Origin of the sequence: Sulfitobacter sp. PM12 (assembly GCF_045586035.1) — a bacterium.
Taxonomy (GTDB): domain Bacteria; phylum Pseudomonadota; class Alphaproteobacteria; order Rhodobacterales; family Rhodobacteraceae; genus Sulfitobacter; species Sulfitobacter pontiacus.
Genome location: NZ_CP151529.1, coordinates 2,861,550 through 2,972,347 on the forward strand (window position 1 = coordinate 2,861,550; position 110,798 = coordinate 2,972,347).

Below are 110,798 nucleotides of genomic sequence, written 5' to 3' on the forward strand. Positions count from 1 at the left end.
CCCACACTTCGGGACGCTCTTTTTCAACCAACTTTTTGGCTTGCTTCACAGTGGAAGACAGACCTTTGGCTTCAAGACGCGAATAGATGAACGGCTTGAACAGCTCGAGCGCCATCTTCTTGGGCAGACCGCACTGGTGCAGCTTCAGCTCGGGGCCGGTCACAATGACCGAACGACCGGAGAAGTCGACGCGCTTACCCAAAAGGTTCTGACGGAAGCGACCTTGCTTACCTTTCAGCATGTCGGACAGCGACTTCAGAGGGCGCTTGTTGGCACCAGTGATGACGCGGCCGCGACGGCCGTTGTCGAACAAAGCGTCGACGGATTCCTGCAACATCCGCTTTTCGTTGCGGACGATGATGTCAGGTGCGCGCAGTTCGATCAGACGCTTCAAGCGGTTGTTCCGGTTGATCACGCGGCGATACAGGTCGTTTAGATCCGACGTCGCGAAACGGCCACCGTCCAGCGGCACCAGCGGGCGCAGCTCTGGCGGGATCACGGGAATGACGGTCATGATCATCCACTCGGGCCGGTTGCCGGACTCGAGGAAGGATTCAACGACTTTCAAACGCTTGATGATCTTCTTGGGCTTCAGTTCGCCGGTCGCCTCTTTCAGATCGGCACGCAGCTGGTCTGCTTCGGCTTCCAGATCGATGGCGGCCAGCATTTCGCGGATCGCTTCGGCACCGATATTGGCGGTGAACGCGTCCATGCCATAGGCATCCTGCGCGTCCATATACTCTTCCTCGGTCATCATCTGACCATAGGTGAGGTCCGTCAGACCGGGTTCGATCACAACGTAGTTTTCAAAGTAAAGAACACGTTCCAGATCGCGCAGGGTCATGTCCAGCATCAGGCCGATGCGCGATGGCAGCGACTTGAGGAACCAGATGTGCGCAACAGGCGACGCCAGCTCGATGTGGCCCATACGCTCGCGACGGACCTTTTGCAGCGTGACTTCAACACCACATTTCTCGCAGACAACGCCGCGATACTTCATGCGCTTATATTTGCCGCACAGGCATTCGTAGTCTTTGATCGGGCCAAAGATACGCGCGCAGAACAGGCCGTCACGCTCTGGTTTGAACGTCCGGTAGTTGATGGTCTCGGGTTTCTTGATTTCACCGAACGACCACGACAGAATCCGCTCTGGCGATGCCAGAGAGACCTTGATTTCGTCGAACGTCTTCATCGGCGCGACGGGGTTGAACGGGTTGTTTGTCAGTTCCTGGTTCATCTTAAATCCTTAGATAAGTCTCGAAAGCGGAGGGAGTGAGGTGTTTCCTGCTTCAGGAAACGGTCCGGGGTTTATGAAAACCCCGGCGCGTGCCTCACTCGTCTTCCTCCGCATCCAGGAGTTCCATGTTCAGGCCAAGACCGCGTACCTCTTTCACAAGTACGTTGAACGATTCCGGAATACCGGCTTCGAAGTTGTCTTCGCCTTTGACGATGCTTTCATAGACCTTGGTCCGTCCGGCCACGTCATCCGATTTCACAGTCAGCATCTCCTGCAGGGTGTATGCAGCGCCGTAAGCTTCCAGAGCCCAGACCTCCATCTCACCGAAGCGCTGACCACCGAACTGCGCTTTACCGCCCAATGGCTGCTGGGTGACCAGCGAGTATGGACCAGTTGAACGCGCGTGGATTTTATCGTCCACAAGGTGGTGCAGTTTCAGCAGGTATTTCACGCCGACGGTCACCGGACGCGCAAACTGTTCGCCCGTGCGGCCATCGAACAGTACCGACTGACCGGAGCTGTCGAAACCGGCCCGTGTCAGGCTGTCGTTCACATCCGCTTCTTTGGCACCATCGAATACCGGCGTGGCGATTGGGACACCGCGCGCGACGTTCTTGGCGGCGTCCAGCAATGTTTCCTCGTCCATACCCGAGATGCCTTCTTCGTAGACATCGTCGCCATAGGCGTGGTGCATTGCTTCGCGCACAGGTGTCAGATCGCCGGAGCGTTTGTATTCCTGCAGCGCCTCGTCGATGTTGATGCCCAGGCCACGTGCGGCCCAACCCATGTGGGTTTCAAGGATCTGACCGACGTTCATACGCGACGGAACACCCAGCGGGTTCAAACAGAAGTCGACCGGCGTACCATCCGCGAGGAACGGCATGTCTTCCATCGGTACAACCTTGGAAATAACACCTTTGTTGCCGTGACGACCGGCCATCTTATCGCCCGGTTGCAGCTTGCGCTTCACCGCGACGAAAACCTTGACCATCTTCATCACGCCCGGGGGCAGATCGTCACCACGACGGACTTTTTCGACTTTGTCCTCGAAACGTGCATCCAAGGTCCGTTTCTGGATCTCGTACTGCTCGTTCAGGGCCTCGACGATCTTGGCATCATCTTCGTCGGCCAAAGCCAACTGCCACCACTGACCGCGCGACAAGGATGCCAGCAGGTCTTCGGTGATTTCAGAGTTTGCCTTGACGCCTTTCGGGCCTTTGACAGCCGTCTTGCCGATGATCATCGACTGCAGACGCGCGTAGATGTTGCGGTCAAGAATGCCAAGTTCGTCGTCCCGGTCACGGGCCAGACGTTCGACTTCTTCACGTTCGATCTGCAGCGCACGTTCGTCTTTTTCAACGCCGTGACGGTTGAACACGCGGACTTCAACAACGGTACCGAAATCACCGGGCTTCACACGCAGCGACGTATCGCGCACGTCCGAGGCTTTTTCACCGAAGATGGCGCGCAGCAGTTTTTCTTCTGGCGTCATCGGGCTTTCGCCCTTGGGTGTGATCTTGCCGACGAGAATGTCACCGGGTTCCACATCCGCACCGATGTACACGATGCCCGCCTCGTCGAGGTTGCGCAGCGCTTCTTCACCGACGTTCGGAATATCGCGTGTGATTTCCTCTGGCCCCAGCTTTGTATCACGGGCGGCGACTTCGAATTCCTCGATGTGGATCGAGGTAAACACGTCGTCACGCGATACACGTTCAGAGATCAGGATGGAGTCTTCGTAGTTGTAGCCGTTCCAGGGCATGAACGCGACGACCACGTTCTTACCAAGCGCCAGTTCACCCATGTCGGTCGATGGACCGTCCGCGATAACCTGACCCTTTTGAACCGTCTCGCCCACTTTCACCAGCGGGCGCTGGTTGATGCAGGTGTTCTGGTTCGAACGCTGGAATTTGCGCATGCGGTAGATGTCTACGCCCGCGTCGCCCAGTTCAAGGTCTTCGGTGGCGCGGATAACGATACGGCTAGCGTCGACTTGGTCGATGATACCACCGCGTTTCGCCATATAGGCAGCACCGGAATCCCGTGCGACGACTTCTTCGATACCTGTGCCCACCAGTGGTGCTTCGGCTTGAAGCAAAGGCACCGCCTGACGTTGCATGTTCGAGCCCATCAAGGCCCTGTTCGCATCGTCGTTTTCAAGGAACGGGATCAAGGACGCAGCGACCGAGACCAACTGTTTTGGCGAAACGTCGATCAGATCGACATTCTCGGAAGGCGACAGCGTGTAGTCACCGGATTTCCGTGTCGACACCAGATCGTTGACGAACTTCATGTCCTCATCAAGGTTCGCGTTCGCCTGCGCCACGGTGTGGCGCATTTCTTCGGTCGCGGACATGTACTGCACGTCATCGGAAACAACACCGTTCGTTACTTTACGGTAGGGTGTTTCGATAAAGCCGTATTTGTTGACGCGGGCGAATGTTGCCAACGAGTTGATCAGACCAATGTTCGGACCTTCGGGCGTTTCAATCGGACACATACGACCGTAGTGGGTCGCGTGAACGTCACGCACCTCAAAGCCGGCACGTTCGCGTGTCAGACCACCTGGCCCAAGCGCGGAGAGACGACGCTTGTGCGTCACCTCGGACAGCGGGTTGGTTTGGTCCATGAACTGCGACAGCTGGCTGGAGCCGAAGAATTCACGTACCGCAGCAGCCGCTGGCTTCGCGTTGATCAGGTCTTGTGGCATGACAGTGTCGATCTCGACCGAGGACATACGTTCCTTGATCGCGCGCTCCATACGAAGCAGGCCGACGCGGTACTGGTTTTCCATAAGTTCGCCAACGGAGCGTACACGACGGTTCCCAAGGTGGTCGATGTCGTCGATGTCGCCACGGCCGTCACGCAGATCAACCAGCGCCTTGATACAGGCAACGATGTCGTCACGGTCCAGCGTGCGCTGCGTGTCTTCTTTGTCGAGCGCAAGACGCATGTTCATCTTCACGCGGCCAACCGCCGAAAGGTCATAGCGGTCCGCATCAAAGAACAGCGTGTCGAACAGGTTCGACGCGGCTTCGACTGTGGGCGGCTCGCCCGGGCGCATCACACGGTAGATGTCCATGAGCGCGGTGTCGCGGTTCATGTTCTTATCTGCCGCCATGGTGTTACGCATGTAGGGGCCGACGTTGATGTTGTCGATGTCGAGAAGTGGGATCTCGGTGATGCCCGCGTCGATCAGCTCTTTTGCTGTACCGCCGATGAGCGTGCCGTCTTTGTCGTGCTCGAGCGTCAGCTCGTCGCCCGCTTCGACATAGATCGCGCCGGTTTCTTCGTTGATGATGTCACGCGCGGCGAATTTGCCCGCGATGTGACCGAAGGGCAGCAGCAGTTCTGTCACTTTGCCTTCGTCGATCAACTGCTTAACGGCACGAGGTGTAACCTTCTTGCCCTTCTCGAACAGGATCTCGCCTGTTGCGGCGTCAACCAGATCATACGATGGACGTGTGCCCCGCACACGGTCCGGGAAGAAAGGTGCAACCCAGCCTTCGCCGTCTTTCAGCGTATAGTTCACGGTGTTGTAATACGCGTTCATGATCGCTTCTTGGTCAAGGCCAAGCGCGTAGAGCAGCGTTGTTACAGGCAGCTTACGACGACGGTCGATGCGCGCGAACACGATGTCTTTGGCGTCGAATTCGAAGTCGAGCCACGACCCGCGGTATGGGATGATGCGGCAAGCAAACAGCAGCTTACCCGAAGAGTGGGTCTTGCCTTTGTCGTGGTCAAAGAAAACGCCAGGCGAACGGTGCATCTGGGATACGATAACACGCTCTGTACCGTTCACAACAAAGGTACCGTTTGGCGTCATCAGGGGCATGTCGCCCATGAACACGTCTTGTTCTTTGATGTCTTTCACCGATTTCGCACCGGTGTCTTCATCCACATCAAATACGATGAGGCGCAGCGTCACCTTCAAAGGCGCGCTGTAGGTCATGTCGCGTTGCTGACATTCCTCGACATCGTATTTGGGTTTTTCGAGCTCGTACTTGACGTATTCAAGCACCGACGTCTCGTTGAAGTCCTTGATCGGGAAAACCGATTGGAACACGCCTTGGATGCCGTCACCGTCTGTCGGTGTTTCCGCATCGCCGGAGCGCAGGAACAAATCATAAGAGGATTTCTGAACCTCGATCAGGTTCGGCATCTCCAGCACTTCGCGGATTTTGCCATAGTATTTACGTAGACGTTTCTGGCCAAGGAAGGTTTGCGCCATGTGTCTGTCACCTTTCGTATCTCTTGCCGAGCTCGCCATCACCGGGGCCGTGATGCGCGCCCATAAGAGCGGTAAATCCTGATCAATTCTTGAGGCACGTCCCACCGTACCTCTTCCGACCACTAGGACCTATCCAGAGAAGTATTTCGCGCGAAATACTTTTCAAAACAGATCAGGCTGGACAGGGAATTCCCCGTCCAGCCTTAATTTTTATGGGCTTGCCCAAAGCTTTACAAACTTCGGTCTGCTTTCATCAAGCAAAAACAGCACCCAGATCTAATGGCTTAGGCCAGTTCGATCTCTGCGCCAGCTGCTTCCAGCTTGGCTTTGATGTCTTCGGCTTCGGCTTTGTCGATGCCTTCTTTGATCTTGCCGCCAGCTTCAACCAGATCTTTGGCTTCTTTCAGGCCCAGACCGGTGATGCCGCGAACTTCTTTGATCACGTTGATTTTGGATGCGCCGGCGTTCTTCAGAACGACGTCGAATTCAGTTTTCTCTTCAGCAGCCGCGCCTGCATCGGCAGGGCCAGCCATCATCACTGCGCCGCCAGCTGCGGGCTCGATGCCATACTCGTCTTTGAGGATGGTTTTCAGTTCTTGTGCTTCCAGCAGTGTCAGACCAACGATGTCTTCTGCCAGTTTTTTCAGATCAGCCATGTTTAGCTCTTTCCGTTAACGATATGTGTGTTCCAACGCGAGTGTTCAACCCTGCGCCAGCTTGACGATATTGCTTTACGCAGCCGCCTTGTCCTCGATGGTGGACAAGATGGAAGCGATGTTGCTTGCAGGTGCGCCAATGGCCCCGGCGATGTTGGAAGCAGGTGCGCCCAGCATACCCGCGATGGTGGAGATAAGCTCCTCCCGCGAAGGCATCTTGGACACGGCTTCAACACCGGCGACATCCAGTGCGTTCTCACCCATTGCGCCGCCGAGAATGACAAACTTTTGATTCTCTTTAGCGAATTCCTGAGCGACCTTGGCAGCTGCCACGGGGTCTTCGGAATAGGTCAGAACGGTCATACCCGTCAGGAGATCTGCAATGCTTTCGCACGGCTTTCCGTCTAGGGCAATTTTGGCGAGCCTGTTTTTGGCAACACGCACGGCCCCGCCCGCAGCGCGAGCGCGCGCACGAAGGTCCTGCATATCAGCAACTGTCAGGCCGACGTAGTGGCTTACCACAACGACGCCAGAGCTTTCGAAGATTTGGCCGAGCTCTTCGACCAACTGTTCTTTCTGGGCTCTATCCACAGTTTCACTCCAAATCTGGGGGTTACCCCCCGGCTCAATTAAGTCCGCTTACGCGAACAGTCTTGGTCCATTTTACGGGAATAAGCCAAAATAGCCCCACGCTTACGCGAACGGTAATTCTTGCATCTCCCATCTCAGAAAGGAATTAAGGCTTGCGCCACCCTTCGTCTCGGACAGAAGACTCACCATGCGATGCATAGTGAATCGAGGGCTTCTTAGGGAATGCAGCGCGGAATGCCAAGGGGAAACTCGACTTTCTTGCGCCGAGTTTAGGCTAATCTGTTTCAAACGCCGTCAGACCGGGTTTATCCGGCCGGTTTGCGCATAAAAAATCCCCGCATCGGATGACCAATGCGGGGATCTGATAGCAGGCGCAGGACTGCGCCTATCGCTGGACCTTACTCGGTTACAGCGTTGTCGACTTCTACAGTCACACCTGGGCCCATTGTGGAGCTCAGCGCGATCTTTTTCATGTAGGCACCCTTGGAACCGGTAGGCTTGGCTTTGGACACAGCGCCAACGAAGGCACGTACGTTTTCAACCAGCTTGGCTTCGTCAAAGGACAGTTTGCCGATGCCAGCATGCACAACGCCGCCTTTTTCAGCTTTGAACTGAACCTGACCGCCTTTAGCAGCTTCAACAGCTTCTTTGATGTCCATTGTAACTGTGCCGACTTTTGGGTTTGGCATCAGGTTACGTGGGCCGAGAACCTTACCAAGACGACCAACGATGGGCATCATGTCAGGTGTCGCGATGCAGCGATCAAAGTCGATCTTGCCCCCTTGGACAGCTTCCATCAGGTCTTCGGCACCAACGATGTCGGCACCTGCTGCTTGTGCTTCGTCAGCCTTGGGGCCACGGGCGAATACAGCAACGCGAACGGATTTGCCGGTGCCGTTTGGCAGGCCGACAACACCGCGAACCATTTGGTCGGCGTGACGGGGGTCAACACCGAGGTTCATCGCGATTTCGATGGTTTCGTCAAATTTCGCGGTTGCGTTGGCTTTGATCAGGGCGACTGCTTCTTCAACGGTCAGATCTTCTTTGCCTACGAATGCTTCGCGTGCGGCGCGGGTGCGTTTTCCGAGTTTTGCCATCTTACTTAACCTCGATGCCCATAGAGCGGGCAGAGCCCAGAATGATTTTCATCGCGGATTCAACATCCACAGCGCTCAGGTCGGCCATTTTGGCTTCTGCGATTTCGCGCAGTTGCTTGGTGGTCACGGTGCCGACGGTCTCGCGGCTTGGTGTTTTCGCGCCGGAGTTAACCTTGGCAGCTTTCTTCAGGTAGTAGGACGCAGGAGGCGTCTTGATGTCCATGGTGAAGGACTTGTCCTGATAGTAGCTGATCACGGTCGGGCAAGGGGCACCTGGCTCCATGTCCGCTGTCTTGGCGTTGAACGCCTTGCAGAATTCCATGATGTTGATCCCGCGCTGACCCAATGCGGGGCCGACGGGTGGGGATGGGTTCGCTTGACCCGCTTTAACTTGCAACTTCATCGTACCGACGAGTTTCTTGGCCATTGGCCTTCTCCTTTTAATGTCGGTGAACTTTCGTTCACCCTATACAACCACATCGCGATGTGGCCGCTTGCTAGCGTGGTGCGGTTGGGCGGCGCGCCGCTGTCCCCTCCCACAAACGAACGGTGTTGCCACCGTATGGCGGGTCGCCCCGCCAATCGCTCAGACCTGCTTGTTGACCTGAGTGAATTCCAATTCGACCGGTGTTTCCCGGCCAAAGATCGACACCGACACCTTGAGGCGCTGGTTCTCGTCGTCGACCTCTTCGATCATACCGTCGAAGTCTTCGAACGGGCCGTCCGCCACTTTGACCTTCTCACCCACTTCGAAGTGGATCAGCGTGCGTGGTGCTTCTTCGCCCTCTTGGACGCGGCCCAGGATCGCGGTGACCTCGGCGTCACGCATCGGCATCGGACGGCCCTGCGGGCCTAGGAAACCGGTGACGCGGTTGATCGAGTTGATCAGGTGATACCCGCGATCGGACATCTCCATATGAACCAGCACATAGCCGGGCATAAAGCGACGCTCTGTCGTGACTTTCTTGCCGCGCCGGACCTCGATCACCTCTTCGGTGGGGACCAGCACTTCGTCGATTTGGTCCTCAAGCTCTTGCTCGGCGACCGTGGTGCGGATTTGCTCGGCAATCTTCTTTTCGAAGTTCGACAAAACACTGACCGAATACCATCTTTTCGCCATCTGAACTTGGTCCCTGTCTTGTGATGCAGCAACGGCCACATCTAATTCTCGTAAAAACCAGCCTGTCGCAGCATGCCGGCGATGAACAAAAAATCGGCGCGCAACACGAATCGCCGCACGCCCCTCTTGATCAGGTCTGCGGGATAGCCCGCAATCGCACATGTTTCAAGAGGGCCACGGCGTTTTAAGGTGCCGCGCCCCTGGATCAGCCGAAGGCGGCCAGGATGTACTGCAACCCGCCACGGATGAGGATATCGACAATCGCAAAGAACACCGCTGTCAACGCGGCAAGGATGAACACCATAACCGTGGTGAGCATGACCTCGCGACGGGTGGGCCAGACGACCTTGGATACTTCGGAACGCACTTGCTGGATGAACTGAAGCGGGTTGACTGTGGCCATGTCGGTTTTCCTGTATACGAACGATTGTGGGGATGTATCTGTCAAAAGCGCTGAATTCAAGGCTTCATATCAAGCTCGCCTACTGGCGAAGCTGGTACACCAAAGTGCGCGTTCTCACATGTGTTGAGACTGGCAGGGGCTGAGGGACTCGAACCCACGACCCTCGGTTTTGGAGACCGATGCTCTACCAACTGAGCTAAACCCCTATGCCGAGTGGTGAGGTAGTCGATATTCGCTGGGGGATCAAGGGCAGATAGACGCATTGCGCAGGAATAATGTCGCCCGCCTCCAAGCCACGAAAAAGGCCGCCCCGATTGGGAGCGGCCTTCGTCTTGTCGCCGGTGCGCGGGATGACCCGCGGGTTGGCTTACTCGGTGATTTTGGAAACCACGCCCGCGCCAACGGTACGACCGCCTTCGCGGATCGCGAAGCGCAGACCGTCTTCCATCGCGATGGGGGCGATCAGTTCCACGTCGAACTGCAGGTTGTCGCCAGGCATAACCATTTCAGTGCCTTCTGGCAGCTGAACGGTACCGGTGACGTCTGTGGTCCGGAAGTAGAACTGTGGACGGTAGTTCGCGAAGAACGGCGTGTGACGGCCACCCTCTTCTTTGGTGAGGATATAGGCTTCGGCTGTGAACTTGGTGTGCGGCTTAACCGAACCTGGCTTACACAGAACCTGACCACGCTCAACACCTTCACGGTCGATACCGCGCAGCAGGGCACCGATGTTGTCGCCAGCTTCCCCACGGTCCAGCAGTTTGCGGAACATTTCAACGCCGGTACATGTGGTTTTCTTGGTGTCGCGGATGCCAACGATTTCGATTTCGTCGCCAACGTTGATCACGCCACGCTCAACACGGCCGGTCACAACGGTACCACGACCGGAGATCGAGAAGACGTCTTCCACAGGCATCAGGAACGGCTGGTCAACAGCGCGCTCTGGTGTCGGGATGTAGTTGTCGACTTCTTCCATCAGCTTGCGGATGGAGTTTTCGCCGATGTTCTCGTCACGGCCTTCCATCGCCGCCAGAGCGGAGCCTGGGATCACAGGGATGTCGTCGCCTGGGTAGTCGTAGGAAGACAGCAGTTCGCGGATTTCCATTTCAACCAGTTCCAGCAGCTCTTCATCGTCCACCTGGTCTACTTTGTTCATGTAGACAACCATGGCGGGGATGCCGACCTGACGGCCCAGCAGGATGTGCTCGCGGGTCTGTGGCATGGGGCCATCAGCAGCGTTCACAACCAGGATCGCGCCGTCCATCTGCGCCGCACCGGTGATCATGTTTTTCACATAGTCAGCGTGGCCTGGGCAGTCGACGTGGGCGTAGTGACGGCCTTCGGTCTCATACTCAACGTGTGCGGTCGAGATGGTGATGCCGCGTGCTTTTTCTTCGGGCGCGCCGTCAATCTGGTCATAGGCGCGGAAGTCGCCGAAGTATTTGGTGATCGCCGCGGTCAACGTGGTTTTGCCGTGGTCAACGTGACCAATGGTACCGATGTTAACGTGTGGTTTATTACGTTCAAACTTTGCCTTAGCCATGGAGCAGCCCTTTATATTAATGAGGGCCTGAACCCAGACCCAAACCTATCTGGCGGGCGATGTATTGGGTCTGGCGCATAAAATCAAGCACCTGTTCGCCTCACACCGCCGCAGAATTCATGTAAATGCGCACTAGTTCGCTGTTACCGCCGGCGCAGAGGGGATTTCTGCGCGCTCGATGACCGCGTCCGCCGGGCGTTCGAACCAGCCTTCGGCCTTATTTTGCTTGACCAAATAGGTCTCGATCGACTTTGCCGCATTCTGGCTGAGGTTCTTAAGCTGTTCTTCAGCAGTCTTGGTGTAGCCAGACCCGACGATAGGCCCCTGATCAAGGGATTCGAAAACGGTGATCTGGTGCGGTTCGTCCGTAAGCTTCTTACCCGCGGCGTCGTCCCAAACGGTAAGGTTCAGGATCATGATCGACTTGGGCGCAAGCACAAGCGGAATACCCGGAGGGGCAAGAACATAGCCTTCGACACTGACGCCAAAGTGGTAATTGCGCGCGCCATCATAGCGGTCAAAACGTTCGGCAATGGCGTCTTTGACAGCCGTCGTCAGCACCTCTTCACTGACTTCGCGGCTGATCGGCAGTTTCTGTACCTTCGGCGCGACAACGATGTTGTGGTATAGATTAAAGTCACCCAAAGGCACCGCCGGTTTGTCGAGGTCGGATGCCCCGTTACACGCAGAAAGGACCACGATACTGATCAAAGCTGATAAAATTCGAACCATTTCATGCCTCCTCGGCGCATTTATGCCCTTTGCGATACCCTAAGGCTGAATAGGGTGCAACGTTTGCTAAAGTGGCACGCACCGGGAGGCGTGCTAACCTATATCCGTCTGATGAAGGATAATTGCCATGGATCGCCCCCTGCCCGCCCGCGTGGCCTTGGTTAACCAACCCCTAGGCCTGCTTCGCAGCCTTGCGATGGCGCGCCGTAATGTGCTTAGCATTATTCCTGAAATAGCTGTCAAACAGCCGATGGTCTCGGGCAAAATGGGCAAGCGTTGGCACATGGTTATGGACCCGACTGCCATCCGCGAGATGCTGTTGGATCGGGTTGACGACTACCCCAAATCCTTGGTGACAAAAAACCTTTTGCGCCCCGCGATCGGAGACTCCCTTTTCATTGCAGAGGGTGCGCATTGGCGCTGGCAACGCCGCGCGGTGGCACCGGCCTTTTCGCACCGCAATATGCTGAACCTGTCGCCCATCATGACCGCAGCAGCGCAAAGGTCGGCCGACCGGATCGCCGCCGCTGGCCCGCGGGCCATCAATATGCTGGACGAGATGGTCACGTCGACATTCGACGTCATCTCGGATGTCACATTCTCGGGCGGCGATGGATTTGACCGCGACGCCGTGCACCGCGCCATTGACGACTATATTGCAGAAGCCGGGAAACTGAGCCTTTTCGATATTCTTGGCTTGCCAGACTGGCTTCCGCGCCCAGGACGGGCGATGTCGGGCCGTGCCCTGAAAGACATGAAACGCATTGCCGACGGCGCGATAGATGCGCGGGCCGAACGGGGGCCCAGCGATACGCCGGACCTCCTGGATCTTCTCCTTGATGGCACCGACCCCAAGACCAAGCGTCAGATGAATACGGCCGAGCTACGGGACAATCTGTTAACCTTCATCGTCGCAGGGCATGAGACGACGGCCCTTACCCTGTCTTGGGCGCTCTATCTGATGGGCTTTGATCAGGCCGTGCAGCAGAAAGCCCGCGCCGAGGCGCAAACCGTGCTGCAGGGGCGCGCGGCGACGGGTGCAGACGTCGAAAACCTACCATACATCCGCCAAATTATCGACGAAACCCTGCGCCTGTACCCGCCGGCGGGGGTGATTTCACGCACCGCGCAGAGAAACGACACCTTATGCGGCAGGGAAGTTCGGCCCGGCGATACTGTCATGGTGCCGATTTACGCGCTTGGCCGCCATCAGCAGCTTTGGGATCAGCCCGACGTTTTCGATCCCGACCGTTTCAAAGATCGCAAAGCGATCGACCGATACGCCTACCTGCCCTTTGGCGATGGCCCGCGTATCTGCATCGGCGCGTCCTTTGCGCAGCAAGAAGCGGTGATCATCCTTGCGACCTTGCTTTCGCGGTTTCGTTTCACACCGGTCGCCGGGAAAAGCCCTGAACCGGTTATGATCCTGACCCTTCGCCCCGAAGGCGGAGTATGGTTAACCGCAACGCCTGCCTAGTCGCAAATCCGCCGCAAGTCGCCCCAGGCGTCCGCGTCGACAATAGCTGAGTATTCAGACTGCGCGCGCGCCGCATCTTGCGCTGCGGCGATGCGGTCATCGAATGATGGATGGCTCAGGAAATGGGCCATCAACGGGTTCGCTTCGCCTTGGGTCTGGCGCATGCGCTCGAACATGGCCCCCATCGCTTTCGGAGACACGCCCGCAGTCGCCAGAAGTTTATGCCCGAACGCGTCTGCCTCTGTTTCAGCCTGCTGGGTATAGTTCGCGCTGATCAAACGCTCTGCCAGAAACAACACCACGGCACCGCCTGCGAAGTCACCGAACAAAAGCCCCAACACGCCAATCGATCCGGCGGACCGCAACGCATGGCGTGTGGGGTCACGACTGACAACGTGACCAATTTCATGCGCCAACACAGCGGCGACCTCATCCGGGGACTGGGCTTGTTGGATCAGTCCGTCGAACAGCACGACAATCCCGCCGGGCAGCGCAAAAGCGTTAACCATCGGGTGGTCCAGCACCAGGACATTCAAATCCTGCACTGCCCCCTCGCCCGCGTTAAGCGCGGTGATCATGCTGGTGAGCGCCGCTTCGCCCGCCGAGCCGTCGCAAATGGCGAGGGGCTGCATGCCGCTTTCGTCCAAGGCCCTGCGGATTTGACCCAATGTCGCCTCACCCAAGGCGGCCTCTCCTGCTGGTGGGATGAAATTCGCCAAACGGTCCGCCAAAAAAGGCACCAGCGCTGTAATCTGAAGCACAACGGCCGCGACAGCTGCGATTGCCCAAGCGAACAACCTGCGTCGCCCTCGGGCCGGCGCAGGGCGGCGAGCGGCAGGAAGATGTCGTAGCAGCGTCTTATCCGCAACGATAAGCCGCGCCACCGGATCTGTAACTGAGCGCAGGGTATAGTCTTTCCCACGCGACTGATCGGACACCAACCGAATATCGCCAAGCCGCCAGAAAATAATATCTTCGCTATCCAGTCCAATCTGCAGATTATCGTTCGCAATATGCAGGCTGACATCTTCGGCAACCGGACGATCACCATCAAAGTATGCCGCCCCCATGCCGTTAAATCCGACGCTCATATCGCGGCTCCCAGGTCCAACGCCTCTGCAAACCCTTCGGCTTCGGCGAAGTCATCCCGCCCCGATTGGCTGATGCTTTGCAAACCGTCATACCGCGGAAGCGCACAGGTTTTGGCCATGTGACGCATTAACGGAAAGGTGACGAATGTGTTGTAGCAAACGTTCCACATCAAAAAGACCGAGAGGTAAAAGCCCGCCAACACCACGATCGCCAAAGCCCGCGGGATCGGAAGCGTTTCAATGTCGATCCCCAAATCAAACCCCATAAAGGCGCTTGGTCCAATCACGACAAATGCCCCTAACACTAGCAAAATCACCCCCAGAACGAGGACCGAATATGCGATAAAGCTGCCGAAAACGTAGATAAACGCGATACGCGGTGCGCTTAGCCTCGACGTTATGGCGATACCATTCGCTGACTTGTGGTTTGCCATTAGCCTTTTCGAAACAAATCGATAGTGCACTGCACCGTAGACCATGCCTAGCAGGCTCACGGGGAAAAGGAGCAACCACCAAGCGCCTTGCATAGAAAATGGTGCGCCTTGCCCGTCAGCCAGCGTTTCGAGCATCTTCGAGGCAAAGCCAGATGTGTCGAAAGTCTGGGACGCGGCAGATATGTACGCGTGGGCCACGCTACCAAGAAGCAGCAAGGTGAACAAAGCAAACGGAATCGCGGCACGATAGAGCATGCCCCAACGCCCCCCTTGATGCAGCTGTGCCGATCCGAAATAGGTGCGGTCCGTCGTGTATTTCTCAAGGTGGAAAGTCATACGTGGCCAAAGCAGCCCTAGCGAGAAAATGGTGACCAACCAATGCAGCATAGCGCGCCAGACATACCCCCATGCGCCTTTATCAAGGCCAAACCGCACCCCGCGCCATCGCGTCCGTCCCAAGACGTACCGTCGCGCACGATATCGGGCATAGAACCACAAAGGAACAACCCCGAATCCCGCTGCGAAGTACCCTAAGGTCGCGCTCGAAAACACCGAGAAGCTGACGAACATCAGAATCAGATTAATGATTCCGATGTAGAAGGTGAGGATCACAACGGCGATGAAGAAGCCCAATAGCTTTTCAATCGGATCGCCGACGTATTCCATCGGATGCCCGCCCGGCCGGATTGCGGACCAATACCATCGCCGCAAACGGGTCTTCATCCAGAACCGGTAGAACCCAAGCGTCATAATCGTGAGAAAACCGGTTTTGAACGCCAACCAAAAGAGCGCGCCGCGCCCCCCGACGAATTGAACCGACATCGCGGGTGCCGAACCACTGGGGTATGACAGCTCGGCGTCACTCACGTCGTTTGCGATCAACCGAAGCGGTTGTCACGCGGGAACCCACGCGGTGCCATGCGCCCCGCTGTCGCGCGCTTGCCAGTCCATTCGGTCAGGTCTGCTTCGGTGCGGGTCCGTCCTGCCGGATCCTGCCAGCTTAGCCCGTTCTCGCGGCTAAACGTGATCGCATCAGACATGCCCCCGTCTTTGTATTTTTGCAGCCGCACACCTTTGCCGCGCCCCATTTCGGGAAGTTCGTCCAAGCCGAACACCAAGACTTTGCGATTTTCGCCTACAACGGCAACGGCATTCGCATCACCGGTTACCGGCGCGCAAATCATTGCTTTCGCGTCGCCGCGCACGTTCAGCACCTGTTTACCGCTGCGTGTCTGCGCCAGAACATCATCCTCCGGCACGATAAATCCATCCCCGGCCGAGGAAGCCACCAAGAGCTTGCGCCCCGCCTTGTGGATCAAAATATCGACAATTTGAACTTCGTTGGGCAGATCCACCATCAACCGCAAGGGCTCTCCCATGCCGCGCCCGCCGGGCAAGGTCGATGCAGACACCGTGTAAAAGCGCCCGTTCGACCCGAAAACCAGCAGCCTGTCTGTTGTCTCTGCATGGAAAATAAAGCGGGGTCCGTCCCCATCCTTGAACTTCAACTCGCGGTTCAGATCGATATGTCCCGTCATCGCACGGATCCAGCCCATCTGCGAACAGACAACTGTAATCGGTTCGCGGTCGATCATCGCCTCCAGCGGGACTTCCTCGATCACGCCGGCTTCGGAAAAGCTCGTTCTACGACGACCGATGTTCTTACCGTCCAGCGACCAGTCCTTGCCGAACTGCTTTTTCGTCTCGCGCAGCTGGTCGATGATCGTATCCCATTGGGTACCTTCATTTTCCAGCAGATCTTCGAGGCCCGAGCGCTCCTCCATCAAGGCGGATTGCTCGCGCAGCAATTCGATTTCTTCCAACCGGCGCAACGACCGCAGGCGCATGTTCAAAATCGCGTCCGCTTGGACTTCGGATAGCGAGTTCTCAGCGGAGGGCGCTGGCGGTACATAGCTCGCCTCGTCCATCGCGCGCACGTGATCCTTACCCCAATCCTCGGCCATCAACGCCGATTTCGGGTCCTCGTCATAGCGAATGATATCAATCACGCGATCGAGGTTAAGAAACGCGACGATAAAACCTTCCAAGACCTCTAGGCGGTGGTCGATCTTCTCCATCCGGTGGGTCGAGCGCCGCTGAAGCACCTCGCGCCGATGATCAAGAAATGCGCGCAGCACTTCCTTCATCGAACATACTTTAGGTGTCACCCCGTCAATCAAGACGTTCATGTTCAACGAAAATCGCACCTCAAGATCAGAGCTGCGATACAGCATCCCCATCAGGACCTCGGGATCAACGTTCTTGGAACGCGGCTCGATGATCAGGCGAATATCGTCGGCCGATTCGTCGCGTACATCGCCCAGAATCGGAATTTTCTTGGTCTGAATAAGCTCTGCGATCTTTTCGATCAGCTTGGATTTCTGCACCTGATAGGGAATTTCAGTGATGACAATTTGCCAAGCACCGCGCCCCAGATCCTCTGTTTCCCACCGACAGCGCAGACGGAAACCGCCCTTACCCGTACGATAGGCATTCGCAATGTTTTCAGGGGGTTCAACGATAATACCGCCGGTCGGAAAATCGGGTCCGGGAACGTATTTAAGCAAGGTATCGTCGCGGGCATCGGGCGTTTTGATCAGGTGGATACAGGCGTCCACCAGTTCCGAGATATTATGCGGCGGGATGTTGGTGGCCATGCCAACAGCGATACCCGACGACCCGTTTGCCAGAAGGTTCGGGAACTGCGCGGGCAGAACCGCAGGCTCGGTCAGTGTGCCGTCGTAATTCTCTCTAAAATCGACAGCATTTTCATTCAGACCTTCCAGCATGGCCTCGGCCACGGCGGTCATGCGCGCTTCGGTATATCGGCTCGCAGCGGGGTTATCCCCGTCGATGTTGCCAAAGTTCCCCTGCCCGTCAACCAACGGATAACGCACGTTAAAATCTTGCGCGAGACGCGCCATCGCATCGTAAATCGCAGCGTCGCCGTGCGGGTGATAGTTCCCCATCACGTCGCCGGAAATTTTCGCCGACTTCCGGAATCCCCCGGTGCTGTTAAGCCTCAGTTCACGCATCGCGAATAGAATCCGACGGTGAACGGGCTTTAACCCGTCGCGCGCATCGGGCAGCGCGCGGTGCATAATAGTAGACAGCGCATAGGTCAGATACCGGTCGCCCAATGCACGGCGCAAAGGCTCTGACGAATTGCGAGAATCTGGATCGGCGGGGGTGGTTACATCTGACATCTTCATTGTTTAGCCAAGGCCGCGAGACGCGGCAAGCGACTGTTTGGTGCGCAGCGCCCCAGCACGGCGTGCGGTGTCTCTGTCATGCAACTTTGCAAACATATTGGAACGATTAGGCAGCATTTTATGTTATACTTGATAATACAGCCTTGGGGAGACCTGCTGCGGGTCTAGGCTGTCTGCTATTTCGAGGAATGTGTGATGAAGCGGTTTATTTTGTTAACCTTCGGGTTTCTTGGTTGGGCATTCTACGAGATGAGCGGCGGGGCCGATTTTCAACCCGCGAGCGCTCGGATGGCTGCGAATGCAGACCAAATGCCAGCACAAGAGAATGAAATCACCGCCGAAACCTCAAACGAACCAGTCGAGACAGCAAAGGTCATCCCGGCGGTCGCGACGGCTCCGGTTGATACGACCCCGCCAGGTTTTGAAAGCACCGCGCAAGCTGATGATGCCGAACGCGTTTCTGTCACCCTCACCACCGCATTGAATACCGCGGACACCGGTGCTGCGACTGACGTATCGTATGTGCCTGTCGCCCAGAATATCGCGGCGAACGGGGCGGACACGCCCGCAATTATTCCCAGCCTGATCGTTCCGAACGACAGCGGTGCCGCGATCGTAGAAGCCCGTGCTGAAACGAACCTGAGCAGCGAAGCGGATATTCGTTCTGTATCCGGCAACCGTGTGAATGTCCGTGGTGGCCCGGGCACCGAGTTTCAGGTCGTGACCAAGCTAGGTCGCGGCGATTCGGTCGAGATCATTCAGGATAACGGCGATGGATGGGTAAAGATGCGCCCCGTGGACGGCGGGCCAGAGGGCTGGATGGCCGATTTCCTGTTGTCGAACGGGTAAACTACTCAACAACTCCCGAGACAACAGTTAATGCAACAACGTACAATTTTAATTACCGGCTGCTCCTCCGGGATCGGCTACGCGGCTGCGCATACGCTGCGCGAACGCGGCTGGAAAGTTTTCGCTTCGTGCCGCCAAACACGCGATTGCGAGAGGCTAGCCGCCGAAGGATTTGATGCGCCCCAGCTCGACTATACGGATGCCAGTAGCATCGCCGCTGCGCTGGATCATGTAATTGAGCAAACCGGTGGCACGCTCGATGCCCTTTATAATAACGGTGCCCATGCGACACCCGGTGCCGTCGAAGACCTCCCCACAGATGCGCTGCGCGAGATATTCGAAAGCAATTTCTTCGGCTGGCACGAGCTTACGCGCAAGATCATCCCTGTGATGCGGGCACAGGGTCACGGGCGCATTATTCAATGTTCGTCCGTCTTGGGTCTTGTCACGATGCCGTGGCGTGGCGCTTACAATTCTACGAAATTCGCGCTGGAAGGCTTAACAGACACGCTTCGTATTGAGCTGCGCGACACCCCCATCCACGTGACCCTGATCGAGCCCGGGCCCATTACATCCAACATCCGCGCGAACTCTATCCCGCACTTCGAGCGTTGGATCGATTGGAAAAGCTCTGCCCGAAAGGCGCAATACGAAAGCGCGTTGTTAGACAGGCTATACACTGCGAGAGGACCCGACAGGTTCGAGCTTCCACCTCAAGCAGTCGTTGACAAGCTTATCCATGCGCTGGAGGCCGACCGCCCACGGCCGCGATATTATGTCACGACGCCGACGCGCATCTCGGGCATTTTAAAGCGTATTTTACCAACACGTGCCCTAGACTGGGTGCTCTCTCGATAAATTCGGGTTGCGCTACTGCATGACCCCGCTACATCTTTCAGCAACACAAAGGATGCTTATGTTCGCTGATCCGTTATATATCCTGACCGTCGTTGCCGTGATTGCGGTGGTTATCGTATTGATTTTTGGGCTTGGGGGCTTCGCTGGTGGCGGAGAATTCAATAAGCGCAATTCAAATAAACTTATGCGCATGCGCATCATCGCACAGTTCATCGCTGTCGTTCTCATCGTCATATATGTGTACCTGCGAAAGGACGCTGGCTGATGGTTGTTCTTAATAAAATCTACACCCGCACCGGCGACAAAGGCGAAACCGCGTTGGGGAACGGGGACCGTGTGGCCAAACACGACCTCCGGGTCGAGGCATATGGCACATCCGACGAATTGAACTGTTTTGTTGGTGTCGCGCGGCTTGAGGCGAAAGGCGAAACCGACGCCGCACTGTCGCGTATCCAGAACGACCTGTTCGACCTGGGCGCTGACCTGTGCCGCCCCGATATGGAAGCGGATGCAGATGCCGAATACCCGCCTCTGCGCCTCGCGGCGGAGCAGGTCGACAGGCTTGAACGTGAAATTGACGTGATGAACGCTGATCTGTCCCCGCTGAGAAGCTTTATTCTACCCGGCGGCACCGCACTTGCCGCGCATTTGCACGTGTGCCGGACAGTTGCCCGCCGCGCCGAACGGCTTGCGGTGCATTTGGCTGGCAGAGATTCTATTAATCCGGCCGCCGTCAAATATCTGAACCGGCTAAGCGATTGGTTTTTCGTCGCGGCGAGGGCTTCAAATAACGGCGGTAAGGACGATGTATTATGGGTGCCCGGAGCTAATCGCTAAGGCCATCAGTCAGAAACGCCGCGTCGAAAGACAATAAATTACTATTTTTGACTGTTTTGCATTCGATTGCTTCGTTACACCGACGAAGAGTTCACATGATCGGGGCCGAACCGGCCCGGATCGTCAACTGAGGAGAGAGAACGCTCATGAAGGTACTGGTACCTGTAAAGCGCGTGATCGACTACAACGTGAAAGTACGCGTCAAAGCGGACGGCACGGGTGTTGATCTTGCCAACGTAAAGATGTCGATGAACCCGTTTGACGAGATTTCCGTCGAACAAGCGATCCGTATGAAAGAGGCCGGCCAGGTAGAAGAAGTTGTGGTCGTCTCTATCGGCGTAAAACAGGCGCAGGAAACACTGCGCACAGCGCTGGCAATGGGCGCCGACCGCGCGATTCTGATCGTGGCGGCCGACGATGTGCACAACGATATCGAGCCTTTGACCGTTGCCAAAATTCTGAAAGGCGTCGTCGAAGAAGAGAAGCCCGATCTTGTTCTTTGCGGTAAGCAGGCGATCGACAACGACATGAACGCCACTGGTCAGATGCTGTCCGCTCTGCTGGGGTGGTCGCAAGCGACCTTCGCCTCCAAAGTCGACATCGATGGCGACAGCGCTGTTGTTACACGTGAAGTCGACGGTGGTTTGCAGACTATTAAGGTTTCCATGCCTACAGTCGTGACTGTGGATCTGCGCCTGAACGAACCACGCTATGCGTCGCTACCCAACATCATGAAGGCAAAGAAAAAGCCTTTGGATGAAAAGACACCTGCCGATTATGGCGTCGAGGTTTCCAACCGTTTGGAAATCATCAAGACGGCTGAGCCAGCAGAACGTGCTGCGGGCATCAAGGTCGAGTCGGTCGATGAACTGGTTGCGAAACTTAAAGAAGCGGGGGCTGTGTAATGGCTGTTCTACTCCTTGCAGAAGTAACTGATGGCGAACTGGCGCTTGACGCGACATCCAAAGCCGTTGCTGCGGCCAAGATGCTCGGCGATGTTACTGTTCTCTGCGCTGGTGGTTCCGCCGCTGCGGCGGGCGAAGCGGCGGCGAAAATCAACGGTGTTTCCAAAGTTCTGGTCGCCGAGGATGAGACCCTTGGCCACCGCCTCGCGGAATCCACGGCGGCGTTGATCGTATCGCTCGCCGGTGATTACGATCACATCACCGCGCCAGCGACCACAGACGCCAAAAACGTGATGCCACGTGTTGCTGCGTTGCTTGACGTCATGTTGCTGTCCGATGTGTCCGGTGTTGTCGATGCCGACACGTTCGAACGTCCCATCTATGCGGGCAACGCGATCCAGACGGTCAAATCCTCGGATGCGAAAAAGGTTATCACCTTCCGCACCACGACGTTTGACGCCGCGGGCGACGGTGGCTCTGCCTCTGTAGAGACGGTATCCGCTGCGGCCGATCCCGGCCTGTCTTCCTGGGTTGAAGACCACGTTGCAGAAAGCGATCGCCCCGAGCTGACATCGGCTGGCGTGGTTGTTTCCGGCGGCCGTGGCGTTGGCTCCGAAGAAGACTTCGCCTTGATCGAAAAGCTGGCTGACAAGCTGGGTGCCGCTGTTGGCGCTTCGCGCGCTGCCGTTGATTCGGGCTATGCTCCGAACGACTGGCAAGTTGGCCAGACCGGTAAGGTTGTCGCGCCCGAGCTTTATGTGGCGGTTGGTATCTCCGGTGCGATCCAGCACTTGGCCGGCATGAAAGACAGCAAAATCATCGTCGCCATCAACAAAGACGAAGAAGCGCCGATCTTCCAGGTCGCCGACTATGGTCTGGTGGCAGATCTGTTCGAAGCCGTTCCCGAGCTGATCGAGAAACTGTAAGCCTTTAAGGCTTTCATGGATAAGGCCCGCAATCACCTGCGGGCCTTTTTCTATTTCAGGTGTTCAATCGTTTGCGTGACCGCCTTCGCAATCTCTTGATGTGCCCGAACGCCGGGGAGCTGTAACGCCCGCTCTTTTTCTATTGCGGGGAACACCATCCCCGCCGTCCCCTCGGACATGGCCGCGAGCGACGGTGTCGCATATACCACCCCGGCCGCCAGTCGAGTCACCTGAGAAACCATAGCTTTGGTCACGAACAGAGGCCCCGCACGAGCCTGCGCGCCCATGTCCCGCGTGGGCTTTTCGGGACCAAGGTGAAGCAGCACGCATGGCCCCGTCATCCGGCCAAGCAGCAGGGTCATCCGTGCGATCCAGGCCTGCTGAAGCTCACGCACCACCATCGCGAACCGAGTGGGCGAGACTTGCTTGAGCGCTTCCAATAGGTGGCGTGTGAAATGAAACTCCGCAAAATCAACCTCGGGGTAGATGGAGCAAAGCAGTTTCGACGGTGCGGTAAATCTGTCGTTTCGACGAGGGTGTACTGAATAGTAACGATTCGACATGTTGTGTGCTCCCAACACTTGCACCACGGTCACATGCGCCCCGGCGGCGATTTTCATGACTTCGGCATCATGTAGAAACACATCCAGACCCGCATTTTGTAACCCGAAATTGATGCAAGGCACCCCGCTAGACAGTTCTACCAACGCGGGGAACGGAGTTTCGACGTAGCGGCCAAACGTCTGGGTGCCGCCAACAAAAACCACATAGGGCGCGGAAGTTCTCCGAAGAGGTCCGCGAAACAGTAGTTTCGACCTGCCATAGCGGCACAACGCGTAGTCCAACCGCCGCCTGCCATCATCCGTAGCGCCCATACCGTTCACCCTGTTCCACTGCTTTACGGACGCAGAATCGCCCTAAGTATTTTCGATTTCCTTAATGTTCGGATTTGAGAAAAGCAGTCGTGAATTCCGACCCTTGCGGCTGCTACCCCGCCCGCTTTATGCTGCGGCGAAACAAAAGGGGACAGCGCATGGATATCCAGACAATCGGCATCGTTGGCGCAGGCCAAATGGGCAACGGCATCGCCCATGTTATGGCTTTGGCGGGCTACGACGTGCTGTTGAACGATGTAAGCGCTGAAGCACTGCAAAAAGCGGTTGATACCATTACCGGCAACCTCGACCGTCAGGTTGGCCGCGGTAAGGTAACCGAAGCAGACCGTGACGCGACGCTCAAAAGAATCGTGACAACCCAAACACTTGCAGAATTGGGACAAAGTGATCTCGTGATCGAGGCGGCGACCGAACGCGAGACCGTCAAGCAAGCGATTTTCGAAGACCTGATCCCCCACCTCAAACCGACCACAATCCTGACGTCGAACACGTCGTCGATTTCGATTACAAGGCTCGCCAGCCGAACCGATCGCCCTGAAAAATTTATGGGGTTCCACTTCATGAACCCGGTGCCCGTGATGCAGCTGGTGGAGCTGATCCGCGGGATTGCGACGGATAAGGAAACTTTTGAGGCCTGCCGCGGCGTCGTTGATAAACTGGGCAAAACTGCGGCCTCTGCCGAAGACTTCCCAGCCTTTATCGTAAATCGTATCTTGATGCCGATGATCAACGAGGCTGTCTATACACTCTATGAAGGTGTGGGCTCTGTCGAATCTATCGATAGTTCACTCAAGCTGGGGGCCAACCACCCGATGGGGCCGCTGGAGCTTGCAGATTTCATCGGTCTAGACACCTGCCTGGCGATTATGAACGTGTTGCATGACGGGCTGGCCGATACGAAATATCGTCCCTGCCCGCTTCTGACAAAATACGTCGAAGCGGGCTGGCTGGGGCGTAAATCTCAGCGGGGTTTCTATGACTACCGCGGCGATGTGCCTGTTGCCACGCGATAAATTTGCAGCAAACAGCGGGGGCCAGCCCCCGCGCCCCCGGGATTTATTCCATTTGGAAGATAGCGTTAGTCTTTAAGCGCAAGTGTATGCGCCCGTAGCCACGCCATGAAACCGCGCGGGTCGTCCGCATGAGCGGCCATCTGCTCTGGCGAAAGCGGCGCGCCTACGATCGGGCCCTGCGGCTTGTCGCAGGCGTGCACAATCTCGTGGAGCAGAAGCCCCTGCCGCAAGATGGGCGAGATTTTATTCGCAATTTGATAGGCTCTGCTATTTTGCCCTGGAAAGCGCATTGGCACCACTTGCGCGCCCGAGCGCCGGATCATTTTCGCGGTGAAAACGTTCCATTCCGCCTCGATAGCAGGGCCGAACATGGTATCCGAAGCCGCTACGACCCCTGATGGGAACAGCGCGACAACACCGCCATCCTTCAGATGCGCCATCGCTTTGGCGCGCATTTCGACACCTTTGCGCTGCGCATCAGGGTCATGGGGAAACGGCACGGGGATCATATAGCTGCCCGCGACCTCATCGATAGAGGTCAACAAGGAGCGCGTCAGGATTCGATAATCAGGGCGTACCCGTCCGATCAGATCGGCGAAAATCATGCCATCGACCATCCCGTGCGGGTGGTTCGCAACAACGACCACCGGACCCGTTTTCGGAATGCGATCCAGCTGTTCCTGCGGGGTCGTCAGGTCGATACCCATCGTATCAAGTGCCGCGCGCCAAAAGCCCTGCCCTGTGGGCGCGCCCTGTTTCTCGAACTGTCGGATCAGGCGCAGAACCTTGAGCTTGCCGGTGAAAAGTTCGATAGCGCTGATGATCCCCGATTTGACAGGATGATCAAACGTGGATGCATAGGACAGGCTGCGGCGGTCATACTTCGTGAAGGTCACCGGTTCGCCGCTGCCATCGTTCAGCAGGGGCGCAGGGCCGGTTGGCGCATTCTCCGTCATGTGGTTAACCCTTTACGCATCACAGTGACCACCGGCCGCATTGCAAACACCGCCGTTACTGGCCTTCGCCGAACTTGTCAGCCACCAAGGCTGTTAACGCATCGGCCAATGCGTCCTGATCCGGGCCGGAGGTCTGTACATCAATCGTACACCCTTTGGACGCCGCCAGCATCAGCAGCCCCATAATGCTGTCACCAGAGGCGGACATCCCGTCCTTGCTGACTTCGGCGCGCGCATCAAAAGCCTCGACGACCTCAACCAGCTTGGCGGAGGCGCGGGCATGCAGGCCTTTTTCGTTTACGATTTTCAATGAAACTTGGGTCATACAATAGGGGCCTTGCTATTCCGCACTAACATTCTGGCTATCAATATATTTTCTGCCGGCCGCCAGGGCGGCGCGCACCGCCTCGGGCACTTCAAGATCACGTGACTTTGCCAGCTTGATCAACATAGGAAGGTTTGCGCCGTAAAGGATCCGACGGTTTTCAGGACGGCATGCAAGCAAACTGAGGTTCGACGGGGACCCACCGAAAAGGTCCGTTACGACGACAACACCATTGCCCGTATCCACGGCATCGGCAGCCTCGCAGATTTCGCGCTGCTTTTCGGTACGATCATGGTCTGCATGGATCGCAATAGCGCGCACGCCATTTTGCGACCCAACAACATGTTCGATCGCAGCCAAATATTCTTTGGCCAATCCGCCGTGTGCAACAATCACAATACCAATCAACGCGATGTCTCTTCCCGTTTACTACGATCCAGTTCGCGGTGTCTGATGGACACCTGCCAGCCGTCGTTCGAAAGTTTGAACGCCAGATGTTCGGCCAAAGTTACGGAACGGTGTTGCCCCCCTGTGCAGCCAAACGCAAGAGAGATATGCGATTTACCTTCAGTCTTGCAGGCTGGCAGGATCAATTGACACAGAGAGTTTACCTGTGCGGCAAAGCTTTCGAACAGCGGGTCGGCATGCACGTAATCGGCGACTTCTTTTTGTGTGCCGTTCATACCACGCAGGGAGGGTTCCCAATAGGGATTGCGCAAAAACCGGCAGTCAAACACCATATCCGCACTGCGGGGCAAGCCGCGCTTATATGAGAAAGACTGCACGGATACGCTGAGGTGATGCTCCCCATCAAGCGCGAACCAGCGCTCCACTTCCGCACGCAACTGGTGCACATTCAGCTCGGAGGTGTCGATCAGGACATCCGCCAGCGCCAGCACCGGTTCAAGCAGCTCTTTCTCGCGCACGATCCCCTCGACAGGCGTAGCGGTGGCCGCCATGGGATGGCGCCGGCGTGTTTCGGAGAAGCGCCGAAGCAGGACGTTGGTCGCACAATCCAAATATAGCAATTCAATATCTACATCGGGACGGGACCGCATGTCCGACATCAGTTCGATCACGCGATCGGTCGAAAAATCGCGGTTCCGCAAATCGACACCAAGAGCCATAGGACGCAGTTGATCCGGCGCTTCGAGCAAAGCGCGCAGCATCCGCATGGGAATATTGTCGATCGCTTCAAAGCCTGCGTCCTCCAACACATTGAGCGTCGAAGATCGCCCTGCCCCCGCGGGGCCGGTCACCAGCACCATACGCCGGTTGGGTGTTACATCATCAGTCATCTGCTGTGTATTTCATCATCTTTGCCATCAAGTAAACAGAGGCAGCAAAATGAGGCCCGTCGCATCGTTTCAGGCATCGGATTTGGATGCCCATCACGTTTTGGTATGTGATTTCGGGAAGGCGGTCGGGCTCATCTTGGTCAAGGTCTACGATAAGAAAGATCGGTATCGCACTGCGATGTTTCAAGGTCAGCAAGCCGACGCCTCGCGCCTCGATCAACCCTTTGATCGCGACGGGTGGGTGTGCGATAACTTGGGCATCCTGAACGATCAAATCCGTGCGGTCATCGGCAACCAGCTCGGCTCCCATCGCAATCATCTGCAACGCCAGCGCGGACTTGCCTTGACCCGAGCCCCCCCTGATCATCACGCCACGCCCATCAATCGCGACGGTGGTGGCGTGGATCGTGCTTTTGGTCATGGCCGGTTCAGGTGGGCAGGCCGACCACAAAGCGCGCGCCAAGGGGATCAGAGGAGATATCGGCGTCCGTGGGCCGGATATTTTCTGCCCAGATCACGCCGCCATGCGCTTCGACAATCTGCTTCGAGATCGCCAGCCCGAGGCCGGAGTTATTGCCAAAATGCTCTTCCGGGCGCTGCGAATAAAAACGCTTAAAGATTTTCGACAGAGCTTGCTCTGGAATGCCGGGTCCCGTGTCTTCGACGACCACAAGAACGCGATTTTCACGTTTACGTGCCCAGACCCGAATGGCATCGCCGTCTTCGCAGAACGAGACGGCATTGCTGATCAGATTCACAAAAACCTGTGCCAGGCGTGCTTCCAACCCGTGCACGATGATCGGCTGTTCGGGCAGATCGGTGATAAAATCGATGCCACGTTTGCGCGCATCTTCGCCAAGATACTGACCCAGATTGCTGATCATCATCAGCAGATCAAACGGCTCTTCCTCTTCCTTGACCAATTCGCTGTCCAGACGGGACGCATTCGAAATATCACTCACCAAACGATCCAACCGGCGAACGTCATGATCGATGACATCCAGCAGTTTTTCGCGCTGGTCCTCACGCTTGATCAGACGCAGCGTGCCTACCGCAGAACGGAGCGACGCAAGCGGGTTCTTGATCTCATGCGCGACATCGGCGGCAAACTGTTCGTTTCCGTCAATGCGGTTGTATAATGCGGAAACCATCCCGCGCAGCGCCCCCGACAAGCGCCCTATTTCATCAGGACGCGCCGTCAAATCAGGGATCCGAATGCGGCCCGGGTTCATCTTACGCGCATCTTTATCACGCCCAAGCTCTGCCGCGGCAGCAAGATCGGACAACGGATTTGCGATGGTCGAGGCCAGCACGAGGCTCAACCCGATCGAAACCAGCGTCGCAATCACGAACATCTGGAGCACCCTCTCCCGTTCGCCGCGAACCAGTTTGTCAATTTCACCCGCAGCCGAGGTGACGGCGACAACCCCGACGGGCAATCCGTTCTGCACGATCGGCGTAGCAACGGAGAAAAGCGTGCCGCCAGTGCTGACAAGATCGTTCCGCACCTTGGTCCCACCTACCAATGCCCCCGAGACCAACGGCTGCAACTGTTCCGCCAACGGAGCAGGATCTGCCGTGGCGTCGCTTTCGAAGGGTCGGGAGAGCAGCCCCCAAAGCCAGCTCAACCCATCGGAAATCAGCGCCGTGTCATCTTCGGCACCGACGTTATTTCGCGCGGCAGCACCCGCGTTCTGCGCAACAAGGCTTTCGGTAGAATCGAATACAAACACCTCGATCCCGCTGCGCAAATCAAGCCGGCCAAGGCTTGCATCTACATCCATCGCGTCGCTCAGGCTGTCAAGCGCACCCGCCGTTGCCAACTGCGCCTCAAAAACGTCAGCGATCAGTTCAGCTTCCGAAACCAGTGACGCACCACGCTGCACGGCCAGGCTATCGCGAGAAGAGTTAAGATAAAGAATACCGGCGGCCAAAACATTCAACGCAATCAAGTTAAATGTGATGATCTTGCGCGTCAGCGGCGACGCACGCAGAGAGAAGAGCCCCCGCCGCGCGCGTTTGCTGCGCAATTCATCTGTCGCGGTTTTGTCCGGAGCGACCCAATCGTCGCCCAATACAACATCACCGTCCCGATAAGGTGTGGTCATGTCTCGCACAAAATTCCTTTCGACAATGGCCATGGCTCAGGTCACTCTTCGTTGTATCTGTAGCCGATGCCATAGAGTGTTTCGATCGCGGAAAACTCGTCATCCGCAGTCCGCATTTTTTTGCGCAACCGTTTGATATGACTATCGATTGTACGGTCGTCGACGTACACTTGATCATCATATGCCACGTCCATCAACTGGTCACGCGACTTCACAAAGCCGGGGCGCTGTGCAAGCGCTTGCAGCAGCAGGAATTCTGTCACCGTCAGGGATACGTCCTTACCCTTCCAGCTGACTGCATGGCGCAACGGATCCATGCGCAAATCACCACGTTCGATCACTTTGGTTTCTTCGGTGTCGCCGACCTCATTGGTTTCCACCGCATCCTGCCGGCGCAACAGCGCACGGATACGTTCAACCAAAAGCCGCTGACTAAAGGGTTTTTTCACGTAGTCATCAGCCCCCATCCGCAGGCCGAGCACTTCATCAATCTCGTCATCTTTGGATGTCAGAAAGATCACGGGCATCGCGGTTTTCTGGCGAAGCCTTTGCAGCAAATCCATGCCATCCATGCGAGGCATCTTGATGTCCAACACCGCCATGTCGGGCAGCTTTTTGTTGAACGCATCCAACGCGGCTTGCCCGTCATTATATGTCTCGACTTCGAAACCTTCGGCTTCCAACGTCATTGAAACCGACGTCAGGATATTCCTGTCGTCATCCACCAATGCAATTTTAGACATTGCCTGTTCCTTTTATATGCTGCTCAACTGCCATAATATTTTTTCTTTCATTGATCATCAATTTACGCGGCCGAATCAATCGGAAACTGCGAATCGCTCCTCATCTTGGCCATAATCACGCCACAATTTGCTAATGAATGGCTAAATTGCCGCACATACAGGGTGCAGACGCCACGTTACCCCATAGCAGTTTACGTTCAATTAACGACAGTTTCCGCAAACAGTTACATGGTGGCGCTAACTGCGACTAACCTACCTGTTCATACTGTAAATCAACGTGCTAAGAGGCGGACACGACCCCTTGGGTCGAGCCATTTGTGCAAGAATTGGCACCTTTTCTCGGTGCAGCTACAGGAGACATCACATGACGTTAGGCCGCGTAAATCCGCAATTCCGCCTCGAAGACCAAGGCATAAGCGGGCTTGGTGATGTCTATTACAACATGATCGAACCCGCGCTGGTCGAAGCCGCGCTGAAACGGGAAGAGGGCACGTTAGGCAAGGGCGGCGCGTTTCTTGTGACGACGGGCAAATTCACCGGACGCTCCCCCAAGGATAAACATGTCGTAAAAACCGACAGCGTTGCCGATAAAATCTGGTGGGAAAACAACGCCGAGATGTCGCCTGAAGGCTTTGATGCGCTTCACAAGGACATGTTGGCGCATATGCAGGGGCGTGATTACTTCGTCCAGGATCTGGTCGGTGGGGCCGATCCGAAACACGCGATCAACGTGCGTATGGTGACCGAGTTGGCTTGGCACGGTCTGTTCATTCGCCACATGCTGCGCCGCCCCGAGCGCGACGCGCTGGATGATTTCATCGCGGACTTCACCGTGATCAACTGCCCGAGCTTTTCGGCTGATCCAGCCAAACACGATTGCCGCTCGGAAACCGTCATTGCGATGAACTTCGACAAGAAGATGATCTTGATCGGCGGCACAGAATACGCAGGTGAGAACAAGAAATCTGTATTCACCCTGTTGAACTACCTGTTGCCGGAAAAAGGGATCATGCCGATGCACTGCTCGGCCAACCATGCTACCGGCAATCCCGTTGATACCGCTGTATTCTTCGGTCTGTCAGGCACAGGAAAGACCACGCTATCCGCCGATCCGGGCCGGACGTTGATTGGTGACGATGAACACGGCTGGTCGGATAACGGGACATTCAATTTCGAAGGTGGCTGCTACGCCAAGACGATCAACCTCAGCCGAGAGGCAGAGCCCGAGATTTATGCCACGACCGAAAAATTCGGCACCGTGATCGAGAACATGATCTTTGATGAAGATACCAAAGAGCTTGATTTCGACGATGACAGCCTCACCGCCAACATGCGTTGCGCCTACCCGCTTCACTACATTTCTAACGCCTCGGCAAAAGCGACGGGTGGGCACCCCAAGAATATCATCATGCTAACCTGTGATGCCTTCGGTGTTCTTCCCCCTATCGCGCGTTTGACCCCGGCGCAGGCCATGTACCACTTCCTGTCTGGCTTCACCTCCAAGGTTGCCGGTACCGAACGTGGCGTGACTGAACCCGAGCCTACATTCTCGACCTGCTTTGGTGCGCCCTTCATGCCGCGTCGCCCCGAAGTCTACGGGAACCTTCTCCGCGAGAAGATCGCGGCGCATGGCGCAACCTGCTGGCTGGTAAACACCGGCTGGACTGGGGGCGCTTATGGCACAGGCAGCCGCATGCCGATCAAAGCAACGCGCGCGTTGCTGACCGCAGCATTGGAAGGGTCGCTCGCCGGGGTAGAGTACCGCAAAGATCCAAACTTCGGCTTTGACGTTCCCGTGGCGGTTACGGGTGTTGCTGACATCCTGCTGGATCCACGCCGGACATGGGACAACCCTGAATCCTACGATCGTCAGGCTGACAAGCTGGTCAAGATGTTTGCAGAAAACTTCGAACAATACCTCCCTTATATTGATGACGACGTGAAAGCGGCCGCCATCGGCTAAAGCTTACTAGAGCCGCGCCAATGCGCGGCTCTTTTTCCATGCGCAGACTATGCTGCTTTCGACGCTCGGTCCGAGAGCGGCATATCCAGAATAAAGCGCAAATCATCGCGCCCCATATAGGCCATGAACCCCTCGACCGGCGCATCCATTCCGTTGATGAACCACCGCAACGTGCCTGGCTCCGTATGCATATAGCCATGCCGCGCTGGAAAGCCCTTATACACGACCGAGTTGGTCATAAACGCGATGACATGGTCAGGATCCCAATGCTGCATCGCCTGCCAGAATGCATAGCGCCCCAGCACAGAAGATAGACCTGCGTTTCTGAACTCTCGCGGCGTTGTGCCCACCCAGAACTCCCCATGATAGCACACGTCGCCAGCGATGCGCTGCGCACCCGGCCCCGCCCGATACCGTGATCGAAGAAAATCGATGTCAACGCCGGGCGGCGGAAACTCGACAAATGACCGACGAAGATATTCGGCTAGCTTGGTTCCTTTCAAATCCAGCATACGCATTGCCTGCGTATGCATAACATCGCCTTTGGCATTTCGGCCGACAATCCAAAAGGCATTGGTTTCGTTCAGGTCGTGCGTTTCAGGGTCAAACGGCAGCCCTAGCAAGTGATCCGGACGCGCGTCCTGCAATATCGTCTTATACTCAGCAAAATCATAACCGACCGTTAATGTGATCCCGGCCTCCTGCAAAAGTGCGGAACTGCTGGCGATAAACCGTTCGCCGTCTTGAAAACTCAACAACGTCATACTGAACTCTCCTTTGATGCAAGCTGATCAAAGGGTAGCTTATTTATGGGGAATTTTCTTCGATTTTTAGGTAACCGGCTAAAAGCCGACGATCGCATCCTCGGGCATGCCAACCATCACGTCTTGATCCAACCCAGAGATGGTGACGTGACGTGATCTATCTACCGCGGATATCAATGCAAAGCTTCCGTCAGGGAAACGGCTCGCCATCAAAAGTCGTTTATAGGCCAATGGGATAAGCTCTCCGCCTGCCGTGTTCCTCGGCATTTGCGTCACAACTTCGTCAAGGCGGACCCCGCCATTCGCCTGAACCTCCCGAAAGGGGAAATCCAGCATCGCTTCAAACTCGGGACCGCCCGGAAAATTGCCGAGAGGGCGGCCAATACTGCTGCGCGCATTCTCCCAACCCCACCAACTTGTGTAAAATGATTCTTGTCCGACTTCGATACAGATCCAACCACTGGGTGAGTCGCGATACACTAGGACATATGGGCGAATTTGTTGAAAATTCTCATGTTCCAACCGGCCCTCGCTCTGCACCCAGGCCGAGAATGCCTCCTTGATCATTTCAGATTCACCGTCCCAAATCTGGGTAAGTGGCCGTTGCTGCTGATAAAAATTCCATCCGTTGGGTGTTTCGTGGGACAGCCGTAAAAGCCCACCCGTGCTCCGCGTGTTGCCCTTGATCCAGACCTTGCCCCGCGCGAGAAACTCACGCGCTTCTGGCAAAGCTTCTTCACCACGCTGTGTTAATTTGTACCGGCGCTCATCAACCTCAAACATCGGAGCCCCCAAGAACTCCTCAATTTGGGCGATATGGCGCCGAACTGTCTGCCGCGTACTTCCCAACAAGCGCACAGCTTGACTGAGGTTCAACGTATCCGCGAGGACGGTAAAAGATCTAACCATTTCATATAGTAACGGCGGAATTCGGTCCGCGTCAAAATCAACTGGCTTTGGGCTGTCGACAGTGTTCATTCGTCACCAATGGTAAATCAATCATACATTAAGGCATTATTCATAATACACCCTTGGCCACTTTGTAACCACAAATTGAATAAATCTATCCAATTGAACGGAAAGAGTGATTTGGGGATGACTAATTCAACAACAACCGGAGGTAATTAATATGTCGCATCCAGTGGACATCCACGTCGGCAAAAAACTTAAACAGATCCGTACGCTGCGTCGGCTTTCCCAAACTGATGTGGCCAAGCGGTTAAACCTGTCGTTCCAGCAAATCCAGAAATACGAAATCGGGTCAAACCGGGTCGCGGCAAGCCGCCTGTTTGAACTGTCCCAGATTTTAGACGTAACGCCCGCATATTTCTTTGAAGGTCTGCATGACAACACGAATGATGCGCCCAAAGCCGACCCGAGCATCGAGATTGTCAGCGCCTTGGCCGCAATAAACGATGACGCGCTCAAAACACGTATTGTGACGTTTATCGAAGATGTGTCTGGGCTGACGGTCGCGCGTCAGGGCTAAGCCTTAACCAAACACCCCTCGGCGCACCAAGTTTGCGCCTGCAATCAATAGGATGACCAGCGTCGCTTTCTTAAAGGACGCTTGGTCAATCTTATCCATGACTTTGCTGCCAAGCCACATACCGGTTAGCGACGGCAAGATCATGACGGCGGAAAAGGGCACGGTTTCAGCGCGAAGCACGCCAGATCCGAAGTGTGAAAACAACAATAGCACCGCGCCGAGTCCGTAGATGACACCCTGAACCCGCATTTGGTCGTGCTTGGGCGTGCCCAATGCGGTCAGGTAGGCGACGGTAGGCGGCCCCCAAACGGCCGATACGCCACCGACCGCCCCGGCGAAGGCACCTATAAATGCTTCTAGTTTTGTAGATCGGTGCGACAGGGTGAAGCTACGCCCCGTGACCTGCCACAGCGCGAACAATGTGATCGGAACACCAATCACCAGCAGCATCGTATCGGCGGCGAGAAAACGCACGGTCTGCGCTGACAAGCTAAGCGCTATGCCGCCCGCGATCAGAAAAACCTTAAACATTTTGACGGAGTCCCAAGCCGCGGCCACCCCCTGCCTTAGTGCCTGAAACATATTGGTAATTACAGTCGGGAAGATCAGCCCGGCAAGGGCAAGCTCAGGCGACAAGAACATCGTTAGCCCTGAGATTAGCACCAGCGGCATCGCGAACCCCACGACGCCTTTAATGAATCCCGCCACAAGGCCAATTCCAAAGGCGAACGCCCATTCTGACGGCGTCAATAAACTGAAAAACATGTCCATATCGCACGTCATACCAAGATTGCAGCGGAGCGCACGCGAAATCCTCAGCGTAATTTTAAACCAAATTGACGCAGCAAAACGTATCTTTATTGTGCTGCACCTGCGAAAAGGTTATGCCGTGCTTAACCAAACAAGGGAGCTTACAGATGGCACATGATGGACAAGACGTGATTTCTGGCGCGGACATCGTGATCGATGACCTGCTCGCAACCACCAGATCAACGCTGGCCCCGGTAGACCGCCTTTTAGAAGCCGCTAAATCCGCGGTTCGTGCGACCGTTTCTCAAGACGGGAAAGTGTCGAATGCACTGGTCGAAGAAAACCAAACCGCCGCGCATGGTCTTGCATGGCTTGCAACCTACGCCCAATCGCTTCACCAGATGCAGCTATGGGCAGAGAAGCTCGACGCAGATGGCACGTTTTCAGAAACAGAACAGCTGATCCATCAAATCGCATTCGGCGAATACCTGTGCCAGATTTCCGGCGGCATTCAGATGAACCAAGGGGAAATTCTGCGCCTGCACGATCTTGGCGTCTCTACCACAGATCAAAACGCGTTTTCCAATGCCGGTATCACGACACTGCAGCAACGAGGCAATTCGCAAGCTGCACGCACGCGTCTTGTCGAACTCATGCAAGAGCAAAGCGCCAACATCACCGTCGGGCGGTCCGGCCTTGACGAAGAGCTGGAGATGATCCGCGAACAGTTCCGTCGTTACGCTGTTGAAAAAGTGGAACCATTTGCCCACGAATGGCACCTGAAGGACGAGCTGATCCCGATTGAAGTCATCAATGAATTGGCAGAAATGGGCGTTTTCGGCCTGACGATCCCAGAAGAATTCGGTGGCTTTGGGCTGTCCAAAGCCTCTATGTGCGTCGTCTCGGAAGAGCTGTCGCGCGGCTATATCGGCGTGGGCTCGCTCGGCACGCGGTCTGAAATCGCGGCCGAACTGATCATCGCAGGCGGGACGGACGCCCAAAAAGAAAAATGGCTCCCGCGGATCGCAAGCGCCGAGACCTTGCCCACAGCCGTATTCACGGAACCGAACACCGGCTCTGACCTTGGTTCTTTGCGCACGCGCGCGGTGAAAGATGGCGACGATTATAAGATAACTGGCAATAAAACCTGGATCACGCACGCGGCCCGGACCCATGTGATGACGCTGCTCGCGCGCACGGATCCGCAGACGTCGAACTACAAGGGCCTGTCGATGTTCTTGGCCGAGAAAACGCCGGGCGACGACGCGAATCCTTTCCCTTCCGAAGGCATGACCGGCGGCGAGATCGAAGTGCTCGGCTATCGCGGCATGAAGGAATACGAGCTCGGTTTCGACGGGTTCCACGTCAAAGGTGAAAACCTGTTGGGCGGCGAAGAGGGCAAAGGGTTCAAACAGTTGATGGAAACCTTTGAAAGCGCGCGCATCCAGACAGCCGCGCGTGCCATCGGGGTCGCGCAATCCGCGCTCGACATCTCGATGCAATACGCGATTGATCGCAAGCAGTTCGGCAAGTCTCTCATCAACTTCCCTCGCGTGTCGTCCAAACTGGCGATGATGGCGGTCGAAATCATGATCGCCCGCCAGCTCACCTATTTCTCGGCGTTTGAAAAAGACGAAGGCCGGCGCTGTGATGTCGAAGCGGGCATGGCCAAACTGCTCGGCGCACGGGTCGCTTGGGCCGCGGCTGACAATGGCTTGCAGATCCATGGCGGCAACGGTTTTGCACTCGAATACAAAATCAGCCGTGTCCTATGCGACGCACGTATCCTCAACATTTTCGAAGGCGCGGCAGAGATTCAGGCGCAGGTCATCTCGCGCCGTTTGCTCGGATGAAGTTCGGGCAGCCTGACGCGTGAAATCGTCGGGCTGCCTATCCGGACCCCATGATCAAGCTGACCTCCCTCTTTCTGGCCATAGCCCTGACAACCCAGTGCAGTCAGGACGAAACTCTGCGGGCGTATGGGGCCGCCGATCGCCTATGGCGCTTGCAAGAACTAAACGGGGTCACGTTCTCAGCAAACACACAGCTGTTTTTTCCAGAAAAAGATCAGGTTACCGTTCAAGGCCCCTGCAATCGGATCTCCGGTACGAACAAGCTGCCCTACCCCTGGTTTTCTTTCACGCTCATATCCTCCACCAAAAAGGCATGTCCTGATCTCGGCCAAGAAAACATTGTTATCGACGCGCTCAACAACGCCACCCTCGTCGAGATTCTGAATGACGTCATGATTCTGTCTAACACCGAGAACCTTAATATGGTGTTTCGCGCCGTCGACTAAATGCCTCGACGTAGCGCGCGCGCGCCTCGGGTAGGGGCTTGCCCCCTAGATCGCGCGTCAGATGCCGCTCTAGGAAATATCCCGTGGTTTTGAACGCCAGCGCAATATCCGCATCGCTCGCATCCCCTTCCCCACGTAAAACGGGCGACAATGGCAGCATTTTATCAACCCACTCCCCCGCCCCTTCTCGGGTCACAGCACGCCCCGTTTTCGGGGATACAAAGACCAGCCCGCTGGTCCGTCCGGTCACCGCACAGGCGCTCAGATCAAGCCCATAGCCAAGCTCATCCAACAGGCTGACTTCCCATTGAAGATAGGCCAATGGCCACAGATCCCCCTGCCCCAATAGATCCAGAAGCGCTTCAGTTCGACGATATAATGGCGGATGCGCTTCGCGTTCGGGCAATGCAAAGGCAAGTAGCCCCGTCACCGCGTTCAACCCCGCAAGGCTAAGCCGATCATGCATAGCCAATGCGGCACGGCTGCGCACGGGCTCTACAGTAAACGCGCCGATATGATCCTCAAGCCGCGCGCGCCATGCGATGTCTAGCTGCGCACCCGGTTGGAGAATTGGGGCGATCTTGCGGCTGGTACCGCCGCGCACGATCCCGGCGTGACGGCCGCGCTCGGGGGTGAACACCTCGATGATGGCCGATGTCTCACCATGGCGGCGCGCGCTTAGCAAAATGCCTTGATCGCGCCATTCCATCAGCTCAGCCCGTCCTCATGCAGCAGATGCCGACCCTGCCTGTCTTCCACCTCGATCACCCAGAGGTCTGGATCAAAACTGCGCTGTCGGCTGATCGACGCATCAACCTCCTGCTCCTGTCCACTTGTCATTTCGACCCAGGTCCGCTCACCACTGATCAAATCGAAACTTTTCTGAAAAAGCTGTGCATTTCCATCGAGCGTTGCAAGCTTCACCAGAACAGCGCCGCCGGTGTCATCCCCATGCGCGACCACGAACGCGGGAATGTCATAGACCCGCAGCCGCGCCAGATAGGCATCGACCCAGAACCGCGCGGTCAACCGGACCATGACAGCCCCGTCGTTCCAAATGGTGTAAAATCCTCCCCGAAGGGTCGGGCCGCACCAGATCTAGACATTGCCGTCTTTGAACTCCAGCCCCATCTCGGAGTAGCGCTCCGCCTCGTCCAGCCAGTTCGGGCGCACTTTGACCTGCAAAAACAGGTGCACTTTCCGCCCGAGAAATTCTTCAAGCTCCTCGCGAGAGGCTTTGCTGACCGCCTTGATCGTCTCGCCCTTGCTGCCAAGCACGATCCCCTTGTGACCGTCGCGCACCACATAGATCAACTGATCCACCCGCGCAGACCCGTCTTTACGCTCTTCCCAGTTCTCCGTCTCGACCGTTAGCTGATAGGGCAGCTCCTGATGCAGACGCAGGGTCAGCTTCTCGCGGGTCATTTCGGCGGCGATCATGCGCATGGGCAGATCGGCGATCTGGTCTTCGGGATACAGCCACGGCCCTTCGGGCAATTCGCCCGCCAGCCAGTGGCGCAACGTATCCACACCATGCCCTCGCTCGGCCGAAATCATGAATGTTTCGGCAAAATCATAGCGGTCGTTCATCTCTTTGCTCAGCCCCAACAGGACCGGAGCTTCGACACGGTCGATCTTGTTGATTGCAAGCGCGACCTTGCGCCCCTGACCGATGTCAGCGAGGCCTTCCAGGATACGTTCGACCCCTTCGGTGATCCCGCGGTTGGCCTCGATCAGCAGAATGACAACATCGGCATCCGCAGCGCCCCCCCAAGCCGCGGCCACCATGGCGCGGTCCAGACGACGACGGGGCTGGAACAGACCGGGGGTGTCCACGAACACAAGCTGGCTTTCCCCTTCCATCGCGACGCCACGAATACGGGCGCGTGTGGTCTGCACCTTATGGGTCACGATCGACACTTTCGCGCCGACCATGCGGTTCAGCAACGTCGATTTGCCCGCGTTGGGCTCGCCGATCAGGGCGATAAATCCGGCGCGCGTGGTCATGAGGGTCTCTCCAATTGGGCCAAGAGCGTCTTGGCAGCGGCCTGTTCGGCCTGACGTTTCGATGGGGCTGACGCGACGGCGCTGGCCCCGTTTTCAATCCGGGCGGTGATGGTAAACACCGGGGCGTGGTCTGGCCCCTGCCGGTCAGTCTGAACATAGGCGGGGGGCGGTAATCCGCGCGCTTGCGCCCATTCTTGCAGCGCGGTCTTGGCGTCGCGGGCGTCTTGCTTGACCTGCATCACGCGGTCACCCCACAATCGCAGGATCAACGCTTTGGCCTCGTCAAATCCGCCATCCAGATAGACAGCCGCGATGATAGCCTCGATCGCGTCCCCCAACAACGCCTGCTTGCGGCGGCCGCCAGACAACATCTCTGACCGGCCAAGCTTCAGCACCGCGCCCATGTCGATCTCGCGCGCGACCTCGGCGCAGGCTTCCTTGCGCACCAATGCGTTGAACCGCGGGGCCAGCTGCCCTTCGGTTGCGGCCGGATCAAGTTTCAGCAGCGCTTCGGCCATCACCAGCCCCAGAACACGATCCCCCAGAAACTCGAGCCGCTGGTTGTCGTCACGATTTGCCGACGACATAGAGGCATGGGTCACCGCGCGGTTCAACAGCTCCGGCTTGGCAAAGTGGTACCCGATGCGGCCTTCAAAGGCCCGGAGATCAGCATTTAACTTCACTTGATCGCCTTAAAGAAACGATCGCTGCGCCATGTCCAGAAGAACAACATCGACCGACCCGCCGAGCTGAACATGATCCGATCCGCGCGACCGATCAGGTTTTCGTACGGCACGAAACCGACGCCACCGGCCTGCTGTGCCAGACGGCTATCGGCAGAGTTGTCGCGGTTGTCACCCATGAAAAAGTAATGGCCTTCTGGCACCGTGTAGACACCGGTATTGTCCGACGCCTGATTGCCAATGTTCAGGATCGCATGTTCGACCCCGTTAGGGAGCACTTCGATCTGACGGGATTTTTCACATACACCACCGGCGCCGACGGCACCGTTCTCGCAACGCGGACGCATGCCCTGCGGGCCCTGACGGTCCATCACCTCTTCGAAGACACCATCGTCACGCAGTTCGACCGCCGTGCCATTGATGCTGACCACACCGTCGGTGATCTGAACCTTGTCACCCGGCAAGCCGATCAGACGCTTGATGTAATCGCGACCAGACACGGGATGACGGAAGACCACCACATCGCCGCGCTCGGGCTCTGACCCGAACAAACGCGTGTTGTCGCCGTCAAACACACCGCAGACGTCTTTCGCGTCGACCTCAATGCCGAACCGCGGCATCATCACGCTGGGACAGGAGGCGTAGGAATAGCCATAGGCCATTTTGTTGACGAACAGGAAATCCCCGATCAACAACGTCTCTTTCATCGACCCCGAAGGGATCCAGAAAGGCTGGAAAAACAGGGTCCGAAAGACCCCTGCGATCAACAGCGCATAGACGATTGTTTTGATGGTTTCGACAAAGGTGTTGCCGGTTTTCTCTTTGGCGGCCATTTTGGCGCTCCTGTTCATGCGTTCGAGCGTTACATGCGGGTGCCATTGACGCAAGTCAAGCAACCCTGCCCCCGATCCATCGACCGAATGGGCTATGATCTGCCATTAGGTCTGAATACCTGCCTTGGGGCGGGCTTCGATGACGACAAAGGCCTGTGCCCAAGGGTGATCATCTGTCAGCGTGACGTGAATGATCGCCTCGTGGCCGTCGGGTGTCATCTTGGCCAAACGCTCCGCCGCCCAGCCGGTGACCTCCATCACGGGCTGGCCGGTGCGCAGGTTGCTCACCGCCATATCGCGCCAAGCGATCCCCATGCGCAGACCGGTGCCAAGCGCCTTTGAACATGCCTCTTTCGCGGCCCAGCGTTTGGCGTAGGTGCCCGCGACATCACGGCGACGTTCGGCCTTTAGCTGTTCGACCTCGGTGAACACGCGATTGCGGAAACGGTCGCCAAAGCGGTCCAGCGTGCCTTGAATCCGTTCGATATTCGCGAGGTCGGTGCCGATGCCCAAAATCATGCAGCGCCCTCAGCCCTTGCGGGCATCATCCATCAGGCGGCGCATCTCGGCGATGGCGGGGCCGAGGCCCAGAAAGATCGCCTCGCCAATCAGGAAATGCCCGATGTTCAGCTCTTGCACCTCGGGGAAAGCTGCGACGGGGCTGACGGTATCATAGGTCAAGCCGTGGCCCGCGTGCACCTCAAGCCCCAGACTATGGGCGAATTTTGACATCTCCTCGAGCTTTTGCAGCTCCTTTTGCGCTTCCTCCCAATGTCCTTCGGCATAGGCGTCGCAATAGGCACCGGTGTGCAGTTCGATCACCTCTGCCCCGATGCGGTTCGCCGCCTCGATCTGGCGCTGATCAGCGGCGATGAAGATGCTGACGCGGCTGCCCGCTTCGCGCAGAGGAGCAATGAAATGCGCCAGCCGGTTTTCCTCGCGTGCGACTTCAAGCCCGCCTTCGGTTGTCCGCTCTTCGCGCTTTTCCGGCACGATGCAGACGGCATGGGGTTTGTGGCGCAGGGCGATGGCCTGCATCTCTTCCGTGGCGGCCATCTCGAAGTTGAGCGGCACGTTCAACACCTCTTGCAGTCCTTCGATATCCGCATCTGTGATGTGGCGTCGATCCTCACGCAGGTGCGCGGTGATGCCATCAGCGCCGGCCTCTTGCGCGGCGCGGGCTGCGCGCAGCGGGTCCGGATAGGCACCGCCGCGCGCATTCCGCACAGTCGCCACGTGGTCAATATTTACGCCCAGCCGAAGCTTACCTTGTGCCGCCATGGTCTTTCCCCTCCAGAGCCGCCTGCTCTGCCTTGCGTTTCGCCTCTGCCTTGGCCGAGGCTTTCTTTTTCAACAAATCGAACTTGGCCTTGATCGCGCCCTTGCGCCGCTTTTGATAGGCCCGCAGCAAGGGCACGGCCAGATAATAGGCGATCGTGGCGCAGATCATGCCGGGCACGATCCCCCCGATCAGATACGGATAGAACACCTGATGCCAGAAGACCTCAAGCCCCGACCAATCCATGTCGCGGCTGGTAAAGATCGCCACAAAGTTGGCCAACAAGTCGTGACCGGCGTCAAAGAATTTGCCCCCGAAGGACCGATGCTCCCCCGTCCGCATGTGGGAGCCGAGAATCCAATGCCCCATGGACAGCGATGACAACCCGATCGGGACATAGGTCAGCGGGTTGCCAAAAAACGTCCCCATCAATGCGGCCAGCAGATTGCCCCGCATGACACGCGACACCAGCGCCGCCACGATAAAATGCATACCGTAGAAGGGCGTAAACGTGGTAAAAACACCCGCCCAGATGCCACGCGCAATGCGTTCGGGCGTATCGGGCAAGCGGCGCATCCGGTGTTTGACATAGTGAAACGCCCGCGTCCAACCACCCCGAGGCCACATGAATTCAGCCATCGCGCGCACTGTCGGCTTTGGATCGCGGCGTTTGAAAATCAACAGTTCGTCCTTGGGTCAGTGCAGTCCGGGCGGATCATGCGTCTTTGGTACCTGCCTTGAACAAGTCGGGGTTCCGGTATCGGCTGATCTCGGCGACCTCGCTCTCGGCCTCCAACATCGGGATCAAAGAATGCAGATGCGCAATGTCTCGCAGTTCTACGTAGATCAACAACCGGTAAAAGTCAGGCTTGCGGTCCAAAAATTCCAGATCTGCGATATTGGCAGAGGATTGGCCAATCAGCGTACAAATCCGCCCCAGCACGCCCGCCCCATTGCCGATGGTCAGATCCAGTGTCGCCCCATAGATCGCGGGATGTGGCCCGTCGTGCCAACGCAGGTCCAGCCAGCGTTCGGGCTGGTCCTCGTAATGCGACAGACGCTCGCAATCGATGGTGTGGATTTTGACGCCCTGCCCGCGGAAGGTGATGCCGACAATGCGTTCCCCCGGCAGCGCCTGACAACAAGGCGACCGGTCAAAGGATTGCCCCGCTTCCAGCCCCACCACCGCGCGCTTGCGGTCGACATGTTCCCCGGGTTTGGGTCGCAGGTTGGGATAGACGGCCTGCACCACCTCTTGGCCCGTCAGTTCGGCAGAGCCAAGCTGCGCCAAAAGCTCCTCCGCGCTGGAGAGGCGCAGGTTGCGCGCCGCGGTGCGCAGCACTTTCTCCGTCGCCGATTTATTCATCTGCTCGAAGGCAGAGCGGGCAAGTTCGCGCCCGAGGCTGACAAAGCGCGCGCGATCCAGTTCACGCAGCGACCGACGGATCGCCGTCTTGGCCTTGCCCGTCGTTGCGATATCCAGCCATGTCGCCTGCGGTGTCTGACCTTGTGCGGTGATAATCTCGATCGACTGGCCGTTTTTCACCCGCGTCCACAAAGGCACGCGCATCCCGTCGATCTTGGCACCCACGCAGGCAGACCCGATTCGCGTGTGGATCGCATAGGCGAAATCAATCGGCGTCGCCCCACGCGGCAGCTTGACCACCTCGCCCTTGGGGGTAAAGCAGAACACCTGATCGGCGTACATCTCAAGCTTGACCGCCTCGAGGAAATCTTCGTGATCCTCCTCTGAATCGAGCTGCTCTGTCAGTTGCGCGACCCATTTGACCGGATCAACAGCAAAGGGGTTCCGCGACCGTACGCCGTCACGATAGGACCAATGCGCCGCCACACCGGATTCAGCGACATCATGCATTTGCCGCGTTCTGATCTGCACCTCGACCCGTTTGCCGTCACGGCCAGAGACGGTGGTATGGATCGACCGGTAACCGTTCGTCTTGGGCTGGCTGATATAATCCTTGAACCGGCCCGGCACGGCACGCCAGCGCCGATGGATGGTGCCAAGCGCGCGATAACATTCATCCTCCGAGGTGGTGATAACGCGGAAACCGTAAATATCCGATAAACGGGAAAAGGATTGCTGCTTTTCCTGCATCTTGCGCCAGATCGAATACGGTTTTTTCGCCCGCCCAAAGACTTCGGCCTCGATCCCGGCTTTCTCAAGCTCGTGCCGCATGTCGCCGGTGATTCGCTGGATGACATCGCCCGTTTCGCGCTGAAGGGTGATAAAGCGCCGGATGATCGACTGCCGCCCTTCGGGGTTGAGCACGCGAAAGGCCAGATCCTCAAGCTCTTCGCGCATCCATTGCATCCCCATACGCCCCGCAAGAGGCGCATAGATATCCATTGTTTCACGTGCTTTCTGGATCTGCTTGTCAGGGCGCATCGACTTGATCGTGCGCATATTATGCAGCCGATCCGCCAACTTGACCAAAATGACCCGCAGATCTTTCGACATTGCCATGAACAGCTTGCGAAAGTTCTCGGCCTGTTTTGTCTCGTTGGAATTCAGTTGCAGGTTGGTCAGCTTGGTCACGCCATCGACCAGTTCAGCGACATCATGTCCGAACTTTTCATCGACGCTGCTATAGGACGCTTTCGTGTCCTCGATCGTGTCGTGCAGCAATGCGGTGATGATGGTCGCGTCATCCAGCTGCTGTTCGGTCAAAATGGCCGCGACAGAGACCGGATGCGTGAAATAGGGCTCTCCGGAATGGCGGAACTGGCCCTCGTGCATCTGCTGGCCATATTCATAGGCCAGCCTGATCTGATTTTCGTTCGTCTTAGGGTTATAGGCGCGCACAAGCGCGATAAGGTCGTCAGCCGTAATGTCGGCGGTATTCATACCTGTCCTGCCTATAAGCCCCGAAGGGCGCGGGCCTTAGCCCTGCCCTTGTGCCGCCATCAACTGCCGCAGCAGCATTTCTTCGGACATGCTGTCCTCTTCGGGCTTGTCTTGCTCAGCCCCCATAAGAAGCGCCATTGCGTCCTCTTCGGGTTCATCAACCTCGATCTGGTTCTGGTTGCTTTCGATCAGACGCTCGCGCAGCTCGTCGGCCGATTGGGTTTCATCCGCAATCTCGCGCAGGGACACGACAGGGTTTTTGTCGTTATCGCGATCAACAGTGACCGTAGAACCAGCCGCAATTTCACGCGCACGATGCGCGGCAAGCATGACAAGCTCGAACCGGTTTGGCACTTTATCTACACAATCTTCGACAGTGACGCGGGCCATGGGGATGCTCCAATCATGAATGCTGCAAGAAGCCGACTATTTAGAAGCCATCGGCGGAATTTACAAGGGCCTATTCCAGCGGCCATACCCCCTTTTTATCTGCCTCTGGCAGGTCATTCAACATCTCGCGAACGGTTTTGCCGATCAGGGGATGACGCCAGTCCGGCGCGATGTCCGCCAGCGGCACCAAAACAAAGGCACGATCCTGAAGCCGCGGGTGCGGCAGGATCAGCTGGTCAGGCGCTTTGACCATCTGCTGTTCAAGCGGAATCTCCCGCCAATCGGTCTGCGTCTGTACATCCGGCAACACCACATCCCCCATCGCGATCAGATCCAGATCGACCGTCCGAGGGGCCCACCGGCTTTGCCGCTCGCGCCCAAGCTCCGCTTCGACGGCATGAAGAATAGCTAAAACTTGATCCGGCTCCCCTTCTACCCTTATACTAGAGGTTGTATTTACGAAATTCGGACCTGACCCCGCAGGAAACGCATAGGTTGAGTAAAACGGGCTAAGAGCGACAACCCGCACGCCCATACCAACCATAATATCAAGGGCCCGACGCAGAGTTTCCGCCGGCCCTCCCGCAACTGATGATTGATTGCTCCCGAGGGCGATCAGCGCGCACTTGCCGATTTCACCCCCCTTGGGGTCAGGGTTGGCCAATGTCTTCACTTGCTGCCTCTCGAAAAAACCTTAGTTAGTATTGTATTCATAGTCGGAAACTAAATTTGAAACATTTCGTTTTATAGCGGCTCTACACGACGCAAATTTCCGAACGACGTGTATTAGGAAGGCACTTCATGTTCTACAAGGACGAACGGCTCGCTTTATTCATCGACGGCTCCAACCTTTACGCAGCGGCCAAGAACCTGGGTTTTGACATTGATTACAAGCTACTGCGGCAGGAGTTCATGCGCCGCGGCAAACTGCTGCGTGCCTTTTACTACACCGCTTTGCTGGAAAATGACGAATACTCCCCCATACGCCCGCTGGTCGACTGGCTGAACTATAACGGGTTCTCCATGGTGACCAAACCGGCCAAGGAATACACCGACAGCATGGGCCGCCGGAAGGTCAAGGGGAACATGGATATCGAGCTTGCGGTCGACGCGATGGAGCTTGCGCCACATCTTGACCACATCGTGATCTTCTCTGGTGACGGCGATTTCCGCCCGTTGGTCGAAAGCCTTCAACGTCAGGGCGTGCGCGTCTCTGTCGTCAGCACGATCCGCAGCCAACCGCCCATGATCTCGGACGAACTGCGCCGCCAAGTGGACAACTTTATCGAACTCGAAGACCTGCGCGACGTTATTGGCCGGCCTCCACGTGAAACATCTGACGAATAACCCGCGACGGCGCGCCTAAATCTCCGCATCGCTCATGCCCCCGCAATACGTGCGCGCGCATGTCAAGCATCAGACTGTGCCGCCGCTGGTCTGGACGATGCGCCGCGCAACCCTTACCTATGGCCCATGCCCAAGGAGAGTGTGATGACCAAACCGCCTTTGACCCTGTATCTTGCCGCGCCACGCGGTTTCTGTGCGGGCGTCGACCGCGCGATCAAGATCGTCGAAATGGCCATCGAGAAATGGGGCGCGCCGGTCTATGTGCGCCACGAGATCGTGCACAATAAATTCGTCGTCGACGGGCTGCGCGAACGGGGTGCGATCTTTGTCGAGGAACTGTCGGAATGCCCCGATGACCGGCCCGTGATCTTCTCGGCGCACGGCGTACCGAAAGCCGTCCCCGCCAAGGCCGAGGCCCGCAATATGGTCTATGTCGACGCGACCTGCCCGCTTGTCTCCAAGGTGCATATCGAGGCGCAACGCCACGCCGACGCGGGGCTGCAGATGATCATGATCGGCCACGCGGGCCATCCCGAAACCATTGGCACCATGGGGCAGCTCCCCCCGGGCGAGGTTTTGCTGGTCGAAACGCCCGCCGATGTCGAAACCGTCGAGGTGCGCGACCCGAGCAAGCTGGCCTATGTCACCCAGACAACGTTAAGCGTTGATGACACAGCCGAGATTGTCGCCGCCCTGAACAAACGTTTCCCGCAGATCATCGGGCCGCACAAGGAAGACATCTGCTATGCCACGACCAACCGTCAAGAAGCGGTGAAGGCAATGGCGCCGAAGTGTGATGCGATGCTCGTTGTGGGCGCGCCAAACTCATCGAACTCGCGCCGTCTGGTCGAGGTCGGATCGCGTGCGGGCTGCGATTACGCCCAGCTGGTGCAGCGCGCGACGGACATCGACTGGCGCAGCCTCGAGGGGATCAAAAGCATCGGGATCACCGCCGGTGCCTCGGCCCCCGAACAGCTTATCAACGAGGTCATTGACGCGTTCAAAGACCGATACGATGTGACCACCGAAATGGTCGAAACCGCGGTAGAGAATGTGGAATTCAAAGTCCCCCGTGTGCTGCGAGTACCCGCATGACCGGCATCCCCCGCGCGCCGCTTTGGCTTGGCCTTGCCGGGCTTACTCCCTTTATCTGGGGGGCCTTGACCGGGCTGGTTGATCCCTTGGCGAACTGGGGCGCGGCGACGTTCGGCGGCCGTTTTGTCGGGCCATATATCCAACTGTTCTACGGCACTGTTATTCTTTCCTTCATGTCCGGCGTGCTATGGGGATTCGCAACCAAGATCAGCGGGGCGAAGGCGACGGCCGGCTATATCCTCGCCGTGATCCCGGCGCTTTGGGCGTTCTTCATGACCAGCGGCGGCCCCGTGGGTGCGGGGCTGAACCTGATGTTCGGTTTTGCGGGTCTACTCGTCCTTGATGCCGCCTTCTGGCACTGGCGTCTTGCGCCGCGCTGGTGGCTAAAGCTGCGCACGCTTCTGACCGCGGTCGTTCTGGCGTGTCTGGCTGTGGGCGTCTTTCTGTAGCATCGAAACTTGCGGGCGGGGCTTAGATTAGGCTGGACGCCCCCACGCCAGACTGGATAAGGCAGCCCCATGACCAAGCTGATTGCATATACTGATGGTGCCTGTTCCGGCAATCCCGGCCCCGGTGGCTGGGGTGCCCTGATGCGGGCGATGGATGGCGACAAGATCGTTAAGGAGCGCGAGTTGAAAGGCGGCGAACCCGCCACCACCAACAACCGGATGGAGCTGATGGCCGCCATCAGCGCGCTCGAAGCGCTGGCCCGCCCGACCGAGATCACGATCGTCACCGACAGTAACTATGTCAAAAATGGCATCACCGGCTGGATCTACGGCTGGAAGAAAAACGGCTGGAAGAATGCCGCTAAAAAGCCCGTCAAAAACGCGGAGCTTTGGCAGCGGCTGGATGCGGCAAATGCGCGGCATCAGGTCACCTGGGAATGGGTCAAAGGCCACGCTGGCCACCCCGAGAACGAGCGCGCCGATGAATTGGCGCGGGCGGGCATGGCCCCGTTCAAAACCAAATGAGCCTGATCACCCTGCTGGAATATGCCTCCGTTCTGGTCTTTGCGATTACGGGGGCGCTGGTCGCCAGCCGCGCCCAGCTTGACCTTGTAGGCTTCGCCTTTATCGCCTGTCTCACGGCCTTGGGCGGCGGCACACTGCGCGACCTGTTGCTGGATCGAAACCCTATTTTCTGGATTGCGAACCCTACCCATCTCGCCGTGGGCGTCACTGCCGCGATGGTGGTTTTCTTTACCGCGCATCTTCTCGAAAGTCGCTATCGCGCGCTGCTATGGCTCGATTCCGTGGCGCTCGCCGTGGCGGTTGCTGCGGGTACGGGTGTGGCGATCTCGCTTGATCAATCCGCTGTGGTCGTGGTGCTGATGGGGATGATCACCGGCTGCATGGGCGGGTTGATGCGCGATGTTGTCGTGGGGGAGGTGCCGCTTGTTCTGCAACAGGGTGAACTTTATGTGACCGCCGCTTTCGCCGGTGCTGCAACCGCTGTCATCATCCGTAGCATTCTGGGCGATGATGCGCTGGCGCTGTTTGCCGGTGCCTGTATGACGTGGATTTTGCGTGCCGGATCGCTGTATTTCGGATGGCACCTACCCGTGTACAAAAGCCGCCCGCCGCGGGTGTAACGTTACTTTCGACGCCAGTGAAACGGCACGATGATCAGCGCCCCGATAGAGGATGCGATGGCGTTCATACCGGCCGAATTAAACCCGAAGCCGAACATCAACCGCACGAAATAAAACAGGAAAGCGCCGCCCACGCAGATGATGATCGAGGCAAGATAGCCGTTGCGGGTAAAGCCTGACTTTTCGGCGAAAAAGCCGACAAGCCCCGCGATCACAACCGTGCCGATAAGCGTCGGAAGCATGATTTACCCTTTGCTTAGAACTGTTCCCGCAGCAATCTGCGCACCACGCTGGAACGTTTGCGCATCTTGCGCCGCTTTCCCCGCACGTTGCAAGCGGATCAGCTGAACCGCACCCTTCCCGCAACCGACGCGCAAAGTATCATCCAGAACCTCGCCCGCTGCACCCTCGCCCTCGGCAAGCTTCGAGGCCAGCACCTTCACCCGCGTGCCGTCCAGATCGAACCATGCACCAGGAAACGGCGACAATCCCCTGATTTGCCGGTCCACCTCTGTAGCGGGGCGCGACCAATCGATGCGCGCCTCGGCCTTGTCAATTTTACTGGCATAGGTCACGCCCTCTTCGGGCTGTGGTTCCGGTTGCAGGTCAGGCAGTTGCCGAAGTGCTTCCACGATCAACTCTGCGCCCATGGCGCTTAGTCGGTCATGCAGTTCGATCGTCGTCTCGGTGGTGCGGATCGGCGTCGCGGCGCGCAACAGTACGGGCCCCGTGTCCAACCCCGCCTCCATCTGCATGATACACACACCCGTTTCAACGTCGCCCGCCATGATCGCCCGATGGATCGGCGCGGCACCCCGCCATCGGGGCAACAAACTCGCGTGGATATTCAGACACCCGGATTTCGGCGCATCCAGTACGGCTTGGGGCAAAATCAGACCATAGGCCACAACAACAGCGACATCCGCTTCGAGCCCTGCAAACTCCGCCTGCGCTTCGGCGGTTTTCAACGAAACGGGGTGACGTACCAGCAACCCCAAAGCCTCTGCCCGTTGCTGCACCGGGCTGGGGCGGTCCTTTTTGCCTCGCCCTGCAGGGCGCGGCGGCTGGCAATAGACGGCGGCGATTTCGTGGCCGGCCAAGACCAACGCATCCAACACTGGCACTGAAAAATCAGGTGTGCCCATAAAGATAACACGCATCGAACACTTCCCTTCAAACCGTAGAGGCAATCAGCCCTTGTATTTGCGCGCCTTGCGCAGCAGCATATCACGGCGCGTTTTACTCAGATTGTCGACAAACATTTTTCCAGCAAGATGGTCGATCTGATGCTGCACGCTGGTCGCCTCCAACCCGACGAAATCGCGCGTCACTGTCGCGCCCTGCTCGTCAAGATACTGCACTTTCACACCGCGTGGACGCCGGATCTTGGCCGATATTCCGGGCAAATTCGGGCTTGCCTCTTCGTATTCATTCATGATCGCCGAAGCGTCGATGACGACCGGGTTTGCCAATCGAATCCGCTTGTCCCGCGCTTGCGAGGCATCGACAACGGCGACCTGCAGCGACACCCCGATCTGCGGTGCGGCCAGCCCGACCCCCGGCATCGCGTCCATCGTGTCGATCATGTCGTCCCAGAGCGCACGAATTTCATCATTGATTTCTGCCACTTGGGCGGCGGGTGTCCGCAAACAAGCGTGCGGCCACGGAAGAATGCGACGAACGGTCATTGGCTTTGCTCCTGCGCGACACGGTCATAAATGACGATGCCATCAAGGTGGTCATATTCATGCTGCACGATCACGGCCTCTGCGCCGGTAAACTTTCGTTCGTGGGTGCCATCAGCATCCGTCCACCGCAAGGTAACCTCTGTTGCGCGGGCAATATCCATTGGCACGCCGGGGATCGACAAACATCCCTCTTCGCCAATCGCGCGGGCGTCAGACAGGCTGACGATCTGCGGATTGATACAGGCGACAGGCGTCGGGGTGCCTTCCTTCCAGCCCGCATCGAAAACGAAAATACGCTCGGTCCGGCCAACCTGCGGGGCCGCCAACCCGCGACCGGGCGCGGCATACATCGTCTCGAACATGTCATCGATCAGCCGGTCGATCTCGGGCGTGCGTGTGGCGACGGGCGCGCACACAGCTGTCAGCCGCGCGTCAGGCCAGGTCACGATGTCCAACACGCTCATCCGCGCGCCAGCTCGCGTTTCAGCTTGGTCATTTTGCGCGTGATCATCTGGCGCTTCATCGGTTTGAGATAATCGATAAAAAGCTTGCCATCCAGATGGTCGATCTCGTGCTGCACGCAGGTCGCCCATAGTTTTGTAAAGGTCTCGGTCTGCTCGTTCCCGTCGATATCGATCCAGCGCACGTCCACATCTGCGGGGCGCGTCACATCGGCAAACTGCTCGGGGATCGACAAACACCCTTCTTCATAGGTGTTCAGCGCGTCCGAGGCGGCGATGATTTCGGGGTTGAACATCACCAGCGGTCGCGGCGTCTCCCCCTCTTCCTTTACGCAATCCATGACGATCAAGCGGTTCATTACCCCGATCTGGGGGGCCGCAAGACCGATCCCCGGCGCGTCATACATCGTGGCGAGCATATCATCAGCCAAGCTGCGCAACTCGTCCGTCATATCGGTCACGGGGGCGCATGGCTTTTTCAGCCGCGGGTCAGGGTGTAGTAAAATATTGCGTATCATTTGGTTGATTTAGGCCAACACCTGCGCCGCTGCAACCTCGGGGCTTGCGGTCTGGTCGATTAGGTTTAGCGTGTCGGCCAAATCTGACAGGAGAACCCCATGAGCTTTGACGAAATCATCGACCGGCGTGGCACCCATTGCGCGAAATGGGACAAGATGGAGCCGATCTACGGCGTCCCCGCGGATACGGGCATTGCCATGTGGGTTGCGGATATGGATTTCCGCCCGCCTCAGGTGGTTCAAACCGCGCTACAAGATATGTTGGACCATGGCGTCTATGGCTATTTCGGCGATGACAGCAAATATCTGGGCGCCATCCAATGGTGGATGGAGCATCGACACGGCTGGAAAGTCGCGCCCGAGTGGATTTTCACCACGCACGGCTTGGTTAACGGAACCGCGATGTGTGTCGACGCCTTCACCAAGCCCGGGGACGGAGTTGTCCTGTTCACACCGGTTTACCACGCCTTTGCGCGTGTGATCTCCGCCGCAGGGCGGCAGGTGGTCGAATGCAAAATGGCGATAGAAGGCGGCCAGTATACGCTCGATTTCGATGCCTATGACGCGCAAATGACTGGCAACGAGACGATGCTGGTGTTCTGTTCCCCCCATAACCCGGGCGGGCGTGTTTGGTCGAGGTCAGAGTTGGAGCAGGTCGCAGCCTTTGCCAAACGCCATGACCTTGTCCTCGTCTCGGACGAGATTCACCATGATCTGGTGATGCCCGGTCATACACACACACCTATGGCCCTGATCGATGGCGTGGCTGATCGGTTGGTCATGATGACCGCGACAACCAAAACCTTTAACATTGCCGGTTCCCACTCCGGCAACGTGATCATCCCCGATCCGAAGCTCCGCGAAACCTTTGCGGCACGCATTGCAGCGATGGGGCTTTCGCCAAACTCCTTCGGTCTGTTTATGGCGACCGCAGCCTATTCGCCGGAAGGGGCCGCATGGGTTGATGATCTGGTCAGCTATCTGGACGGCAACCGGCAGATCTTTGACGCTGCGATAAAGGACATTCCCGGGCTGCAATCCATGTCGCTTCAATCAACCTACCTTGCTTGGGTCGATTTCAGCGGGACCGGAATGGACAGGTCAGAGTTCACCCAACGGGTCGAAAACTCCGCTGGGATTGCTGCAAACCACGGGCCAACTTTTGGCAAGGGCGGGGAAAGCTTCCTGCGGTTCAACATCGCCACCCCGCGCGCCCGGGTAGAAGAAGCTTGCAACCGTCTGCGCGAGGCGTTCAAAGACCTGCAATAAATCAATGCGGTGCGTCGACGGTGATCAAGCCCGCCGGCGCATCTGCAGCCCGTTCGAAATCCAGCGCCGCAGACTTCGCGACACGGGTTGCGCGTTTGAAATCAAACAGCATTTCGCCGCCCTCTTGCTCTACCGCGACGATCAAACATTGAAACAGATGAGCCGCGCCATCGAATAAATCGACCCGACCGCGCAACTGCGGTGCCGTCTGCGCATCAAGCGAGAAGCCAGTGTCCCAATAACGCAGGACCTTATGTTCCACCCCGTCCGCGTGTACCCGCAAACGCGACGATTTTCGCAGGCTATCCACCCGTGCGGCATCCAGCCCGGCCTGAATGTCTTTCGGCAATATGGCTTCCACAGCTTCCTCCCTCCAAAGGCTTCCAACATGAAGCGTGACGTGCTGGGATTCAAAATCAAGTGCGCCCCAAGAATTTATTCGACGTGCATCAACGCAGCCCCCCTGTGCGTCGCGTGCTATGGCCTTTCGCCCGTCTGAACTTACCTTGAACACAAACAAGTAAAGGAGTGGTGTATGGGACTGCTGATCGACGGAGAATGGCGCGATAAATGGTACGATACGGAGTCTACCGGAGGTAAGTTTGAACGCTCCACCTCCAAATTTCGCAACTGGGTCACAGCGGACGGCAGCGCGGGCCCGTCAGGAAAATCAGGCTTTCAAGCTCAATCAGGGCGGTATCACCTCTACGTCAGCTATGCCTGCCCTTGGGCACATCGCGCACTGATTTTCCGCGCGCTGAAAGACCTTACCGACCATATCAGCGTGTCGGTCGTACACCCCGACATGATGGAAGACGGCTGGACTTTCGCAACAGATTTCGAAGGCGCGACCGGAGACACCCTCTTTGGCAGTGACTTTTTGCGTGACATTTATATCAAAGCCGATCCAAATTTCACTGGCCGCGTCACGGTGCCTGTGCTTTGGGACAAGGCGCAAAACACGATCGTATCGAACGAATCGGCCGAGATCATTCGCATGTTCAACAGTGCGTTTAATGAAATCACCGGCAATACTGATGATTATTGGCCGACTGACCTGCGCGAACAAATCGCCGACATCAACGAACGCGTTTACGAGACCGTTAACAATGGTGTCTACAAGGCCGGGTTCGCGACGTCTCAAGATGCCTATGACGACGCGGTCCATCTGCTTTTTGACAGTCTGGCGTGGCTCGAGAGCATCCTCGAAAACAACCGTTTTCTCGCGGGCGACAAGTTGACCGAGGCCGACTGGCGGCTGTTCACGACCCTCGCGCGCTTTGACCTCGTGTATCACACCCATTTCAAGTGCAACCATAAGCGCCTTATCGATTACCCGAACCTTTGGGCCTATACCCGGCAACTTTATCAACACGCTGATATCGCCGAGACCGTGCATTTTGATCACATTGTTCGGCACTACCATTTCAGTCAGACCACGGTGAACCCGCATCAGATCATCCCGATTAACCCGACGGTCGATTTCACCGCCCCACATGGGCGCGATTAGGGACACGGGCGTTAGGCCACCAGCGTTTCTGCCTTCTTCAAATCGACAGAGACCAGCTGGCTGACGCCCTGTTCCGCCATGGTGACGCCGAACAGCCGATCCATTCGCGCCATTGTGACTGCATGGTGCGTGATGATCAAAAAGCGCGTGTCAGTCTGTCGGCACATCTCGTCCAACAGGTCACAAAAGCGCGTCACATTCGCATCATCCAAAGGCGCGTCAACCTCGTCCAACACACAAATTGGCGCAGGGTTCGCAAGGAACACTGCAAAAATCAGCGCCATCGCGGTCAAGGTCTGTTCGCCCCCCGACAATAGGCTAAGCGTGCTAAGCTTTTTGCCCGGCGGCTGGCACATAATCTCCAACCCCGCCTCCAGAGGATCGTCCGATTCGACCATCACAAGGTTGGCCTCACCACCGTTAAAAAGATGTTTAAACAGCATAGAGAAATTGCTGTTCACCTCTTCGAATGCGGTCAGCAAGCGTTCACGGCCTTCTTTATTCAGGCTCGCGATACCGCTGCGCAATGTCCGGATCGCCTCGGTCAAATCCGCCTTTTCGCCAACCAGAGTGTCGTGTTCCGCCTGAACCTCTTTCGCGTCTTCCTCGGCACGCAAGTTCACAGCACCCAAGGCTTCGCGCTGTCCCTTCAAACGGCTCAGCTGGTTTTCAAGAACCTCGACATCTGACATCTCATCAGCGTTGATCTCAAGCGTCTCTGCCAGCGCTTCGGGGGTCGTGTCACGTTCTTCATCAATGCGCTCTGCGGCAAGGGTTACCGTTTCCTTCGCCGCATCTGCGCGCGCCTCTGCCCGCGCCCGCGCCTCGCGCGCCTCCGAGGCCAAGCGCTCTGCGTCACGCTCAGCCAATGTCGTATCGCGCAAATCGGCTTCCCCGGTAGACAACTCTGCGCTGGCCGCCTGCTTGCGGGTCTCTGCCGCAGAAATTGCGCCCGTCAACTCTTCACGTTTCGCCGCGATCTCTCCGGGGGCAGAGCTCGCTTCGGTCAACTCTCTTTCCGATGCTTCTTTGCGTTCAAGAAGCTCGGCGCTGCGTTTTCCCGCCGTGTCCAGGCGGTTCCGCCAGCCGCCCAATTCCTTGGCGACGTCTTGGGCACGTCTCTCGCGCGCGGTGCCCTCGCGACGCAGTTCGTCCAGCGCAGAACGCCTCGTCATCATCGCAATGCGCGCACCTTCAACGGTCTGTCGCAACATCTCCACATCGGCGCGGGCACTTGATACGTCGTCAAGCGCGGCAAGCGCATTCTCTGCCTCCGTCACCAAACGTCGACCCTCGATCGCCTCTTCCTCGTGGCGGGCGACGGCCAACCCCAAACTGTCCAACCGGCTCTCCGCCAGGTTCCGATCCGCCTCAGCCCGGCTTAGGGCCCGTCCTGCATCGGCAACAGCACGGTCCGCATCGCGCCGCAGCGCCCGCGCATTTTTGTCTGCCTCTGCCTGAGCAAGCAGAAGCTTTTGCAATGTTTCATGTGCATCACGCGCGGCCTCCGCCCGTTGATTCGTTTGCTCTAGCCCCTGCTTGAGTACCTCTAAACGGTTAATTTGTTGCAAACGAAGCGCAGCGGCCGAGGGCGCATCCTCCGCCCACGCCCGGAAACCATCCCACCGCCACAAATCGCCCTCTGGCGAGACGAGACGCTGGCCCGGCAGCAGCAGCGGTTGAAGCCGCGTGCCGTCGTCCGCGTCGACCAGACCAATCTGGCTCATCCGGCGATTCAGAACGTCAGGCACCGAGACATGCGCCGTCAGCGGGGTGATCCCCTCGGGTAGAGGCTGGACCGTTGAATATGCAGGTAAATATGCCCACCCCGAGGGCCCGTCCGCATCGACATCCGGGGCGCGCAGATCATCAGCCAGGGCAGCACCAAGCGCTTTTTCAAACCCGTGCTCGACCTGCAGGCGGTCCAGAATTTGACCACCCTCGGCGGTGTCACGCTCTACCAGCTTCGCCAGCGCGCCTGCTTCGGCGCGAATGGCGTTCAGTTCGCCCTCGGCCTCTGACCGCTCGGCACGGGCATCTGCTTCGCGACTTTGGGTGGCAGCGCGGTCGTCCTCCGCCTTTTGCAAGGCTTCCTCGGCAGCGACAGAGGCCGCATGCGCCTGCGTCTCTGCAGCTTGAGCGGCGCTGAAATCGGCGTTTGCTTTCTCGAGTGCGGCGGCACTCTGCGCGACGGCGGCACGCGCTTTATCCGCTTCCGCTTCCGATCGTTGAAGCGTTTTGCGGTGATCGTTCAGCAAGCGTTCGGCAGAGCTGTGACGCGCGACCAAACGGGCGACATCCTCGGTCAGCTTCGACAGATCCGCTTCCTGTTTCTCTAGCACGCCGGCGGCCTCTTTCGCGCGCTCTGCCGCCTCCGCGACCGCAGCTTCATGCCCCTCGCCCGCATCCGACAGGTCACGTTCTTCCCGCTCCAACCGCGTGATCGTTTCTTCGGCGTCGCGGTTTAACTCACCTTCGCGCTCCAGATCACGGGTCAACTGCGCGATGCGTTTGGTCAAGGCGTCAATCGCGGCCCGGGCGCGGTTTTCCTGATCGCTCAAGGTATCGCGCTGTACACCAAGCCGCTGTACGATAGCGGCCGCGATCGCTTCTTCCTCACGCAGGGGCGGCAAAGCCTCTTCCGCTTTTTGCCGTGCCACAGTGGCCTGACGTACGGCTTTTTCCGCCTCGGCGGCGGTGGCCATCTGGCTGCGCAGCGCTTCGGCCGTCGTTTGACGCGCATCCTCGGCCACGCGCCAGCGCCGATACAGCAGCACCCCTTCGGTCCGGCGCAGGGCATCCCCAATATCGCGATAACGCGCAGCCTGACGGGCCTGGCGCGCCAATTGCGAAAGCTGACCGGCAAGCTGTTCAACCACATCGTCAACGCGCGCGAGGTTTGCTTCGGTACCATTCAGCTTCAGTTCAGCCTCGTGACGGCGGGCATAAAGCCCCGAAATACCGGCGGCTTCTTCAAGGATACGGCGCCGGTTCTTCGGCTTGGCGTTGATCAATTCCGAAATCTGGCCTTGGCGTACCAACGCTGGCGAATGGGCTCCCGTTGATGCGTCGGCAAACAGCATTTGCACATCGCGCGCGCGCACATCCTTTCCAGCCGCTTTATAGGCGCTACCGACATCACGGGTGATCCGCCGGATGATTTCGATGCTATCACCGTCGTTAAACCCAGCCGGCGCGAGACGTTCGGAGTTGTCGATATGCAACGCAACTTCGGCGAAGTTCTTGGCCGGACGAGAGGACGCGCCGGCGAAAATCACATCTTCCATACCGCCACCGCGCATAGCAGTCGGACGGTTTTCGCCCATCACCCAACGGAGCGCTTCAAGCAGGTTGGACTTGCCGCAACCATTCGGGCCAACAACGCCGGTTAGACCATCCGAGATGATCAGATCAGTGGGGTCTACAAAGCTTTTAAAGCCTGTCAGCCTGAGTTTGGAAAACCGCAATGTTCGTGCCCGCCTGATTCTTATGGATAGCCAGAATTGCGGATCATCGGGTTTAGAGTCAACGCGACCCCGCTAGGTAGAGCGGGAAGTAGCCGCCTTATCCACAAGATATTGTTATTCTATGTCTGTTATCGCGTCTCCCTTTCGCTATGGTTGTTTGACGGTTCTACCCCTCATCCGCAGTCCAGCTTTCCGACGGCAAGCGCTTGATCCCCCGCGACATGCGTGACCTCGCACCCGCTGACCTGCGCCATCGCCCGCGCCGCACGGTCGCGGATTGGGCCGAAGCGTGGGGCGTATTCCATATTGGTGCGTATCGCTTCCGCCTGATTGGCGTTAACGCGCACGTCAAAGTCGGATCCGTCGACCGTTATAGCAGTGGCAGGCAAGCCGCTGAAATGCGCGCTTGGCATGTTGCAGCCCGTGACAATCACCATCACCAAGGCGCACAGCAAGACGGTAAGGAATCGTGTATCTATCATCATGAGCCCATCTAACGCGCGGCACCCTAAGCAAGTGTTAATGCGGACCAACATTGTGCAGAAAACAATCGCGTTGCCGCCCCGCCCCTCCGGTCATATAATTTGACCAATCCAAGGAAACGCCGATGCCCTTTCAGCCTATTGCCTCCGAAAAACTGTCAGCCGCTGTCGTTAGGCAGGTAGAGCAGTTAATCCTGCGTGGCATTCTGCGGCCCGGCGAACGGCTACCCGCAGAGCGTGAGCTGGCAGAGCGTCTGGCCGTTTCGCGCCCCTCGCTTCGGGATGCTATTGCCCAGCTTCAGGCCAGCGGATTGCTGACCGCAAAGCCCGGCGCGGGGGTCTATGTCGCCGATGTGCTCGGCAGCGCGTTCTCCCCTGCCCTGACAGAGCTTTTTGCACGTCACGACGAAGCCGTGTTCGACTATCTTTCGTTCCGCCGCGACATGGAAGGGCTGGCAGCCGAACGGGCCGCGCGGCTTGGTTCTGACACCGACCTTGGGGTCATTCAGGCGGTGTTCGACAAGATGGAAGCCGCACATCAGAAGCGTAACGCAGATGACGAAGCGCAACTGGACGCGCAGTTTCATATGGCGATCACAGAGGCGAGCCATAACGTCGTCATGCTGCATATGATGCGGTCGATGTATGACTTGCTGCGTGGCGGCGTATTCTACAATCGCGAAGTCATGTTCAAACAGCGCACAACGCGCACCGCCCTGCTGGATCAGCACCGCGCCATCAACAACGCATTACAGGCACGTGATCCCGCCGCAGCACAAGCCGCAGTAGAGGCGCATCTGACGTACGTCGAGAACGCGCTGCGCGATCATCAAAAGGCCGAGCGTAATGAAGATGTCGCGCGACAACGTCTTCAACACGAGACAAACACCTAGCCCAACGTAAAAAGGCCCCGGTCAATACCGAGGCCTTTTAAAGTCAGTTCGTTAAAACTTAGTGAAGCTTTGTGTCGACTTCTGCAATTGCACTGTCGATCAATGCATTGCCTTCTGCGGCTGTCATCTTCTTGGCGATAACATCCTTGGCAGCGGCGATGGCCACAACGACAGCTTGATCGCGGACTTCTTTAACGGCAGCAGCCTGAGCGGAGTCGATCTGCTCTTCCGCGGCGGCCATACGGCGCGCGATGGATTTCTCCAGGTCGGCACGTGCCTGATCCGCGGCTTCGTTCGCTTCGGCCTTGGCCGATGTAACGATACGGTCCGCTTGCTCTTTCACTTCCTGCTGCTTGCGTTCGTAGCTGGCAAGAAGCGTCTGCGCTTCTTCACGCAGCGCACGGGCTTCGTCCAGTTCGGACTTGATGCCTTCGGCGCGGCTGTCGAGCATGCTGCCCATCATCTTTGGCACTTTGAAATAGATCAAAACACCGACGAAAAGCAGGAAAGCCAGCAGGACGATAAAGTCCGTGTTGCGCAGCGAAAAAAACACGTCACCAGCTGCAAAAGCAGGGGAGGCGACCAGACCGGCGATGAGGGCTGAGAAGGTCAAACGCATGGCTTATCCTTTCATCCGGGCATCGACGGCCGCGGAAATTGTTTTCGCATCAGCAGAACCACCGACGGCGGCGACGATTGCCTCGGCTGTGTCTTTGGCAACAGCTTCAACGTTCTCCATCGCGGAGGCGCGGATTTCGCTGATCGCTTTTTCGGACTCTGCAGATTTGGCGGCAATCTCGGCGTCTGCCTTGGCAATCGCCTTGTCCAGATCGGCCTGAATATCGGCTTTCGCGGCGGCGATGATCTGCTGTGCTTCTGCACGGGCGTCGATCAAGGCTTTGTCGTAAGCGGCCTCTGCCTCCGTCGCTTTGACCTTCAGGTCTTCGGCGGCGGCGATGTCATTGGTGATGGTGCCCTGGCGCTCCGCCAGAACAGCGCCGATGCGTGGCAGGGCAACGCGCGACAGAATAAAGTAAATTGCGACCAGAGCGACGATAAGCCAGAAAATCTGGTTGCCGAACCAATCAATGCAAAGCTGTGGCATACCAATGGCGCTGCCAAATTCGTTGACACATGTGCCAGCGATTTCCCTAGTAATCGGTTCCGTCGCCATAGCGGGCTCCTGTCAAAGCGTGGAAGTCTTTCGGGCAGCGCGCCATAGCGCACTGCCCGAAGCGTAAGGACGTAGGTGTCTTAAGCTTAGACAGCGAACATCAGCAGCAGAGCGACGAGGAACGAGAAGATCCCCAGGGCTTCTGCAAAGGCGATGCCGATGAACAGAGTTGCTGTTTGACCAGCAGCAGCAGATGGGTTGCGCAGTGCGCCAGCCAGGTAGTTGCCTGCAACGTTGCCCACACCGATGGCAGCGCCACCCATGCCGAATGCTGTCAGACCTGCGCCAATGAATTGGCCCATTTGTGCGAGTTCGCCTTCCATGTCATTTCTCCTTACAATGGAATTTTGGTGATTGGTCAGGCGGGAATATCCCGCCTTGGTGTTAGTGGTGCGGGTGCAATGCGTCTTTCAGATAAACGCATGTGAGGATCGCGAAAACATATGCCTGGATGAAGGAAACCAACACCTCGAGACCATACATCGCCGTGATCGCAAGAACCGAGAAGGGGGCGATGGCAGCAAGTGCCGCGAAGCCCGCGAAAACCTTGATCACGGCGTGACCCGCCATCATGTTACCCGCAAGACGGATAGAGTGGCTGACCGGACGTACAAAGTACGAGATCAGCTCGATCAGGGCCAGAACCGGACGCAGAGCCAAGGGCGCGCTGCTGACCCAGAACAGGCTCAGGAACGATGCGCCGTTCTTGACGAAACCCAGAATGGTCACACCGAAGAACACGGCAAAGGCCATCACGGCGGTGACCGAAATATGCGATGTCGGGGTAAACGCCATCGGCAGCAGGCCCAGGAAGTTCGAGAAGACGATAAACATGAACAGGGTCATGATGTAGGGGAAGTACTTCACCCCTTCTTTACCGCAGATATCCTCGACCATCTTGTAGATGAAGCCATAGGCCAGCTCAGCGACCGACTGCATGCGCGACGGGATAACCGACCGTTTGGAGGTGCCCAGAACCAGCAGCGCAAAGATCGCCAGAACGGCAACGGCCATCCAGACTGTTGCGTTGGTGATCGTGTACCAGGATACAGCGCCGTCGCCAAAGAATGGCTTGACGATGAACTGATCCATCGGGTGAAAAGCCAAACCGCCTGTTTCTTCGCCGTGTGCTTCTGCCGCCATGTCAGGGCCCTTTTTCTTCATCGGCCACATCGGCCATCTTCTTTTCCTGGATTTCCTGCGCGGAGCGGAGCATCGTCTTCACCCCTGCCGCAAGGCCCAGCATTACAAACAGCACCATGAAAATCGGGAGCGTTCCTAAGAACCAATCCAACGAGTATCCGATGCCAAAACCGATCCCCAGACCGGCGCAAAGTTCGATCACCATCCGCCAGGCCAGCGATGCCTGGGAATAATGTTCATCCGCCCGGGGTTTTGGAGCCTGCGCCCGTTTGGCTGCTTCGATCTTTGCCTCAAGCTGCTTTAGCCGCTGCTGTTGGTCCGGATCGGTCACGCCAAAATCCCTCTTGGATGTGTTGCGCAGTAGCTACTTTCACACCGCTTCAGAGTCAACTCTGTTCGCCGACCACCCAAGGGACTGTAATCAAAAGATTTTACGCTGAGCCGCAGTTCATATTCAGGTGCAAACTCCCCGCACCCCTTGCAAATTCGCGCGGCAATCATATTCAACCTTTTGGTTAAGCGTGGTTTCCGCTACCTCATAAGAACCGCCCCTACCCGCGCATCAAGGACATCCAGACAGCCGTGCCCCAACCGCCCGCCACACAGCTCGACGCGATTTTTGCCGCGCTCGCCGATCCGACGCGGCGCGCCATTCTGGCGATGCTTCTTGAGGATGATATGGCCGTCACAGACGTAGCCGACCCCTTCGGCATTTCGCTCGCTGCGATATCGAAACATCTGTCGGTGCTGGAACGTGCAGGTCTGATCGTGCAGGAAAAGCGCGGGCGGCTCAAATGGTGCAAGCTCGAGCCGGCAGCCCTAAAGGCCCCGTCCGTGTGGATGCAGGGCTTCGGTCAATATGACCCGATCAATCTTGATGATTTTGAAAGGTTTCTGGCCGCCGAGATACGCGAAACGTCAGGGGATGCGGCGCAGAATGATCCGGAGACGTCGGAAGACTAGGTAAATATTGGCCCTCCTGCGACGAGGTTTTACACAGAAGGGCCAAACTTGATGTTATTAAATGACGCCGAACGCAAAGCGCAGGATCGCCAGAACAACAACAATCAAACCGATCAGATAAATAATGCTACGCATTAGAATAGTCCCTTTATAAACTTTATGTGATCTTAACGCTGGATATGTCGGATCGGTTCCCGCCCTTTTGATCAAACCGCTTTGGTATCGTCCCGCAACAGCAGATACAGCGCTACAATCGTCAGCCCGACGCCCCCGAAAACAAGCGGGCCGGGTGCGCCATTGCCCAATGCGACTTCCCACAGAATAACCCAGCTGGGCGTCAGATAGGTATAGGCCATCACCTTGGCCGACGGCAGCCGCAGGGACGCAAATTGCAGCAATACAAAAGTCGCAGCAGACGCAGCGATCGCGACGTAGAGGATGGTGATCCAGACAATCGCGGGCAGCGCGGTCCAGTCCGTCCCCAGCACATCGCGCCAGCCATAGATGAACAGCAACGCACCACCGGCGATCAGCGTGCCCAAGGTGAACACCACCGCTGGCTCTCCGCGGTTCAGCTTGCGCACCATCGGCGTATAAAGCGCATGGCTTACGCAGCCGAGGAAATACACCGCTTCACCATACCCGAGCTCGAACCGGCGCAGCGCGGCCAGATCCGCGCGAAAAATCACCCAAAGGGCGCCGACCGCACCGATGGCCAGCGCCAGCGCCATCCGCCCTGTCGTCACCTGCCGCAACAAGAGCCACCCAAACCCCGCAGCAATCACGGGCGTCAACGTAAACACCGCCGCCGCACTGACGGGGCGCGCGGTCTTCAACCCCTCGAACATCAGCACGAAATAGACAGCGAAAAGCCCCCCAAGCACCAGATAGCGCCAAGGCGCGCGCGTGGCCCCTTTCGGCACACCCGTCGTCGCAGCGACCGCCACGGCAATCACCATGCCCGCGATCACGAACCGCGCCGCATTCAACGCCGTGGGCGAGATCAGATTGGCCGACAGCGACCCAAGCGAAAATGACCCCGCCACCAGCGCCGAAAATGCCAGCATCGCCAGATGCCCCTGCAGATCAGATCGCATCACAGCCCCGTCTTGACGGCTTTTTTCAGGTACGACAGCAAGGCCTGCACCTTTGGTGTGCGGTGCAGATCAACATGGGTGACCAGCCACAGCATCGAATCCCATTCCGGCAGATGCGGGTGCACCTCGACCAGATCGGGGTTGGCGCGCCCCTCGATCAGATCGACAAACCCGATCCCCGCCGCCTCCAGCACCGCAACGCGGAGCGCGTCTGCATGGAGACCGCGGAAGGAGATCGCATGGGCAGGCACCACCTCGCGCATCCATTTGAAGAAGGGCGCACGCATCTGCGCGTCGTCATGGCCGACAAACCGATGGTTGCCATACTCCTCGACCCCCGACGGCATCCCGAAGGCGGCGATATAGTCCTTATGCGCGAACAGCCCCATCTGGAACTGATAGAAAGGCTGCACCACATTGTCCGGCTGCTCGGGCACCTGCCCCGCGCGGATCGCGATATGCGCCTCGCCATACTCCAGCCGGAACAATCGCTCCCCGGTCAGAAAGCGCAGGGTCACATCGGGGTTTTCCCTCTGGAACGCGACCAACAAAGGGGTCATCCAGCTTGAAAGCTCCATCAGGGAGGTCACGACCAGCTCGCCCGACACCGCTTCGCCGCGCCCCTTGATGCGACTGGCAAGCTGGCTGAACTGGTCATCCGTGGCAGAGGCCACACGCAGCAGATCCTCGCCCGCCTCCGTCGTCTTGTAGCCGCGCGCGTGCCGTTGGAATAGCTTCACCGACAGCCGTCGTTCCAGCGCATCCACATGGCGGATCACGGTCGCATGATGGACCCCCAGAACCTCGGCCGCGCCACTGACGGTGCCCATGCGCGCCACCTGATAGGCCGTCTTGATTTCTTCCCAATTGTCCATTCTCGGCCCCTCGTCTGCCCGACTGTGCATTATTGAACACATCACCCGCAGTTTCGCCAGTTGCGTTCGCACGAGCAAGGGTCATGTAAAAGGAAGAAAGTTAACACAAAAGGATATCCTCCCATGTCTATCTTGCGTATCGATTCCTCTGCCAACACCACCAGTTCTGTGACCCGCGGCCTCACCGACCGGATCATCGCGCAACTGGGCGACAATGATGTTACCGTCCGCGATCTGGCCCTCGAACCCCTGCCCCAGATCACCGAAACATGGGCCATCGCCCGTGCCACCCCCGAGACAGACCGCACGCCCGAGCAAAGCGAAGCGCTGGTTGAATCCGACAAGCTCGTCGCAGAGCTTCTGGCCGCCGACACAATCGTCATCGGCGCGCCCATCTATAACTTCAGCGTGCCCGCGTCGCTGAAGGCGTGGATCGATCTGGTCGCCCGTGTCGGCGTTACCTTCCGCTATACCGAAAACGGCCCCGAAGGTCTGGTCAAAGGCAAGCGCGTGATCGTGGCGATGGCCTCCGGTGGCGTGCCCGCCGGCTCCGAGGCGGATTTCAACACCGGCTATCTCAAGGCCGTTCTGGGCTTCATGGGCATGACCGACGTGACCATCGTGGCCGCCGACGCGCTGGCAACAGATGCCGAAGGCACCATCGCCCGCGCGAACGAAGCTGTGGATGCGCTCAAGGCAGCATAATCCGCGGGCGGCGCCGCGGGTTGACTCAGACCCGCCGCTCGCCTAAACGATCCGCAATCTCCGGAAGCACCATGTCTTCCGGTCTCTGGCGCGGCCAGAGATCGCCCCCCACCAGCGTGTTACGCCCGTGGGGGCATTTGCGTATTCAACGCGGGCATCCTATCTGAGGGGCACCGCAACCGATCGAAGGGGGCCATGGCCCATGTTTGAGAATCTTTCCGAACGCCTCTCCGGCGTCTTTGACCGTCTCACCAAACAGGGTGCCCTCTCGGAAGAGGATGTGAAAACCGCCCTGCGCGAAGTCCGCGTCGCCCTGCTCGAGGCCGACGTTTCCCTGCCCGTCGCGCGTGATTTCGTCAAAGCGGTGCAGGACAAGGCCACCGGTCAGGCCGTCACCAAATCGATCACCCCCGGCCAGCAGGTCGTCAAGATCGTCCACGACGCGCTGATCGACACGCTGAAAGGCGAAGGCGAACCCGGCGCGCTGAAAATCGACAGCCCCCCCGCCCCGATCCTGATGGTCGGTCTGCAAGGTTCCGGTAAAACCACGACCACGGCCAAGCTCGCCAAACGTCTGAAAGACCGCGACGGCAAGCGCGTGCTGATGGCCTCGCTCGACGTGAACCGCCCTGCGGCGATGGAACAGCTGGCGATCCTCGGCGTGCAGATCGGCGTCGATACCCTGCCCATCGTCAAAGGCGAAAACCCCGTCCAGATTGCCAAACGCGCAAAGACGCAGGCATCGATGGGCGGCTACGACGTCTATATGCTCGACACCGCGGGCCGCCTCTCCATCGACGAAGAGCTGATGCGCCAGGTCGAAGCGGTGCGCGATGTCGCCAACCCCCGTGAAACCCTGCTGGTCGTCGATGGTCTCACCGGCCAGGACGCCGTGCAAACCGCCGAAAACTTCAACGACCGCATTGGCATCTCCGGCGTCGTGCTGACCCGCATGGACGGCGACGGCCGCGGCGGTGCTGCGCTGTCGATGCGCGCCGTCACCGGCAAACCCATCAAATTCGTCGGCTTGGGCGAAAAGATGGACGCGCTGGAAACCTTCGAACCCGAACGCATCGCGGGCCGTATCCTTGGCATGGGCGATATCGTCGCCCTGGTCGAGAAAGCGCAAGAAACCATCGAGGCTGAACAAGCCGAAAAGATGATGAAGCGCATGGCCAAAGGTCAGTTCAACATGAACGACCTGAAAATGCAGCTTGAACAGATGCTCAAGATGGGCGGCATGCAAGGCATGATGGGCATGATGCCCGGCATGGGCAAAATGGCGAAACAGGTCGAAGACGCGGGCTTTGACGACAAGATCCTCAAACGCCAGATCGCCCTGATCCAATCCATGACCAAGAAAGAGCGTGCCAACCCCGCCCTCCTGCAAGCCAGCCGCAAAAAGCGCATCGCCAAAGGCGCAGGTCTGGAAGTGTCCGAACTCAACAAGCTCATGAAGATGCACCGCCAGATGGGCGACATGATGAAAAAGATGGGCAAAATGGGCAAGGGCGGCATGCTCAAACAAGCGATGAAGGGCATGATGGGCAAAGGCGGCATGCCCGGCGGCATGGACCCGTCCCAGATGGACCCCAAAGCACTGGAAGCCGCGGCCAAACAGATGGGCGGCAAACTGCCTGGTGGTCTGGGCGGAATAGGCGGCGGTGCCGGCCTGCCCGGCGGCCTCTCCGGTTTCGGGAAAAAGAAATGATCCGCGCTTCATTTTGCCAGATAAACTCCCGCCGGAGGCACCTGCCCGTGCATCGCGCCCTCCCCTTCGCCGTGAAAGGAGCTGCCGCATGACCGATCCTGTCACCCGCGCCGCCGAGGTTCTGAAAGAACACCGCGCCTCCATCGACCGTCTGGACGCGATCCTGGTCTATACTCTGGGCGAGCGGTTCAAACACACGCAGGCTGTGGGGAAACTCAAAGCCGAACACGACCTTCCCCCCTCTGATCCGGACCGCGAAGCGAACCAGATCAAGCGGCTCGAAGATTTGGCGAAAGAGGCTGACCTCGATCCCGAATTCGCCAAGAAGTTTCTGAACTTCATCATCGCTGAAGTCATTCAGCACCACAAACAACACCAATCATAGGTCCGGGCGCGTCCCTGACCCCAGTCTCAACTAAAGGAAACTACCTATGTCCATGAAAATTCGTCTCGCCCGTGGCGGTTCCAAAAAGCGCCCCTTCTACCGCATCGTTGCAGCGGACAGCCGCATGCCACGTGACGGCCGCTTCATTGAAAAGCTGGGCACCTACAACCCGCTCCTGGCGAAAGACAGCGAAGAGCGCGTGAAAATGGACGTCGAGCGCGTTCAATACTGGATCAGCCAGGGCGCGCAGCCAACCGACCGTGTTGCACGCATGCTGGAAGCCGCTGGCGTGAAAGAGAAAACCGAGCGGAACAACCCCAAGAAGGGTACCCCCGGCAAGAAAGCGCAAGAGCGCGTTGAAGAGAAAGCAGCAAAGGCCGCCGCTGCTGCCGAAGCCGCTGCTGCACCTGCAGAAGACGCCGCCGAAGAATAGTCGGCACATCCCCCGGCGCGGTTCCTGCCGCGCCGGGGATTTCAGGTATATCCGACAGCCCGCATCTTTGCGCGTGCAGCCTGTCCGATGTACGTGGTACACGAAATGACACGTCCCGCCGCAGTGGCCCGCTCTCATCGGTCCCCTGCGCCCCGCCCCTGGACCAGATTGGAAGCTGACAATGTTTCGTCTTTTGCGCCTTCTTCTCATCCTCGGTATCGGTGTCGCCATCGGCATCTGGTTCGAACGCACCCTGATGAAATCGGAATGCCGCGCGGGCGAGGGTCAGTGGACCGGTACAATTTGCTTAAACTCGGAGCTTTTGCAGTGAGCGATAAAATTTCGGTGGGCGCGATCTCTGGCGCATATGGTGTCCGCGGGGAACTGCGGATCAAAAGCTACTGCGCGGTGCCCGAAGATATCGAAAGCTACAGCCCGCTCTCGAGCGAGGATGGCACGCGCAGCTTCAACCTCGCGCTGGTGCGTCCGGTCAAAAACGGCTTTGTCGCGCGCATCACCGATGTGACCTCTAAAGAGGAGGCCGACGCCCTGCGCGGCACCGTGCTGTTTGCGCAGCGCGACCAGCTGCCGTCGCTGCCCGACGATGAATTCTACCACACCGACCTGATTGGGCTAGAGGTCTATGACACCGGCGGCACGCTGATCGGCATGGTCAAGACCGTCCAGAACCACGGCGCTGACGATCTGCTGGAAACGCAGCTTGCGGGCAGCGCGCAGACCGTGTTCCTGCCCTTTACCAAGGCGGCGGTGCCCACGGTCGATCTGGCCACGGGCCGCATCATCGCCGACCCGCCCGAGGGCATCCTGCCCGATGCAAAAGACGTCTAAGCCCGTACGAAAGGCCCGCATGACACAGGCCGCGATCACATGAGCACCCCTTCACGCTCCCACGGGCGGCAATCTGTCCGTCCGACGTTCAAGCCGCGCGAGCTGATGCAGGACACACCCGATTACGCCGGCGTCTGGCGGGCCGAGATCGTGACCCTCTTCCCCGAACTGTTCCCCGGTGTGCTGGGGGCCAGCCTGACGGGCCGCGCCCTGCAAGAAGGCACATGGCAGCTGCGCACCCATGATCTGCGCGGCTACGGCGTAGGCAAGCATCGCAATGTTGACGACACCCCCGCGGGCGGCGGCGCAGGTATGGTCATGCGCGCCGATGTCGTCGGCCCCGCGATCGAGGATGCGATGGCCGGTGCCGCCGGACGCTGGCCCATCCTCTATATGTCTCCGCGCGGGCGGCGGTTTGATCAGGCGATGGCGCAGGATCTGGCCACCTGCTCCGGCGTGACCATCCTTTGTGGCCGTTTCGAAGGCGTCGACGAGCGGGTGATCGACCATTACGGCATCACCGAAGTCTCCCTTGGCGATTTTGTCATGACCGGCGGAGAGTTGGCCGCGCAAGCCATGATCGACGCCACCGTGCGGCTCTTGCCCGGTGTCTTGGGCAACGCCGATAGCGTGGTCGAGGAAAGCCATTCCTCTGGCCTGCTGGAACACCCGCAATACACCCGCCCCGCCGAGTGGAAAGACCGCCCCATTCCGCCGGTTCTCATGTCCGGCAACCACGGCGAGATCGCCAAATGGCGGCAGGCCCAGTCAGAAACCCTGACAGAACAACGACGCCCCGACATGTGGGCGAAATATACGTCCAAGAAGTGACCCCCACGGAAGGCAGACCATGACAGACCTGACCCGCACCCTTGATCACGCCCGCATTGATGAGCTGCCGAACCCCTATTTCGGCAAGGTGCGTGACTGCTACGACCTGCCCGACGACCGGCGCATCCTGATTTCCTCTGACCGTATTTCGGCTTTTGACCGTATCCTCACCTCCATTCCGTTCAAGGGTCAGGTGTTGACCCAGACCGCGCGGTTCTGGTTCGACAACACCTCCGACATCTGCCCCAACCATGTGCTCGACTACCCCGACCCCAATGTGGTGATCGGCAAGCATCTGACCATCCTGCCCGTAGAGATCGTCGTGCGCGGCTATCTCGCCGGCTCCACAGGGACATCGGTGCTGACGCTATACAAGAAAGGTGAACGGGAGATGTACGGCCACCGCTTCCCCGATGGCCTGCGCGACAATCAGGCGCTGCCCGCGCCGATCATCACCCCCACCTCCAAGGAATTCGACGGCGGACACGATGCCCCGCTGACCGCCCAAGAGATCGTTGCCCAAGGGCTGCTGACCCAGGCGCAATGGGACCAGATCAGCGACATCGCCCTAAAACTCTTTGCCCGCGGTCAGGAAATGGCGGCGAAAAACGGGCTGATCCTCGTGGACACAAAATATGAATTCGGCACCGATGCGCAGGGCAATATCCTGCTGGCCGATGAAATCCACACCCCCGACAGCTCGCGGTTCTGGCTCGCCGAAGGCTATGACGCCGCGCTGGAACACGGCACACGCCCGCCGTCCTTCGACAAGGATGTGATCCGGTCCTGGGTCGATGCCCGCTGCGACCCCTATCACGATGACATCCCCGAAATCCCCGCCGACCTGATCGCCGCCACCTCGCAAGTCTATATCGACGCGTTCGAGGCGATTACCGGCCAACGTTTCGTCCCCGATCTGGAGGGCGACACCGTGCTGGACCGCGTGCGGCACAATCTGCGCCCCTATTTCACCGGCTGAAAACATGCGCGCGTACGGGTGATACGCTCTTGATCTGAAGGGGCATCCCGCCTATACGACGCGCAAGTCTGGAATCGCGCACGTGCGGCTCCAGTCTTTTCTGCATCCGCAGATGACAAGCAAAGATGACCCTACCTTCGATGGGACGCCACGGCGGGCCCGCCAGACAGACCGAAGCTATTGGATCGCGCAAAACTTCGTGGACTAACCGCGAGCATTCATAGGAGACGATCAGATGAACCTGATTGCACAGATCGAGGCGGAACAAATCGCCGAACTGGGGAAAGAAATCCCAGACTTCCGCGCCGGTGACACCATCCGCGTGGGCTTTAAAGTGACCGAAGGTACACGTACCCGCGTTCAGAACTACGAAGGCGTCTGCATTGCACGCAACAACGGCCACGGCATTGCCGGTTCGTTCACCGTGCGCAAGATTTCCTTTGGTGAAGGCGTAGAGCGCGTATTCCCGCTGCACTCCACCAACATCGAAAGCATCACCGTTGTCCGTCGTGGCCGTGTGCGTCGTGCGAAACTGTACTACCTGCGCTCGCGTCGTGGTAAGTCGGCACGTATCGTTGAAAACGTACACTACAAGCCAAAATCTGGCGCGAACGCGTAAGGAGAGCTGTCATGAAAGCCGATACACACCCCGATTACCACACCATCAACGTCAAAATGACAGATGGCACCGTTGTGGAAATGAAATCGACCTACGGCAAAGAAGGCGACCAACTGGCGCTGGATATTGACCCCTCTGTGCACCCTGCATGGAACGGCGGCACATCCCGCTTGATGGATACCGGCGGCCGCGTGTCCAAGTTCAAAAACAAATACGCAGGTCTGGGCTTCTAAACCCTTTCCATTGCGGAATTCAGAAATGGCGTGCCCTCGCGGGCGCGCCATTTTTCGTTTCGCGACTGTGGCTTAGCCCGAGGTGCGACATCGCGTCCTTGCCCAAGGGTCAGGTCACATTTTACGGAACAAAGCGGCGGCTGTTTAGGTTTTAGAAAGCAACTACGGCCCATAGTCTTCTCAGCCCTCCACGAAAGGTTCGCTGATGCCCGCTTTCCCGCTCTCTACCCCACCCCGACCGCCTCGCGGTGCCAACAGCGGCAAGGCTCCGCGCGCGCAGGCTGCTCCCGCCCCCCTCCCGGCCGAGGATTTGACCGCCGCCCGTGATCTGGTCGCCCGTGGCAGCTATGCGCAGGCGCTGGTGCTTGCTGGCGCGCTGGAACGTCTGCACGGGCCTCATGATGCGCTGACCCAGATCGCCGCCGATTGCCGCGCCCATCTGGATGTGACCCAGGATACCGCCGTCGCGATCGACACCGGCGGCATGGGCGCGCACACCCCGCCGCTGCGCCGATCGGGCTAGCAGGCACTGCCCCTGCGCGGCGCGTTCCAGCGGGTGAATTTCGCAACAATAACCACAATCTAGAGCCACAAACGCTTTCAAAAGCGCCATCGCTGCCATATGGTTTTTCCCAATGTGACCCCGATAAAAACGGGGAGTGAAAGGGACAAAAGGCAATGGCGCATATCATCGTCGTCGGGAATGAAAAAGGCGGGGCGGGGAAATCCACCGTTTCGATGCATGTGGCGACAGCCCTTGCGCGGATGGGGCATAAGACCAGCGTGCTGGATCTGGACCTGCGCCAACGCACCTTCGGGCGCTATGTCGACAACCGTAAATCCTTCCTCGCCAGTGCCGAGCTTGACCTCCCCTCGCCCGAGATGCACGAATTGCCAGAGATCGAGGCAAGCAGCCTGCAGCCCGGCGAAAACATCTACGACCATCGCCTCAGCGCCGCCGTGGCAGAGCTTGAACCGACCTCCGATTTCATCCTGATCGACTGCCCGGGGTCCCACACCCGTCTTAGCCAGGTGGCGCATTCGCTGGCTGACACGCTAATCACGCCGCTGAACGACAGCTTTATCGATTTCGACCTGCTGGCGCGCACCGACGCTATGGGCGACAAGATCACCGGCCCCTCCGTCTATTCCGAAATGGTCTGGAACGCGCGGCAGTTGCGGGCTCAGGCGGGCCTTGCCCCGATCGACTGGATCGTCGTGCGCAACCGCATGGGCGCGCAGCGCATGGTGAACAAGGACAAGATGGAACGCGCCATCGCCAACCTGAGCAAACGCATCGGGTTCCGCATTGCCCCCGGTTTTAACGAACGCGTCATCTTCCGCGAGCTCTTCCCCCGTGGCCTGACCCTGCTCGACCTCAAGGATATCGGCGTCAAGCAGCTGAACATCTCGAATGTCGCGGCACGGCAAGAGCTGCGCGACCTGATGAAAGCGCTGGACCTACCCGGCGTCGACATCAACTTTTGAACCTGCGCGCGGGGGCATGTGCCCCCCGTCGCCCCCCCCTTCGCCCTCCGGCCCCCCGACAGCTCGCCGTCAACCCACGCTGCCCTGTCCCGCCGCCAGTTTGACCAGCAACCGCTTCAGCGTCTCCCGCTCCGCCGCCGTTAAATCCGCCGTCAGACGCGCGTCATAGGCCTTTGCCACCTCGTAAAGGTGCTCATAGGCCGCGCGACCCTGTGTCGTCAGGGACAGCATCTCGGTCCGTCGATCCTGATCCCCGCGCAGCCGCGTGACGAACCGCCGCTCTGTCAACTTTTGCACCGCACGGCTGATCTTGGTCTTATGCATATTCGCCCGCTGCCCGATATCGCTGGCCGTCATCTCGCCATAAAGCCCCAGATGAAACAGCACCCGCCACTCGGTCCGCAGCATCCCGTAGCGATCTTTATAGGTGCGCTGAAACGCCAGACTGCTCGCTTCCGCTGCCTGATTTAGAAGGTAGGGCAGGAAATGGGTCAGCTCGAAATTCTGGTCTGGCATCAGGGCAATCGCTTGTTAGTTACACAAAGGACTATTACCAACGAAGCAGATTTTGCAAGGTAGCTTTCCCGCACCCGCAGCGACACGCAAGGAACACCGATGACATTGCTGACCTCTTGGGTTGAAAGCGCGAACAGCGCCGACACCGACTTCCCGCTCAACAACCTGCCGTACGGTGTGTTTTCCACCGACACGCTCGAACCGCGCTGCGGCGTGGCGATCGGGGATATGGTGCTCGACATGGCCGCGGTAGAGGCCGAAGACCTGATCCTGCTCCACTTCGATCCTGTCTTCGATGTGCCCTACTGGAATGACGTCATGGATCTGGGCCCCGACGCATGGGCCACCCTGCGCGACCGCCTGACCGACCTGCTGGCAACCGACAGCCCCGACCAAGCCAAGGTCGCCCCGCATCTTGTCCCCATGGCTGACATCCGCCTGCACATGCCGATTGTCGTCTCGGAATACACCGATTTCTACGCGGGCCGGCATCATGCCACCAACGTCGGCACGATGTTTCGGGGCGCGGAAAACGCGCTGCCCCCGAACTGGCTGCATATGCCCATCGGCTACAACGGTCGCGCCTCGACCGTTGTGGTCTCCGGCACCGACATCCGGCGGCCCAACGGGCAAATCAAACCGGCGGACGCCGAGACCCCGCATTTCGGCCCCAGCCAGCGCCTTGATATCGAGCTCGAGATGGGGGCCATCGTCGGCACCTCCACCGATATGGGCGACACCCCCAGCGTGGCCGAAGCGGACGAGATGATCTTTGGCTATGTGCTGCTGAATGATTGGTCCGCGCGCGACATTCAAGCGTGGGAGTATCAACCGCTCGGGCCGTTTCAGGCCAAGGCCTTCGCCACCAGCATCTCTCCGTGGATCGTGACGAAAGCGGCGCTTGAACCCTTCCGCGCCTCCACGCCCGAGCGCGAGGTTGATCTGCTGCCCTATCTGGCAGAGCCGAAACCGATGCTATATGACATTGACCTATCTGTGATCATTCAGCCCGATGGCGGCGCACAACAGGTCATCGCGCGCACCAATTACAACACGATGTATTATTCCGCCCCGCAGCAACTGGCGCATCACGCGGCGTCGGGCTGCGCGATGAACGCGGGCGATCTGCTCGGCTCCGGCACCATATCCGGCCCCGACAAAGATGCCCGCGGCAGCCTGCTCGAACTTAGCTGGGGCGGCGCGGAGCCGATCGCGCTGAACGATGGCACCACCCGCAGCTTTGTGCAGGACGGGGATACGATGATCCTGACCGGCCACGCTGCAGGCGACGGGTATCGCATCGGCTTCGGGGCCTGTGCCGGTACGATCCTCCCCGCGAAACCCACGCGATAACCGCCCTTCATTTTGCCAAACAAACTCCCGCCGGAGGTGCCCAACAGCGCGCCACGGGTCGCGCGTCTGATCCTGAACCGGATCGGGCGCGCATTGCGTTTGGCGCAAACTCCGGTGACCGCCGCTGCTGTGGGTTGACGCACCGCCGCGCAATGCTTGAAACTCTGTGATACATGCTAGTTACATTCCTAGCCAATAAACGCAGCAAAGCTGCATCACCGCAAAGCATCCAGCGCCTGTGCTTGTGCTTCGTATCCGCCGCCCGAACCACAGGGGCAGCACCCGACCAGAGAGGAAGATCATGACGTTCTTAACCCGTACCGGCACCCCCTTACCCGCCGCCATCCACGCCTCTGCCGAAGCTGCCAAACGCGATCCGGTCAACCGACGCGAGTTTCTGGCCCTCGCCAGCGCCTTTGGGGCCACGGCGACAACCGCCTATGCGATGATCGGCATGGCAGCGCCCGCACAAGCGGCTGCGCATAAATCCGGCGGCACCGTACGGATGCAGATGGAGGTCCGCGCGTTGAAAGATCCGCGCACCTACGACTGGTCGCAGATCGCCAACATCACCCGTGGCTGGCTTGAATATCTCGCGATCTGGGAGAACGACGGCACCTTCACCCCCGCATTGCTCGAAAGCTGGGAGATCAACGAAGACGCCACCGAATATGTGCTGAATGTGCGCAAAGGTGTCACGTGGAACGATGGCACGCCCTTCACCGCCAACGATGTGGCGCGCAACATCACGGGCTGGTGCGATAAATCGGTCGAGGGCAACTCGATGGCCGGGCGCTTTGCCACGCTGATCGACGAGGACTCCGGTCAGGCGATCGAAGGCGCGATCACCGTGGTGGATGACCATACGGTCAAGCTGTCGCTGCCCCGCCCCGACATCACCCTGATCCCCGGCATGGCCGATTACCCCGCCGCCATCGTCCCCGAAGGGTTTGATCCGGAAACCATGCTCGACAACCCTGTCGGCACCGGCGCCTACCTGCCTGAATCCGTCGAAGTCGGGATCAAGGCCGTGTTGGTCAAGAACCCCGACCACACGTGGTGGGGCACCGAGGTCTACGGCGGGCCCTATATCGACCGGCTGGAATACATCGACTACGGCACTGACCCTTCGGCCTTTGTCGCCGCCGCCGAAGCAGAAGAGATCGACGCCACCTATTCCATCGAGGGTGAATTCATCGACGTGTTCAGCACGCTGGACGGCTGGAACCAGAACGAAATCGCCACGGGTGCGACTATTGTGATCCGCCCCAACCAACTGGCCGAGGTGGATGGCAAGACACCCTATGCCGATGCGCGTGTCCGCCGGGCGCTGGCCATGGCGGTCGATAACGCCGTGCTGCTTGAACTGGGCTATGCCGGTCGCGGGCTGGTGGCCGAAAACCACCACGTCGGCCCGATGCACCCCGAATATGCCGAGCTCCCCCCGCGCGAGGCGGACCCCGAAGGTGCCCGCGCCCTGATGGAAGAGGCCGGCATGGCCGACTACGAGCACGAGCTGTTTTCCATCGACGATGCATGGCGCAAGGACACCACAGATGCGGTCGCCGCACAGTTGCGCGACGCTGGCATCAAGGTGAAACGCACGATCCTGCCGGGGTCGACCTTCTGGAACGACTGGACGAAATACCCCTTCTCTTCAACCAACTGGAACGCGCGTCCGCTGGGGGTGCAGATCTGGGCGCTGGCCTATCGCTCGGGCGAGGCATGGAACGAATTTGGCTGGTCCAACCCCGAATTCGACGCCCTCCTGACCGAGGCCCTCTCGGTCGCCGATGTCGAAAAACGTCGCGCTCTGATGGCCAAGGGCGAAGCGCTGATCCAGAACGAAGGCGTCACGATCCAGCCTTACTGGCGCTCGCTTTATAATCACACCCGCGACGGGCTGGTCGGGGCCGGACACCACATCGGCTTTGAATACCACCCTGCGCGGATGGCCTGGACGTCGTAAACACCCGTTTGCCATTCCCAAAACAAAAGGGCCGCGTCAGACGCGGCCCTTTTTCATGTCACATCGCTGTGCCCCGTCAGGGCAGCAGGAACAGCGTGATCGCGGGGAACATCACCAGAATGATCACCCGCACGATGTCGGAGCCGACAAAATACATCACGGCCTTATAGGTCTCTGTCATCGGGGTTTCACGGTCCATCGAGTTGATGATGAACAGGTTCATCCCCACCGGTGGCGTGATCAGACCGACCTCGACCACGATCAGCACAAGGATGCCGAACCAGATCGCCAGATGCTCTGTGCTCATCCCGAAATCCATCGCCGAGATGACGGGGAAAAAGATCGGCACGGTCAGCAGGATCATCGACAGGCTGTCCATCAGGCAGCCGAAAACGAGGTAGAAGACAAGGATCACGACCAACACGAACCACGGGCTATAGCCCTGCCCCACGACCCAGTCAGCCATGAATTGCGGCACGCCCGACAGGGCCAGAAAGCCGTTATAGAACCCTGCCCCCAGCACGATGAAAAAGATCATCCCCGTGGTTTTCGCCGTGCCCATCAGGCTTTCGCGCAAGACCGCCCAGTTCAGACTGCCCGCCAGCAACGCCGCCAGACCGGTGCCCGCAGCGCCCACAGCCGCGCCTTCGGTCGGGGTGAACCACCCCAGATAGATGCCACCCACGACGACGAAAAAGATCACCAGTACCGGCCATGTATTCGCCAGCGCCTTGAAGCGATCCCCCATGGGCACCGCAGGGCGCACGCCCGCCGATTTGGGGTTCAGACGTACGTAGATCGAGATCGTGATAACATAGCCGATGGCCGCCAGCACACCGGGCAGGAAGGCCGCCAGAAACAGCTTGGCGATATTCTGTTCTGTCAGGATCGCATAGATCACCAGAATGACCGACGGCGGGATCAGGATGCCCAATGTCCCCCCCGCGGCCAGTGTCGCCGTGGAAAACCCGCCGGAATAGCCATAGCGCCGCAGCTCGGGCAGCGCGACCTTCGACATGGTCGCCGCTGTCGCCAGCGAGCTGCCGCAAATCGCGCCAAAGCCCGCGCAGGCCCCCACGGCCGCCATCGCCACACCCCCGCGACGATGCCCCAGAAAGCTTTCTGCCGCTTTGAACAGGGCTTGGCTCATCCCCGATAGGGTCGCGAATTGGCCCATCAGCAGGAACATGGGAATGATGCTCAGCGAATAGCTGGAAAACGTCGTGTAGGTCTCGGACTTGAGCTTTGACAGCAGCGGCGTGGGGTTGCCCCCCATCGCCAGATACCAGCCGCCAAACCCGCACAGCAGCATCGCCAGCCCGATGGGGGCGCGCAAAAAGATCATCAGCAGCAGCACAGGAAAGGACCAGAAGCCCAGTTCTAGGTTGGTCATTTTAGTGGGCCCCTTGTTCGCTGGGAAGAATATCGGTGCCGCGGATCGCCTCTATCACGCGGATCACGGCGCAATAGACCGACACAACGCTGGCAATCACGCCGGACGCAAAGCTGGCGGCATAGGCCCACCACACCGGAAATTGCAGGAACAATGTCGTCTCGCCATTGCCAAGATAGCGTTGCATCCCCTCGTAGAGACGCCAGATGATCAGCATGATCACCGCGGCCAGAACGACCTCCCAAAAGGCCATGATCCAACGGTTCACCCGCGCCGGCAGGAAAGAGGTAAACACATCCACCGTGGCATGGGCGCCGTAATACTGGCAGATCGGCAGGAACGAGAAGATGGCGAAGGCGACCCCCGCCTCCAGCAATTCATAATTGCCGTTGATCTCGCCGATGCCCATGTCAATCAGCCCCTGCGACAGGCCGGTCAGCTTCTCCTGAAAAAAGGGGCTATGCAGCATCTTGTTGACCGTGCGCCCGATGATAGAGGCCGTGGTCATCAGCACCAGCGCCATCAGCACCAGCCCTCCGATCACGGCGGTAAAGCGGGCAAGAAAATATATCAGCCGACGCATGGTTCTCTCAATCTTGTCTAGGTATTTTGGGGTGTATCAAGCAATCAGGCCCGCGGCGCAGGAATGCACCGCGGGCCTGCTATCGTCGTCAGGGATTATTTGCCGTAGGCATCCATCAGTTCACGCGCCTCATTGATCAGCGCCTGACCGTCGATGCCCTTGCTGTCCATATCGGCAATCCAGCTGTCATAGATCGGCTGCGACGCATCGCGCCAGACCTGGGTCTCTTCTTCGTTCAGCTCGACAATGTTGTTGCCCAGATCAACCGCGACCTGACGCGCAGGGCCATCGGCATCCGCCTGCGTGCCCCCCGCAAAGACCGAGAATTCCAGACCGGAGTTTTCATCCAGAACCTTCTTCAGCTCATCCGACAATCCATCATAGCGGTCTTTGTTCATCGCCAGCACGAAGGTCAGCGTATAAAGTGCGGCACCGTCAAATTCGGTGTGGTTCTTCACCAGTTCCGGCACTTTCAACGATGGCGTCACTTCCCACGGGATCGTGGTGCCGTCGATCACGCCCTTGGACAGACCTTCGGGAATCGCCGGAACCGGCATGCCCACTGGCGTCGCGCCGGTAATCTCGAGCAGCTGGTTCACCAGACGCGACCCGCCGCGAATCTTCAGACCCTGCATATCGTCGGGCGACCGCACCTCGGTGTTGGTGTGCAGCATGCCGGGGCCGTGAACCCATGTGCCCAGAATATGTACGTCCTTGAACTCGGTGTCTTTCATGTGCTTTTCGAACATCTGCCAATAGGCAGAGCTCGCCGCGCGGGCGTCGGTGACCATAAAGGGCAGCTCGAACACTTCGGTCGTGGGATAGCGGCCGGGGGTATAGCCCACCACGGTCCAGACGATATCGGCCACACCGTCAATCGCCTGATCCATCAGCTCAGGTGGCTTCCCGCCAAGCTGCATGGAGGGGTAGCGTTCAATCTTGATCTTGTTGTCGCTGGCGGCTTCGACCTTATCGGCCCAGACATCCAGAATAAGTTTGGGCACATTGGCCTGTGGCGGCAGGAACTGGTGCATGCGCAGGGTAACCTCTTGCGCCATCGCGCCGGTCGCGCTCATGCCAACGGCAAGGGCCGCACCCGCGATCCCCATCAGGGTTCTTCTCATCATCATTCTAATCTCCCGTGTTCAGTCAAAACGGACCGCTCTGTTGCCGAGCAGTTCCGAGCCTTTAGCTGAGTGACACTCTGACACCAGCGACAGGGGATTATCAATCACCTCCGGTACAAGCAGATGAAAAACACGCAGCTCGGGAACACGACACACGACACACGACCGGCCATGCTGAACAACAGCTATCCTACAAAAGTCATATCTATGCGGGGGGGGGAGATGGTGGCGTTACCTGGATTTGAACCAGGGACCTAACGATTATGAGTCGTTCGCTCTAACCAACTGAGCTATAACGCCATCGGCGCTCCGAGTATGACAGGCTTCGGCCCCCGTCAAGAGCCAAAGCCAATCTTATTTGATTATTCGCCCTCGCGCACCGTATCAATCATGCGCTGCACATTGTCAGGGTCGGCATCCGGCGTGATCCCGTGGCCTAGGTTAAAGATATGCGGGCCCTTGGAAAAGGCTTTGACGATCTGCCGCGTCTCATCTACCAGCGCCTGCCCGCCGGTGACCATATGGGTCGATGCAAGGTTGCCCTGCACGCAACCGTCCACCTGCACATGTTTGGCCGCCCAATCCGCCGAGACGGAATTATCCAGCGCCACACAATCCACCCCCGTCGCCTTGGCGAACCCGATGTATTTATCGCCGGCCTCGCGCGGGAAACCGATGATCGGAATACCGGGGTGGCGCTTCTTCAGCTCTTGCGTGATCTCGCGTGCAGGGGCCAGCGCGTATTTCTCGAAAGCATCGCCCGGCAGCGACCCCGCCCAACTGTCAAAGATCTTCATCACCTCGGCACCTGCGTCAATTTGCGCAGACATATATTCGATGGTTGCCTTGGTAATCAGGTCCAACAGCTTCTCGAACAGGGCGTTATCCTGGGTGCGCAGCAGATGCGCAGGCCCCTGATCCTTGGTCCCCTGCCCCGCGATCATATAGGTCGCCACAGTCCAGGGCGCACCGGCAAAGCCGATCAACGTCGTCTCGCGCGGCAGTTCACCGGCAAGGTTGCGCACCGTCTGATAGATCGGGTTCAACGTCTCGTGGATATCGCCCACGGGCCGCAGCTGGTCAAAATCCGCCTGTGTGGTGACCGTGGACAGGCGCGGCCCTTCGCCGGTGACGAACCACAGATCAGCGCCAAGTGCCTGCGGTACAAGCAAAATATCCGCAAAGAGGATCGCCGCATCAAACCCGTAACGACGGATCGGCTGCAAGGTGACCTCGGTCGCCAGCTCGGGGTTGTAGCACAAAGACAGGAAATCCCCCGCCTTCGCCCGCGTCGCCTTATACTCGGGCAGATAGCGTCCGGCCTGCCGCATCATCCAGATCGGCGGCACCGGCAGCGTCTCTCCGGCCAATGAACGCAGAATGGTTTTGCTTTGCGTGTCGGTCTGCGGCATCGGGGATTCCTACTCTTCAATGGTTTTGTCTTAGGTCAAGATGTAGCGCCGCGATGTCAAGGCAATGGCACCGCTTGTCAGATCAAATCCACACCCCTAAAGAAGAGCCATGACTGTGAACCTGCCCACCCCCGAAAACCCCATGCGCATCGGCACCCGCGGCTCGCCTCTGGCGATGGCCCAGGCCTATGAAACCCGCGCCCGTCTGGCCGCCGCGTTTGAAATTCCACAGGCGGCGTTTGAAATCGTCGTGATCAAAGTCACCGGCGATGTCATTCAGGATCGCCCGCTCAAGGACATCGGCGGCAAGGGTCTGTTCACCCGCGAAATCGAAGAAGACCTGCTGGCGGGCAAAATCGACATCGCTGTGCATTCGATGAAAGACATGCCCACGATCCAGCCGGGGGGCCTGCTGCTTGATACCTACCTGCCGCGCGAAGACCCGCGCGACGCCTTTGTCGCGCCCACCCTTTCGGCGCTGGACCAACTGGCCGAAGGCGCGGTTGTCGGCACCTCCAGCCTGCGCCGCCGTGCGCAGCTGCTGCACCAGCGTCCCGACCTGCAGGTCGTCGAATTCCGCGGCAATGTGCAGACGCGGCTGAAAAAGCTCGCCGATGGTGTGGCCGAATGTACCTTCCTCGCCGTGGCCGGTCTGAACCGTTTGGGCATGCAACACGTCCCCGCCACGCCGATCGACGACACGCTGATGCTGCCCGCGGTCGCGCAAGGGGCCATTGGCATCGAACGCCGCGCCGGAGACCTTGATACCGAAGCCATGCTCGCCGCGATCCACGACACCCCCACGGGCCAACGTCTGGCCGCCGAACGCGCCTTTCTGCTCACGCTTGACGGATCCTGCGAGACACCGATTGCGGGACTGGCCACGCTGGACGGCGACACGCTCCACCTGCGCGGCCAGGTCCTGCGCCCCGACGGGTCAGAGGCGATTGCCGGCGACCGCAGCGGCCCTATTGCGCAAGGCGGTCAGATGGGCGTCGACCTGGCGCAAGATCTGCTGGCCCAGGCAGGCCCCGGCTTCTTCGATTGGCACGTCAAAGGATAACATCCAAAATAAATTCGCGCTCTGTTTGAAACTAAGCGCAGCATGGCCCCGTTGCTTCGGCATGATCAACAAATGATCACGATATAAACCGAGGAGAACACCATGACTTTCGCTAAAAAGATGATGACCGCAACCGCAGCCCTGGCCCTGACTGCCGGTGCGGCTTTCGCCGACGAGATGAAGAACCCCATGGTCGGTGGTGCTGAAATGTTCGCCGACAAGAACATCGTTGAAAACGCCGTGAACTCTGCCGACCACACCACATTGGTTGCCGCTGTGAAAGCTGCCGGTCTGGTTGATACCCTCGCAGGCGAAGGCCCCTTCACCGTGTTCGCCCCCACCAACGCCGGTTTCGACCGTCTTGAGCCAGGCACCGTCGAAATGCTGGTCAAGCCAGAGAACAAAGAGCGTCTGACCGAAATCCTGACCTGCCACGTGGTCGGCAAGGCCGTGATGTCCGACGCGCTGCAAGGCATGATCAAGGACGACGGCGGTGAGCACCCCGTGCCGACACTGGGCGGCTGCACGCTGCAAGCCTCCTACGCCGATGATGGCCGCATGAAGCTGGTGGATGAAAACGGCAACGCCGCCTTCGTAGAGATCGCGGACGTCAAACAGTCCAACGGTGTGATCCACGTTATCAACGGCGTGATGCTGCCAAAGCAATAAGCTGATACCGGTTTAGACGAAAAGGCCCCCGACCTGCATGGTCGGGGGCCTTTTTCATTCCAAATGGCAGCTATCCCGGGGGAGCCCGCAGGGCGGGGGCTGGCCCCCTAGATCCACTTCGCCAAAGGCGGCAGGCTCATGAGAACCGCATTGGCGTCATGGCCGGTTTCCAGCCCGAATTTCGTACCGCGGTCATAGACAAGGTTATATTCCGCATAAAGCCCGCGATGCACCAACTGCGCTTCTTTGTCTGCCTCTGACCAGTCTTGCGTGATCCGCTTTTGCACCAGCGGCAGATAGGCGGGCAGGAAGGCGCGGCCGATATCCTGTGTCAGGGCAAAATCCGCCTCCCAATCGCCTGTCGCGTGATCATCCATAAAGATACCGCCGACCCCGCGCGCGCGGTGACGGTGCGGGATATAGAAATATTCATCCGCCCAGGCCTTCAGCCGCGGGTACAGATCGCCGCCATGAGGGTCCAGATGCGCCTTTTGCACTGCATGGAAATGCGCGGTGTCTTCGTCATATTCGATGCAGGGGTTCAAATCGGACCCGCCCCCGAACCAGCTGGCATGAGGGGTCCAGAACATGCGGGTGTTCATATGGACCGCCGGGGCATGCGGGTTCTGCATATGCGCGACCAGACTGATGCCCGACGCCCAGAACCGCGGGTCTTCGGCCATGCCGGGGATGCCCTTACGCGCCGCCATCGCGACCTGCGCGCGCTCTCCCAGGGTGCCGAACACCGTAGAGACGTTGACGCCGACCTTTTCGAACACACGCCCGCCGCGCATCACGCTCATCAGACCGCCGCCCGCGTCACTGCCGTCGTCGCTGCTGCGTTTGGTCGGGGTCACCTCGAACGTGCCGGGCGCGGCATCAGACAGCGGGCCCTCGGCGTGGTCACGCTCCAGCGTCTCGAATGCCTCCACGATCTGGTCGCGCAGGCTGCGGAACCACTCAGCGGCGCGGGTCTTCTCCGCCTCGAAATCAACGGTCATGCGCAAAGCCTTTCGTTACTGCGTATTCTAGTGTGCCGGCGCGTCCACGGCGTCCAGCAAGGACCGCCCCCCGTCCACAACGATCACTTCGCCTGTCAGGAAGCTGGAGCTGTCGGCGGCAAGATACTGGATCGTGTCGGCCAGCTCTGACGGCGAAGCGATGCGCCCCAGAGGCGTGTGGTTGCGGATGTCGTCGCGCCACTCGCGGTTCTCGGCGCAAGACGCTTTCAGCGACCCGCTCATCACCGACCCGAAAGCCACAGCGTTCACCCGGATGCGATGCGGGGCCAGCGTCAGCGCCATCGACCGTGTCATCTGCTCAAGCGCGGCCGCCGCCATGGAATAGGCCATCAACTCGGGCCGCGTGTGCCGCGAGGTGGTCGAGCTGAGGTTGACGATGCTGCCCACGCTGCCGTCTTCCTTGCCCTCGGACTGTTTGATCATGCGTTTGGCGACCTGCTGCGTCAGCTGCATCGCGGTCATCACGTTTTCCTGCCACAGGGTTTCAACGCTGGTATCATCACTGTCCAGCGCATCCGTCGGCAGGAACTGCCGCGAGGCATTGACCAACACGTCGACCTCGTCGAAAGCGTCAATGGTGGCAGAGACGAGGTTCGCAATCGTCAACCGTTGCCGCAGATCGCCCGCGAAAAAGCGGATGTTGCCGTCGTCCTTGGCATCGCCCAGCTGTTCGACCAGCGCTTTCTCGTCGATGTCGGCACACATCACATTTGCGCCCTTGTCGGCGAATTGCCGGGCAATCGCCAAACCGATGCCGTTCGCGGCCCCGGTGACGATGACGCTTTTGCCAGAGATTGAGAATGACATAAATCGTTCCTTAATCAGGCGCGGCCCGCCTATCGGCGTTTGCGCAAAGGCCGTGCCGCGTGAAACAGTTTGAACCGCGCATCGCCGCCGATTTCCTCGACATGGGCGAAACGGGTTTTCAGCTCTGCCTCATAGGGCAGATGACGGTTCGCGACCATCCACAGCTTGCCTTGCGGCGACAGGATGCGTGCTGCCGTGGCAACAAACGCCTGCCCGATCTGCGGTTCAGCCGCGCGACCGATGTGGAAGGGCGGGTTCATGATCACGCTGTCCATGCGGTGGGGCGGCTCCCAGCTTGTGGCATCCTCCCATGCAAAGGACGCGCGATCATCGGTGACATTGCGGCGCGCACATTCCAGCGCCATATGTCCCGCTTCAACAAGATAAAGGGTCTTGATGTCAGGCCGTGTCAGCGCGTGGGCCGACAAAAAGCCCCAACCGGCCCCCAGATCGGCAACCTCGGACCCGAGCTTCTCGGGCAAGGCATCCACCAGCAGTGCCGAGGCCAGATCGACACCATCGGCGGAAAAGACCCCCGGCGCGGTCCAGAACCCGCCTTCGGTCAGCTCCGGCCCCTGACGCCAGTCGGAAAAGAACTCCGCCGCCGGTTCCGAGATCCAGAACATCTTGCCGTGAGCCTTCGAGATCGGGCCCTGCACGGTCACACGGTCGCGCATCTCGCGCAGGACACTATCGGCACCGTCGGTCTTTTGCCCGTCGATCACAACGATCCCGTCGCATACCTCGCAGGCGGCGGCGATCACGGCGCGGGCTTCGGCCTTGGCGCGTGGCAGGCAGACGATACAGGCCGCATAGCGGTCCTTGATGGTGCGCACGACATCATAGCCGCGCGCGGCCCATGCGTCATAATCCGGTTTGAAATCATGGATAATCTGCACGCGGTCTTTGTCCAGACCTGGCAAATCACTGTCACGGGGGGGCTGAAAGACGGCAATCGTCCCTTCAGCTGGCAACTCAAGACCACCGCCGTCAAGCGCCAGTTGCAGACGTGCATCAATCACGTGTTATTCTTCTTTTTCCATGGTGCATTGCAGCGGATGCTGGTGACGCCGGGCGAAATCCATCACCTGCGCGACTTTGGTTTCCGCGATCTCGTGGCTGAACACGCCCACGACCGCCAGCCCTTTTTTATGCACGGTCAACATGATCTCGAAGGCTTGGGCATGGTTCAGCCCGAAGAAGCGTTCAAGCACGATCACCACAAATTCCATCGGGGTGAAATCGTCGTTCAACAGCATCACCTTGTACAAAGGCGGCCGCTTGGTCTTTGGTTTGGTCTTGGTCAACAGATCGGTTTCGTCGTCGTCCCGGTCTTTGCCCGCCATCATAAGATCATCAAGGCGCATTGCTGCTCCTGCCTGAGAAGTCGTTTCAAGTGAGTCGTGTAGGCGTCTATATAACCTTAAAGCAGAATTAGAAAAGAGGGCGCGCCAAAGATGGGCAATCCGCTAACGACCATCGGTTTTGATGCCGATGACACTTTATGGCACAACGAACGCTTCTTTGCTTTGACACAGGTCAAATTCGCGGAACTTCTTGCCGATTACACCGACCGCGACAGCCTGATGGACCGGCTGCTTGAGGCAGAGCGGCGCAACATCCCCCACTACGGCTTTGGCATCAAGGGGTTCACCCTCTCGATGATCGAAACCGCGATAGAGATCACCGAGGGCCGCGTGCCGGCCGATGTCATCTCCGAACTACTGGCGGCGGGGCGGGATATGCTGGCCCATCCAGTCGAACTGCTACCCGATGTGCGCGAAACCCTCGAAACCCTGCAAGACGACTATCGGCTGGTGCTGGTGACCAAGGGCGATCTGCTGGATCAGGAACGCAAGCTCGCTGAATCCGGGCTGCGTGATATGTTCACCGCGATTGAAATCGTGTCGGACAAGACCCCGCAAACCTACCAGCGCATCTTTGATACCCACGGCGACGGCCCGGCCCGCGGCATGATGATCGGGAACTCCATGAAATCGGACGTGGTGCCGATGATCCACGCGGGCGGGCATGGCGTCTATATTCCCCACGGCGTCACCTGGGCGCTGGAGCACGCTCCCGCCCCGAGTGATTCGCCCCGCTTCCACCAGATCACGCGCCTGTCCGAAGTGGCAGAATTGCTGCCCTGATCGCTGCTGTATTCTCGCCTTACCTTCGCTGCGTTGCCGCCCAACTCTCGCCACATTCCCGCCACAATCGCCCCTATAGTGGCGGAGTTTTGGGCACACGCTAAATGTGCTGCGCGGAAATCGCCGCTTTTCCGGGCTGCACCACATCGAACGCCTTTATCGAAAACACGTCCTATGGTAACCTTACCTTAATAATAATGGTCAGTTGAAAAATCGACGGCCGAGGCAGAGCAAAGGCAGTTATGATGAGAGTGCGGCGTGTGCAGCCAGCCCGGTATGGGCTATTTATTCTTGCGGCTATATGGATCTTGCTGATCCTGCCGCTCAGCGCAATGGCGGCCCCCTATGCCGCCTATGTGATCGACGCCCGAACCGGCGAAGTGTTGCACTCCCGAAACGCGGATACCCGTCTGCACCCGGCCTCCCTCACCAAAATGATGACACTTTATATCGCATTCGAGGCGATTAAACGCGGTGAGATCTCGCTCGACAGCAAGGTCAAGATCACCAGCCACGCGGCGTCCGAACCGCCCAGCAAATTGGGGCTGAAATCGGGCCAGACCATCGCCCTGCGCTACCTGATCCGCGCCGCGGCCGTCAAATCTGCCAACGACGCCGCCACCGCCATCGGGGAAGCCATCGAAGGGTCCGAAGCCAAGTTCGCCCGCCGCATGAACCGCACCGCCAAGGCGCTTGGCATGACCAACACCACCTTCAAGAACGCCCACGGCCTGACCGAATCCGGCCACATGTCGACCGCGCATGACATGACCATCATGGGCCGCCACCTGCTGTATGATCACCCCGAATACTACAACCTGTTCTCGCGCATCACTGCCGATGCGGGCGTGCGCAAGGTCAGCCACACCAACCGCCGCTTCCTGTCGTCCTACAAAGGTGCCGACGGGATCAAGACCGGCTACACCCGCGCCGCTGGCTTCAACCTCACCGCCTCGGCCGAACGGGGCAATGAACGCATTATCGTGACCGTCTTCGGCGGCACCTCAACCAGCGCACGGAACGCCAAAGTGGCCGAGCTGATGGATCTGGGCTTCCGCCGCGCCCCCTCCAGCGCGCCGCTGAAAAAACCCTCCAAACCCGCTTATGCCGATGTCGAAGATACGCCCGTCGCATCCGACGGGGCTGCGGGCAAGGTCATCCGCCTTGTGGGGGCCGTCACCACCTCCAAACGTCCCACATTGCGTCCGGGCCACCAGCCTCAGGTCGTGGTCGCCACCGCAGAGGTGCCCCAAGCGACCTCGCCGATCCTGAACTCAGACATCACCGCCGCGCTGAAAGAGGCGCAGAAAACCGCGCCGCCCGTCGTGGCAGAGGCCCCTGCCCCGACACCGGAACCCGCAGCAGAGGCGGAAACCCTGCTCGCCTCGGTCTCGGTCCGGCCCACGCTGCGCCCCTCGGCTGCCGCATCGCTGGTTGAAACCGCCGCGGTCAAACAGGTCACACCCAAAGCGCCCCCCGCCCCCGAGGTCATCACCCGCGTGTCGACATCCGGCGGGCGTCACTGGGGCGTGAATGTGGGCCGCTACCCCAGCCGCTATGCCGCCGAGAAAGTGTTGCTGAAAACCGCATTGTCCGAAATCTCGACCCTCGACGGCAGCCTGCGCAAAGTCGTGCGTCGCCCGCAAGGGTTCGACGCCAACTTCCTTGGCATGACCCGCGAGACAGCCGATCTGGCCTGTCGCCGTCTGGTCGCCCGCAATGTGAACTGCTTTATGATCGGGCCAAGCTCTTAAGCTTGGCCTGCTCAGGTCGTCGCCTGTAGCAAGGTGCGCGTATAGTCTGACTGCGGATTGTCATACAGCGTATCGACATCGCCATATTCGACCACATCCCCCCGCTTCATCACCATCACCTTATGCGACATCGCGCGCACGACCTTCAGGTCGTGGCTGATGAACAGATAGGCCAGCCCGTATTTGCGCTGCAGATTGCGCAGCAGGTCCACGATCTGCACCTGCACGGTCATATCCAGCGCCGAGGTCGGCTCGTCCAGCACCAGCAGCTTGGGCCGCAGCACCATCGCCCGCGCAATCGCGATCCGCTGACGTTGCCCGCCGGAAAATTCGTGCGGATAGCGGTCCATCGTGGCCGGGTCCAAGCCCACCTCGATCATCACATCGCGTACCAGTTCGCGCGGATTGCGGTCGGGGTCCACCTTATGCACGCTCAGCCCTTCGGCGATGATCTGCATACAGGTCATCCGCGGCGACAGGCTGCCGAACGGATCCTGAAACACGATCTGCATATCCTTGCGCAACCGCCGCAACTGCCGCGTGGACCAACTGCGCACGTCCTGCCCCATAAAGCTGATCCCGCCTTCAGAGGAGATCAACCGCATAATCGCCAACGCCAGCGTCGTCTTGCCCGACCCGGATTCACCCACGATACCCAGGGTTTCCCCCGCGCGCACCGACAGCGACGCGTCGTTTACCGCCTTCACGTGATCCACCGTCTTGCGCATGAACCCCTTCTGGATCGGGAACCAGACCTTCAGATGATCGGTGCTGGCGATCACGTCGGCATCGGGAGCAACCGGGTCCGGTCGGCCCGACGGCTCCGCCCCCAAAAGCTTGATCGTATAGGGGTGCTGCGGGTTGTCAAAAATCTCCTGCGTGGGGCCGTGTTCGACAATCTCGCCCTGTTTCATCACGCAGACGCGGTCGGCAATGCGGCGCACGATGCCCAGATCATGGGTGATGAACAGCAGGCCCATGCCTTCGCTGTCTTTCAGCTCTTTCAGCAAGTCCAGTATCTGCGCCTGAATGGTCACGTCCAAGGCCGTGGTCGGCTCATCCGCGATCAGCACATCGGGCTTGTTGGCCAACGCCATCGCGATCATCACACGTTGCCGTTGCCCACCCGACAGCTGATGCGGGTAGGCACCCAACCGGCTCTGTGCATCCACGATCCCGACCTTGTCCAGCAGTTCAAGGATACGCGCCCGCGCCTCGGCCCCTGCTACGCCCTGATGCAGCGCCAGCGATTCCGCCAGCTGCTTTTCGATCGTATGCAGCGGGTTCAGCGAGGTCATCGGCTCTTGAAAGATAAAGCTGATGTCATTGCCACGCACCTTGCGCAGCAGCTTGTCGCTCGCCCCGACCATCTGCTGCCCGTCATACAGCACCGATCCCGACACCTCGGCACTGTCGCCTAACAGCGATACGGTGCTCAGCGCCGATACGGATTTACCCGAGCCGGACTCCCCCACCAGCGCCACGGTCTCCCCGCGCTGCACGGCAAAGCTCACGCCCTTGACCGCATGGGTCAACGCGCCTTCCTGACGGAAGGAGACGCGCAGGTCATCCACTTGCAGCACCGCGGCGTTCTGGGTCGAAGGCGTCATGAGAACGTCTTTCTCGGGTCAAAGGCGTCGCGGATCCCTTCAAAGATAAAGATCAGCAGCGACAGCATGATGGCAAAGGTGAAGAATGCGGTGAACGCCAGCCAGGGCGCTTGCAGGTTCTGCTTGGCTTGCAACGTCAGCTCGCCCAGGGACGGGGCCGACGACGGCAGGCCGAAGCCCAGAAAATCAAGGATCGCAAGCGTGCTGATCGTGCCGGTGATGATAAACGGCAGCATCGTCAGCATCGCGACCATCGCATTGGGCAGCATGTGGCGGAACATGATCGTCATATTTCCCACCCCAAGCGCGCGCGCCGCACGCACATATTCAAGGTTCCGCGCGCGCAGGAATTCGGCCCGCACCACACCCACCAGCGATGTCCAACTGAACAGCACCAGCAAGAACACCAGTAGCCAGAAACTGCGCCCCAGAATGGCGAACATGATGATGATCACATAAAGCGACGGGGTCGAGGTCCAGATCTCGATCACGCGCTGGAAGATCAGATCCGTCCAGCCGCCAAAGAACCCCTGCACCGCCCCTGCGATGATCCCGATCAACGATGCGGCGCCCGTCACAATCAGGGTAAAGATGATCGACAGCCGGAAGCCATGAATGACCCGCGCCAGCACGTCACGTTTGGTGCCATCGGTGCCCAGCAGGTTCTGCCCGTTCGGCGGCAGCGGGGCCGCGCCGGGCCGGTCCACGGCGGTGTCAAAGCTATAGGGGATGGGGGGCCAGATCGACCAGCCCGCCGAAATCGCCTCGCCCGCGACCTCGCCATCCTGCGCGTCCTCGATAATCCCCTCGGGGTCGTCCAGACAGTCGATCAACCCGCCCGAGGCGATCAGACATTGCACTTCGGGGTCGCGGTACACCGCTTCGGTCAGGAAATCACCGCCGAATTCGGTCTCCGGGTAGAACTTGAAGATCGGCATGTAATAGTCGCCGCGATAGTTCACGAGGATCGGTTTGTCGTTGGCCACGAATTCGGCGAACAGCGAGATGCCAAACAGGATCGCGAAAATCCAAAGGCTCCAATAGGCGCGGCGGTTACGGGTAAAGTTACGCCAGCGGCGTTGGTTCAGCGGGGATAGCGCCATCGGGTTCAGCCCTCGCGTTTTTCAAAGTCGATGCGCGGGTCGACGACCACATACATCAGGTCAGACAGGATACCGACCAGCAGACCGATAAGGCCAAAGATGAACAGCGTCCCGAAGACGATCGGATAATCCCGCGCAACCGCCGCCTCGAACCCCAGACGGCCCAGCCCATCAAGGCTAAAGATCGTCTCGATGATCAGCGAGCCGCCAAAGAACACGCCGATAAACACCGCTGGAAAGCCCGCGATCACGATCAGCATCGCGTTACGGAATACGTGGCCGTACAACACCTTACGCTCCGACAGACCCTTGGCCCGCGCCGTGACGACATATTGCTTCTTGATCTCGTCCAGAAAGCTGTTCTTGGTCAGCAAGGTCAGCGTCGCAAAGGCCGAGATGGTCGAGGCCAGCACCGGCAGCGTGATGTGCCAGAAGTAATCCGCGACCTTGCCCAAGGGGCTCAGCTGGTCAAAATTATCCGAGGTGAGCCCCCGCAGCGGGAATATCTGCCAGTAGGACCCGCCCGCGAACAGCACCAGCAGCAGGATCGCGAACAGAAAGCCCGGGATCGCATAGGCGGCGATAATCGCGCCCGATGTCCATGTATCAAAGGCCGTGCCGTCCTTGACCGCCTTGCGGATGCCAAGGGGGATCGACACCAGATAGGCAATCAACGTCGACCACAGCCCCAGCGTGATCGACACGGGCAGCTTTTCCTTGATCAACTCGATCACGCTGATCGACCGGAAATAGCTGTCGCCGAAATCGAACCGCATGTAATTCCACAGCATGTTCACGAACCGCTCTACCGGCGGTTTGTCAAAGCCGAACTCTTTCTCAAGCTCGGCGATGAATTCGGGCGGCAGGCCCCGTGCGCCAACGTAATTCTCGTTGCCGCCGGTATCTGCGGCATTCCCCGCATCCGATCCCCCGCCAGAGAACCCTTCGAACACGTCACCACCGCCCTGAATACGCGCGATCGCCTGCTCAACAGGGCCACCCGGCACAAACTGCACCAGTGCAAAGTTGATCAGCATGATCCCAAGCAACGTCGGTATGATCAGCAACAGCCGTCGAAGAATATATGCGCCCATGGCCGGCGTTTACCTCAGTGCGCCTGCAGCGCGCAAGGCGTCTGCTTTATCGGCATTGTACCACCAGAAATCGAGGTAGCCCAAAGCGTAAGGCGGCTGCGTTTCGGGGTGTTCGTACTGGTCGTAATAGGCGGTCCAGAAACTGTCGTTATACCAGGTCGGGATCATGAAAAATTCATAGCGCAGCGCCCGATCCAGCGCCATCAGGCTGGCGTCCTCTTCCTCTTTCGTGTCGGCCGCCAGCGACGCGGTCACAATCGCATCCACCAGCGGGCTGGCAAGCCCCGCAGGGTTGAACAGCGAATAGGCCGCCGCCTCTGACCCATAGCGTTGTTCCAGCCCGGTGCCTGTGCCCAGAAACGCCCCATAGCTGTCATAGACCATGTCGTAATCGCGGTCCCGTTCGCGGGCCGTGTATTGGGAACTGTCGACTTTCTCGAGCACGGCATCAATGCCCATGTTCTGCAAATTCGACATAAAGTTTTCGATCACCGCCGACAGCGTCGCCGACCCCGAGGAGTTCAGCAAGAACCGCAACTGCAAGGGTTTGCCCTGCGCATTATAGCGTTTGCCGTCATCGCCCACGGCCCAACCGGCCTCGTCCAGCAGCTTCATTGCGCGGCGCAGGTTGCGACGGTCCGACAGGCGGCTCGCATCCGACGTATGCGGCATCACCGCATCTTCCGTCAGCAGTTCGGGCGGCACGACATCGCCAAGGCTTTCCAGCAGCGCCAGTTCCGCCCCTTGGGGTGCGCCCGTGGCCATCAGGGGCGTGTCCTGCGTAAAGGACGCCCGCTGTTTGAACAGCCCGTATTGCAGCGATTCATTGGTCCATTCAAAGTTGAACCCCAGGGCCACGGCCTCGCGCACGCGCTTGTCCTGCAAGACCTCGCGGCCAAGGTTGAATACGATGCCCGAGGGCGTAGGAGGCGACCCGTCGGGGATATCCTCTTTGACCACCTGCCCTGCGGTCACCTTGGGGAAGTCATAGGACGACGCCCATTGTTTCGAGCTGCCCTCGGTGCGGAAGGTATATTCACCCGCCTTGAAGGCCTCGAACGCGGAATTCTCGTCGCCGAAGTATTCAACGCGGATTTTATCGAAATTGTTGCGGCCCACGTTGAACGGCAGGTCCTTGCCCCAGTAATCGGGGTTGCGTTTATAGACGATGCGACGGTTCACATCGATGCTGTCGATCATATAGGGGCCCGACCCGGGCGAGGTTTCCAGCCGCGATTCGTCGAGCCGCGCGCCGGTTTCCTCGTACCATTTCTTCGACCACGCGGGCACGCCGCCGACCTGTTCGATCAGGCTGCGCCGGGACACGCCGGGGCTGAAATAGAACTTAATAGTATAATCGTCGATCACCTCGACCTTGGGGATCAGCTTGCGCACTGCATCGGCATAGGATTTCAGCCCCTGATCCAGCAGCAGGTTGTGGCTGAAGGCGATGTCATGGGCCGTCACCGGATCACCGGTCGAGAATTTCGCGTCCTTGCGCATGTGGAACACCACCCAATCCTTGCTCTCGGGGTATTCAAGGCTCTCGCACAGCAGGCAATAGGCTTCGCCGTAAACATCGGCGGGCACGATCTCTCCGCCGACGCCCTCGCCAAGCAGGCTTTCATACATCACCGTGCTCAACGCACCGCCACGACCCTTGCGCGAATAGGGGTTCATCGAATCAAACGTCCCGAGGGTCGAGATTGAAATCTCGCCGCCTTTGGGGGCGTCGGGGTTCACATAGTCGAAATGGGTGTAATCGGCGGGGTATTTCAGATCGCCGTAAAAGGAATAGCCATGCGCGGTGATGATCTTGTCACTACCCTGCGCGGCGTCATCCTGCCCCCAAGCAGCACCGCCCAGCATCGCGGCCCCGAAAACAAGCAAGGCCGCACCAGCAACGCGCAGCATGGGGGTTTGCGATTGTGTGTCAGCACGGGCATGGGTCCGGGGCATCGGGCGTATCCTTTATAACAACAGGCGATAGACAAGGGTCGTCGCGGCAGATCACTGCCGGATACACGCTAACGGCCCGACCGCCCAAGTTACAAGTTGCGAATATGTTACCTGACTGAAAACAGGGCACTTCACAGCAAAAGGCCGCCCACGAGGGGGCGGCCTAGCAATCGGGATATGGGGTGGATCAGTTGTCCAGGCTGTCGAGATAGGCGATCACATTCGCCCGGTCTTCGATCTTGGGCAGACCCGCGAAACCCATTGTGGTGCCTGGCGCGAAACCGGCAGGCTTGGTCAGGAAGGCGTTCAGGTTCTCGGGGGTCCATGTCTCAGCCGATTTCTCAAGCGCGCCGGAGTAGGACGCATACCCGTCAGCGGAATCAACCGGACGCCCGACAACACCGTAGAGGTAGGGACCAACCGCATTCGCACCATCTTCAACCTTGTGACAGGCCGAACATTTGCGGAAAACCTTTTCACCCTTGGCCGGATCAGCGGCCGCCATGATCTCGGCGAAATCGACTTCTTCAGCGGGCTCACCGCCACCAGAGGCGTCTGCCACTTCAATGACATAGCCTTGTTCGCCATGCGCTTCGGCATGATAAAGCTCTTCGCCCGCGAATTTGCCAAGCAGAAGGACAAGCCAAGCGCCAAACAGGCCGGCAGCGATTTTGGTAACGGTCATTGTATCGAACATGCGTGAAGGTCCATCGTTGGTATTCGGGCATCGTATTGCAGGCGTATCTATTGCTTTCCCTTCGTCGGGGCAAGGTGTAGTTACCGCGACCAAACGCCATAGTTGGCAACGGCTTGAAGAAGGATGCCCCTGATGACCAGTAAAACCGCGCCGCGCATCGCTTTTCAAGGTGCTTTGGGGGCCTATAGCCACGAAGCCTGCCTGCAAGCCCGCCCCGACATGATCCCCGTGCCCTGCATGACCTTCGAAGGGGTGATCCGCGCCGTGCGCGAAGGCCGCGCCGATCTGGCGATGCTGCCGGTTGAAAACTCGACCTACGGGCGGGTTGCGGACATCCACCGGCTGTTGCCGCAAAGCGGGCTGCGCATCATCGCAGAGGCCTTCGTGCGCGTGCGCATCAGCCTGATGGCCCATGACGGCGTGAAGCTCGAAGACATCAAACACGTGCGCGCGCATATGGTGCTGATCCCGCAGGCACGCAGCTGGCTGGACGCCCATGGCATCACCTCAGAGGCAGCGGCGGACAGCGCAGGGGCTGCGGCGGATCTTGCGGTGTCGGAGGAACGCGATGTCGGCGTGCTGGCAAGCGAGGTTGCGGCGGATATTCACGGGCTCAAGGTGCTGGCCCGCGACATCGAGGATCTGGACCATAACACCACCCGCTTTTTGCTGATGTCGCCCGAGCTGGACCAGACGCGCCGTGCGGAAAACATGCTGACCACCTTTGTCTTTCAGGTGCGCAACATCCCGGCAGCACTTTACAAGGCCATGGGCGGTTTCGCGACCAATGGCGTCAACATGACCAAGCTGGAAAGCTACATGGCGGGCGGGTCGTTCACGGCGACACAGTTCTATGCCGATATCGAAGGCCACCCCGAAGACCCCGCCGTCGCCCGCGCGCTGGAGGAGTTGGCGCATTTCACCAACTTCATCGATATTCTGGGCGTCTACCCCGCGCATCCCGACCGTCACGGCCAGTAAGTGCGGCAACCACCACACCCCCCCTAGCGGGGTTTGTGGTAGCGGTCTTCCATGTCCTTGGCATAGTCGCCGACACGTTTCTTGAACTTCTTGGTCAGCGAATTTTTGGCCAGCTTCAACGACTGCACCAGCAGACGGGCCGACAGGTTTTGCGGCTTGAGCTCTAGCGCGACCATGATGCGGGTGCGGCTGCGTGACAGGGCGACGAGATCAAAGCTCATGTCGCCGGTCAGCCCCTGCGAACGGGTGTTCAGCTTCATTTCGGTCGGGCGGTCAAAACGGTCCATCTCGACCTGAAGCTCGCGCCGTTTGCCGCGCATGTCAAAGGCAGCTTCCCACTGCATCCCCGGCCCCGCTTCTGCCAGCCGGTCCACGCGCTGCACCTCTGCGCCGCGGCGCATGGCGGCGCGTTCGAACTGGTCAAATTCGCACAGCATGTCGAATACCGCATCAATCGGCGCGTCGATGTCTTCTTTGGTGGAAAATTTCATGTTCTGCCTTGTTCGTCGTCTTTCCCGAAGGTTGCCTTAATCCAGAGTATCCGCAAGCCAGTTTTCCAGCAGGAAATGCGCAATCGCCCCCTTTCGGGCCGGTTTGATCTTGGGGTGTTGCCCGGCAAAGACATCCATCATGTCCTCTTTCGACACCCAAAACGCCTCTTCGATCTCTTTGGGGTCGATGGTGATCTCGTGGTTTGTCGCCTCTCCGGCGCAGCCGAACATGAGCGACGCGGGAAAGGGCCAAGGCTGGCTGGCAAGGTAGCTGACCTGACCGACCTGCACGCCCGCCTCTTCGAACACCTCGCGGCGCACGGCGGCTTCGAGCGTTTCCCCCGGTTCGACAAACCCCGCCAAAAGCGAGAACATCCCCTCGGGCCAGCCCGGCGACCGCCCCATCAGGACAGAGTTGCCGTGGGTAATCAGCATGATCACAACAGGATCGGTGCGCGGAAAATGCGACGCGCGACACGCGGGGCAGTTGCGTTGCCAGCCTGCGTCATTCACCACGGTTTCAAAGCCGCAGCGCGCGCAGTAGCCGTGGTTTTCGTGCCACGCCAGAATGGCCTTGCCTGTCGCGGCGAGTTCGGCGTCACGCGGGCTGAGCCATGTCATCACGCGGCGCATTTCGACGAAAGCATAGTCGGGCGGCAACATCGGGTGGCGCTGTTCGCTTTGATCGACGAAAGACCCCAGCTGGCGCGGGTCGAAGTCATCGGGCATCCACGGCGACAGGTCATAGGCAAAACGCGCGGCCCCCTCTTCGCGCCCCAGCAAGATCGGAGCAGAGCCGGCATCCGCCAGAACGGGGTGATCCAGTGGCAAACGCACAACAGACGCGGGGCGTGCGGGGTCGATCAGGACCTTGCCCCGCCAGAACAGAATGGCGCGGGCGGCGTCATCGGCGCGCAATGCGGCCACGGCCTCCTTGTCGGCGCGAACCTCTCCGGCGCGGTCAAGCGATGACCCTCCGAAAGTGACCGTTTCGGCGTGCTTCATGCGTATCCTCCCGTTTGCGTGCACCATGCCTATTGGCCAAACCGCGCGATGCCAAGGCTGCATGGCGCCGTGCCCGCTAAAAACGCCCGAGATAAAAACGCCTTTGGGCCCGTCTTGCATCCCATCCGGCCCTATACTATATGGGCGGTGAGAGGTTGGTGCGGGCAGGTGCCTCGCCAACCCGGTCAGATCCGGAAGGAAGCAGCCGTAACGAGACCCACTTGGGTCGTTATCAGCCTCTCACCCCAGCGTATTTTGCGCGGCAAAATACGCGTCGCCCCGCAGGGTCATCCAAAGGATGGCCCGAGAGGGGCACCCCACCCTGCCATAATATAGATTGCTTATTGTCCCTGCCCCGCAGCGCCCCGATGCGGTTGGCTATCGGCATTTCGGCACCTCCACAGACAACAGGTCAGGTTACCCATGGGTAACTTAACCTGTTGTTTATACTCATTATTTTTCTGTTATAGCACCGAACGTTGTTACAACTGCTCTGCCGCGAATGTGTCGCATTGGCCAACCTGACCGCTATCGAACCCGCGCTGGAACCAGCTTGAACGCTGCTCGGATGTGCCGTGGGTAAAGGTGTGGGGCTGGGGGACGCGACCGGCCTGACGTTGCAGGTGGTCATCGCCGATCTTGCGCGCGGCGTTCAATGCCTCGTCCAGATCGCCCCGCTCCATCAGACCTTTGACGTTCTTGGCCCAGATCCCCGAAAAACAATCGGCCATGAGCTCAAGCCGCACGGTCAGGGCGTTCGCCTCGGCGGTCGAGGATTGGCGGCGCAGCGCGTCAACCTTGGGCAGGATACCCAGTTCGTTCTGGACGTGGTGGGCGACCTCGTGGGCAATCACATAGGCGGCGGCGAAATCCCCGCCTGCCCCCATGCGCTGCGCCAGAAGATCAAAGAATTGCGTGTCGATATAGGCCTTTTCATCCGCAGGGCAGTAGAACGGCCCCGTCGCGCCAGAGGCCCCGCCACAGGCACTTTGCGTGACGTTGGAAAAGACAACGAGCTTGGGCGGCACGTATTCACGACCCAACTGCTGTGGGAAAATCTCGCCCCAGACATCTTCGGTGGTGGCAAGCACCTGCGCGGTGAACTGCGTGGCCTGCGCGTCAGAGTCAGAGACCGGCGCGCCCTGCTGGGTTTGCGGCGCGGTGCCCCCGTTCAGCAAGGGCGATACGTCGATGCCGGTGAAATAGCCGATCGCCAGCACCGCCAAGACGCCGACGATCCCCAGACCGCCCGCACGCCCGGCACCGCCCCCGCGCCCGCCGCGGCGGACCTCAACGTTTTTGCTTCTTCTGATGCCGCGCAACCGCATAAATCTGTCCCCGTTATGTCAAATATTATTGTCAGCGTAACGCGCGACGCGCACAATAGTTCAATGAATAAAAGCAATGATCTGGCCGAGAACCGCACCGACTGGGCCGAAGACCGCACGATTTTGGCGAACGAGCGCACCTTTGCAGGGTGGATGCGCACGGGGATGGCGTCGCTTGCGGTGGCGATCGGGCTTAAGGCGGTGTTCGGTGATTTTGACCCGACCTGGGCCGCGAAAAGCGTGGCGACGATCTTTGTCGTCGCGGCGGTCTATATCTTCTGGGCGGCCCATGATGCGGCGACCAAGACGCTGGACCGGCTGAACGACCACCATGCCAATGCGCAACCCAATGCGCGGATGAAGACGCTGGCGGTGATTTTCAGCTTTGCCTCGGTTGCGGTTGGCGGCATCCTTTGGATGCTCTAGGTTCAGGGCTTCAATCGAATCTTGCAGGATCGTCATGACAGCACCCTCTGCCTATCGCGTATTGGCCCGCAAATACCGGCCTGAAACCTTTGCCGATCTGGTCGGGCAGGACGCGATGGTGCGCACGCTGAAAAACGCGTTCGAGGCGGATCGCATTGCGCAGGCGTTTATCATGACCGGCATCCGCGGGACCGGTAAAACCACCACGGCACGGATCATCGCCAAGGGGATGAACTGCATCGGGCCGGACGGTAATGGCGGGCCGACGACGGAACCCTGCGGGGTCTGCGAACATTGCGTCGCCATCATGGAAGGCCGCCACGTCGACGTGATGGAGATGGACGCTGCATCGAACACCGGCGTCGGCAATATCCGCGAGATTATCGACAGCGTGCATTACCGCGCGGCCTCGGCCCGGTACAAAGTCTATATCATCGATGAGGTGCACATGCTGTCGACCGGCGCGTTCAACGCGCTGCTCAAGACGCTTGAGGAACCGCCCGAGCACGTCAAATTCATCTTCGCCACGACCGAGATCCGCAAGGTGCCCGTGACCGTGCTGTCGCGTTGCCAACGCTTTGATTTGCGCCGGATCGAGCCCGAGGTGATGATCGCGCTGATGCGCAAGATCGCCACCGCCGAAGGGGCCGAGATTGCGGACGATGCGCTGGCGCTGATCACCCGTGCCGCCGAAGGATCCGCGCGCGATGCCACGTCCTTGCTGGATCAGGCAATCAGCCACGGGGCGGGCGAAACGACGGCGGTGCAGGTGCGTGCGATGCTGGGGCTGGCGGATCGCGGGCGGGTGCTGGACCTGTTCGATATGATCCTGCGCGGCGATGCGGCTGGCGCGCTGGACGAGCTGGGCAACCAGTATTCCGACGGGGCCGACCCGATGGCCGTGCTGCGCGATCTGGCCGAGATCACCCATTGGGTATCGGTGGTCAAGATCACCCCCGATGCCGCCGAAGACCCCACCGTCTCGCCCGAGGAACGCAGCCGTGGCGTCACCATGGCGGAAACCCTGCCGATGCGGGTGCTGACCCGTCTGTGGCAGATGTTGCTGAAAGCGCTGGACGAGGTGGCAAGCGCGCCCAATGCGATGATGGCCGCCGAGATGGCCGTGATCCGCCTGACCCATGTCGCCGATCTGCCCAGCCCTGAAGAGCTTGCCCGCAAGCTGGCCAATACCACGCCCCCGCCCGCCCCGCCGCAGGGTCCGGGGGGCGGGGCCGCCGTGCCCGCCGGAGGTGGATCGACCAGCGCTATGGGCAGCCAGCAGATGTCGGGCGGGCCAGCGGGGGGCGCGACGATGGCGGCACTTGCCCCGGCGGTGGCGCAGGCTTTGGCGCACTACCCGACGTTTGAACATGTGGTCGAGCTGATCCGCAGCAACCGCGACGTGAAACTGTTGGTGGAGGTCGAGACCTCGGTCCGGCTGGCGGCCTATCAACCGGGGCGGATCGAGTTCACCCCCACCGACAGCGCCCCCCGCGATCTGGCACAGCGTCTTGGCACGCGGCTGCAACTGTGGACCGGCAACCGCTGGGCTGTGACCATCGTGGGCGACAGCAGCGCCAAAACCATCGCCGAGGTCCGCGACGCCAAGGAAAACGCCCTGAAATCGCAGGCGGAAAACCACCCGTTGATGCAGGCCGTCATGGCGAGCTTTCCGGGGGCCAAGATCCTGTCGATCCGCACACCCGAGGAAATCGCCGCCGCCGCCGTGTCCGAAGCGCTGCCCGAGGTCGAGGATGAATGGGACCCTTTCGAGGACGACTGATCCCGCCTGCCCCTGCTCTGCCCGCGACCTGTCCACGCCAGGGCACCCCTTGTCGGGGGGCGGCAAAGACCGCATATACATAAGCAAATAAAGCTACAGGAGACGACCACATGCTTAAAGGTTTGGGTGCCATGGGTGACATGGCCAAGATGATGAAGACGGCGCAGCAGATGCAGGGCAAGATGGCGCAGCTGCAAGAAGACATGCACAATATCATCGTCGAAGGGGAATCCGGTGCCGGTCTGGTCAAGGCGACCTGCACTGCAAAGGGCGAGCTGAAGTCGCTGGATATCGATCCATCTATTTTCAACGGCGACGAGAAAGAAGTCGTCGAGGACCTGATCCTCGCCGCGATCAAGGACGCGCAGACCAAAGCCACCGACCGCGCCCAGTCCGAGATGAGCAAGCTGACCGAAGGCATGGGTCTGCCTGCGGATATGAAGCTGCCGTTCTGATCCTTCCAAATGGGGTTAAATCCTCGCCGAAGGCATTAAAACTCTTTCACACCAACGCCATGGGGGTCCACAGATGAGCAGCACACGCGACATTGATGCGCTCATCGACCTGATGGCGCGGCTGCCCGGATTGGGGCCACGCTCGGCCCGCCGGGCGGTGCTGCATCTGATCCGCAAGCGCGCGCTGTTGCTGACGCCTTTGGCCGATATGATGCAGACCGTGGCGGCGACGGCGCGCGAATGCATCAACTGCGGCAATGTGGGGACCGCCGATATCTGCGACATCTGCACGTCGGAAAAACGCGCCAATGGCGAGATTTGCGTGGTCGAGGATGTCGCGGATCTGTGGGCGATGGAACGGTCGGGCGTGTTCAAGGGGCGCTATCATGTGCTGGGCGGCACGCTGTCGGCGCTGGATGCCATCGGCCCGCAGGAATTGCGCATCCCCCGACTGATGGACCGTGTGCGCGACGAGGCCGTGTCGGAGGTTATTCTGGCGCTGAACGCCACAATCGACGGGCAGACCACGGCGCATTATATCGCGGACCAGCTTGAGGGTCAGGTGCGGTTGACCTCTCTGGCCCAGGGTGTGCCGATCGGCGGGGAACTTGATTACCTTGACGATGGGACGATCACCGCAGCGATGCGCGCGCGCAAATCGATCTAGGGTCACGTGGCCTCAGGCTTTCCGATCCGCCAGCCGTTTGCGCATCTGTGCAAGTTCGATCAGGGCGGCGTCGCGTTCGGCCTCTAGCTGGGCGATGCTGCGGCCTGCGGCCTCAATGTTCACCCCGTCGACCAGACGCGCGCATGTCTCGGCGTCGAGCGTAGGCGCGCCGAGATTATCCCAACGTTTCTGCTGGCTTGGCCCGAGATGGGCCAGATAGCCCGCCATGCCCCCGGCACCCCCGCCAAGGTGATAGGCCATATGCGCCCCCAGCACCGACCAGCGCAGCCCCGGGCCGTTGACCAGCGCCTGATCCACCGCGTCGACATCCGCGATGCCCTCGGCGACGATATGCACCGCCTCGCGCCAGAGCGCCGAGGACAGCCGGTTGGCGATATGCCCAACCGCATCTTTTTTCAGCCGCACGGGCGCAGAGCCGAGGCTGCGGTAGAACCCTTCGGCCCAGTCGAGCACCTGAGGATCGGGGCCGTAGACTTCGACCAGCGGCACCAGATGGGGCGGATTGAAGGGATGTGCGGTGATCAGCCGGTCGGGGTGCTGCATCCCCGGCACAAGATCCGACCACGGGTGCGCCGAGGTGCTGGAGGCAATGATCACATCCGGCGCGACGATAGCTTCTATCTGTGCGTAAAGCTGGTGTTTCAGCGGCACGTTCTCGGGCGCGTTTTCCTGGATCATCACAACGTCGTGCAGGGCGTCTTGCAAACTCTCGTGGGTTGAAAGCGCGCCTTGGGGGGCCGCCCCTGCCGAGATTTCTTGCAGTTGCGCCAAGGGGCCCGCGACGCGGGCGGCGAAACCGTCGCGGGCACCTGTGTCAGGGTCCCACGCGCGGACGGTGTGGCCTGCGTGCTGGAACAGCGCGGCCCAGCTTGCACCGATCAACCCGCAGCCGATGACGGCCACGGTGCAGGGGGGCATCATCGAGGTCGTGTCAGTCAACCGACAGCACCGTTTCCTGCCCGTTTTCAAGCACATAGACGCAGCCCTGCCGGTTTGACAACTGGCCCAGCTCGGCGCGGCTCAACCCGCAGAGCGCACCGCGCAAAAGCTGGCCGCTAAGCCCGTGAGCGACCACGACGGTGGGCTCGGTCAGCGTGTCGACAAAGGCATTCACCCGCGCCTGAAACACGTCAAAGCCTTCGCCACCGGGAGCGGCACAATAGAATTCCATATGGGGGCTTTGCGCCGTGATGCCTTCGGGCAGGTTCTTGAAGATATCGGCGCGCAGGTGGCCTTCCCAATCGCCGGCGAAAATCTCTTTCAGGCGATCGTCGGTCTGGTAGTCCCGCCCGCCAAGCGCGATATCGGCGGTCTGGCGCGTGCGTTTGAGCGGCGACACGATGCAGGGCGGGTTATGCGCAAGGATCGGGGCCATCAGCTTGGCCTGCTGCTGCGCATGGACCCTGCCCCGTTCGGAGAGCACGGATTCGGTCTGGCCCTGCACCCTCCCTTCTGCGTTCCATTCGGTTTCACCGTGCCGCAGGAACCAGACTTTGGGATAGGATTTCATGACGTGGGGCCTTTTATCGCGTTGAGTTGCCTAGCACTTTGGCTCAAGCGCGCGCAGAACGCCACCCACACAAAAATCAAGCAAGAGCGGGCGATACACCATAGGGCTTTCGCGCCGATCACTTTGCGACAGGCCCGCAATGCGGATGCCACTTGCGACGATAGACACCATCGAGGACACGGTCAGCGACAGCACAGCGGCAAGCTGTTCACGGTCGGCATCAGGACGCAGACGCGCCATTTCATCAAGGTAGATAGAGGCGACGCGATCATAAAGCGGCCCTGCCTCGCGGTAATAGCGTTCGTCAGACATGATCCGCGCCACCAGCTGCGCATAGGCCCGCCATTGCGGATCCCCGCGCGAGGCGATTTCGAGATACGGGGTGACATAGGCATCGATCAGCGTCTCCAGCGTGAGCCGCTCCGTCGATTTGAGCGCATCGAGCCGCGCCATGCGCATGGCGTTGAGCGTTTCGACCCGCCGTTTCAGCACGGTCACGAAAAGCTCTTGCTTTGTACCCCCGTGAAAGCCGACCACCCCCAGCGTGACTTCGGCTTCGCGCGCGATCCGGCGGATGCTGACCGCATCAAAGCCAAGCTCGGCGAAGCAACGCTCTGCCGCGTCGAGCACGCGTTCGCGGGTGATCTCGCCGCGGGCGACGCGACCATCCTTGCTTGTGCCGTCTTCCTTTCGGTCCGTCATGACACCCCGGTCCCTCTGATCAGGCCATCAAGGTGCATGACCTGCGCGTTGCGCGGTCCGGCAGTGGTCACACATGCCCCGCGACTGTTATTATTGCGGCGCTTCAGCATTTTTCGCAAACTTTATCAAAAATCAAAGTAAACCAGTTCGTTGCCTCGGGATTTGGGTGCGCTTAGCGACATCGGCTTTGGTTTGCGACCAAGAATTGCACCGAATCACCTGTTACCAGAGGGCACATCCCCCTGATGGTTGAACAAATAAGCAGCGTGACACGGTATGGGTTCATTGCCCGCACTTACCGCGTGTGTGAGCGTTAACGGTATCAACCCCGCTCGACCCAAGGAGAGGTGAGTGATTCGTTTTGCAATGCTGCGGGGGGCGCTATGTGGTGGCTTGGGCATCGCCCTGCGCGTTTCGCCGCCGCTGGCCGCAGTTTCGCGACCTTCGCGACGCGGGGGAGGTGGATATTTCAAACTAAGTGTACTATCGCATACCAAACTTCAGGAAAGGCTGGATACCATGGCTGAGACACAGACACCCGACATCATTTACACGCAGGTCGATGAGGCCCCCGAACTGGCAAGCTATTCGCTGCTGCCGATCATCCGCAGCTTTGCCGATGCGGCAGGGGTTTCTGTGGGCACCCGTGATATCTCTTTGTCGGGGCGTATTCTGGCGGCCTTCCCCGACGCGCTGACCGAGGCGCAAAAACAATCCGACGATCTGGCGATCCTGGGCGATCTGGTGAAAACGCCCGACGCCAATGTGATCAAGCTGCCGAATATCTCTGCCTCGGTGCCGCAGCTGGTGGCCGCGATCAAGGAATTGCAGGGTCAGGGCTATGCGCTGCCCGACTATCCCGAAGCGCCAAGCACCGACGCGGAAAAGAAAGCCCGCGCGGCCTATGACGCGATCAAGGGCTCTGCGGTGAACCCCGTTCTGCGCGAAGGCAACTCGGACCGTCGCGCGGCCAATGCGGTCAAGAAATACGCGATGGCGAACCCCCATTCGATGGGCACATGGTCCAAGGACAGCAAAACCAAAGTATCGTCGATGTCGGGCGGTGATTTCTTCTCGAACGAGAAATCCCTGACGCTGACCGAGGCGCAGGCTGGTGCCGCCAAGATCGTGCATGTTGCCGCCGACGGGACCGAGACCGTGTTGAAGGATGGCGTTTCTTTCCCCGCGGGCACTGTCGTCGACACCACCTTCATGTCTGCCAAGGCGCTGGACACATTCCTGGCGGAGCAGATCGAAGAGACCAAGAAAGACGGCACGCTGTTCTCGTTGCACATGAAAGCGACGATGATGAAAGTGTCGGACCCGATCATCTTTGGCCACGCTGTGCGGGAATATCTGAAGCCCGTCTTTGACAAATACGGTGACGCGCTGAAAGCGGCGGGTGTGAACCCGAACGCAGGCATCGGCGACATGATGGAGCGGATCAAGGACAATGCCGAAATCACCCAAGCCGTCAAAGACGCGATGGATGCACGCCCGCCGATGTATATGGTGAATTCGGACAAAGGGATCACCAACCTGCACGTGCCATCCGACGTGATTATCGACGCGTCCATGCCCGCGCTGATCCGCGCTGGCGGCAAGGGCTGGGGCCCCGACAACAAGGAACACGACACCAACTGCGTGATCCCTGACAACTCATATGCCCCTGTCTATGAAGAAAGCATTAATTACTTCAAGGAAACCGGCGCGCTGGACCCGACGACCTCGGGCACAGTGCAGAACATCGGTTTGATGGCGCAAAAAGCCGAGGAATACGGGTCGCACCCCACCACCTTCGAGATCCCCGCGGATGGCACCGTGAAAATGATCGCCGCCAATGGCGACGTGATTTCCGAGCACAGCGTCGAGGCGAACGACATCTGGCGCGCGGCCTCGGCCCGCAAGGCCCCGATCGAGGACTGGGTGCAGCTGGCCATCGACCGTCAGAAAGCCGAAGGCTGCGAGGCGATCTTCTGGCTGGACGAGAACCGCGCCCATGACGCAGAGCTGATCGCCTACGTAACGCCGATCCTTGAAGCCAAGGGCGTGGCCGACAAGTTCCAGATCATGTCCCCCGCCAAGGCCACGCGCCAGACGCTTGAGACAATCCGTAAGGGCGAGAATTCGATCGCGATCACCGGCAACGTGCTGCGCGACTATCTGACCGACCTGTTCCCCATTCTGGAACTGGGCACCTCGGCCAAGATGCTGTCGATCGTCAAGCTGATGCAGGGCGGTGGCTTGTTTGAAACGGGTGCCGGCGGGTCTGCCCCCAAGCACGTGCAGCAGCTTGTTGAAGAAAACCACCTGCGGTGGGACAGCCTGGGCGAGTTCTGTGCGCTTGGGGAAAGCCTCAAGTTCCTCGCGGACCAGAAGGACAATGCCAAGGCCGCCGTCCTGGGCAAAGCCGTAGACGCTGCGACCCAGGGCATTCTGGACAACAACAAGTCGCCATCGCGTAAAGTGGGCGAGCCGGACAACCGCGCCAGCCACTATTACTTTGCCCTCTATTGGGCACAGGCGCTGGCCAGCCAGAGCGACGACGCCGCATTGGCCGAACATTTTGCCCCCATCGCCGAAAAACTGGCGGCGAATGAGGACAAGATCATGGCCGAGCTGGCAGAGGTTCAGGGCAAGCCTGTCGATCTGGGCGGGTACTTCCATTCGGACCCCGCCAAGACCGAAGCGGTGATGCGCCCCTCGGCCACGTTGAACGCCATCATCGGCTAAGGCACCACAGCATCGCGACCTATCCGCCCCGTCCTTTTGCAAAAGGGCGGGGCGTTTTCTTTGGGAACCATTCGCAGGCACTGCCGGTTGTTTGACCGGCACCTTGCCGCCCCGTCGGCAACAAACCGTCCCGCGCCCTTGCTGTCAGTTGATCCCTGCACGCATTCCTTCTATCGAAGAGGGCAGTATTTTAACGCTGATAGATCAGGATATTTCATGACCAAGCCGTTGCCCAAAGTCACGCCGAACACATGGGAATTTCTGCGCGACCCCATGATCGCCCCCACCGGTTTTCGCGAATATGACGCGCGCTGGCAGTACCCCGAGGCGATCAACCTGCCGGGCATCACCGCGCTTGGCCTTGGTCTGGGCACGCAGATGCAACAGCGCGGGATCGAGCCCGTTATCGCTGTGGGCAATGATTACCGCGACTATTCCCTATCGATTAAAAATGCGCTGATTTTGGGCCTGATGCAGGCGGGTATTCACGTTAAGGATATCGGCCCCTGCCTGTCGCCCATGGCCTATTTCGCGCAATTCCATCTGGATGCGCCAGCGGTGGCGATGGTCACCGCCTCGCATAACCCCAATGGCTGGACCGGCGTGAAGATGGGCTTTGAACGCCCGCTGACACACGGCCCCGACGAGATGGCAGAGCTGCGCGATATCGTTCTGGAAGGGCGTGGCGAACAGCGCGAAGGCGGCAAGTATGAATTCGTCGATGGCGTGCGCGAAGCCTATCTGGATGATCTGGTGGGTGACTTCAAAATGACCCGCAAGCTCAAGGTCGTCTGCGCCACGGGGAACGGCACCGCGGCCGCCTTTGCACCCGAACTGTTCAGCCGTCTGGGGGTCGAGGTGGTCGATAGCCACAACACGCTGGATTACACGTTCCCGCATTACAACCCGAACCCCGAAGCAATGGAAATGCTGCATGATATGTCCGACAGCGTGAAAGCCTCGGGCGCGGATTTCGCGCTTGGGTTTGACGGCGACGGCGACCGCTGCGGCGTGGTGGATGACGAGGGCGAAGAGATTTTCGCCGACAAGATGGGCGTCATCATGGCGCGCGATCTGTCTGCGATTTACCCCAACAGCACCTTTGTCGCCGATGTGAAATCGACCGGGCTTTATGCCTCTGACCCTGTTTTGCAGGCCAATGGCGTTACGGCGGACTATTGGAAAACCGGCCACAGCCACATGAAACGGCGGGTCAAACAGTTGGGTGCGCTGGCGGGGTTCGAGAAATCCGGCCACTACTTCCTGGCTGAACCCATCGGGCGTGGCTATGACTGCGGCATGCGCGTCGCGGTCGAGGTCTGCAAACTGATGGACCGCAACCCCGCCATGAAGATGTCGGACCTGCGCCGCGCCCTGCCCCACACATATTCCACCCCCACCATGTCGCCCTATGCGTCGGATGAGGACAAATACGATATCCTCGACCGGATCGTCGCCAAGTTGAAAGACGTGACCGAATTGGGCGGCCGCCCCGTGAAAGAGGTCGTGGCCGTGAATGGCGCGCGGGTGATCCTGGACAACGGCAGCTGGGGGCTGGTGCGCGCCTCTTCGAACACGCCGAACCTTGTGGTGGTCTGCGAAAGCTCTGAATCCGAGGAAGAATTGCGCGCAATCTTTGCCGATCTGGACGCGGTGATCCGGACAGAGCCGGAGGTTGGCGACTACGACCAAACCTTCTGATTGCATCAAGACTCGCCAGAATCCTCTAAGTTGAGTAAATACAGATGTGTCTGCCCCCTCGGGCAGGCACATTTTTCGTTTAGGGGCCCTGATGGTAAAACGCGCGCTGATCACCGGTATCACCGGTCAAGACGGGTCCTATCTGGCGGAGTTGTTGCTGGACAAAGGATACGAGGTGCACGGGATCAAGCGGCGGTCGTCATCTCTTAATACGCAGCGGATTGATCATATTTATCAAGACCCTCACGAGGATGACCCCGATCTGATCCTGCATTATGGCGATCTTACCGACAGTTCGAACCTGACGCGGATCATGCGCGAGGTGCAGCCGGACGAGGTCTATAACCTTGGCGCGCAAAGCCATGTCGCGGTCAGTTTCGAGACGCCCGAATATACGACAGAGGTGAACGCCAACGGGGCCCTGCGGTTGCTAGAGGCGATCCGGTTTCTGGGGTTGGAAAAAAAGACCCGCTTTTACCAAGCATCAACTTCTGAGCTGTATGGCTTGGTCCAAGAGACACCACAGACGGAGGAAACACCCTTTCACCCGCGCAGCCCCTATGCGGTTGCCAAGATGTACGCCTATTGGATCACAGTTAATTATCGCGCCGCCTATGGGATCTATGCCTGCAACGGCATCCTTTTTAACCACGAAAGCTCCCGCCGTGGCGAAACCTTTGTCACGCGCAAGATCACGCGCGGCTTGGCCAATATCGCGCAGGGGTTGGAGGCGTGTCTTTATATGGGCAACCTCGACGCGCTGCGCGATTGGGGACACGCCAAGGATTATGTGCGCATGCAGTGGATGATGCTGCAGCAGGACGTGCCAGACGATTTCGTGATCGCCACCGGCGTGCAGTATTCCGTGCGCCAGTTCATCACGTGGTCGGCGGCAGAGCTTGGGATCAGCCTGCGGTTTGAAGGCACGGGCGTGGATGAATATGCTGTTGTCGATAGCGTCATTGGGGAGGATGCCCCCGCGGTCAGCCCCGGCGATGTGGTGATGCGCATTGATCCGCAGTATTTCCGCCCCGCCGAGGTGGAGACGCTGTTGGGCTCGCCGGCGAAGGCGAAGAAGAAGCTCGGGTGGGAACCGCAAATCACCGCGCAAGAGATGTGTGCAGAGATGGTGGCGAATGACCTCAAGGTCGCACGGCGGCATGCGTTGTTGAAAGAGCACGGGCTGGATCTGCCGATCCCGCTCGAGAACGGGTAGGCCCATGCGGAAGATCTATATCGCTGGGCATCGCGGCATGGTCGGCGGGGCGATCTTGCGGCAGTTGCAGGCGCGCAAGGACGCTGGGGAGGCGTTGGAACTGGTGACGCGGACCCGTGCAGAACTGGACCTGACCGATCAAGCGGCGGTGCGTGACTTTATGCGTTCTGAGGCGCCGGATGTGGTGATCCTCGCCGCGGCCAAGGTTGGCGGGATCATGGCGAACAACACATATCCCGCTGAGTTTATTTACGAAAACCTGATGATCGAATGTAATGTGATCCATCATGCGTTTGCCGCTGGTGTTCAACAGCTGCTGCAACTGGGCAGTTCATGCATCTATCCGCGTGACGCGGCGCAGCCGATGGCCGAAAATGCCCTGCTGACCGGCCCGCTTGAGCCCACGAACGAGCCCTACGCCATCGCCAAGATCGCGGGCATTAAACTTTGCGAAAGTTATAATCGGCAATATGGCGTGGATTATCGCAGTGCGATGCCAACGAATCTCTATGGGCCGGGGGATAATTTTCATCCGCAAAACAGCCATGTTTTGCCCGCCCTGATCCGTCGTTTCCACGAGGCCACGCGCGACGGGGCGGCGGAGGTTGTGATTTGGGGCAGCGGCAAACCGATGCGGGAATTCCTGCATGTGGACGATATGGCGGCAGCGTCGCTGTTTGTGTTGGACCTGCCGCATGACGTGTACGCGGCCAATACGCAACCAATGTTGAGCCATATCAATGTCGGAACGGGCTGCGACATCAGCATCGCGGCGCTGGCGGGGATGGTGGCCGAGGTAACGGGGTTCAAAGGGCGGCTGGTGTTTGA

General features: G+C 59.0%; 118 protein-coding genes, 2 tRNA genes and 1 other RNA gene (2 of these 121 cut by a window edge). 49 read left to right on the forward strand and 72 right to left on the reverse strand.

Going from position 1 to position 110,798, the window contains the following annotated elements:
• From rpoC to AADW22_RS14145, 11 genes are all read right to left on the reverse strand, one after another.
• Positions 1-1,237, reverse strand: partial view of a DNA-directed RNA polymerase subunit beta' gene (rpoC, locus tag AADW22_RS14095; protein ID WP_005849869.1) — the beginning only. It extends 3,011 nt beyond the left edge of the window; the window shows 1,237 of its 4,248 coding nt (coding positions 1-1,237); the start codon lies at positions 1,235-1,237; the stop codon falls past the left edge of the window.
• A 94-nt stretch (positions 1,238-1,331) separates the two neighbouring features.
• Positions 1,332-5,468 carry a DNA-directed RNA polymerase subunit beta gene (gene rpoB / locus AADW22_RS14100; protein WP_306285144.1) on the reverse strand — a complete coding sequence of 1,379 codons (4,137 nt, stop codon included), beginning with the start codon at positions 5,466-5,468 and terminating at the stop codon, positions 1,332-1,334.
• A gap of 284 nt (positions 5,469-5,752) precedes the next feature.
• Positions 5,753-6,124, reverse strand: a complete 372-nt coding sequence (gene rplL / locus AADW22_RS14105; protein WP_005849872.1) for a 50S ribosomal protein L7/L12 — start codon at positions 6,122-6,124, stop codon at positions 5,753-5,755.
• 75 nt (positions 6,125-6,199) lie between these two features.
• Positions 6,200-6,715 carry a 50S ribosomal protein L10 gene (gene rplJ, locus AADW22_RS14110; RefSeq protein ID WP_037941629.1) on the reverse strand — a complete coding sequence of 172 codons (516 nt, stop codon included), beginning with the start codon at positions 6,713-6,715 and terminating at the stop codon, positions 6,200-6,202.
• Positions 6,716-7,113: 398 nt separating this feature from the next.
• Positions 7,114-7,812: a 50S ribosomal protein L1 gene (rplA, locus tag AADW22_RS14115; RefSeq protein WP_005849875.1), complete on the reverse strand. Its 699-nt coding sequence runs from the start codon at positions 7,810-7,812 to the stop codon at positions 7,114-7,116.
• A 1-nt stretch (position 7,813) separates the two neighbouring features.
• The gene (gene rplK, locus AADW22_RS14120; RefSeq protein ID WP_005849876.1) at positions 7,814-8,239 is read right to left on the reverse strand and encodes a 50S ribosomal protein L11; all 426 of its coding nucleotides are present in this window, start codon (positions 8,237-8,239) and stop codon (positions 7,814-7,816) included.
• A 159-nt stretch (positions 8,240-8,398) separates the two neighbouring features.
• A complete protein-coding gene (gene nusG / locus AADW22_RS14125) occupies positions 8,399-8,932 on the reverse strand; it encodes a transcription termination/antitermination protein NusG (protein WP_005849878.1) in 534 nt (177 codons plus the stop codon).
• 205 nt (positions 8,933-9,137) lie between these two features.
• The gene (secE, locus tag AADW22_RS14130) at positions 9,138-9,335 is read right to left on the reverse strand and encodes a preprotein translocase subunit SecE (protein WP_005849880.1); all 198 of its coding nucleotides are present in this window, start codon (positions 9,333-9,335) and stop codon (positions 9,138-9,140) included.
• Between the two features lie 130 nt (positions 9,336-9,465).
• Positions 9,466-9,541: transfer RNA gene (locus AADW22_RS14135), tRNA-Trp, on the reverse strand.
• A gap of 161 nt (positions 9,542-9,702) precedes the next feature.
• Entirely contained in the window at positions 9,703-10,878 is a 1,176-nt protein-coding gene (tuf, locus tag AADW22_RS14140) for an elongation factor Tu (protein WP_005849852.1), read from the reverse strand.
• Positions 10,879-11,010: 132 nt separating this feature from the next.
• Positions 11,011-11,610 carry a hypothetical protein gene (locus tag AADW22_RS14145; protein WP_407473934.1) on the reverse strand — a complete coding sequence of 200 codons (600 nt, stop codon included), beginning with the start codon at positions 11,608-11,610 and terminating at the stop codon, positions 11,011-11,013.
• Positions 11,611-11,737: 127 nt separating this feature from the next.
• Between AADW22_RS14145 and AADW22_RS14150 the strand changes: the two genes are divergently transcribed.
• Positions 11,738-13,087, forward strand: coding sequence for a cytochrome P450 (locus AADW22_RS14150; protein WP_407473935.1), 1,350 nt, complete (start codon positions 11,738-11,740; stop codon positions 13,085-13,087).
• Here AADW22_RS14150 and AADW22_RS14155 read toward each other — a convergent pair.
• From AADW22_RS14155 to AADW22_RS14165, 3 genes are read right to left on the reverse strand one after another with little or no spacing between them, the layout of a single operon-like run.
• Complete coding sequence (locus tag AADW22_RS14155; protein ID WP_306285145.1) at positions 13,084-14,178, reverse strand: M48 family metallopeptidase; 1,095 nt, start codon at positions 14,176-14,178, stop codon at positions 13,084-13,086. The genes AADW22_RS14150 and AADW22_RS14155 overlap by 4 nt on opposite strands.
• Complete coding sequence (locus AADW22_RS14160) at positions 14,175-15,434, reverse strand: DUF898 family protein (RefSeq protein ID WP_407473936.1); 1,260 nt, start codon at positions 15,432-15,434, stop codon at positions 14,175-14,177. Before AADW22_RS14160 ends, AADW22_RS14155 begins: the two co-directional genes overlap by 4 nt.
• Positions 15,435-15,490: 56 nt before the next feature.
• Positions 15,491-17,818 (reverse strand): DNA topoisomerase IV subunit A, encoded by a 2,328-nt coding sequence (locus tag AADW22_RS14165; RefSeq protein ID WP_407473937.1) that lies wholly within the window; start codon positions 17,816-17,818, stop codon positions 15,491-15,493.
• A gap of 201 nt (positions 17,819-18,019) precedes the next feature.
• Between AADW22_RS14165 and AADW22_RS14170 the strand changes: the two genes are divergently transcribed.
• The 6 genes from AADW22_RS14170 (at position 18,020) to AADW22_RS14195 (ending at position 22,199) form a co-directional block, all read left to right on the forward strand.
• The gene (locus AADW22_RS14170; RefSeq protein WP_037941317.1) at positions 18,020-18,673 is read left to right on the forward strand and encodes an SH3 domain-containing protein; all 654 of its coding nucleotides are present in this window, start codon (positions 18,020-18,022) and stop codon (positions 18,671-18,673) included.
• Between the two features lie 30 nt (positions 18,674-18,703).
• Complete coding sequence (locus AADW22_RS14175) at positions 18,704-19,531, forward strand: SDR family oxidoreductase (protein ID WP_407473938.1); 828 nt, start codon at positions 18,704-18,706, stop codon at positions 19,529-19,531.
• 58 nt (positions 19,532-19,589) lie between these two features.
• Entirely contained in the window at positions 19,590-19,796 is a 207-nt protein-coding gene (locus tag AADW22_RS14180; RefSeq protein WP_037953908.1) for a twin transmembrane helix small protein, read from the forward strand.
• On the forward strand, positions 19,796-20,368 hold the full coding sequence (locus tag AADW22_RS14185) for a cob(I)yrinic acid a,c-diamide adenosyltransferase (RefSeq protein WP_407473939.1): 573 nt from the start codon (positions 19,796-19,798) through the stop codon (positions 20,366-20,368). The genes AADW22_RS14180 and AADW22_RS14185 overlap by 1 nt, the downstream gene beginning before the upstream one ends.
• 146 nt (positions 20,369-20,514) lie before the next feature.
• The gene (locus AADW22_RS14190) at positions 20,515-21,273 is read left to right on the forward strand and encodes an electron transfer flavoprotein subunit beta/FixA family protein (protein WP_005849900.1); all 759 of its coding nucleotides are present in this window, start codon (positions 20,515-20,517) and stop codon (positions 21,271-21,273) included.
• Positions 21,273-22,199 carry an electron transfer flavoprotein subunit alpha/FixB family protein gene (locus tag AADW22_RS14195; RefSeq protein WP_005849902.1) on the forward strand — a complete coding sequence of 309 codons (927 nt, stop codon included), beginning with the start codon at positions 21,273-21,275 and terminating at the stop codon, positions 22,197-22,199. Before AADW22_RS14190 ends, AADW22_RS14195 begins: the two co-directional genes overlap by 1 nt.
• A 50-nt stretch (positions 22,200-22,249) precedes the next feature.
• On the opposite strand, the gene AADW22_RS14200 is transcribed toward AADW22_RS14195, so the two are convergent.
• Positions 22,250-23,074 (reverse strand): DUF6473 family protein, encoded by an 825-nt coding sequence (locus AADW22_RS14200; RefSeq protein ID WP_407473940.1) that lies wholly within the window; start codon positions 23,072-23,074, stop codon positions 22,250-22,252.
• A gap of 158 nt (positions 23,075-23,232) precedes the next feature.
• Between AADW22_RS14200 and AADW22_RS14205 the strand changes: the two genes are divergently transcribed.
• Entirely contained in the window at positions 23,233-24,108 is an 876-nt protein-coding gene (locus AADW22_RS14205; RefSeq protein ID WP_288961021.1) for a 3-hydroxybutyryl-CoA dehydrogenase, read from the forward strand.
• Positions 24,109-24,173: 65 nt separating this feature from the next.
• Here the strand turns inward: AADW22_RS14205 and AADW22_RS14210 are convergent, their stop codons facing one another.
• The 7 genes from AADW22_RS14210 to AADW22_RS14240 are packed head-to-tail and all read right to left on the reverse strand — an operon-like array spanning position 24,174 to position 29,538.
• Positions 24,174-25,064 (reverse strand): lysophospholipid acyltransferase family protein, encoded by an 891-nt coding sequence (locus tag AADW22_RS14210; RefSeq protein ID WP_005849907.1) that lies wholly within the window; start codon positions 25,062-25,064, stop codon positions 24,174-24,176.
• 55 nt (positions 25,065-25,119) lie between these two features.
• A complete protein-coding gene (locus tag AADW22_RS14215; RefSeq protein WP_005849908.1) occupies positions 25,120-25,389 on the reverse strand; it encodes an HPr family phosphocarrier protein in 270 nt (89 codons plus the stop codon).
• Positions 25,390-25,404: 15 nt separating this feature from the next.
• Positions 25,405-25,797 (reverse strand): PTS sugar transporter subunit IIA, encoded by a 393-nt coding sequence (locus AADW22_RS14220; protein WP_005849910.1) that lies wholly within the window; start codon positions 25,795-25,797, stop codon positions 25,405-25,407.
• Complete coding sequence (gene rapZ / locus AADW22_RS14225) at positions 25,794-26,687, reverse strand: RNase adapter RapZ (RefSeq protein ID WP_289079796.1); 894 nt, start codon at positions 26,685-26,687, stop codon at positions 25,794-25,796. The genes AADW22_RS14220 and rapZ overlap by 4 nt, the downstream gene beginning before the upstream one ends.
• Positions 26,680-27,108, reverse strand: coding sequence for an HPr kinase/phosphorylase (locus tag AADW22_RS14230; RefSeq protein WP_304950888.1), 429 nt, complete (start codon positions 27,106-27,108; stop codon positions 26,680-26,682). Before AADW22_RS14230 ends, rapZ begins: the two co-directional genes overlap by 8 nt.
• A 7-nt stretch (positions 27,109-27,115) precedes the next feature.
• Complete coding sequence (locus AADW22_RS14235; RefSeq protein WP_407473941.1) at positions 27,116-28,795, reverse strand: sensor N-terminal transmembrane domain-containing protein; 1,680 nt, start codon at positions 28,793-28,795, stop codon at positions 27,116-27,118.
• 41 nt (positions 28,796-28,836) lie between these two features.
• Positions 28,837-29,538, reverse strand: coding sequence for a response regulator transcription factor (locus AADW22_RS14240; protein ID WP_005849917.1), 702 nt, complete (start codon positions 29,536-29,538; stop codon positions 28,837-28,839).
• A 364-nt stretch (positions 29,539-29,902) separates the two neighbouring features.
• On the opposite strand from AADW22_RS14240, the gene AADW22_RS14245 reads away from it, so the two are divergent.
• A complete protein-coding gene (locus AADW22_RS14245; RefSeq protein ID WP_005849919.1) occupies positions 29,903-31,501 on the forward strand; it encodes a phosphoenolpyruvate carboxykinase in 1,599 nt (532 codons plus the stop codon).
• Between the two features lie 47 nt (positions 31,502-31,548).
• Here the strand turns inward: AADW22_RS14245 and AADW22_RS14250 are convergent, their stop codons facing one another.
• On the reverse strand, positions 31,549-32,265 hold the full coding sequence (locus AADW22_RS14250; RefSeq protein WP_243250701.1) for a hypothetical protein: 717 nt from the start codon (positions 32,263-32,265) through the stop codon (positions 31,549-31,551).
• Between the two features lie 78 nt (positions 32,266-32,343).
• The gene (locus AADW22_RS14255; protein WP_180829370.1) at positions 32,344-33,174 is read right to left on the reverse strand and encodes a LysR family transcriptional regulator; all 831 of its coding nucleotides are present in this window, start codon (positions 33,172-33,174) and stop codon (positions 32,344-32,346) included.
• Between the two features lie 220 nt (positions 33,175-33,394).
• Between AADW22_RS14255 and AADW22_RS14260 the strand changes: the two genes are divergently transcribed.
• A complete protein-coding gene (locus AADW22_RS14260; protein ID WP_005849925.1) occupies positions 33,395-33,754 on the forward strand; it encodes a helix-turn-helix domain-containing protein in 360 nt (119 codons plus the stop codon).
• A 3-nt stretch (positions 33,755-33,757) separates the two neighbouring features.
• Here AADW22_RS14260 and AADW22_RS14265 read toward each other — a convergent pair whose 3' ends face one another.
• Positions 33,758-34,525 carry a sulfite exporter TauE/SafE family protein gene (locus AADW22_RS14265; protein WP_243250703.1) on the reverse strand — a complete coding sequence of 256 codons (768 nt, stop codon included), beginning with the start codon at positions 34,523-34,525 and terminating at the stop codon, positions 33,758-33,760.
• A 146-nt stretch (positions 34,526-34,671) separates the two neighbouring features.
• Here AADW22_RS14265 and AADW22_RS14270 point away from each other — a divergent pair, with 146 nt between their 5' ends.
• Entirely contained in the window at positions 34,672-36,357 is a 1,686-nt protein-coding gene (locus tag AADW22_RS14270) for an acyl-CoA dehydrogenase family protein (protein WP_407473942.1), read from the forward strand.
• A 50-nt stretch (positions 36,358-36,407) separates the two neighbouring features.
• Positions 36,408-36,803, forward strand: coding sequence for an META domain-containing protein (locus AADW22_RS14275; RefSeq protein WP_407473943.1), 396 nt, complete (start codon positions 36,408-36,410; stop codon positions 36,801-36,803).
• On the opposite strand, the gene recO is transcribed toward AADW22_RS14275, so the two are convergent.
• The 11 genes from recO to folK all read right to left on the reverse strand — a co-directional run bounded on the left by recO (position 36,775) and on the right by folK (position 45,534).
• Positions 36,775-37,512, reverse strand: a complete 738-nt coding sequence (recO, locus tag AADW22_RS14280) for a DNA repair protein RecO (protein WP_407473944.1) — start codon at positions 37,510-37,512, stop codon at positions 36,775-36,777. The genes AADW22_RS14275 and recO overlap by 29 nt on opposite strands.
• Complete coding sequence (locus tag AADW22_RS14285; RefSeq protein ID WP_407473945.1) at positions 37,512-37,841, reverse strand: DUF1491 family protein; 330 nt, start codon at positions 37,839-37,841, stop codon at positions 37,512-37,514. Before AADW22_RS14285 ends, recO begins: the two co-directional genes overlap by 1 nt.
• A gap of 60 nt (positions 37,842-37,901) precedes the next feature.
• The gene (gene era / locus AADW22_RS14290; protein ID WP_005849932.1) at positions 37,902-38,810 is read right to left on the reverse strand and encodes a GTPase Era; all 909 of its coding nucleotides are present in this window, start codon (positions 38,808-38,810) and stop codon (positions 37,902-37,904) included.
• Positions 38,807-39,493, reverse strand: a complete 687-nt coding sequence (rnc, locus tag AADW22_RS14295; protein WP_005849933.1) for a ribonuclease III — start codon at positions 39,491-39,493, stop codon at positions 38,807-38,809. The genes era and rnc overlap by 4 nt, the downstream gene beginning before the upstream one ends.
• Entirely contained in the window at positions 39,490-40,326 is an 837-nt protein-coding gene (gene lepB / locus AADW22_RS14300; RefSeq protein ID WP_407473946.1) for a signal peptidase I, read from the reverse strand. The genes rnc and lepB overlap by 4 nt, the downstream gene beginning before the upstream one ends.
• 105 nt (positions 40,327-40,431) lie before the next feature.
• Positions 40,432-40,845, reverse strand: coding sequence for a holo-ACP synthase (gene acpS, locus AADW22_RS14305; protein ID WP_005849935.1), 414 nt, complete (start codon positions 40,843-40,845; stop codon positions 40,432-40,434).
• Positions 40,846-40,854: 9 nt separating this feature from the next.
• Complete coding sequence (locus AADW22_RS14310; RefSeq protein WP_037941285.1) at positions 40,855-41,607, reverse strand: pyridoxine 5'-phosphate synthase; 753 nt, start codon at positions 41,605-41,607, stop codon at positions 40,855-40,857.
• Positions 41,591-42,286 carry a DUF2062 domain-containing protein gene (locus AADW22_RS14315; RefSeq protein WP_005849937.1) on the reverse strand — a complete coding sequence of 232 codons (696 nt, stop codon included), beginning with the start codon at positions 42,284-42,286 and terminating at the stop codon, positions 41,591-41,593. The genes AADW22_RS14310 and AADW22_RS14315 overlap by 17 nt, the downstream gene beginning before the upstream one ends.
• A 34-nt stretch (positions 42,287-42,320) precedes the next feature.
• Positions 42,321-44,471, reverse strand: a complete 2,151-nt coding sequence (locus tag AADW22_RS14320) for a bifunctional (p)ppGpp synthetase/guanosine-3',5'-bis(diphosphate) 3'-pyrophosphohydrolase (RefSeq protein ID WP_009825337.1) — start codon at positions 44,469-44,471, stop codon at positions 42,321-42,323.
• Positions 44,472-44,507: 36 nt separating this feature from the next.
• Positions 44,508-44,861: a DNA-directed RNA polymerase subunit omega gene (gene rpoZ, locus AADW22_RS14325; RefSeq protein WP_005849941.1), complete on the reverse strand. Its 354-nt coding sequence runs from the start codon at positions 44,859-44,861 to the stop codon at positions 44,508-44,510.
• 70 nt (positions 44,862-44,931) lie between these two features.
• Positions 44,932-45,534 (reverse strand): 2-amino-4-hydroxy-6-hydroxymethyldihydropteridine diphosphokinase, encoded by a 603-nt coding sequence (folK, locus tag AADW22_RS14330; protein ID WP_407473947.1) that lies wholly within the window; start codon positions 45,532-45,534, stop codon positions 44,932-44,934.
• Positions 45,535-45,662: 128 nt separating this feature from the next.
• On the opposite strand from folK, the gene AADW22_RS14335 reads away from it, so the two are divergent.
• The 5 genes from AADW22_RS14335 (at position 45,663) to AADW22_RS14355 (ending at position 48,897) form a co-directional block, all read left to right on the forward strand.
• Positions 45,663-46,208, forward strand: coding sequence for an NYN domain-containing protein (locus AADW22_RS14335; RefSeq protein ID WP_005849944.1), 546 nt, complete (start codon positions 45,663-45,665; stop codon positions 46,206-46,208).
• A gap of 144 nt (positions 46,209-46,352) precedes the next feature.
• On the forward strand, positions 46,353-47,303 hold the full coding sequence (ispH, locus tag AADW22_RS14340) for a 4-hydroxy-3-methylbut-2-enyl diphosphate reductase (protein ID WP_064215903.1): 951 nt from the start codon (positions 46,353-46,355) through the stop codon (positions 47,301-47,303).
• Complete coding sequence (locus tag AADW22_RS14345) at positions 47,300-47,752, forward strand: DUF3429 domain-containing protein (RefSeq protein WP_407473948.1); 453 nt, start codon at positions 47,300-47,302, stop codon at positions 47,750-47,752. The genes ispH and AADW22_RS14345 overlap by 4 nt, the downstream gene beginning before the upstream one ends.
• 69 nt (positions 47,753-47,821) lie before the next feature.
• A complete protein-coding gene (gene rnhA / locus AADW22_RS14350; protein ID WP_005849948.1) occupies positions 47,822-48,277 on the forward strand; it encodes a ribonuclease HI in 456 nt (151 codons plus the stop codon).
• Entirely contained in the window at positions 48,274-48,897 is a 624-nt protein-coding gene (locus tag AADW22_RS14355; protein ID WP_009825341.1) for a trimeric intracellular cation channel family protein, read from the forward strand. The genes rnhA and AADW22_RS14355 overlap by 4 nt, the downstream gene beginning before the upstream one ends.
• Positions 48,898-48,899: 2 nt before the next feature.
• Here the strand turns inward: AADW22_RS14355 and AADW22_RS14360 are convergent, their stop codons facing one another.
• Genes AADW22_RS14360 through def (AADW22_RS14380) form a run of 5 tightly spaced genes read right to left on the reverse strand, consistent with a single transcriptional unit; the run spans position 48,900 to position 51,564 of the window.
• Positions 48,900-49,139, reverse strand: a complete 240-nt coding sequence (locus AADW22_RS14360; protein WP_005849950.1) for a hypothetical protein — start codon at positions 49,137-49,139, stop codon at positions 48,900-48,902.
• A gap of 3 nt (positions 49,140-49,142) precedes the next feature.
• Positions 49,143-50,057, reverse strand: a complete 915-nt coding sequence (gene fmt, locus AADW22_RS14365) for a methionyl-tRNA formyltransferase (protein WP_407473949.1) — start codon at positions 50,055-50,057, stop codon at positions 49,143-49,145.
• Between the two features lie 30 nt (positions 50,058-50,087).
• Entirely contained in the window at positions 50,088-50,585 is a 498-nt protein-coding gene (gene def / locus AADW22_RS14370) for a peptide deformylase (RefSeq protein WP_037941272.1), read from the reverse strand.
• Positions 50,582-51,049, reverse strand: a complete 468-nt coding sequence (gene def, locus AADW22_RS14375; RefSeq protein WP_407473950.1) for a peptide deformylase — start codon at positions 51,047-51,049, stop codon at positions 50,582-50,584. The genes def (AADW22_RS14370) and def (AADW22_RS14375) overlap by 4 nt, the downstream gene beginning before the upstream one ends.
• Positions 51,046-51,564: a peptide deformylase gene (def, locus tag AADW22_RS14380; RefSeq protein WP_037941269.1), complete on the reverse strand. Its 519-nt coding sequence runs from the start codon at positions 51,562-51,564 to the stop codon at positions 51,046-51,048. The genes def (AADW22_RS14375) and def (AADW22_RS14380) overlap by 4 nt, the downstream gene beginning before the upstream one ends.
• Before the next feature lie 99 nt (positions 51,565-51,663).
• On the opposite strand from def (AADW22_RS14380), the gene AADW22_RS14385 reads away from it, so the two are divergent.
• The gene (locus tag AADW22_RS14385) at positions 51,664-52,833 is read left to right on the forward strand and encodes a MalY/PatB family protein (RefSeq protein WP_407473951.1); all 1,170 of its coding nucleotides are present in this window, start codon (positions 51,664-51,666) and stop codon (positions 52,831-52,833) included.
• Between the two features lies 1 nt (position 52,834).
• Here the strand turns inward: AADW22_RS14385 and AADW22_RS14390 are convergent, their stop codons facing one another.
• Positions 52,835-53,194, reverse strand: a complete 360-nt coding sequence (locus AADW22_RS14390) for a hypothetical protein (RefSeq protein WP_005849957.1) — start codon at positions 53,192-53,194, stop codon at positions 52,835-52,837.
• Between the two features lie 174 nt (positions 53,195-53,368).
• On the opposite strand from AADW22_RS14390, the gene AADW22_RS14395 reads away from it, so the two are divergent.
• The gene (locus tag AADW22_RS14395) at positions 53,369-54,343 is read left to right on the forward strand and encodes a glutathione S-transferase family protein (protein WP_407473952.1); all 975 of its coding nucleotides are present in this window, start codon (positions 53,369-53,371) and stop codon (positions 54,341-54,343) included.
• 11 nt (positions 54,344-54,354) lie between these two features.
• Here AADW22_RS14395 and smc read toward each other — a convergent pair whose 3' ends face one another.
• Together smc and AADW22_RS14405 are read right to left on the reverse strand one after the other, a co-directional pair.
• Positions 54,355-57,810, reverse strand: coding sequence for a chromosome segregation protein SMC (gene smc / locus AADW22_RS14400; RefSeq protein WP_407473953.1), 3,456 nt, complete (start codon positions 57,808-57,810; stop codon positions 54,355-54,357).
• Positions 57,811-57,983: 173 nt separating this feature from the next.
• The gene (locus AADW22_RS14405; RefSeq protein ID WP_407473954.1) at positions 57,984-58,292 is read right to left on the reverse strand and encodes a hypothetical protein; all 309 of its coding nucleotides are present in this window, start codon (positions 58,290-58,292) and stop codon (positions 57,984-57,986) included.
• Positions 58,293-58,417: 125 nt separating this feature from the next.
• Here AADW22_RS14405 and AADW22_RS14410 point away from each other — a divergent pair, with 125 nt between their 5' ends.
• Entirely contained in the window at positions 58,418-59,185 is a 768-nt protein-coding gene (locus tag AADW22_RS14410; protein ID WP_064215896.1) for an FCD domain-containing protein, read from the forward strand.
• A gap of 58 nt (positions 59,186-59,243) precedes the next feature.
• On the opposite strand, the gene AADW22_RS14415 is transcribed toward AADW22_RS14410, so the two are convergent.
• The 5 genes from AADW22_RS14415 to AADW22_RS14435 all read right to left on the reverse strand — a co-directional run bounded on the left by AADW22_RS14415 (position 59,244) and on the right by AADW22_RS14435 (position 61,833).
• Entirely contained in the window at positions 59,244-59,804 is a 561-nt protein-coding gene (locus AADW22_RS14415; protein ID WP_037941252.1) for a F0F1 ATP synthase subunit B, read from the reverse strand.
• 3 nt (positions 59,805-59,807) lie between these two features.
• Positions 59,808-60,359 carry a F0F1 ATP synthase subunit B' gene (locus AADW22_RS14420; RefSeq protein ID WP_005849969.1) on the reverse strand — a complete coding sequence of 184 codons (552 nt, stop codon included), beginning with the start codon at positions 60,357-60,359 and terminating at the stop codon, positions 59,808-59,810.
• Positions 60,360-60,445: 86 nt separating this feature from the next.
• Positions 60,446-60,682 (reverse strand): F0F1 ATP synthase subunit C, encoded by a 237-nt coding sequence (locus AADW22_RS14425; RefSeq protein ID WP_005849971.1) that lies wholly within the window; start codon positions 60,680-60,682, stop codon positions 60,446-60,448.
• Between the two features lie 61 nt (positions 60,683-60,743).
• Positions 60,744-61,502, reverse strand: coding sequence for a F0F1 ATP synthase subunit A (locus AADW22_RS14430; RefSeq protein ID WP_237277710.1), 759 nt, complete (start codon positions 61,500-61,502; stop codon positions 60,744-60,746).
• Between the two features lies 1 nt (position 61,503).
• On the reverse strand, positions 61,504-61,833 hold the full coding sequence (locus tag AADW22_RS14435) for an AtpZ/AtpI family protein (RefSeq protein WP_005849975.1): 330 nt from the start codon (positions 61,831-61,833) through the stop codon (positions 61,504-61,506).
• A gap of 251 nt (positions 61,834-62,084) precedes the next feature.
• Here AADW22_RS14435 and AADW22_RS14440 point away from each other — a divergent pair, with 251 nt between their 5' ends.
• Positions 62,085-62,465 (forward strand): helix-turn-helix transcriptional regulator, encoded by a 381-nt coding sequence (locus AADW22_RS14440; RefSeq protein WP_260003861.1) that lies wholly within the window; start codon positions 62,085-62,087, stop codon positions 62,463-62,465.
• A 206-nt stretch (positions 62,466-62,671) separates the two neighbouring features.
• Here the strand turns inward: AADW22_RS14440 and AADW22_RS14445 are convergent, their stop codons facing one another.
• Both AADW22_RS14445 and AADW22_RS14450 read right to left on the reverse strand, forming a co-directional pair.
• Complete coding sequence (locus AADW22_RS14445) at positions 62,672-63,562, reverse strand: DMT family transporter (protein WP_407473955.1); 891 nt, start codon at positions 63,560-63,562, stop codon at positions 62,672-62,674.
• Entirely contained in the window at positions 63,562-64,437 is an 876-nt protein-coding gene (locus tag AADW22_RS14450) for a LysR family transcriptional regulator (RefSeq protein ID WP_005849981.1), read from the reverse strand. The genes AADW22_RS14445 and AADW22_RS14450 overlap by 1 nt, the downstream gene beginning before the upstream one ends.
• Before the next feature lie 123 nt (positions 64,438-64,560).
• Here AADW22_RS14450 and AADW22_RS14455 point away from each other — a divergent pair, with 123 nt between their 5' ends.
• The 12 genes from AADW22_RS14455 (at position 64,561) to AADW22_RS14510 (ending at position 72,670) form a co-directional block, all read left to right on the forward strand.
• On the forward strand, positions 64,561-65,142 hold the full coding sequence (locus AADW22_RS14455) for an FMN-dependent NADH-azoreductase (RefSeq protein ID WP_005849982.1): 582 nt from the start codon (positions 64,561-64,563) through the stop codon (positions 65,140-65,142).
• 202 nt (positions 65,143-65,344) lie between these two features.
• The gene (ffh, locus tag AADW22_RS14460; protein WP_132998180.1) at positions 65,345-66,853 is read left to right on the forward strand and encodes a signal recognition particle protein; all 1,509 of its coding nucleotides are present in this window, start codon (positions 65,345-65,347) and stop codon (positions 66,851-66,853) included.
• 88 nt (positions 66,854-66,941) lie between these two features.
• Positions 66,942-67,238 (forward strand): chorismate mutase, encoded by a 297-nt coding sequence (locus tag AADW22_RS14465; RefSeq protein WP_005849985.1) that lies wholly within the window; start codon positions 66,942-66,944, stop codon positions 67,236-67,238.
• 46 nt (positions 67,239-67,284) lie between these two features.
• Positions 67,285-67,671, forward strand: a complete 387-nt coding sequence (gene rpsP, locus AADW22_RS14470) for a 30S ribosomal protein S16 (RefSeq protein WP_005849986.1) — start codon at positions 67,285-67,287, stop codon at positions 67,669-67,671.
• A 181-nt stretch (positions 67,672-67,852) separates the two neighbouring features.
• A complete protein-coding gene (locus tag AADW22_RS14475) occupies positions 67,853-68,002 on the forward strand; it encodes a hypothetical protein (protein ID WP_005849987.1) in 150 nt (49 codons plus the stop codon).
• The gene (gene rimM, locus AADW22_RS14480) at positions 67,999-68,520 is read left to right on the forward strand and encodes a ribosome maturation factor RimM (protein WP_407473956.1); all 522 of its coding nucleotides are present in this window, start codon (positions 67,999-68,001) and stop codon (positions 68,518-68,520) included. Before AADW22_RS14475 ends, rimM begins: the two co-directional genes overlap by 4 nt.
• 39 nt (positions 68,521-68,559) lie before the next feature.
• Positions 68,560-69,351 carry a tRNA (guanosine(37)-N1)-methyltransferase TrmD gene (trmD, locus tag AADW22_RS14485; protein ID WP_278375842.1) on the forward strand — a complete coding sequence of 264 codons (792 nt, stop codon included), beginning with the start codon at positions 68,560-68,562 and terminating at the stop codon, positions 69,349-69,351.
• A 19-nt stretch (positions 69,352-69,370) separates the two neighbouring features.
• Complete coding sequence (locus AADW22_RS14490; RefSeq protein ID WP_407473957.1) at positions 69,371-70,330, forward strand: phosphoribosylaminoimidazolesuccinocarboxamide synthase; 960 nt, start codon at positions 69,371-69,373, stop codon at positions 70,328-70,330.
• A gap of 235 nt (positions 70,331-70,565) precedes the next feature.
• Positions 70,566-70,949, forward strand: coding sequence for a 50S ribosomal protein L19 (rplS, locus tag AADW22_RS14495; RefSeq protein WP_005849991.1), 384 nt, complete (start codon positions 70,566-70,568; stop codon positions 70,947-70,949).
• Positions 70,950-70,960: 11 nt separating this feature from the next.
• Positions 70,961-71,182 carry a 50S ribosomal protein L31 gene (rpmE, locus tag AADW22_RS14500; protein ID WP_005849993.1) on the forward strand — a complete coding sequence of 74 codons (222 nt, stop codon included), beginning with the start codon at positions 70,961-70,963 and terminating at the stop codon, positions 71,180-71,182.
• A gap of 205 nt (positions 71,183-71,387) precedes the next feature.
• Positions 71,388-71,705, forward strand: a complete 318-nt coding sequence (locus tag AADW22_RS14505; protein ID WP_407473958.1) for a hypothetical protein — start codon at positions 71,388-71,390, stop codon at positions 71,703-71,705.
• A gap of 155 nt (positions 71,706-71,860) precedes the next feature.
• Positions 71,861-72,670, forward strand: a complete 810-nt coding sequence (locus tag AADW22_RS14510) for a division plane positioning ATPase MipZ (protein ID WP_005849997.1) — start codon at positions 71,861-71,863, stop codon at positions 72,668-72,670.
• A 69-nt stretch (positions 72,671-72,739) separates the two neighbouring features.
• Here the strand turns inward: AADW22_RS14510 and AADW22_RS14515 are convergent, their stop codons facing one another.
• A complete protein-coding gene (locus AADW22_RS14515) occupies positions 72,740-73,186 on the reverse strand; it encodes a MarR family winged helix-turn-helix transcriptional regulator (RefSeq protein WP_037966814.1) in 447 nt (148 codons plus the stop codon).
• Positions 73,187-73,285: 99 nt separating this feature from the next.
• On the opposite strand from AADW22_RS14515, the gene fahA reads away from it, so the two are divergent.
• Both fahA and AADW22_RS14525 read left to right on the forward strand, forming a co-directional pair.
• Positions 73,286-74,539, forward strand: coding sequence for a fumarylacetoacetase (gene fahA, locus AADW22_RS14520; protein ID WP_407473959.1), 1,254 nt, complete (start codon positions 73,286-73,288; stop codon positions 74,537-74,539).
• Between the two features lie 301 nt (positions 74,540-74,840).
• On the forward strand, positions 74,841-76,508 hold the full coding sequence (locus AADW22_RS14525; RefSeq protein ID WP_132998176.1) for an ABC transporter substrate-binding protein: 1,668 nt from the start codon (positions 74,841-74,843) through the stop codon (positions 76,506-76,508).
• Positions 76,509-76,584: 76 nt separating this feature from the next.
• On the opposite strand, the gene AADW22_RS14530 is transcribed toward AADW22_RS14525, so the two are convergent.
• The 5 genes from AADW22_RS14530 to hemE all read right to left on the reverse strand — a co-directional run bounded on the left by AADW22_RS14530 (position 76,585) and on the right by hemE (position 81,023).
• Entirely contained in the window at positions 76,585-77,901 is a 1,317-nt protein-coding gene (locus AADW22_RS14530; protein WP_037941225.1) for a TRAP transporter large permease, read from the reverse strand.
• Between the two features lies 1 nt (position 77,902).
• Entirely contained in the window at positions 77,903-78,484 is a 582-nt protein-coding gene (locus tag AADW22_RS14535; RefSeq protein WP_278424426.1) for a TRAP transporter small permease, read from the reverse strand.
• Positions 78,485-78,579: 95 nt separating this feature from the next.
• The gene (locus AADW22_RS14540; protein WP_037941222.1) at positions 78,580-79,614 is read right to left on the reverse strand and encodes a TRAP transporter substrate-binding protein; all 1,035 of its coding nucleotides are present in this window, start codon (positions 79,612-79,614) and stop codon (positions 78,580-78,582) included.
• A 220-nt stretch (positions 79,615-79,834) separates the two neighbouring features.
• Positions 79,835-79,911 (reverse strand) — tRNA-Met (locus AADW22_RS14545).
• Between the two features lie 62 nt (positions 79,912-79,973).
• On the reverse strand, positions 79,974-81,023 hold the full coding sequence (hemE, locus tag AADW22_RS14550; protein WP_407473960.1) for a uroporphyrinogen decarboxylase: 1,050 nt from the start codon (positions 81,021-81,023) through the stop codon (positions 79,974-79,976).
• A 109-nt stretch (positions 81,024-81,132) separates the two neighbouring features.
• Between hemE and hemC the strand changes: the two genes are divergently transcribed.
• Positions 81,133-82,086 carry a hydroxymethylbilane synthase gene (gene hemC / locus AADW22_RS14555; RefSeq protein ID WP_005850014.1) on the forward strand — a complete coding sequence of 318 codons (954 nt, stop codon included), beginning with the start codon at positions 81,133-81,135 and terminating at the stop codon, positions 82,084-82,086.
• Positions 82,087-82,188: 102 nt separating this feature from the next.
• A complete protein-coding gene (locus AADW22_RS14560; protein WP_037941218.1) occupies positions 82,189-82,755 on the forward strand; it encodes a fasciclin domain-containing protein in 567 nt (188 codons plus the stop codon).
• 107 nt (positions 82,756-82,862) lie between these two features.
• Here the strand turns inward: AADW22_RS14560 and hemF are convergent, their stop codons facing one another.
• The 4 genes from hemF to clpS are packed head-to-tail and all read right to left on the reverse strand — an operon-like array spanning position 82,863 to position 85,951.
• Positions 82,863-83,756, reverse strand: coding sequence for an oxygen-dependent coproporphyrinogen oxidase (hemF, locus tag AADW22_RS14565; protein ID WP_184581405.1), 894 nt, complete (start codon positions 83,754-83,756; stop codon positions 82,863-82,865).
• Positions 83,757-83,783: 27 nt separating this feature from the next.
• A complete protein-coding gene (locus tag AADW22_RS14570) occupies positions 83,784-84,584 on the reverse strand; it encodes an SDR family NAD(P)-dependent oxidoreductase (protein ID WP_005850022.1) in 801 nt (266 codons plus the stop codon).
• A 29-nt stretch (positions 84,585-84,613) separates the two neighbouring features.
• Positions 84,614-85,606: a class I SAM-dependent methyltransferase gene (locus AADW22_RS14575; protein WP_237277732.1), complete on the reverse strand. Its 993-nt coding sequence runs from the start codon at positions 85,604-85,606 to the stop codon at positions 84,614-84,616.
• A gap of 3 nt (positions 85,607-85,609) precedes the next feature.
• Complete coding sequence (gene clpS / locus AADW22_RS14580; RefSeq protein ID WP_005850026.1) at positions 85,610-85,951, reverse strand: ATP-dependent Clp protease adapter ClpS; 342 nt, start codon at positions 85,949-85,951, stop codon at positions 85,610-85,612.
• 90 nt (positions 85,952-86,041) lie between these two features.
• On the opposite strand from clpS, the gene AADW22_RS14585 reads away from it, so the two are divergent.
• Positions 86,042-86,734, forward strand: coding sequence for an HAD family hydrolase (locus tag AADW22_RS14585; RefSeq protein ID WP_132998173.1), 693 nt, complete (start codon positions 86,042-86,044; stop codon positions 86,732-86,734).
• A 245-nt stretch (positions 86,735-86,979) separates the two neighbouring features.
• Positions 86,980-88,488: a D-alanyl-D-alanine carboxypeptidase family protein gene (locus AADW22_RS14590; RefSeq protein ID WP_037941210.1), complete on the forward strand. Its 1,509-nt coding sequence runs from the start codon at positions 86,980-86,982 to the stop codon at positions 88,486-88,488.
• Between the two features lie 11 nt (positions 88,489-88,499).
• Here the strand turns inward: AADW22_RS14590 and AADW22_RS14595 are convergent, their stop codons facing one another.
• From AADW22_RS14595 to AADW22_RS14615, 5 genes are all read right to left on the reverse strand, one after another.
• Positions 88,500-90,098: an ABC transporter ATP-binding protein gene (locus tag AADW22_RS14595; RefSeq protein ID WP_407473961.1), complete on the reverse strand. Its 1,599-nt coding sequence runs from the start codon at positions 90,096-90,098 to the stop codon at positions 88,500-88,502.
• On the reverse strand, positions 90,095-91,201 hold the full coding sequence (locus AADW22_RS14600; RefSeq protein ID WP_037941205.1) for an ABC transporter permease: 1,107 nt from the start codon (positions 91,199-91,201) through the stop codon (positions 90,095-90,097). The genes AADW22_RS14595 and AADW22_RS14600 overlap by 4 nt, the downstream gene beginning before the upstream one ends.
• 5 nt (positions 91,202-91,206) lie before the next feature.
• Positions 91,207-92,295: a microcin C ABC transporter permease YejB gene (locus AADW22_RS14605; protein WP_005850034.1), complete on the reverse strand. Its 1,089-nt coding sequence runs from the start codon at positions 92,293-92,295 to the stop codon at positions 91,207-91,209.
• Positions 92,296-92,304: 9 nt separating this feature from the next.
• Positions 92,305-94,254: an extracellular solute-binding protein gene (locus tag AADW22_RS14610; protein WP_407473962.1), complete on the reverse strand. Its 1,950-nt coding sequence runs from the start codon at positions 94,252-94,254 to the stop codon at positions 92,305-92,307.
• A 187-nt stretch (positions 94,255-94,441) separates the two neighbouring features.
• Complete coding sequence (locus AADW22_RS14615; RefSeq protein ID WP_184581399.1) at positions 94,442-94,951, reverse strand: cytochrome c family protein; 510 nt, start codon at positions 94,949-94,951, stop codon at positions 94,442-94,444.
• Positions 94,952-95,083: 132 nt separating this feature from the next.
• On the opposite strand from AADW22_RS14615, the gene AADW22_RS14620 reads away from it, so the two are divergent.
• The gene (locus AADW22_RS14620) at positions 95,084-95,932 is read left to right on the forward strand and encodes a prephenate dehydratase (protein WP_037941199.1); all 849 of its coding nucleotides are present in this window, start codon (positions 95,084-95,086) and stop codon (positions 95,930-95,932) included.
• A 23-nt stretch (positions 95,933-95,955) separates the two neighbouring features.
• On the opposite strand, the gene AADW22_RS14625 is transcribed toward AADW22_RS14620, so the two are convergent.
• Complete coding sequence (locus AADW22_RS14625) at positions 95,956-96,423, reverse strand: SRPBCC family protein (protein ID WP_005850040.1); 468 nt, start codon at positions 96,421-96,423, stop codon at positions 95,956-95,958.
• 36 nt (positions 96,424-96,459) lie between these two features.
• Positions 96,460-97,428, reverse strand: coding sequence for an NAD(+) diphosphatase (gene nudC, locus AADW22_RS14630; RefSeq protein WP_407473963.1), 969 nt, complete (start codon positions 97,426-97,428; stop codon positions 96,460-96,462).
• 148 nt (positions 97,429-97,576) lie between these two features.
• On the opposite strand from nudC, the gene ffs reads away from it, so the two are divergent.
• Positions 97,577-97,674, forward strand: an RNA gene (ffs, locus tag AADW22_RS14635) — signal recognition particle sRNA small type.
• Positions 97,675-97,910: 236 nt separating this feature from the next.
• Here ffs and AADW22_RS14640 read toward each other — a convergent pair.
• Entirely contained in the window at positions 97,911-98,756 is an 846-nt protein-coding gene (locus AADW22_RS14640) for a neutral zinc metallopeptidase (protein WP_407473964.1), read from the reverse strand.
• Between the two features lie 63 nt (positions 98,757-98,819).
• On the opposite strand from AADW22_RS14640, the gene AADW22_RS14645 reads away from it, so the two are divergent.
• The 4 genes from AADW22_RS14645 to recR all read left to right on the forward strand — a co-directional run bounded on the left by AADW22_RS14645 (position 98,820) and on the right by recR (position 102,087).
• Positions 98,820-99,182: a DUF202 domain-containing protein gene (locus AADW22_RS14645; RefSeq protein ID WP_005850045.1), complete on the forward strand. Its 363-nt coding sequence runs from the start codon at positions 98,820-98,822 to the stop codon at positions 99,180-99,182.
• Positions 99,183-99,216: 34 nt separating this feature from the next.
• Complete coding sequence (locus AADW22_RS14650) at positions 99,217-100,965, forward strand: DNA polymerase III subunit gamma/tau (protein WP_009825382.1); 1,749 nt, start codon at positions 99,217-99,219, stop codon at positions 100,963-100,965.
• 110 nt (positions 100,966-101,075) lie between these two features.
• On the forward strand, positions 101,076-101,420 hold the full coding sequence (locus AADW22_RS14655) for a YbaB/EbfC family nucleoid-associated protein (RefSeq protein WP_005850050.1): 345 nt from the start codon (positions 101,076-101,078) through the stop codon (positions 101,418-101,420).
• Between the two features lie 73 nt (positions 101,421-101,493).
• Positions 101,494-102,087 (forward strand): recombination mediator RecR, encoded by a 594-nt coding sequence (recR, locus tag AADW22_RS14660; protein WP_005850052.1) that lies wholly within the window; start codon positions 101,494-101,496, stop codon positions 102,085-102,087.
• 12 nt (positions 102,088-102,099) lie between these two features.
• Here the strand turns inward: recR and AADW22_RS14665 are convergent, their stop codons facing one another.
• The 3 genes from AADW22_RS14665 to AADW22_RS14675 are packed head-to-tail and all read right to left on the reverse strand — an operon-like array spanning position 102,100 to position 104,320.
• Positions 102,100-103,047 carry a 3-hydroxyacyl-CoA dehydrogenase NAD-binding domain-containing protein gene (locus tag AADW22_RS14665; protein WP_407473965.1) on the reverse strand — a complete coding sequence of 316 codons (948 nt, stop codon included), beginning with the start codon at positions 103,045-103,047 and terminating at the stop codon, positions 102,100-102,102.
• A complete protein-coding gene (locus AADW22_RS14670; protein ID WP_037941190.1) occupies positions 103,040-103,618 on the reverse strand; it encodes a histidine phosphatase family protein in 579 nt (192 codons plus the stop codon). The genes AADW22_RS14665 and AADW22_RS14670 overlap by 8 nt, the downstream gene beginning before the upstream one ends.
• A gap of 30 nt (positions 103,619-103,648) precedes the next feature.
• A complete protein-coding gene (locus tag AADW22_RS14675; RefSeq protein WP_005850058.1) occupies positions 103,649-104,320 on the reverse strand; it encodes a TetR/AcrR family transcriptional regulator in 672 nt (223 codons plus the stop codon).
• A gap of 519 nt (positions 104,321-104,839) precedes the next feature.
• Here AADW22_RS14675 and AADW22_RS14680 point away from each other — a divergent pair.
• The 4 genes from AADW22_RS14680 to AADW22_RS14695 all read left to right on the forward strand — a co-directional run.
• Positions 104,840-107,053, forward strand: coding sequence for an NADP-dependent isocitrate dehydrogenase (locus AADW22_RS14680; protein WP_407473966.1), 2,214 nt, complete (start codon positions 104,840-104,842; stop codon positions 107,051-107,053).
• Positions 107,054-107,269: 216 nt separating this feature from the next.
• A complete protein-coding gene (locus AADW22_RS14685) occupies positions 107,270-108,754 on the forward strand; it encodes a phosphomannomutase/phosphoglucomutase (RefSeq protein WP_037941183.1) in 1,485 nt (494 codons plus the stop codon).
• 91 nt (positions 108,755-108,845) lie between these two features.
• Positions 108,846-109,970, forward strand: coding sequence for a GDP-mannose 4,6-dehydratase (gene gmd, locus AADW22_RS14690; RefSeq protein ID WP_407473967.1), 1,125 nt, complete (start codon positions 108,846-108,848; stop codon positions 109,968-109,970).
• 4 nt (positions 109,971-109,974) lie between these two features.
• Positions 109,975-110,798, forward strand: partial view of a GDP-L-fucose synthase family protein gene (locus AADW22_RS14695; RefSeq protein ID WP_407473968.1) — the 5' portion only. The gene runs 145 nt beyond the window's last position; the window shows 824 of its 969 coding nt (coding positions 1-824); the start codon lies at positions 109,975-109,977; its stop codon lies off the right edge, out of view.

Excerpts from the sequence above, each read along its gene's own strand:
- AADW22_RS14195 (WP_005849902.1), top strand. The coding sequence starts at position 21,273 with ATGGCTGTTCTACTCCTTGCAGAAGTAACTGATGGCGAACTGGCGCTT.
- AADW22_RS14205 (WP_288961021.1), top strand. The coding sequence starts at position 23,233 with ATGGATATCCAGACAATCGGCATCGTTGGCGCAGGCCAAATGGGCAAC.
- nudC (WP_407473963.1), bottom strand. The coding sequence starts at position 97,428 with ATGAAGCACGCCGAAACGGTCACTTTCGGAGGGTCATCGCTTGACCGC.
- AADW22_RS14615 (WP_184581399.1), bottom strand. The coding sequence starts at position 94,951 with ATGTTCGATACAATGACCGTTACCAAAATCGCTGCCGGCCTGTTTGGC.
- AADW22_RS14465 (WP_005849985.1), top strand. The coding sequence starts at position 66,942 with ATGACCGATCCTGTCACCCGCGCCGCCGAGGTTCTGAAAGAACACCGC.
- AADW22_RS14445 (WP_407473955.1), bottom strand. The coding sequence starts at position 63,562 with ATGCGATCTGATCTGCAGGGGCATCTGGCGATGCTGGCATTTTCGGCG.
- tuf (WP_005849852.1), bottom strand. The coding sequence starts at position 10,878 with ATGGCTAAGGCAAAGTTTGAACGTAATAAACCACACGTTAACATCGGT.
- AADW22_RS14145 (WP_407473934.1), bottom strand. The coding sequence starts at position 11,610 with ATGGTTCGAATTTTATCAGCTTTGATCAGTATCGTGGTCCTTTCTGCG.
- AADW22_RS14265 (WP_243250703.1), bottom strand. The coding sequence starts at position 34,525 with ATGGACATGTTTTTCAGTTTATTGACGCCGTCAGAATGGGCGTTCGCC.
- AADW22_RS14490 (WP_407473957.1), top strand. The coding sequence starts at position 69,371 with ATGACAGACCTGACCCGCACCCTTGATCACGCCCGCATTGATGAGCTG.
- acpS (WP_005849935.1), bottom strand. The coding sequence starts at position 40,845 with ATGATTTTGGGCATCGGCACCGACCTCGCGAATATCGAACGGATTCAA.
- AADW22_RS14240 (WP_005849917.1), bottom strand. The coding sequence starts at position 29,538 with ATGTCTAAAATTGCATTGGTGGATGACGACAGGAATATCCTGACGTCG.
- AADW22_RS14270 (WP_407473942.1), top strand. The coding sequence starts at position 34,672 with ATGGCACATGATGGACAAGACGTGATTTCTGGCGCGGACATCGTGATC.
- AADW22_RS14645 (WP_005850045.1), top strand. The coding sequence starts at position 98,820 with ATGAATAAAAGCAATGATCTGGCCGAGAACCGCACCGACTGGGCCGAA.
- AADW22_RS14620 (WP_037941199.1), top strand. The coding sequence starts at position 95,084 with ATGACCAGTAAAACCGCGCCGCGCATCGCTTTTCAAGGTGCTTTGGGG.
- AADW22_RS14165 (WP_407473937.1), bottom strand. The coding sequence starts at position 17,818 with ATGTCAGATGTAACCACCCCCGCCGATCCAGATTCTCGCAATTCGTCA.
- AADW22_RS14175 (WP_407473938.1), top strand. The coding sequence starts at position 18,704 with ATGCAACAACGTACAATTTTAATTACCGGCTGCTCCTCCGGGATCGGC.
- fmt (WP_407473949.1), bottom strand. The coding sequence starts at position 50,057 with ATGCGTGTTATCTTTATGGGCACACCTGATTTTTCAGTGCCAGTGTTG.
- AADW22_RS14510 (WP_005849997.1), top strand. The coding sequence starts at position 71,861 with ATGGCGCATATCATCGTCGTCGGGAATGAAAAAGGCGGGGCGGGGAAA.
- AADW22_RS14255 (WP_180829370.1), bottom strand. The coding sequence starts at position 33,174 with ATGGTTAGATCTTTTACCGTCCTCGCGGATACGTTGAACCTCAGTCAA.
- AADW22_RS14405 (WP_407473954.1), bottom strand. The coding sequence starts at position 58,292 with ATGATAGATACACGATTCCTTACCGTCTTGCTGTGCGCCTTGGTGATG.
- AADW22_RS14515 (WP_037966814.1), bottom strand. The coding sequence starts at position 73,186 with ATGCCAGACCAGAATTTCGAGCTGACCCATTTCCTGCCCTACCTTCTA.
- AADW22_RS14610 (WP_407473962.1), bottom strand. The coding sequence starts at position 94,254 with ATGCCCCGGACCCATGCCCGTGCTGACACACAATCGCAAACCCCCATG.
- AADW22_RS14525 (WP_132998176.1), top strand. The coding sequence starts at position 74,841 with ATGACGTTCTTAACCCGTACCGGCACCCCCTTACCCGCCGCCATCCAC.
- gmd (WP_407473967.1), top strand. The coding sequence starts at position 108,846 with ATGGTAAAACGCGCGCTGATCACCGGTATCACCGGTCAAGACGGGTCC.
- AADW22_RS14685 (WP_037941183.1), top strand. The coding sequence starts at position 107,270 with ATGACCAAGCCGTTGCCCAAAGTCACGCCGAACACATGGGAATTTCTG.
- fahA (WP_407473959.1), top strand. The coding sequence starts at position 73,286 with ATGACATTGCTGACCTCTTGGGTTGAAAGCGCGAACAGCGCCGACACC.
- AADW22_RS14530 (WP_037941225.1), bottom strand. The coding sequence starts at position 77,901 with ATGACCAACCTAGAACTGGGCTTCTGGTCCTTTCCTGTGCTGCTGCTG.
- AADW22_RS14320 (WP_009825337.1), bottom strand. The coding sequence starts at position 44,471 with ATGAATACCGCCGACATTACGGCTGACGACCTTATCGCGCTTGTGCGC.
- rpsP (WP_005849986.1), top strand. The coding sequence starts at position 67,285 with ATGTCCATGAAAATTCGTCTCGCCCGTGGCGGTTCCAAAAAGCGCCCC.
- rnhA (WP_005849948.1), top strand. The coding sequence starts at position 47,822 with ATGACCAAGCTGATTGCATATACTGATGGTGCCTGTTCCGGCAATCCC.
- secE (WP_005849880.1), bottom strand. The coding sequence starts at position 9,335 with ATGGCCACAGTCAACCCGCTTCAGTTCATCCAGCAAGTGCGTTCCGAA.
- rpoZ (WP_005849941.1), bottom strand. The coding sequence starts at position 44,861 with ATGGCCCGCGTCACTGTCGAAGATTGTGTAGATAAAGTGCCAAACCGG.
- AADW22_RS14600 (WP_037941205.1), bottom strand. The coding sequence starts at position 91,201 with ATGGCGCTATCCCCGCTGAACCAACGCCGCTGGCGTAACTTTACCCGT.
- AADW22_RS14250 (WP_243250701.1), bottom strand. The coding sequence starts at position 32,265 with ATGACGTTGTTGAGTTTTCAAGACGGCGAACGGTTTATCGCCAGCAGT.
- AADW22_RS14410 (WP_064215896.1), top strand. The coding sequence starts at position 58,418 with ATGCCCTTTCAGCCTATTGCCTCCGAAAAACTGTCAGCCGCTGTCGTT.
- rplA (WP_005849875.1), bottom strand. The coding sequence starts at position 7,812 with ATGGCAAAACTCGGAAAACGCACCCGCGCCGCACGCGAAGCATTCGTA.
- AADW22_RS14245 (WP_005849919.1), top strand. The coding sequence starts at position 29,903 with ATGACGTTAGGCCGCGTAAATCCGCAATTCCGCCTCGAAGACCAAGGC.
- AADW22_RS14590 (WP_037941210.1), top strand. The coding sequence starts at position 86,980 with ATGAGAGTGCGGCGTGTGCAGCCAGCCCGGTATGGGCTATTTATTCTT.
- rplL (WP_005849872.1), bottom strand. The coding sequence starts at position 6,124 with ATGGCTGATCTGAAAAAACTGGCAGAAGACATCGTTGGTCTGACACTG.
- AADW22_RS14680 (WP_407473966.1), top strand. The coding sequence starts at position 104,840 with ATGGCTGAGACACAGACACCCGACATCATTTACACGCAGGTCGATGAG.
- AADW22_RS14160 (WP_407473936.1), bottom strand. The coding sequence starts at position 15,434 with ATGTCGGTTCAATTCGTCGGGGGGCGCGGCGCGCTCTTTTGGTTGGCG.
- AADW22_RS14625 (WP_005850040.1), bottom strand. The coding sequence starts at position 96,423 with ATGAAATTTTCCACCAAAGAAGACATCGACGCGCCGATTGATGCGGTA.
- def (WP_407473950.1), bottom strand. The coding sequence starts at position 51,049 with ATGAGCGTGTTGGACATCGTGACCTGGCCTGACGCGCGGCTGACAGCT.
- rapZ (WP_289079796.1), bottom strand. The coding sequence starts at position 26,687 with ATGACTGATGATGTAACACCCAACCGGCGTATGGTGCTGGTGACCGGC.
- AADW22_RS14355 (WP_009825341.1), top strand. The coding sequence starts at position 48,274 with ATGAGCCTGATCACCCTGCTGGAATATGCCTCCGTTCTGGTCTTTGCG.
- AADW22_RS14655 (WP_005850050.1), top strand. The coding sequence starts at position 101,076 with ATGCTTAAAGGTTTGGGTGCCATGGGTGACATGGCCAAGATGATGAAG.
- recO (WP_407473944.1), bottom strand. The coding sequence starts at position 37,512 with ATGGAATGGCGCGATCAAGGCATTTTGCTAAGCGCGCGCCGCCATGGT.
- AADW22_RS14425 (WP_005849971.1), bottom strand. The coding sequence starts at position 60,682 with ATGGAAGGCGAACTCGCACAAATGGGCCAATTCATTGGCGCAGGTCTG.
- AADW22_RS14200 (WP_407473940.1), bottom strand. The coding sequence starts at position 23,074 with ATGGGCGCTACGGATGATGGCAGGCGGCGGTTGGACTACGCGTTGTGC.
- lepB (WP_407473946.1), bottom strand. The coding sequence starts at position 40,326 with ATGGCCGCCAAAGAGAAAACCGGCAACACCTTTGTCGAAACCATCAAA.
- AADW22_RS14585 (WP_132998173.1), top strand. The coding sequence starts at position 86,042 with ATGGGCAATCCGCTAACGACCATCGGTTTTGATGCCGATGACACTTTA.
- AADW22_RS14675 (WP_005850058.1), bottom strand. The coding sequence starts at position 104,320 with ATGACGGACCGAAAGGAAGACGGCACAAGCAAGGATGGTCGCGTCGCC.
- hemE (WP_407473960.1), bottom strand. The coding sequence starts at position 81,023 with ATGCCGCAGACCGACACGCAAAGCAAAACCATTCTGCGTTCATTGGCC.
- AADW22_RS14385 (WP_407473951.1), top strand. The coding sequence starts at position 51,664 with ATGAGCTTTGACGAAATCATCGACCGGCGTGGCACCCATTGCGCGAAA.
- def (WP_037941269.1), bottom strand. The coding sequence starts at position 51,564 with ATGATACGCAATATTTTACTACACCCTGACCCGCGGCTGAAAAAGCCA.
- era (WP_005849932.1), bottom strand. The coding sequence starts at position 38,810 with ATGACCACGCGCGCCGGATTTATCGCCCTGATCGGCGAGCCCAACGCG.
- AADW22_RS14360 (WP_005849950.1), bottom strand. The coding sequence starts at position 49,139 with ATGCTTCCGACGCTTATCGGCACGGTTGTGATCGCGGGGCTTGTCGGC.
- rplS (WP_005849991.1), top strand. The coding sequence starts at position 70,566 with ATGAACCTGATTGCACAGATCGAGGCGGAACAAATCGCCGAACTGGGG.
- AADW22_RS14640 (WP_407473964.1), bottom strand. The coding sequence starts at position 98,756 with ATGCGGTTGCGCGGCATCAGAAGAAGCAAAAACGTTGAGGTCCGCCGC.
- AADW22_RS14335 (WP_005849944.1), top strand. The coding sequence starts at position 45,663 with ATGTTCTACAAGGACGAACGGCTCGCTTTATTCATCGACGGCTCCAAC.
- AADW22_RS14395 (WP_407473952.1), top strand. The coding sequence starts at position 53,369 with ATGGGACTGCTGATCGACGGAGAATGGCGCGATAAATGGTACGATACG.
- ffh (WP_132998180.1), top strand. The coding sequence starts at position 65,345 with ATGTTTGAGAATCTTTCCGAACGCCTCTCCGGCGTCTTTGACCGTCTC.
- ispH (WP_064215903.1), top strand. The coding sequence starts at position 46,353 with ATGACCAAACCGCCTTTGACCCTGTATCTTGCCGCGCCACGCGGTTTC.
- rplK (WP_005849876.1), bottom strand. The coding sequence starts at position 8,239 with ATGGCCAAGAAACTCGTCGGTACGATGAAGTTGCAAGTTAAAGCGGGT.
- AADW22_RS14345 (WP_407473948.1), top strand. The coding sequence starts at position 47,300 with ATGACCGGCATCCCCCGCGCGCCGCTTTGGCTTGGCCTTGCCGGGCTT.
- AADW22_RS14150 (WP_407473935.1), top strand. The coding sequence starts at position 11,738 with ATGGATCGCCCCCTGCCCGCCCGCGTGGCCTTGGTTAACCAACCCCTA.
- trmD (WP_278375842.1), top strand. The coding sequence starts at position 68,560 with ATGAGCACCCCTTCACGCTCCCACGGGCGGCAATCTGTCCGTCCGACG.
- AADW22_RS14650 (WP_009825382.1), top strand. The coding sequence starts at position 99,217 with ATGACAGCACCCTCTGCCTATCGCGTATTGGCCCGCAAATACCGGCCT.
- AADW22_RS14415 (WP_037941252.1), bottom strand. The coding sequence starts at position 59,804 with ATGCGTTTGACCTTCTCAGCCCTCATCGCCGGTCTGGTCGCCTCCCCT.
- AADW22_RS14670 (WP_037941190.1), bottom strand. The coding sequence starts at position 103,618 with ATGAAATCCTATCCCAAAGTCTGGTTCCTGCGGCACGGTGAAACCGAA.
- AADW22_RS14540 (WP_037941222.1), bottom strand. The coding sequence starts at position 79,614 with ATGATGATGAGAAGAACCCTGATGGGGATCGCGGGTGCGGCCCTTGCC.
- AADW22_RS14595 (WP_407473961.1), bottom strand. The coding sequence starts at position 90,098 with ATGACGCCTTCGACCCAGAACGCCGCGGTGCTGCAAGTGGATGACCTG.
- AADW22_RS14285 (WP_407473945.1), bottom strand. The coding sequence starts at position 37,841 with ATGGTCCGGTTGACCGCGCGGTTCTGGGTCGATGCCTATCTGGCGCGG.
- AADW22_RS14215 (WP_005849908.1), bottom strand. The coding sequence starts at position 25,389 with ATGACCCAAGTTTCATTGAAAATCGTAAACGAAAAAGGCCTGCATGCC.
- hemF (WP_184581405.1), bottom strand. The coding sequence starts at position 83,756 with ATGACCGTTGATTTCGAGGCGGAGAAGACCCGCGCCGCTGAGTGGTTC.
- rpmE (WP_005849993.1), top strand. The coding sequence starts at position 70,961 with ATGAAAGCCGATACACACCCCGATTACCACACCATCAACGTCAAAATG.
- AADW22_RS14310 (WP_037941285.1), bottom strand. The coding sequence starts at position 41,607 with ATGGCGGCACAAGGTAAGCTTCGGCTGGGCGTAAATATTGACCACGTG.
- AADW22_RS14230 (WP_304950888.1), bottom strand. The coding sequence starts at position 27,108 with ATGACCAAAAGCACGATCCACGCCACCACCGTCGCGATTGATGGGCGT.
- AADW22_RS14430 (WP_237277710.1), bottom strand. The coding sequence starts at position 61,502 with ATGGCGGCAGAAGCACACGGCGAAGAAACAGGCGGTTTGGCTTTTCAC.
- AADW22_RS14155 (WP_306285145.1), bottom strand. The coding sequence starts at position 14,178 with ATGAGCGTCGGATTTAACGGCATGGGGGCGGCATACTTTGATGGTGAT.
- AADW22_RS14190 (WP_005849900.1), top strand. The coding sequence starts at position 20,515 with ATGAAGGTACTGGTACCTGTAAAGCGCGTGATCGACTACAACGTGAAA.
- AADW22_RS14170 (WP_037941317.1), top strand. The coding sequence starts at position 18,020 with ATGAAGCGGTTTATTTTGTTAACCTTCGGGTTTCTTGGTTGGGCATTC.
- AADW22_RS14420 (WP_005849969.1), bottom strand. The coding sequence starts at position 60,359 with ATGGCGACGGAACCGATTACTAGGGAAATCGCTGGCACATGTGTCAAC.
- AADW22_RS14180 (WP_037953908.1), top strand. The coding sequence starts at position 19,590 with ATGTTCGCTGATCCGTTATATATCCTGACCGTCGTTGCCGTGATTGCG.
- def (WP_037941272.1), bottom strand. The coding sequence starts at position 50,585 with ATGACCGTTCGTCGCATTCTTCCGTGGCCGCACGCTTGTTTGCGGACA.
- rpoB (WP_306285144.1), bottom strand. The coding sequence starts at position 5,468 with ATGGCGCAAACCTTCCTTGGCCAGAAACGTCTACGTAAATACTATGGC.
- AADW22_RS14455 (WP_005849982.1), top strand. The coding sequence starts at position 64,561 with ATGTCTATCTTGCGTATCGATTCCTCTGCCAACACCACCAGTTCTGTG.
- AADW22_RS14475 (WP_005849987.1), top strand. The coding sequence starts at position 67,853 with ATGTTTCGTCTTTTGCGCCTTCTTCTCATCCTCGGTATCGGTGTCGCC.
- AADW22_RS14210 (WP_005849907.1), bottom strand. The coding sequence starts at position 25,064 with ATGACGGAGAATGCGCCAACCGGCCCTGCGCCCCTGCTGAACGATGGC.
- AADW22_RS14450 (WP_005849981.1), bottom strand. The coding sequence starts at position 64,437 with ATGGACAATTGGGAAGAAATCAAGACGGCCTATCAGGTGGCGCGCATG.
- AADW22_RS14505 (WP_407473958.1), top strand. The coding sequence starts at position 71,388 with ATGCCCGCTTTCCCGCTCTCTACCCCACCCCGACCGCCTCGCGGTGCC.
- AADW22_RS14560 (WP_037941218.1), top strand. The coding sequence starts at position 82,189 with ATGACTTTCGCTAAAAAGATGATGACCGCAACCGCAGCCCTGGCCCTG.
- nusG (WP_005849878.1), bottom strand. The coding sequence starts at position 8,932 with ATGGCGAAAAGATGGTATTCGGTCAGTGTTTTGTCGAACTTCGAAAAG.
- AADW22_RS14275 (WP_407473943.1), top strand. The coding sequence starts at position 36,408 with ATGATCAAGCTGACCTCCCTCTTTCTGGCCATAGCCCTGACAACCCAG.
- AADW22_RS14235 (WP_407473941.1), bottom strand. The coding sequence starts at position 28,795 with ATGACCACACCTTATCGGGACGGTGATGTTGTATTGGGCGACGATTGG.
- recR (WP_005850052.1), top strand. The coding sequence starts at position 101,494 with ATGAGCAGCACACGCGACATTGATGCGCTCATCGACCTGATGGCGCGG.
- AADW22_RS14260 (WP_005849925.1), top strand. The coding sequence starts at position 33,395 with ATGTCGCATCCAGTGGACATCCACGTCGGCAAAAAACTTAAACAGATC.
- AADW22_RS14570 (WP_005850022.1), bottom strand. The coding sequence starts at position 84,584 with ATGTCATTCTCAATCTCTGGCAAAAGCGTCATCGTCACCGGGGCCGCG.
- hemC (WP_005850014.1), top strand. The coding sequence starts at position 81,133 with ATGACTGTGAACCTGCCCACCCCCGAAAACCCCATGCGCATCGGCACC.
- AADW22_RS14535 (WP_278424426.1), bottom strand. The coding sequence starts at position 78,484 with ATGCGTCGGCTGATATATTTTCTTGCCCGCTTTACCGCCGTGATCGGA.
- clpS (WP_005850026.1), bottom strand. The coding sequence starts at position 85,951 with ATGCGCCTTGATGATCTTATGATGGCGGGCAAAGACCGGGACGACGAC.
- AADW22_RS14605 (WP_005850034.1), bottom strand. The coding sequence starts at position 92,295 with ATGGGCGCATATATTCTTCGACGGCTGTTGCTGATCATACCGACGTTG.
- AADW22_RS14185 (WP_407473939.1), top strand. The coding sequence starts at position 19,796 with ATGGTTGTTCTTAATAAAATCTACACCCGCACCGGCGACAAAGGCGAA.